This window comes from Streptomyces sp. NPDC028910 (assembly GCF_055564955.1).
Genome location: NZ_JBVHVF010000004.1, coordinates 1 through 107,586 on the forward strand (window position 1 = coordinate 1; position 107,586 = coordinate 107,586).

Genomic DNA, 107,586 nt, shown 5'->3' on the forward strand with positions numbered 1-107,586 from the left:
CCAGATGTGGAAGCCCGGTAACGGGTGAAGCTGACTGGTACTAATAGGCCGAGGGCTTGTCCTCAGTTGCTCGCGTCCACTGTGTTAGTTCTGAAATAACGAACGGCTGTGTTCATGCCAGCGTTCTAAATTTCATAGTGTTTCGGTGGTCATAGCGTTAGGGAAACGCCCGGTTACATTCCGAACCCGGAAGCTAAGCCTTTCAGCGCCGATGGTACTGCAGGGGGGACCCTGTGGGAGAGTAGGACGCCGCCGAACAATCATTGCGGAAGCCCCGCACCAGCCCTTCACGGGCCGGTGCGGGGCTTTTCTGCGTTTACCGGCACGGTTGGTTTCCGAAGCGGGCCAGGTAGTGCCAGACACGCTTGAGGGCCTGCTCGTCGTAGCGGCCCGTGCGGTCCGCTACGCCGAAGGAATCCGGTTCGAGGTAGCTGTCCGGGTAGCAGAAGGTCGTCCGGGAAAGGGCAGCCGGGGTGAGGCGGAAATGGGCCGAGCCGAAACGGGGGGCGGCGCCGGCCGGGTTGTGGCGGAAGTTCAAGGCCCCGTACACCGGGCGGCATTCGGGCGGGGCGCTGTCGTAAGCGCCGCCGAATATGCGGCTCTCCCACTGCCAGCGTGCTCCGCCCTCGTGGGCGGTGAGGCCGCCGTTGCCGGTGCCCGTGACGAACTGCGAGCGGTACACGCCGTCCTCGGCCAAGGCGGTGAGGATCGGGCGGCCGCCGGTCATACGGTCCGGGTGGAAGTTGAGGGTCACTGCGAGGGCCGGGTCCATGGGTGGGCCGGCGGAGAGCGAGGTGACGTGACGCAGGGCTTGGACGTGCGGATACACGGGGGGAGTCTGGCTGCCGCGCTGGCTAGGATCACTGATCATGAACGAATTGCAGCACGTGATACGTCCGGTGCGCGGCGATGAGTGGGAGAAGGTCAAGGAGCTGCGGATCAGCGCGCTCGAGGATCCGGCGGCGCCGGTGGCCTTCCTGGAGACCGTGGCCCAGGCGAAGCTCCATCCAGATGAGTTCTGGCAGGGGCGGGCTCAGGGTGCCTCGCACGGGCGGGCGGCCCGGCAGTTCGTCGCGGAGGCGCCCGACGGGCGGTGGGACGGGTCGGTTGTCGTGCTGGTCGAGCAGGGCGGGACCACCGACATCTTCGACCTGGGTGTCGAGCAGACGCAGGGGCATGTGGTCGGGGTGTTCGTGCGGAGCGAGCAGCGGGGGGCGGGGCTGGCGGAGGCCCTCTTCGCGGCCGCGCTGGAGTGGGCCTGGTCGCTGGAGGAGCCGGTGCTGGAACGCGTACGGCTCTTCGTGCACGAGGACAACGTTCGGGCCGCTGCCTTCTACCGGCGGTTCGGCTTCGAGGCGAGCGGCACGGTCGTGCCGGTGCCCGGGAGTGCGGAGTCCAAGGAGCTGGAGTACGTGTTTCCCAGGCCGGACACGGTTTAGGGGAGGGTGGCCTGCGGCCAGCGGGTGCGGGCCTGTTCGCGGCTGCGGCACAGGGCCAGGAGGGGGAGCGTCCCGTCGGTCAGGAGTTCCGGGAGCTGGGGGACCGGGGCTACGGCGGCCACGTCGTCCAGTACCAGGGAGAGTGGTGGGTCGAGCCGACCGTGGGATGACCGTGCGGCCATGCGGCGGCCGTGCTCGACCACGTGAGAGGCGAGTGCGGTCAGCAGGGGCATCGCACCCGGGTGGGTGCGGGGATCTTCCAGAGGTTCACCCACCACGTAGAGGCTGCCCCCTTCGGCCAGGAACGAAGCCAGGCTGAGCGAATCCGTTCGGTTCGGGTTGCAGGCCTCGCGGATGTGGATCGAGGTCAGGCAGGACAGCGTACGGGCCGTCAGGCTCTGGGCGAGTTCGCGGCGTTCGGGGTGGGCGGTGAGGGCGCTCTCCAGTTCGCCGGCCGCGCCGGCGGCGGCCTGGGGGTGGGTGCGCAGGATGCGGACCGGGTCCTGGGCGCTGTTGCCCTGGGCCCAGCGGTGCAGTTGTTTGAAGGGGCGGTCGTCCAGGGCGGCGGCCTGGAGCCAGCTGCGCAGGAGCGTTTCCGCGGTGTCGGCCACCGCAGCGTCCATGCGGGCCTGGGGGCGTACGGGGGCCAGAAGGGCGATCGCACGGGCGGCGGCGGTGTCCCGGTCGGCGCAGCCCTCGGCCGGGTTCCAGTGCATGCGGGCCGGGGTGTCGCAGAGGTGGGAGGGGTCGTAGAGGAGGACCGGGCCGAGTTTGGCGCGGGCGTCCTTGGTCTCGGCCCACAGGGTGGGGGAGGAGGTCACGATGAGTGCTGCGCCCTCGGTCTCGCCGATGCGGTGCGCTGCCGCGTGGAAGCGGTCATTCGGGCCGCCGTACGCGAGACGGGCCGGCGGGGCGCCGTTGCTGGGGGTCCGCCCCAGACCCCGCGCCTCAAGCGCCGACGGGGCTGGATGGGTGGGGGCGTAGCCGAAGCCGTACCGGTAGGCGTCGTCCACAGGCTGGGCCGGTTGCCGGGCCGGTTGGTGCTGGGCGGGCTTGTGGGCGGGGACGGATTCGGGTGTCCGGGCGGGTGCCGGTGCGGGGGCCGGGATGTGTGCCTGGACCGGGTCCGGGTGCGGGGGCTCGTACGGTACGGGGTCCAGGGCGGCCCGCTTGGCCAGGGCGCGGCGGGACTTGGTGCGGGCGATCACACCGATGCCGAAGACGGTGAGCACGAACATCACCAGGAGCTGGCTGATGAACAGGCCCCAGAACAGGCCCCAGCCCGAGAGGGCGGCCGGGTCGGTGTCCGGCCAGGCGCCCGCGACGTCGTGCGGCTGCGCTATCAGGGCGCGGACGGCCCCCGGGGTCCGGGAGAAGGTGACGGTGTCGGGCCAGGCGCCCTTCGCGAAGACGGCGGCCAGGCCGGTGGCCGACCAGACGAGGCCGGCGAGCCCGAGGAGGAAGGCCAGGAGGGCGACCAGCAGGCCGTCCGGGATGCCGCCGCCGCGCGCGGGGGTCTCCGTACGTCGTGCGTCGTGCATGGTCAGGCCACCGTGGTGGTGGAGCCCGGGCCGTTGCCTGCGCGGCGGCGTTCGATGGACAAGGCGCGCTCCTCCGCTTCGAGTTCGGCGGCCAGCAGGTCGTCGGGGAGGCGGCTGGGGGTGGAGGACTCGGTCATGGCGCGGTCGGTGAAGACGAGGGGGCGTTCGGCTTCGGTGATCAGGTGTTTGACGACCTGGACGTTGCCGTTGACGTCCCAGACGGCGATGCCGGGGGTGAGGGTCGGGATGATCTCGACCGCCCAGCGGGGGAGGCCGAGGACGCGGCCGGTGGCGCGGGCCTCGTCGGCTTTCTGGGCGTAGATGGTGCGGGTGGAGGCCATCTTGAGGATGGCCGCGGCTTCGCGTGCGGCGGCGCCGTCGACGACGTCGGAGAGGTGGTGGACGACGGCGACGAAGGACAGGCCGAGGCGGCGGCCGAACTTCAGCAGGCGCTGGAACAGCTGGGCGACGAAGGGGCTGTTGATGATGTGCCAGGCCTCTTCGACGAGGAAGATGCGCTTCTTCCGGTCGGGCCGGATCCAGGTGTGCTCCAGCCAGACGCCGACGATCGCCATGAGGATCGGCATCGCGATGGAGTTGCGGTCGATGTGGGAGAGGTCGAAGACGATCAGGGGCGCGTCGAGGTCGATGCCGACGGTGGTCGGGCCGTCGAACATGCCGCGCAGGTCGCCGTCGACGAGGCGGTCGAGGACCAGGGCCACGTCGAGGCCCCAGGCCCGTACATCGTCTATGTCGACGTTCATCGCTTCCGCGGACTCGGCCTCCGGGTGGCGCAGCTGCTCGACGATGTCGGTGAGGACCGGCTGGCGGTCGCGGATGGCGTCGACGACGTAGGCGTGTGCGACCTTGAGGGCGAAGCCGGCGCGCTCGTCGAGGCCGTGGCCCATCGCCACCTCGATGATGGTCCGGAGCAGGGCGAGCTGTCCGGTCGTGGTGATCGCCGGGTCGAGCGGGTTGAGGCGGATGCCGTCGTCGTTGGCGGCGATCGGATCCAGGCGGATGGGGGTTATTCCCAGCTGCTGGGCGATCAGGTTCCACTCGCCGACGCCGTCCTCGCCCTGGGCGTCGAGGACGACGACCTGGCGGTCCTTGAAGCGGAGCTGGCGCAGGACGTAGGTCTTCTCCAGGGCGGACTTGCCGTTTCCGGATTCGCCGAGGACCAGCCAGTGGGGGGCCGGGAGCTGCTGTCCGTACAGCTGGAAGGGGTCGTAGATGTAGCCCTTGCCGCTGTATACCTCGCGGCCGATGATCACTCCGGAGTCGCCGAGTCCGGGGGCGGCGGTGGGCAGGTAGACGGCCTGCGCCTGCCCGGTGGAGGTGCGTACGGGCAGGCGCGTGGTTTCGACTTTTCCGAAGAGGAAGCTGGTGAAGGCGTCCGTCAGCGCTGTCATGGGATCTCGCATGGGCGGCACTTCCCTCCAGCTAGCGTCGGATGCCGGTGGCGAACGGCAAGGTGTTGACGAAGGCGCGGTGGTGCTCGCGGTCGCACCATTCCAGCTTCAGGTAGGACTTGCCGGCGGAGGCGCGGATCGTCCGCTTGTCGCGGGCGAGGGCCTCCGGCGAACGCGAGGACACCGTGATGTACCCGACCAGGTTGACTCCTGCCGCACCGCTGGCGAGATCTTCACCTCTTTGGTCGAGGCGGCCGTGGGCGGCGATGTCGCGGGGGTCGACGGTGCGGTTCATCTTGGCGGCGCGGCTGGCGTCGGCCTCGTCGTTGGTCTTCTCGGTGAGCATGCGCTCGATGGCCACCTCGGTGGGCTCCAGATCCATGGTGACGGCGACGGTGCGGATCACGTCCGGGGTGTGGACGAGGAGGGGGGCGAGGAAGTTGACGCCGACGGGCGTCATGGGCCATTCCTTCACCCAGGCGGTGGCGTGGCACCAGGGGGCGCGGGTGGAGGACTCGCGGGTCTTGGCCTGGAGGTAGGTGGGCTCCACCGCGTCGAGCTCGGCCGGCCAGGCGTTGCGCTTGGTCATGGCCTGGATGTGGTCGATGGGGTGGTCCGGGTCGTACATGGAGTGCACGAGGGAGGAGAGGCGGCCCTGGCCGAGGGGCTGGCGGACGCGGATGTCGGCCTCGGCGAGGCGGGCGCAGATGTCGGTGAGTTCGCGGGCCATGACGATGGCGAGGCCGGCGTCGCGGTCGAGTTTGCGGCCCTTGTGGGGGGTGGCGGCGCGGGCGATGGTGTGGGCCTCGGCGGCGAGTTCGCGCGTGTAGTGCATGCAGGCGACGAGGTACGCGCGGTGCTGCTCGGAGGAGGTGGACACCATCGACTGGAGCTGGTCGTAGGACTCGCGGAGCCAGCCGGGGGCCTGGGTGTCGCCGCGCTGGGCCACGTCCTTGGCGTGTGCGTCGGGGTCGGCGGGCAGGGTGCGGGCGAGCATCTGGAGGCGGGTGACGAAGCCGTCGCCGTTGGCCACGTGCTTGAGCAGGGTGCCGAAGCGGTCGACGAGGGCCTCCTGGTCCTCGCTGTCGCGCAGGCCGACGCCCGGGCCCTCGATCTCGATGGCGGCGGTGACGGTGCGGCGGTCCGCGTGGAGCAGGACGGCGATCTCGTCGGGGCCGAAGGGGGCGGCGAGCCAGTTGATCCGGCCGATGCCGGGGGGCGGGCCGACCTCGACCTCGCGGCCGTCGGCGGCGCGGATGCCGGCTTCCATGGCGCCCGAGCGGTACGTGGTACCGCGCCGCAGGGTCCGCTTGTAGCTGCGGCTGATCTCGAACCAGCGGTAGAAGGTGCGGCCCTTGTACGGGACGTATACGGCGGCGAGCGCGAGCATGGGGAAGCCGGCGAGGCTGACGATGCGCAGGGTGAGGTCGGGGACGAGCAGTCCGCTCATCATGCCGAAGAACGCCCCGGCGATGATCAGGGCGATCTCGCCGGTCTCGCGGTTCTTGCCGACGATCGCGTTCGGCCGGGCCCGGCCGATGAGATACGTGCGGCGGGGCGCGACCGGGTGCATCTGGTGGGACTGGGTCGTCAACGCCCGTCACCTCCTGTGTTCCTCGTGCTCGTGCTCGTGCTCTGGCGGGGCGGGGGTGCGGCGGAGGGGACAGATCCGCCGCCGGCCCCGCCGCCGGAGGTGGGGCGGCTGCTGTGGGCGGCCACGCCTCCGGAGAGGGGGTTGGCGGGGCGGGGCGCGCTGCCGCCGCCGCCGTCGCCGCCGCGGTGGGCGCCGCGGCTGCTGTGGGTCTTGATGCCCTGCGAGACGAGGGAGGCCGGGGAGCTGATGACGGCGGCTGCCTGGGCGCCGTCGGTGGCCTTGCTGCGGTTGGAGCGGGCGGAGGCGATCTCGTCGCCGAAGCCGGGGACGAAGCGGTAGATCATCGCGGAGGCGAAGATCGCCAGGAGGATGATGGCGAGGCCGGTGACGACGGCGGAGAAGGCGTTCGGGCCCTTTTCGCCGGTCAGGGCTCCGGCGAGGCCGAGGACGATGACGATGACCGGCTTCACGAGGATGACGGCGATCATGATGCCGGCCCAGCGGCGGACGTGTCCCCAGAGGTTGCGGTCGACGAGGCCCGAGTAGACGACGACGCCGAGGAGGGCGCCGACGTAGAGGAGGGCGGCCCGGATGAAGAGCTCCAGGTAGAGCACGCCGGCGGCGAGGACGGTGACGAGCGCGACGACGATCAGCATGATCGGGCCGCCGCCGATGTCGTCGCCCTTCTTGAGGGCTTCGGAGAAGGAGCCGAAGAAGACGTCGGTCTGGCCGCCGGTGGCGGAGGCGATGACCTCGGTGACGCCGTCGGTGGCGGAGACGACGGTGTAGAGGACGAGGGGGGTGAAGGCGGAGGCGAGGACCGTGAGCCAGAGGAAGCCGATGGCTTCGGACATGGCGGTGGTGAGGGGGACGCCGCGGACGGCTCGCTTGGCGACGGCGAAGAGCCAGAGGACGAGGGTGAGGATGGTGGAGGCGGCGAAGACGACGGAGTACTGCTTGAGGAAGGCGGGGTTGGTGAAGTCGACGTCGGCCGAGCCCTTGACCGCTTCGCTGAGCTTGGTGACGATCCAGGCGGCGGCGTCTGCGCAGCCGCGGGCTAGGGAGGCGAGGGGGTTGAGGGCTTCGGCGGGGTCGCTGGGCGCTAGGCCTGTGCGGGGGGCTGCGCCGCCTTGGCCGCGCTCGCAGTATTCCTTGGCGGGGCCGGCGATCAGCGAGCAGGGGTCCTTGCTCTCGCTCGGCGCCGGAGTGGGCGTGGGGCTCGGGACCGGCGCGGCCATCGCACGTACTGCGAACAGCAAGACAGCTGTCTGGAGGACCGCGGTGACGGCGCCCACCCTTCGGAGCGAGAGCCGGTTGCTACCGGGCATAAGTGAACCCTCCGAATTCGGTGACCGCGCTGCCGATCTCGTCGGAGGTGGACACGGGGGTGTCGCCGGTGACCGGTGTGGGGCCGTCCTTCTGCGAGGTTTCAACGACCTTCCAGCCGGAGCCGTTCCACTTGAGCGTCATGGAGATGGTGAACCAGCCGCTGGTGACAGGGCGGGTGGACTTGTCGCCGGTCAGGCCGAACATGCCGATGCACCAGACGTCGACCGAGGCGGCTCCACCGGAGAAGTTCTTCACTTTGGTCCCGGCCGGCACGGTCCGGTTGACGAAGGTGGAGCCCGCCGGGGCCAGGCCGTCCTTCGTGAGGCCGATCTGGGAGAGCAGGCCCGCCGAATAGTCGGCATCGAACCCCGCCTGGAGCTTCGCCCGGCTGCTTTCTTCTGCAATCGCGTCCACGATGGCGTGGCGTCGCGCCGTATTGAACATGCCGTCAGAACCCAATGTCACCGCGAAGTTGGCCGCAGCCGACTGGGCGCCCTGCTGGTCCTGGGCGAAGCCGGAGGGCACGCCGCCGTTCTTGCCGGTGACTGGGGTCGTGCCCGTTGGGGAGGTGGAGGAGGACGTGGGGGGTTTGTCGGAGGCTGCGGTTGGTGGGGTGTCCGGGGACTGGTTCGCGAAGGCGATGGCGGCGATCAGGAGGACCACCACGCCGACCACCGTGACCAGGCTGCGGGCGGTGCGGGGGGTGCGGCGGGTGGGGCCGTACGGGTCGGCGGGGGTGTCCGGGAGGCGGGTGCGGGTCTGGCCCGTGCCGCCGACCTCGCCGTGGCCGCCGCCGTACTGGTCGTCGTTGCTCATTCCGTGTCGGCCCCCTCCGCGTCGTACGACGGTAGCGCTGGTTCCCGCGTAGGTGCGGTGTGGTGAGTCCTCATCAGGTACGGCCGCGGGGCCCGGCTAGACGGCCATCCCGTAGACGATCGTGAACAGCGTTCCGAGGGAGCCGATGATGAAGACTCCGGTCAGGCCCGCCACGATCAGGCCCTTGCCCTGTTCCGCGCTGAACGTGTCGCGCAGGGCGGTCGCGCCGATGCGCTGTTTGGCCGCCCCCCAGATGGCGATGCCCAGGCAGAGGAGGATCGCCACGGCCATGACCACCTCGATCATGACCTTCGCTTCGTTGCCGAGACTGCCGAAAGGCCCCCAGTTCGGGGCGATTCCGCCGATGATGGTGGTGATATCGCCCTTTTCGGCTGCCAGGATCATGTAACTCACCGCCCCTGTATGGGTAGTTCCGGAAGCCCATGCCCGACGGCAGGGGTTACGCACTATCTTCGCTGATGAAACCGCCGTCGTCGTCGACTTGACGGCTCTCTTTACCCGATCTCGCGGCCCGCGCCCCGCCTCCGCGCTCTGACCTGGGCGGGGGTGGTGTGTATGCGCAAGAACGTGCGGTCACTCTGTGTATCACGGGGGGTGACGCCGGGCAATGATTGTCGTCTCGGCGTACGGGGGGTGGGGCGCGGGGCCGCCGTTCGGCGCAGTGGGGCCGCGTGTCGTTGGGCCGACTCGCCGACATGGGTACGACATTCCGTCAGTCGTTTCGTCTTCGCTGGTCAGTGGCGTTGTCAGTGGGGTGCGGCAGGCTGGGGGCATGACGACTCCATGGACTCTCGCGGATCTCGAGGCGGCCATCCGGGCGGGATGGTCGGCGGAGACCTGCGAGCCGGCCGACATCAGCAAGGTGCCCTGGACCTCCGAGAATCCGGCCTGGGGGCACTGTGACATCACCGCCCTGGTGGTGCAGGACCTCGTGGGCGGGGACCTGGTGCTGGGTGAGGTGTTCCACGACGGTCGGCAGGAGGGCTACCACTGGTGGAACGAGCTGCCCGGGGGCATACGGGTCGACCTGACGCGGGAGCAGTTCCGGCGGGGCGAGACGGTCACGCCCGGGCGGGTCGTCAAGCGGCCGGGCGGGCGGCTGCCGCGGCGCTGGAAGGAGTACCAGCTGCTGCGGCAGCGGGTCGTCGACAAGCTCGGGCCGTTGCCGGGGGTGGTGGTGACGCAGGACGGGCGGCGGCTCGCCTATACGGACTTCGGGGGGCCGGGGGCGCCGCTGCTCGCGTTGCACGGGCACTTCCAGGAGGGGGCGGTCTTCGAGCGGCTGGCTCAGGAGGTGGGGCCGGCGTGGCGGGTGATCGCCCTGGACCAGCGCGGGCACGGGAGGTCCGACCGGGCGGGGGAGTACACGCGGGAGGGGTACGTCGCGGACGCGGCGGCCGTGCTGGAGCACGTGGGGCTGGGGCCGGCGGTGGTGCTGGGGGATTCGCTGGGCGGGGTCAATGCGTACCAGCTCGCGGCGCGGCGGCCGGATCTGGTGCGGGCGGTGGTGGTCGAGGACATCGGGGCGGTGGTCGACGACGACCTGTCGTTCGCGCGGGAGTGGCCGCGGCGGGCCGCGACCCGGGCCGGGTTCCTGGCGGCGGTGGGGAGTGCGGCGCGGTGTGTGGAGGGTTCACTGCGGGAGCACGCGGACGGGTGGGGGACCGCGTTCGAGGTGGAGGACATGGTGGAGTCCCAGCGGGGGCTGAACGGGGACCACTGGGGGGACTGGCTGCGGGTGCGGAGGCCGACGCTGTTGGTGCGGGGGGATTGGAGCGGGGTGCTGTCCGCGGAGCATGCGCGGGAGATGACGGTGCGGAGGGCGGGGGTGCGGTTGGTTGAGTTGCCGGCGGGGCATGCGGTGCGGGTGGGGGATCCGGAGGGGTTTTTCGCTGCCGTGCGGGGGTTTTTGGCGCGGGTGTGACGCGGGGCCGGTGGCCTGCGGCTGGCTGGCTGGGCGGGTGCGGCGCCGTTGCCGGGGGCGCTGCCCCCGGACCCCCGCGCCTCAAACGCCGGCGGGGCTGGATGTGGGGCTCCGCCCCGGACCCCGCGCCTCAAACGCCGGCGGGGCTGGATGTAGCCCGGCGGGGCTGGATGTGGCCTGGCGGGGCTGGATGTGGCCCGGCGGGGGGTGGATTTGCCCCGGCGGGGGGTGGGTTTGGGCTTGGGTTAGGTCCAGTGGGTGGGGCGGGTGAGCGTGCGGGGGATGTGGGTGGTGAGGTCGCCTTGGGCTGCGTTCAGTTGGGGCTGGGTGAGGAAGACGGCTTCGCGGAGGTCCGCGCCGCGGAGGTTGGCGTCGCGGAGGTCCGCGCCGATCAGGTCGGCCGTGCGGAGGTCGGCGCGGCTGAGGTCGGCGGCGATCAGGTAGGCGCCGCGGAGGTTCGCGCCGCGGAGGTTCGCGCCGGCGAGGCGGGCGCCCATCAGGTCGGCGCCGCGGTGGTTCTTCTTGCGGCCCGGCACCTTGGCGCGTACGAGCTCGCTGGTCTTCAGGAGCAGGGTGTTGATCCGCTGGCTGAGCGCGCCGACGTCCAGGGCCGCGAGGGTGTCCGCGTCGGCGCGGGTGCACTCCTCGGTTTCCGCCAGGGCCCGGCGCAGGTCCGCGTGGACCGGGGCGGCGGCCGGGAGGGTCAGGGCCTCGCTGACGTAGAAGAGGAGCTCGTGCAGCTGCCGCATCACCGGGAAGGCCTCGAACATCGCGCGGGCCGTGCCGGGGTGGGTGCGCCAGTCGCGGCCGCCGAAGGTGACCTGAGAGATCTGCTGGCCCGCGCCGAAGCAGTCGAAGACGGTGCAGCCCTGGAACCCCTGGTCGCGCAGCCGGGTGTGGATGCCGCAGCGGAAGTCCTGCTGGAGGTTCTTGCAGGGGGTCGCGGCGGGCTTGTTCACGGCGAAGTCGTTGGACTTGGCGAAGGGGAGGGCCACACAGCAGAGCGCGAAGCAGTTCTCGCAGTCGGCCTGGAGGAGGGGAAGGGTGGGGGTGGCTGGGGTGGCTGGGGTGGCGGGGGTGGCGGGGGTGGCGGGGGTGGCGGGGGTTTTCGGCACCCGTCCATTGTTACCGGTGTTACCGGTGTTACCGGGTGGGGGCGGTGAGTCGCGTCTCGAGGGCGGACCAGGGGGCGCCGTCGACCTCCGTGGCGTGCTCGACGGCCCGCTCGGTGAGGAAGGCGAGCGTCTCGTAGATGCGGATCGCCGTGGTGTTGTGGGCCCGGACGGCGACGCCGCCTTCTCCTGGCCGCCGGACGACGGCCAGCTCGCCGCCTGCGCCGCCGAGCCCGACCGTCACCTCTGGACCGGCGTGTCCTCCGAGCCGGCCGTGCCGAGTTCGGCACTTGATCCGGGAGGGGGCGGCGGTCAGCATCCCCGTATGACAGAAGTGATCGCAGTCGCCGTCATCACCCTCCTCGCCGTGATCAGTCCTGGCGCCGATTTCGCCATGGTGGTCCGCAACAGCTACCTCTACGGGCGCCCCACCGGGCTGTTCGCCGCCGCCGGGGTCGCGGCCGGGGTCCTGGTCCACGTTTCCTACACGATGCTCGGGGTCGGTCTGCTGATCGCCTCCTCCACCGCGCTGTTCACCGTGATCAAGCTGGCGGGTGCGGCGTATCTGGTGTGGATCGGGATACGGACCTTCCGGGCGCGGGCCGAGGTGACCGTGGACCTGGAGTCGAAGCCGCAGTTGACCCGGCTGGGGGCGATGCGGTCGGGGTTCCTGACCAATGTGCTCAATCCCAAGACGACGTTGTTCGTCGTCTCGACCTTTACGCAGGTGGTCGACCCGGACACGCCGGTGTGGCAGCAGGCCGGTTACGGGCTGTTCATGGCGGTGGCGCACCTGGGCTGGTTCGCGGCGGTGGCGCTGTTCTTCTCCGTCTCGCGGCTGCGCGAGCGGATGCTGAAGGCGCAGAAGACGCTGAACCGGGCCATCGGGTCCGTGCTGGTCGGGCTGGGGGTGGGGCTGGGGTTCGCGCGGTGAGCTGTCGCGCGGGGGTGGTGCCGTTGGTTACCTGTCGGTAGCGTGCGGGGCATGGGCGTTGCGGAGGGGTTCTTCGAGCGGATCGATGCCGGGCGGTTCGCCGCCACCGAGTACACGCGGGGTCCCTGGGACCCGGGCTCGCAGCACGCCGGGCCGCCGGCCGCGCTGCTCGGGCGGGCCGTCGAGGAGCGGCCGGGTGCGCGCGCGGACATGCGGATCGCCCGGATCACGTACGAGATCCTGCGCCCGGTGCCGATCGGCGTGCTGGAGGTCACCACCAGTGTGCTGCGGGCCGGGCGCGGGACCGAGGTCGTCGAAGCCGCTCTCGCCCCGGCGGGCGCGGCGTCCGTGATGCTGGCGCGGGCCCTGCGGATCCGGGTCGCCGAGGAGGCCGTGCCGGCCGTGGTCCCGGGTCCGCAGGTGCCGCCGCCCGGCGAGGTGGAGGTGACGCCGTTCTTCCCGGTGCCGTGGGAGACCGGCTACCACTCGGCCATGGAGACCCGGTTCACCGACGGCGCCTTCGTCGAACTGGGTCCCGGCACCTGCTGGATGCGGATGAAGGTGCCGCTCGTGGCCGGGGAGGAGACCCGGTCGCTGGACCGGGTTCTGATCGCCGCCGACTCGGGCAACGGCATCAGCTCGGTGATGGACTTCGGCCGCTACGTCTTCGTCAACGGTGACCTGACCGTCCATCTGCACCGCCATCCGGTGGGCGAATGGGCCTGCGTGGAGGCCCGTACGAGCGTGGACGCCGCCGGGATCGGGCTCGCCGACGCGCTGCTGCACGACGAGAAGGGGCCCATCGGGCGCAGCGCGCAGAGCCTCTTCGTGGCGCCACGGTAGCGGCGCCCGGGCCAACCCCCTTTTCGGGGGCGGGAGATGCGTGTGGCAGGCTCGGGCGGATGGAGCCGCTGACCCCGACCGATCCCGCGTACGTCGGCGCGCACGCAATTCTGGCCCGTCTCGGAGCGGGTGGCATGGGGCAGGTGTACCTCGGCCGCTCGCCCGGCGGCCGGCTGGTGGCGGTGAAGGTCGTACGGGAGGAGATCACCGGGCATCCCGAGGTGCTGGCCCGCTTCCGGCGGGAGGCGCGGACCGTACGGGCCGTGCGCTCGGCGTACACCGCGCACCTGATCGACGCCTCGCTGGAGGCGGCGCCGTACTGGCTGGCGACCGAGTACGTGGCGGGTCCCACCCTGGGGCTCGCGGTGGGCCGGCGGGGGGCTCTGCCGCCGCGGACCTGCCGGCGGCTGGGCGTGGCGCTGGCCGAGGGACTGGCGAGCGTGCACGCGTACGGGGTCACGCACCGGGACCTCAAGCCGCAGAACGTCATCCTGGGCGCGCAGGGGCCGCAGCTCATCGACTTCGGTATCGCGCGGGGGGTCGGCGCGACCGAGCTGACCCAGGACGGCCAGGCGCCGGGGACTCCGGGGTACACCGCGCCGGAGGTGCTGCTGGGCGGCGAGGCCGGGGCGGCCGCGGACGTCTTCGCGCTCGGGCGCAAGCGGACCGGGGTCTGGGTGGCCGCGGGTGTGGTGCTGGCCGTGGTGGGGGCCGTGGCGGTGTGGAGGCTGCCGCTGGGGGAGCGGGGCGGCGAGGACGACCGGGCAGGCGGAGATCGCCAGGACCAGGGCCAGAGCCAGGGCCCGAGCCAGAGCCAGAATCCGGCCGGTCAGACGTCCGACGGTCAGACGCCCGACGGCCGGACCCCCGCCGGCCGGCAGGGTCCCGGCAGCCCTGCGGCGGCGTCGCCGGTCGGCCCGCCCACGTACATCAAGCAGACCGCGCCCCATCTGGACGACTACCACCCCATCCACCGGACCTGCACGCGGCCCGCGGAGGAACGCGGCATTCTGGATTTCCAGACCGCGATGCCCAGGAACACCGATGACCCCCAGCTGAGGTCGGGCAGGGTCGAGATCGGTACCCGGTCAAGAACGCGCTCCCGGACGTACCGCCGTACTACGTGGCCGTCGTCGTGAAGCCGCAGCACGAGGTTGACGAGAACGGCCGGTCCACGGATGTGACCGACAACCGTCAGCTCGGGTTCGTTGCCAAAGCCCGGGACCTGTACGAGGGTGACGAGTTGGAGTGGAAGTACGTCACCTACCCGGACGACTTCTCCATGCAGCTGAACGGCAAGACGGTCACCTCGGATACGGAGCACAAGAGTTTCCTCTGCGAAGGCTTCGACAGTGGGCCGCAAAAGGGATGAATCCGACACGTAGCGGAGAATCCCGATGAAAGAACGGTCGATGGGGGAGGGTTGACGGGTGCGCAGATTCTGGGTGATCAGCGGGATCAGCTTCGGGGCGTGTCTGTGCTTCGTCGCTCTCCTCGTGGTCGGCACGTACTCCGCCGCCGCCGGCATCGCGTCCGGTGGGGGCCGCGCCGTCGGGCTCGTCCCCGGGGCCGTACCCGGGAAGTACCGGGCGCTCGTGGAGAAGTGGGGCAACCTCTGCCCGACCCTCACGCCGGCCGTGCTCGCCGCTCAGCTCTACTCGGAGAGCGGCTGGGACCCCGACATCGTCAGTCCGGCCGACGCGCGGGGGATCGCCCAGTTCATCCCGGGGACCTGGGCCACTCACGGGATCGACGGCGACGGCGACGGCGATCGGGACATCTGGGACCCGAACGACGCGATTCCCTCGGCGGCTTCGTACGACTGCGAGCTCGCACGCTACGTGAGCAAGGTGCCCGGAGACCCCGTCACGAACATGCTGGCCGCCTACAACGCCGGTCCCGGTGCGGTACTCCAGCACCGCGGTGTGCCCCCGTTCCGCGAGACCCAGGGGTACGTGAAGGCGATCACGACGCTGGCCAAGAGCTTCGCGCGGCCCGTGGGGCGGGTGGCGCCCTCACAACAGGCCGCCGGGGCCATCTACTTCGCGCAGAAGCAGCTCGGGACGCCGTACCTGTGGGGTGGCAACGGAACGCCCGACCAGGGCGGGCGGTTCGACTGCTCCGGGCTGACCAAGGCCGCGTACGAGACGGTGGGGATCGAGCTGCCGCGCGTGGCGAACGACCAGTACAACGCCGGGTCGCACCCGTCGCGCGATCAACTCCTGCCCGGTGATCTCGTCTTCTTCTCCGATGATCTGACGAACTCTCGGGAGATCCGTCACGTCGGGCTCTACGTGGGCGGCGGGTACATGATCAACGCCCCGTACACCGGCGCCGTGATCCGCTTCGACAAGATCGACACTCCCGACTACTTCGGTGCGACGCGCGTGACCAAGGATGGTGCGGAGGCCCTTCCGCAGCGGCCGGTGGCCAGCTCGGGGCGGTAGCAACTCTCCGTGAGGCCAAGGCCCTGAGCTGCGACGATGAGTCACTCTTCGATAACGTTGGAGTGATCATTCGGTGGAGAGTGGAACGTAGTCGCCAGAACGGGCGTTCCATCGACGCGGGGGTTGATCAAGCGGGGGGCGAAGGGGCGCACGCAGGGGTGCGTCCGCAGGGGAACCACGGCAAGGGCAAGGGGCCGCATCACCATGGCTGGACTCACAACAGGTGGGCCGAACGTGGATGTCAGCCTGCTGTACGAGGTCAACGGAGCGGCCCGGCAGGCCCCGGGGTGGCTGGACACGGTCGTGAGCCTGGCCGGTGAGTACGGGATCCTGCTGGCCCTCGTGCTCCTGGTCCTGTGGTGCTGGCGCGGAGCCCGCCGGCAGGACGAGGCCGCGGCCGTCGAGTCCTGCGCCGCGCTCGTGTGGGCCCCGCTGGCCGCCGGACTGGCCCTGCTCGTGAACGTGCCGCTGCGTGAACTGGTCGCGCGGCCACGGCCGTTCCGGCAGCACGAGGGCCTGCAAGTGCTCGATCCCGGCTTCGGCGCGGAGATCGGCAACACCGACTTCTCCTTCGTCAGCGACCACACCACCCTCGCGATGGCCCTGGGCGTGGGCCTGTTCCTCGCCCACCGCAAGATCGGGTTCCTGGGGATCGGGCTGGCCCTCGCCGAGGGCTTCTGCCGCGTCTACATGGGCGTCCACTACCCCACCGACGTGATCGGCGGCCTCGCGCTCGGGACGGCCGTGGTCCTCGTGGTGGCGCCGCTCGCGATGGCGCTGCTGACCCCGGTGGTGCGGGCGGTGGCCCGCTCCCCGCGCGCCGGTCGGCTCGTACGGGCCAAGGGCCGGGCGCTGCCCCGGCCGCTCGGCCTCGCGCAGGCACAGACCTCGTCCGCGGGGCAGTGCACGCACGAGAGCGATCTCGCCGCCTGACCCACTAGGGGGTGTACGACTCCCATACGGCGAGCAGTACGGCCGCCAGCAGGCACAGGCCCGCCGCCCCGAAGCACATCCGGACCGCCGGTGGGCGGGGTCGGGGCGTCACCGCTCACCACCTTCCGGGTCGCCCTCGCGGCGGTACCGGGAGCGCAGCCAGAGTCCGGTGGCCACGGCCGCGGCGGCCGGGGCGAACGCGATGAGCAGGGCCCAGAAGAGGGCCGTGAGGCGGGCTGCGGATCCTGGCATGAGACAAGGGCATCCGCTCCGGCGTGCCCCGGCCAGCCGGGCCGTCCGAACGGGCGAGGTCCCGCCCGGCTACCCCGCCGCGTGCCGGGCGGCGTCCCTGCGGGCCAGGTCGCGCGAGCGGCGGGCCGGACCGCTCCAGCCGCAGGTGCAGACGGCCAGGCAGAACGATCCGCGGTCGGCGGTGGATGTGGTGTGGCCGGTCGGTGGCTGTGGTTGTGGCTGTTGCTGTGGCTGCGCGTGCGGCCGCGGGAGCGGCACGGAGGCAAGCGGAGGGGCCAGGGTCGCGTCGGAGTGCGGTTCCACGGCTCCACGGTACCGGGGCTGGGCAGCGGGTGGGCGGGCGCGCCCCGTGACGGGAAACCGGGGACCTCGTTAAACGGAGCGGGTGGGGGCCTCGGGCAAACAGCGGTCACGCGTTGGGGGTTGGCAGGCGATGGTGGTTCACCAGCACAGGCGGCGGCGCGGACGTGCGGGTGAGGCGGTGCTCGTCGCCGGCGTCGCCCTGGCGGTCACGGCGATGAGCGGGTGCGCGGGCGGCGGCGGAGGTGACGACCGGCCTCCGGCGGACGCGGCGGCGGTGGTCCGCGGGGCCGCCGACGCGCTGATGAAGACGGGCAGCGCCCGGGCCCGTACGGCCATGGAGATGGCCACGGGCGGGACCCGGGTCACGATCCGCGGCGAGGGCGGGGTCGACTTCAAGAACCGGATGGGTCAGCTCCTGGTGATGCTCCCGGCCGATGTGAAGGGCAACGACGAGCACCGGCCCATCACCGAGCTGCTCGTGCCGGGTGCGCTCTACATGAAGAACCGCGGGGCGGGCGTCCCCGCCGACAAGTGGGTCCGGATCGACACGACGACCCTCGCCGACGGGAACCTGGTCACGGGCGGGGCCACCGATCCGCTGGTCGCGGCCGAGCTGTTGCGGGGCGCGCAGGAGGTGACGTACGTCGGGGAGACCGAGGTGGCGGGCACCAAGGTGCGGCACTACCGGGGGACCACCGACATCGGGCGGGCGGCGGGGAGCGCGTCGCCGCAGGTGCGGGGGGCGTTGCAGGCGGCGGCGAAAGGGTTCAGCAAGGACGCGGTGCCGTTCGATGCCTATCTGGACGAGAAGGGGCGGTTGCGGAAGGTCCGGCACCGGTTCACCTATGTCAACAATGGCGTGATCGATGTCTCGTCGACCACGCTGCTGTACGGGTTCGGGACGCCGGTGACCGTCGTATTGCCCGCAAGCGGGGACATTTACGCCGGGAAGATCGCCGACTAGCGGGGCGGGCGGGGCGCGGGCGGCGCGGTCGGGCCATGGCCGGGTATCCGGAAATGGTCCATCCGTGTCATGTGCCGGATGCCGTGTCCTCCCTACGCTGAGAAGTCGAGCGCCGATGACCGATGACCGACGACCGAAGACGGCAGATTGGGGTGACACGCGTGACTCCCGCAGGCGGTACGACGGTGCAGGACCACGTGGCGCTCGCCGAGATCGAGCTGTGTGGTGAGCTGATCATCGCGGCGTCCGCGGCCGATGAGGATCGGCTGAGCCAGGACCGGATCGACGAGGTGCTGATGGGGATCTGGTCCGGCTGACCCGCCGTGTCCCGGGCTCCGCCCCAGACCCCGCGCCTCAAACGCCGGCGGGGCTGGGGGTGCCGGCGGGGCCGGAGAGGGAGGTGTCGGTTACGTGCGCAGGAGGCGGGCGATGGCCTTGGTGGCTTCCTCTACCTTGGCGTCGATCTCGGTGCCGCCCTTGACCGCGGCGTCGGCGACGCAGTGGCGCAGGTGTTCCTCCAGCAGCTGGAGCGCGAAGGACTGGAGCGCCTTCGTGCTCGCCGAGACCTGGGTGAGTATGTCGATGCAGTAGACGTCCTCGTCCACGAGCCGCTGGAGGCCGCGGATCTGGCCCTCGATCCGGCGCAGCCGCTTGAGGTGCTCGTCCTTCTGGTGGTGGTAGCCGTGCACGGGGGTGGTGGCTGCCGTGCCGGCATCGGCTCCGGGGCCTTCCGCCTCGATGGTCGTCATGCGTCCTCCCGTGATCCGGAACGAGGGATGTATACCGGAGGTATACCCCTCATGGGTATAGGGTACTGGGCCGTGGCCGAAGGGACAGGGGTCCGTGGTCCTCACTCTGCCTGATGGAGGACACTGGGGAACCGCCGGTTAGCCGTGGCCGGGGGATGCGCCTAGCATCAGCCTGACCGAATCCAATGCACCCCGAGGACCTCACGTGCGATTTCGTCTGACCCCCAGGGAGACGAGCTTCTACGACATGTTCGCCGCATCCGCGGACAACATCGTCACGGGCTCCAAGCTCCTGATGGAACTGCTCGGAGCGGACTCCTCCGCCCGGGCCGAGATCGCGGAGCGGATGCGGGCAGCGGAGCACGCGGGGGACGACGCGACGCACGCGATCTTCCACCAGCTGAACTCCTCTTTCATCACGCCGTTCGACCGCGAGGACATCTACAAGCTCGCCTCGTCGCTCGACGACATCATGGACTTCATGGAGGAGGCCGTCGACCTCGTCGTCCTCTACAACGTGGAGGAGCTCCCCAAGGGGGTCGAGCAGCAGATCGAGGTGCTGGCGCGCGCGGCCGAGCTGACCGCGGAGGCGATGCCGCACCTGCGGACGATGGACAACCTCACCGAGTACTGGATCGAGGTCAACCGGCTTGAGAACCAGGCCGACCAGATCCACCGCAAGCTGCTCGCGCAGCTCTTCAACGGCAAGTACGACGCCATCGAGGTGCTGAAGCTCAAGCAGATCGTCGACGTGCTCGAAGAGGCGGCCGACGCGTTCGAGCACGTTGCGAACACGGTGGAGACCATCGCGGTCAAGGAGTCCTGAACCTCGTGGACACCTTCGCCCTGGTCGTGACCATCGGTGTCGCGCTCGGCTTTACGTATACGAATGGTTTTCACGACTCCGCGAACGCGATCGCGACGTCCGTCTCGACGCGGGCGCTGACCCCGCGCGCGGCGCTGGCGATGGCGGCCGTGATGAACCTCGCCGGTGCCTTTCTGGGCAGCGGGGTGGCCAAGACGGTCAGCAAGGGCCTGATCGAGACGCCCGAGGGCAACCGGGGGATGTGGATCCTCTTCGCGGCGCTGGTCGGCGCGATCGTCTGGAACCTGATCACCTGGTACTTCGGACTGCCCTCGTCCTCCTCGCACGCGCTCTTCGGCGGCATGGTGGGCGCGGCGCTGGCCGGCGGCATCGGTGTCCTGTGGGACGGCGTGGTCGAGAAGGTCGTCATCCCGATGTTCGTCTCGCCGGTCGTCGGTCTGGTCGCCGGTTACCTGGTGATGGTCGTCATCCTGTGGATCTTCCGCCGGGCCAACCCGCACAAGGCGAAGCGAGGCTTCCGAATCGCGCAGACGGTGTCGGCGGCCGCCATGGCGCTCGGCCACGGTCTCCAGGACGCGCAGAAGACGATGGGCATCGTGGTGATGGCCCTGGTCATCGCCGACGTGCAGGCCGCGGACGCGGCGATCCCGGTCTGGGTCAAGGTCGCGTGTGCCGTGATGCTGTCGCTGGGTACGTACGCGGGTGGCTGGCGCATCATGCGTACGCTCGGCCGCAAGATCATCGAGCTGGACCCGCCGCAGGGCTTCGCGGCCGAGACCACCGGTGCCTCGATCATGTTCGGCTCGGCGTTCCTCTTCCACGCGCCGATCTCCACCACCCACGTGATCACCTCGGCGATCATGGGTGTGGGCGCGACGAAGCGGGTGAACGCGGTCCGCTGGGGCGTCGCCAAGAACATCATCCTGGGCTGGTTCATTACTATGCCGGCGGCCGCGCTGGTGGCCGCGGTGAGTTTCTGGATCGTGAACCTCGCGTTCGTCTAGCGACGGGGCGGTGTACGAAAGCGGGCCGGCTCCCCCCACCCAGGGGGAGCCGGCCCTTTCTTTCTTTCGCCTTGCGGTGGCACCGCCATGCAGCACCGCAGGACGTTCTGTGGGCCCGGTGAGGGCTTAGCCGAAGCGGCCCGAGATGTAGTCCTCGGTCGCCTGCACGGACGGGTTCGAGAAGATCCGGTCCGTGTCGTCGAGCTCGACGAGCTTGCCGGGCTGGCCGACCGCGGAGAGGTTGAAGAAGGCGGTGCGGTCCGAGACGCGGGCCGCCTGCTGCATGTTGTGCGTCACGATGACGATCGTGAAGCGCTCCTTGAGCTCGCCGATCAGGTCCTCGATCGCGAGGGTGGAGATCGGGTCGAGGGCCGAGCAGGGCTCGTCCATCAGCAGGACCTGCGGCTCGACCGCGATGGCGCGGGCGATGCACAGACGCTGCTGCTGGCCGCCGGAGAGGCCGGAGCCGGGCTTGGCCAGGCGGTCCTTGACCTCGTTCCAGAGGTTGGCGCCCTGGAGGGACTTCTCGACGATGTCCGTGAGTTCGGACTTCTTGAAGTGGCCGTTCAGCCGCAGGCCCGCCGCCACGTTGTCGAAGATCGACATGGTGGGGAAGGGGTTCGGGCGCTGGAAGACCATGCCGACCGTGCGGCGGACCGCGACCGGGTCCACGCCGGGGCCGTACAGGTTCTCGTCGTCGAGCAGGACCTTGCCCTCGACGCGGCCGCCGGGGGTGACCTCGTGCATGCGGTTGAGGGTGCGCAGGAAGGTGGACTTGCCGCAGCCGGAGGGGCCGATGAAGGCGGTTACGGAGCGGGGCTCCACGGTCATCGAGATGTCGTCGATGGCCTTGTGGCTGCCGTAGAAGGCGGAAAGGCCGCTGACGTCGATTCGCTTGGCCATGAGGGTCACTTCGCTTTCATTAGTCGCGTCAGCGACCGGTCTGCGGGGCCTTCCAGCGGGCGATGCCGCGGGCCACCAGATTGAGGATCATGACGAAGGCGATCAGGACGAGCGCTGCGGCCCATGCCCGGTCGTAGGAGGCTTCACTGCCGACCTTGTACTGCTCCCAGATGTAGAGGGGGAGCGAGGACTGGGCGCCTTCGAAGGGGTTGCCGTTGATCAGCTGGGAGCCGAAGACCAGCAGCATGATCGGCGCGGTCTCGCCGGCGATGCGGGCTACTGCCAGCATGACACCCGTGGAGATGCCGCCGATGGCGGTGGGGAGCACGACCTTGAGGATCACGCGCCACTTCGGCACACCGAGGGCCAGGGCGGCCTCGCGCAGCTCGTTCGGGACGAGCTTGAGCATCTCCTCGGTGGAGCGGACCACGACGGGCATCATCAGGATCGACAGGGCCATCGCGCCGGCGAAGCCGGAGGGGCCGAAGCCGAGCATCAGGTTCCAGGTCGTCAGGATGAACAGACCCGCGACGATGGAGGGGATGCCGGTCATGACGTCCACGAAGAAGGTCACGGCCTTGGCGAGCGGGCCCTTGCCGTACTCGACCAGGTAGACGGCGGTCAGCAGGCCGATCGGTGCGGCGATCAGCGTGGCGAGGGCGACCTGCTCGATGGTGCCGAGCAGCGCGTGGTAGACGCCGCCGCCCTGATCGAAGCTGGTCACGCCGTTCATCGAGTGGCTGAGGAAGTTGCCGTCGAGGAGCCCCACGCCGCGGCTGATCGTGGTCCACATCAGCGAGAGCAGCGGGACGACCGCGAGGACGAAGCAGACCCACACCACGGAGGTCGCGACGCGGTCCTTGGCCTGGCGGCGGTTCTCGATCACCGAGCTGGCGGTGTACGTGATGCCGACGAACAGGATGGCCGCGATCAGGCCCCACTGGACCTTGCTGTGGAGGTCGAAGGCGAGGCCGATGCCGCTGCCGAGGGCGATCGAGAGGACCGCGATGCCGGTCGGGGCCCAGCGGGGCAGGCCGCCTCGGGTGAGGCTGGTGGGGGCGGCGGACTTGGTGGCCCGGGTGGGCCGCTGGTCCTGGAGTGCGTGGCTCATCAGGCGTTCGCCCCCGAGAAGTCCTTGCGGCGAGCGATGATCAGCCGAGCTGCACCGTTGACCAGCAGGGTGAGCAGGAAGAGGACCAGACCGGAGGCGATCAGCGCGTCCCGGCCGAACTCGTTGGCCTCGTCGAACTTCGCGGCGATGTTCTGCGCGAAGGTGCCGCCGCCCGGGTTCAGGACGTGGAACGAGATCAGGAAGCTCGGGGAGAGGACGGTCGCGACGGCCATGGTCTCGCCGAGGGCGCGGCCGAGGCCGAGCATCGAGGCGGAGATGACGCCGGAGCGGCCGAAGGGCAGCACCGCCATGCGGATGACCTCCCAGCGGGTCGCGCCGAGGGCCAGGGCGGCCTCCTCGTTCATGCGCGGGACCTGGAGGAAGACCTCACGGCTGACGCTGGTCACGATCGGCAGGATCATGATCGCGAGCAGGATGCCGACGGTGAAGAGCGAGCGGGCGACGCCGACCTGGGTCTTCTCGAAGACGTAGGTCCAGCCCAGGTACTCGTCGAGCCAGAGGTTCAGGCCGTTCAGGTGCGGGACGAGGAAGAGGGCGCCCCAGATGCCGTAGATGATCGACGGCACGGCGGCCAGCAGGTCGACCACGTAGGCGAGGGGTGCGGCCAGCTTGCGCGGCGCGTAGTGCGAGATGAAGAGGGCGATGCCGACAGCGATCGGAACCGCGATGACCATCGCGATGATCGAGCTGACGATCGTGCCGAAGAGCAGGACGGCGATGCCGAAGACGGGCGGGTTGGCCGACGCGTTCCAGTCGAAGGTGGTGAGGAAGTTCCCCTCGTTCTCCGACAGGGCGATCGTGGCGCGGTAGGTGAGGAAGGCGGCAATCGACGCCATGATCACCAGGAGCAGGATGCCGGAGCCCTTGGAGAGCCCGGCGAAGATCTTGTCACCGGCACGGCCGGTGGACCTCGCGCTCTTGGCGACAGGCGGAGCCGTGTCTATCTGGGTGGGTGTGGTGGAAGCCATGGTCTTTCCGGTCTGTGTGGGGGGCAGGCCCCCTGGCGGCGGTGCACCGGATTCCCCCGGGTGGAGGGGAAGGGCCCCGAGGTGTCGGTTGCCCGGACGGGGGCGGTCGACACCTCGGGGTCAGGATTCAGCCCAGCGACTTGATGACTTCGCGGACCTTGGTGTTGATCTCGGCCGGGATGGGCGCGTAGCCGTTCTCGAGGAGGACCTTCTGGCCCGCGTCGGAGGCGGCGTAGTTCAGGAAGGACTTCACGGTCGGGAGCGTCTCGGCCTTGTTGCCCTTGTCGCAGACGACCTCGTACGTCACCAGGACCAGCGGGTAGGCGCCCTCGGCCTTGGTGGTGTAGTCGAGCTTCAGGGCCAGGTCGGAGCCGGTGCCGGCGACCTTGGCGGCGGCGATGGCCTTGGAGGCGTTCTCACCGGTGGCCGCGACCGGGGCGGCGGCGCCCGTGTTCAGGTCGACGGTCTTGATGTTCTGCGAGCTGGCGAAGGAGAGCTCGAAGTAGCCGATCGAGCCGTCGACCTGCTTGACCTGGGCGGCGACACCCGCGGAGCCGGAGGCGGCCTGGCCGCCCGGAGCGGCCCACTTCTTCGCGGGCTCGTGCGGCCAGGCGTCGGGGGCGGTGGCCTTGAGGTACTTGGTGACGTTCTCGGTGGTGCCCGAGTCGTCGGAGCGGTGGAAGGCCTGGATGGCGGTGGAGGGAAGCGTGACGCCCGGGTTCAGCTTCTTGATCGCCTCGTCGTCCCACTTCTTGATCTTGTCGTTGAAGATGTTGGCGATCGTGGCGGCGTCGAGGTTCAGCTTGTCCACGCCGGCGATGTTGAAGCCGAGCGCGACGGGGCCACCGACCATCGGCAGGTTGATACCCTGGCCACCGGTGCAGATCTTCTTCGACTCCTCGACCTGCTCCGGCTTCAGCGCCGAGTCGGAGCCGGCGAAACCGACGGTGCCCTGGTTGAACGCGACGATGCCCTCACCGGAGGAGGACGACTTGTAGTTCACCTCGACGCCGGGGCAGGCGGCCATGAAGTTCTTCACCCACAGCTCGACCGCGTTCTTCTGCGCGGAAGAGCCCGAAGCCAGCAGCTTGCCCTTGGCGTCGTCACACTTGATGTCGCCCGCGGCGGCCGTGGTGGGCTTGCCCGTGCCGTCGGTGGTCTTGGTGTTGTCGTCCGAGCCGCACGCCGTGAGGACCAGGGCGCCGGACACGACGAGGGCCCCGAGGGCGGAGGCACGAAGCATGTTCTTGCGCTGAAGCTTCACTTTCGGGTGTTCCTTCCAGAAGCCGCCGGCCGCTTTCTGTATCGGGGCGGCGTGCGAAGAGGACTACGTCGATTTGCCCGGCTGAGCTGCTCGACCTGCGGGCGACTCGCTCCGTGCTCCACCGAAATTAGGCAGAACAGGTGAAGCAGCCGACCGGGGCGAGTGAACGGACGGTGAACCGTGGCGGACGACCCGGTGCGCCACCGGCGCTCCGCCCCCAGCCGTCATCATCCGTTATCCGCCCGTTACCGTGGTGTGACCGCGGGCTCCCGGAGCCAGAGCTGCTGGAAGGCCTTGCGCGCGGCCTCGACCTCGTGGCGCTGGTCGGCGTGCAGCACGCCGAGGGCGTACGCCGTCGCCGGGGCGATGCGCGGGGTGCGGGCCGCCGTCGCCGAGGCGGCCGCCGCCTCGGCCGCGTCGCGGTGCCGGTCCAGGGCCTGGCCCGCGGCCGCCGGCCGGGTCACGTCCTCGCCCAGCGCCTCCCGCGCGTACCGGTGGACCCGCAGCAGGCGGCGTACCTCGTGCCAGAGCCCGTCGTGGTCCGCGTCGTACGGGCTCGGCGCCGCCTCGCGGCCGCCTACCGGGGGCAGCGCCGAGACGGCCGCCGACAGGCGGTTTTCGGCCACGGCCGCCAGCGGGACGAGGACCTCCGCCACCCGCCCCCGGGCCGCGACGGCGTCCAGCGGGACCTCCGAGGCCAGCACCGCCACCGCGTCCGCCACGGCGTGGAAGCGGGAGGAGCCGAGCGCCTGCAGCGTGGCCGAGTGGGCACGCGTACGGGCCAGGGTCAGCTGGCGCTCCAGCAGCGCGCCGGCCCGCGCCGAGCCCACGGTCAGCGCGCCGCCCGAGCCGCGCGGCGCCGGGAGCTCCGGGGACCCCGACAGCCGGTGCAGCGCGTCCATCAGCCGGGCCAGCCGGGCGGCGTACGCGTGCTCGTCGGCCAGCGTCGAGGACAGCCACACCAGCTCGGTGCGCAGCCCGTCGGCCCAGGACGACTCGGTCACCACCCGGAAGGTGGCCAGTGAACCGCTGATGCGGCGCGCGGCCCCCCGCAGGCCGCGCGCCGCGTCGCTCACTTCGGCGGCGTCGGCCCCGCTCTCCTCGTACAGGCGCAGTCCGCGCAGGAAAGCGGTGGCCTGCGCACGCAGGTACGCGCCGAGCACGTCACCTGCGTCCGCCATCGAGTCATGGTTTGGCTGAGCCACGCCGGCGCCTCCGGGCGTCTATGAGCGTCTCCTGTACGTGCCGCAGCGGCTGGCCTTCCGCGTCCGTGCTGTGCCGGGTCCACTCGCCGTCCGGGCCCAGGTGCCAGGAGGAGGTGGTGTCGGACATGCCGGTTTCCAGCATCCGGTCCAGTGCCGCGCGGTGGGCCGGGTCGGCGACCCTGACCAGTGCCTCGATACGGCGGTCGAGGTTGCGGTGCATCATGTCGGCGCTGCCGATCCACACCTCGGGCTCGCCGCCGTTGCCGAAGGCGAAGACCCGGGAGTGTTCGAGGAAGCGGCCGAGGATCGAGCGGACCCGGATGTTCTCCGAGAGCCCGGGGACCCCGGGGCGCACGGCGCAGATGCCGCGCACCCAGATGTCGACGGGCACGCCCGCCTGGGCGGCCCGGTAGAGCGAGTCGATGAGGGCCTCGTCGACGATCGAGTTCATCTTGAGGCGCACGTACGCGGGGCGGCCGGCCCGGTGGTGGGCGGCCTCCTTGTCGATCCGCGCTATCAGGCCGTCGCGCAGGGAGCGCGGCGCCACCATCAGCCGGCGGTAGGTCTCGCGGCGCGAGTAGCCGGAGAGCCGGTTGAAGAGGTCGGAGAGGTCCGCGCCGACCTGCGGGTCGGCGGTGAGCAGGCCGAGGTCCTCGTAGAGCCGGGCGGTCTTGGGGTGGTAGTTGCCGGTGCCCACGTGCGAGTAGCGGCGCAGCTGGTCGCCCTCCTGGCGGACCACGAGCGACAGCTTGCAGTGGGTCTTGAGCCCGACGAGCCCGTAGACGACGTGGCAGCCGGACTCCTCCAGCTTGCGCGCCCACTTGATGTTGGCCTGCTCGTCGAAGCGGGCCTTGATCTCGACGAGTACGAGGACCTGCTTGCCGGATTCGGCGGCGTCGATCAGGGCGTCCACGATCGGGGAGTCGCCGGAGGTGCGGTAGAGCGTCTGCTTGATGGCGAGGACGTCCGGGTCGGCGGCGGCCTGCTCCAGGAAGGCCTGCACCGAGGTGGAGAAGGAGTCGTACGGGTGGTGCAGCAGGACGTCCCGCTCGCGCAGGGCGGCGAAGATGTCGGGCGCGGACGACGACTCGACCTCGGCGAGGTCGCGGTGGGTGCCGGCGACGAACTTCGGGTACTTCAGCTCCGGCCGGTCCAGGGAGGCGATCCCGAAGAGGGCGGTCAGGTCGAGCGGCCCGGGCAGCGGGTACACCTCGGAGGCGTTGACGTTCAGCTCCTGCACCAGCAGGTCCAGGACGCCGGGGTCGATGGACTCCTCGACCTCCAGGCGCACGGGCGGGCCGAAGCGGCGCCGCATGAGCTCCTTCTCCAGGGCCTGGAGGAGGTTCTCGGCGTCGTCCTCCTCCACCTCCAGGTCTTCGTTGCGGGTCACGCGGAACATGTGGTGCGCGAGCACCTCCATGCCGGGGAACAGCTCCTCCAGGTGCGCGGCGATCACGTCCTCCAGCGGGACGTAGCGCTGCGGGGAGGCCTCCAGGAAGCGGGAGAGGAGCGGCGGGACCTTGACCCGGGCGAAGTGGCGGTGGCCGCTGACGGGGTTGCGCACGACCACGGCCAGGTTGAGGGAGAGGCCGGAGATGTACGGGAAGGGGTGCGCGGGATCCACGGCCAGCGGGGTGAGCACCGGGAAGATCTGGTTGCGGAACAGCGTGAAGAGGCGGGCCTGCTCCTTCTCCGTGAGGTCGGGCCAGCGGATCAGGTGCACGCCCTCCTCGCCGAGCGCCGGGGAGATGTCCTGCTGGAAGCAGGCGGCGTGGCGGGCCATGAGCTCGCGCGAGCGCGTCCAGATCTGGTCCAGCACCTCGCGGGGCTGCAGGCCCGAGGCCGAACGGGTGGCGACACCGGTCGCGATACGCCGTTTGAGGCCGGCCACGCGGACCATGAAGAACTCGTCGAGGTTGCTCGCGAAGATCGCCAGGAAATTGGCGCGCTCCAGGAGCGGGGTCGTCGGGTCCTCGGCGAGCTCCAGCACCCGCTCGTTGAAGGCGAGCCAGCTGCGCTCCCGGTCGAGGAAGCGGTTGGCGGGGAGCCCGCCGCCGTCCTTGTCCTCGTAGACGTCCAGGTCGGTGTCGAGCTCGGGCGCCAGGTCGACCGCGGGGCGGCGGGCGGCGATGGAGCTCAGGCGGGTGTGGGCCGCGGTGACGGTGGGGGCCGGGCCGTTCGCCTTGCCGTTCGCCTGGTCGGCGGCCTGGGGGGTGGCCATGCCGGTGGCCATGCCGGTGGCCTTGCCGGTGGCCTTGCCGGTGGCCGCGGCGGAGGTGTGAGACGGGTGCTGGGCGGGGACCTCGGTGGGGCCTGCGCTGGGCTGGTGGCTCATGACTCCATTCTTCCGCGCACGCGGGAGGACAGGCGCGTCGGAAGTGTCGGCCGTCAGTCGGAGGCGGGGGTGCATTGGGGGAGAGTCGCAAGCGCGTCTGAATGCCTGGTTAATGATGGGTGGCTTCCCGGGTCCGGCCGGGTGCACGGGGGCGGGTGCGTGTGCGGGTGCGTGCCGTGCGTGTGCCGGTGCGCGTGCCGGTGCGGCGCCGTTGCCGGGGGCGCTGCCCCCGGACCCCCGCGCCTCAAACGCCGGCGAGGCTGAAAGAGCGCCTCAAACGCCGGCGAGGCTGAAAGAGCGCCTCAAACGCCGGCGGGGCTGGATGGTGCCGGCGGGGCTGAAAAACAGCCTCGCCGGCGTTTGAGCCCCAGGGGGCCGGCGTGGTCGGGGTCAGCTTTCCGTGCGGTACATCAGGTCGACCTCGTGGGTCGCGAAGCCGAGGCCCTCGTAGACGGCGAGGGCCGCCGGGTTGTCGGCGTCCACGTACAGCATCGCCGTCGGCAGACCCGCCGCGGCGAGGTGGCGCAGGCCGATCGCGGTGAGGGCCTTGCCGAGGCCGCCGCCCTGGGCGCCCGGGCGGACGCCGAGCACGTAGACCTCGCCCAGCTGCTCCGCCGCGTGGACCTTCGTCCAGTGGAAGCCGACGATCTCCCCCTCGCGCTCCGCGAGGAAGAAGCCCTTGGGGTCGAACCAGAGCTGCGCCATCCGGTCGTCGAGGTCCCGCTGGGTGAGCGAGCCCTGCTCGGGGTGGTGGGCGAAGGCGGCCGCGTTCGCCGCGAGCCAGGCCGCGTCGTCGGCGCCGGGCACGAAGGTCCGTACGGTCACGCCGGGCGGGAGCACCGGCTCCGGCAGCGGGGCCGCGTCGACCAGCGGCCGGCGCAGCTGGCGCAGCTCGCGGAAGAGGGTCAGGCCGAGCACCTGGGCGAGGTGCCGGGCGGCCGACTTGCCGCCGTGGGCCCATACCCGCAGCCGCTTGCCGGAGGCGGCCAGCAGGGCCATCCCCATCGCCCGCCCGTGCCCGCGTCCCCGCAGGGCCGGGTGTACGACGAGCTCGGCGGCCGGGGCCTCCACCGGGTCGGTGTCCTCCAGTTGCCCGTACGCGGCGAGCCGTCCGCTCTCGGTGAGCAGGAAGTGCCGGATCCCCTCGCGCGGCCCGCCGCGCAGCTGGAGCCGTCCCTGCTCGGACACGGCGGTGGTGCCGTCCGTACGCGCCGCGTCCTCGATGAGGTCGAGTACGGCGCCGGCCTGTTCCTCCGTCAGCTCGTCGAGGGTCTGAATCTGCCGTCCTGGCTCCAGGGCCGCTGCTGCGTCAGTCATGGCACGAGCCTACGACCGTCACGGGCGCCGGGCGGAGTGCGGGCGCGGGGTCGGTCCGTCTTCTACGTGTAACCAGCTCGATACCCGCTACCCCTGGTCGTGCTACGCGCGTTGACCATAGGCTGCGGCGGACCTCCCAAGCAGTATCGCTGTCCACAAAGGGGACTAAATGTCAGCGACGCCACAACGGCACCGCCGAAACCGCCGGTTGACCTGGACCGCCCTCGCCGTCACGGCCGGGGCCGGGGCCGTGGTCGCCGCCGCACTGCCGGCCGGGGCCGCGAGTGGTGGCGGTGCGGCCAAGAGCCGGACCGTCGATGTGCAGATGCTTTCGTTCAACGACTTCCACGGCACGCTGGAGGCCCCGCAGGGCTCCTCCGGCAACGTGACCGAGCGTCAGGCCGACGGCACCACCAAAGCCATACCCGCGGGCGGGGTCGAGTACCTCGCGACCAGCCTGCGCGAGGCCCGCAAGGGCCACGAGTACTCCGTCACCGCCGCAGCCGGTGACATGATCGGCGGCAGCCCGATGCTGTCCGGGCTCTTCCACGACGAGCCGAGCATCGAGGCGCTGAACAAGCTCGACCTGGACGTCACCAGCGTCGGCAACCACGAGTTCGACGAGGGCAAGGCCGAGCTGCGCCGCATGGCGTACGGCGGCTGCCACCCGGTCGAGGGCTGCTACGAGTACGGCAAGGAGTTCACCGGCTCCGAGTTCAAGTTCCTCGCGGCCAACGTGACGGACGAGAAGACCAAGCGTCCGATGATGTCGCCCACCTATGTGTGGAAGAAGGGCGACGTGAAGATCGGCTTCATCGGCGTCACCCTGGAGGGCACTGCGGACGTCGTGACCGCCGAGGGCGTCAAGGGCCTGAAGTTCGGCGACGAGATCGAGACGATCAACAAGTACGCCGCCGAGCTGAACAAGCAGGGCGTGAAGTCGATCGTCGCGCTCGTCCACGAGGGCGGTCTGCCCGCGAGCGGCGCGTACAACTACGACTGCAACGTCCCGGGCGCCGGCGCCGGCATATCGGGCGCGATCGTGGACATCGCCAAGAACGTGGACGCGAAGGTGGACGCGCTGGTGACGGGCCACACGCACCAGGCGTACGCCTGCAACATTCCCGACCCGGCGGGCAACCCGCGCATGGTGACCTCCGCCGCCTCGTACGGCCGGCTGTTCACGGACACCACGCTGACCTACGACCGGCAGACCAAGGACATCGTCCGTACGCCGGTCAGCTCGCCCAAGCCGGTCAACAAGGTCGTCACCCGGGACCAGCCCAAGGCCCCGGACATGACCGAGCTGATCCAGCGCTGGAGCGCCCTCGCGGCCCCCATCGCCAACCGTCCGCAGGGCTTCATCTCCGCGGACATCCCCGGCCGCGGCTCCGAGGCGCCCGAGAAGCCGCTCGGCGACCTGATCGCGGACGCGCAGCTGGAGGCGCTGGCCCCGGCGGACAAGGGCGGCGCGCAGCTGGCCCTCATGAACCCGGGCGGCATCCGTGCCGACCTCGCCTACAAGGCCTCCGGGGCCGAGGGCGACGGCGTGGTGACGTACGGCGAGTCGTACACGGTCCAGCCGTTCAACAACATGATGAACATCGTGGACCTGACCGGCGCGCAGCTGATCACCGCCCTCCAGCAGCAGGTCAGCGGCCCGGTCAACGGTGTGAGCCCCAAGATCCTGCAGGTGTCGAAGGGCTTCACCTACACCCTGGACATGACGAAGACGGGCGCGGACCGCATCGTCGTGGACTCGGTGAAGCTGAACGGCGCGGCGATCGACCCCGCCAAGACCTACCGGGTCGCGATGAACGAGTTCCTCGCGGGCGGCGGTGACGGCTTCACCGTCCTGAAGGAGCACAAGAACAAGCTGGTCGGCGCGTCCGACCTGGACTGCTTCAACGCCTACCTGGGGAAGTCGACGGCGGCGAACCCGATCGTCCCGCCGGCGGCGGACCGCATCACGGTGATCAAGTAACACCCGGAGCAACACCCGGAGCAACATCCGGAGCAACACCCGAGCAACACCCGTGCAGAGCGCGCCCGGAGGGGCGGTGGGCCCGTCGGCCCGCCGCCCCTCCGGCGTCGTCAGAGACCCGCCAGGAACGTCCGGACGGCCTCGGTGAAGCCCTCCGGATCCTGGAAGGGCACGTAGTGCTCGGTGTCGAGGCCCGCGTACGAGGTCCCGGGCCGCCGGGAGACCATCGCGTCGGCCTGTTCCTGTGGGAGGGCCTCGCTGCGCAGGCCGTGGATCAGGAGCGCCGGGCAGGTGCTCGCGAGCCAGGCGTCCCAGTGGGAGCCGGCGCCCTCCTCCACGATGGCCAGCGTGTCCTGCGGGTGGAACGGCAGCCGCCAGCCGGTCCCGTCGGGGAGCGGGCGCAGGAACGGGCCGGCTCCCTCGGCGAGGGGACCGCAGGCGGCGATCAGCTCCTCGCGGGTCGGCGCGGTGTACGGGAAGCCGGCCAGGAAGGCGAAGGGGTTCGGGCCGTTCCCGCGCGGGCCCTCCACCGGGCCGTCGACGTTGACGAGCGCCGAGACCAGGTCGGGGCGGGCGGCGGCCAGGTGGTAGGCGTTGAGCGCACCGAGCGAGAAGCCGAGGACGACGACCGGGCCGCCGGGGTCCAGGTGTTCCAGCAGTGCGACGGCGTCGGCGACGAAGCCGGCGCGGGAGTACTCGTCGGTCCGGTCGGAGTCTCCGTGACCGCGCTGGTCGGGGGCGATGACCCGCCACTCGGGGCCGAGGGCGGTGGCCAGGCCGGTGAAGTGGGCGCCCTCGCAGAGTCCGCCGTGCAGGGCGAGCAGCGGGCGGCCGGCGCCGCCGAAGTCCAGGTAGGAGAGGGTGCGGTCGTCGATCTTCAGCTCGTGGCGCATGCCGGGTCTCCCGTTCTTCGATCTTCCGATGGCCGCAGCCTGCCAGGATTTGGGCATGCGCGCAATACGATTGTGTAGGGCGCTTGCCCAAAAAGAGCCGCGACTACGATCCCGGCATGGGAAATCGCGAGGACCTGCTGGCCGGAGCGCGCCGCTGCCTGGAGGAGAAGGGGTACCTGCGCACGACGGTGCGCGATATCGCCACCGCCTCGCAGGTGAGCATGGCCGCGATCGGCTATCACTTCGGATCGCGGGAGGCCCTGCTCAACCAGGCGCTGTTCGCCGCCATGGACGAGTGGAGCGACGCGGTCGGCGGGCTCGCGGGGGAGGGGGAGAGCGCCGAGGAGCGGTACGCCGACATGTGGGACCGCAAGGTCCGCAACTTCGGCGAGCTGCGCTGGTTGTGGCTGGCCTCCGTGGAGGCCTTCGTGCACGCGCAGTCCTCACCCGAGCTGCTCGCGGCCCTGGCCGCCGGGCAGCGCGCCGGGCGTCCGCACGTGGCCGCGCTGCTGCGCGGGATCCCGGAGGCGGAGGTCTCGGAGGCCGACGCGCGGACCATCGGGTCGGTGCAGATGGCGCTGATGACCGGGGTGATGGTCCAGGCCCTGACCGATCCGGAGCACGCCCCGACCGGGCGGGAGCTGACCCGGGGGCTGCGTGAGCTGGCCGCTCTGCTGGACGGCTGACGGCTCGCGGTTCGCGGCTCGCGGTGGTCTGCGGCTACTGACTGCCTGTCGATAGCTACCGATGGGTAGTCTTCTTGAAGTGTCCACGCCATAATCCGGTCCCATCACCGGGTCGGCGAAGGGGCGGGCATGGGCATGGACCGACGGGCGTTTCTCGTGGGAGCGCTGGCGGCGGGCACGGCGGTGGGACTGGGGGCCACCGGCACGGCCCCGGCCTCGGCCGCGGCCCTCGGCACCCAGGACTGGATGGCCGGCCTGGGGGACTCCACCGCCCTGCAGCGCATGACCATCCCCGGCACGCACGACTCCGGCGCCCGCCACGGCGGGCTCTACGTCGCCTGCCAGAACACCTCGATCGCCGAACAGCTCGACTCGGGGATCCGGTTCCTTGACGTCCGCTGCCGCGTCACCGGAGGGTCCTTCGCGATCCACCACGGGTCCTTCTACCAGAACCTGATGTTCGGGGACGTCCTCGTCGCCTGTGCCGGCTTCCTCGCCGCGCACCCGTCCGAGACCGTCCTGATGCGCGTCAAGCAGGAGTACTCCACGGACAGCGACGCCACCTTCCGCGCCGTCTTCGACGACTACCTCGACCGCCGCGGCTGGCGCCCGCTGTTCCGGATCGCCGACACCCTGCCCTCGCTCGGGCAGGCCCGCGGGAAGGTGGTCCTGCTCGCCGACAACGGCGGCCTGCCGGGCCTGCGCTACGGCGACGGCACCGTCTTCGACATCCAGGACGACTGGAACGCCGAGCCCTTCGCCAAGCGCGGCAAGATCGAGAACCACTTCCGCAAGGCGGTCCAGCAGCCCGGCAAGCTCTTCGTGAACTACACCAGCACAGCGGCGTACATGCCGCCGCGCTGGAACTCCGACCGGCTGAACCCGCAGGTGCACGCCTTCGTCGACGGCGGAGAGCTGGCTGGCCGGACCGGGCTCGGCATCGTCCCGATGGACTTCCCGAACACCCGCTCCGGCCTGGTCGCCTCACTGATCCGGCACAACTGACGGGTCGGACGGCGGCGGGGTGGGCGCCCCCGGAATGCGGAGCACCGCCTCCGTGCCCGAGCCGCCGTCGGCCGCCGCCCGCAGCTCGGCGCTGCCGCCCGCGCGCGCCGCCGTACGGGCCACGATCGACAGGCCCAGCCCGCTGCCGGGCAGGGCGCGGGCCGACGGGGACCGCCAGAACCGCTCGAAGACGTGCGGCAGGTCGTCGGCCGGGATGCCCGGCCCGTGGTCCCGTACGGTCAGCTCGCCCGCCCGCAGCGTCACCTCGACCACGCCGCCCGGCTGGCTGAACTTCACCGCGTTGTCCAGGACGTTGACCACCGCCCGCTCCAGCGCGGCCGCCTCGCCCCGTACGTACCAGGGCTCCAGGGAGGAGCCGAAGCTCAGCTCCGGACCACGCAGCCGCGCCCGGGACAGCGCGGCCGCGGTGATCTCGTGCAGGGCGACCACCCCGAGCGGGCCGGGGGAGGCCGCGTCCGGCCGGGACAGCTCCTGCAAGTCCCCGATCAGCGAGGCCAGTTCGGTCATCTGCGCCTTGACCGAGGCCAGCAGCTCCCGCCGGTCGTCGGGCGGGATGGCCCGGCCGGTCTCCTCGCTGCGCGCGAGCAACTCGATGTTCGTACGGAGCGAGGTCAGCGGGGTGCGCAGCTCGTGGCCGGCGTCGGCGATCAGCTGGGCCTGCCGCTCCTGGGAGGAGGCGAGGGCCGCGGTCATCGAGTTGAAGGACCGCGACAGGCGGGCGATCTCGTCGTCGCCCTCGTCGGGGATCCGTACGGTGAGGTCCTCGGTGCGGGCGATGTGCTCGACGGCGTCGGTCAGCTCGTCGACGGGGTGCAGTCCCGTACGGGCCACCCACAGACCGGCCGCGCCCGCGCCGACCACTCCGATGCCGGAGACCAGCAGCAGTATCCAGGCCAGGGTGGACAGGGGCTTCTCGATGTCCGCGAGCGGCTTGGCGATGGAGATGCCGAAGACCTGGCCGGTGGAGGGGGTGGTCACCGGCAGCGTGTAGACGCGCATGTCGACGCCGTCGGTGGTGGTCACGTCGTGCAGGGTCTTGTCCCGCCTGCCCGCCGCGATCTCCTTGTCGGTCTCGGTCACCGGCAGGGTGGTCGGTCCGCTGACCCAGCAGTGGGAGCCGTCCGCGAGGACGATCTGGACGGTCGCGCTCAGGGTCCCGGCGATCTGCTGACCGGGCTGGGGAGGCCGGGTGAGGCATCGTTCCCGTTGCAGGGTCTGACCCACCTCGGCGCTGACGTTCGTCGCCATCAGGGAACGGTCGAGCTGGTCGATCAGCTGCTGGCGCACCATGACCCACGACACCGCCGCCACCGCGGCCACCGCGAGAGCCACCGCCACCGTGACCAGCAGGGCCAGCCGGGAGCGCAGCGGGAGCGCGCGGAATCTGGCGGACGGACTCACTCGGGCCCGCTCTCGCCGGCGCGCAGGACGTAGCCCACCCCGCGCACGGTGTGGACGACGCGCGGCTCGCCCCCCGCCTCGGTCTTGCGGCGCAGGTACATGACGTACACGTCCAGGGAGTTGGAGCTGGGCTCGAAGTCGAAGCCCCAGACGGTCTTGAGGATCTGCTCGCGGGTCAGGACCTGGCGCGGGTGGGCGAGGAACATCTCCAGCAGGGTGAATTCGGTACGGGTCAGCTCCACCGGGCGCCCGGCCCGGGTCACCTCGCGGGTCGCGAGGTCCATGCGCAGGTCGCCGAAGGTCAGGGCGTCCGCGTGGCTCTCGCCGCCGGGCTGCGGAGCGGCGTAGGAGCTGCGGCGCAGCAGGGCGCGGACGCGGGCGAAGAGCTCGTCGAGCTCGAACGGCTTGACGAGGTAGTCGTCGGCGCCCGCGTCGAGGCCGGTGACGCGGTCGCCCACGGTGTCGCGGGCGGTGAGCATCAGGATCGGCGTGACGCTGCCGGCGGCGCGCAGCCGCCGGGCCGCCGTCAGCCCGTCCATCCGGGGCATCTGGATGTCCAGGACGATCAGGTCGGGGGCGTACGAGGCCGCCTTGTCGAGCGCGTCGAGCCCGTCGACGGCGGTCTGCACGGCGTACCCCTCGAAGGCCAGGCTGCGGCGCAGGGCCTCACGTACGGCGGGTTCGTCGTCGACGACGAGGATGCGCGCCGCTTCGCCTTCGGCGGGATGCATGGATGGGTCCCCCATGGTGGTCGTGGCCAACTTCCTCCAGCGTCGCACGCGGGCGGGGCCCGGGGTCCGGCGCCCGGGTCCGGCGTCCAGCGTCCGGCGTCCGGGGTCCGAGTTGCTGAGTCAGGGGTCTGGCGTCAGTAGGACGTGCCGAAACCGTTCGGGGCGGAACCGCCGGCGTCGGTGTCGGTTCCGGAGGAGCCTGTTCCGCCGGGGCCGCCCGTGCGGAGCGAGTCCAGGTCGGCCTTGATCGTGTTGACCGGGATGGCGAAGCCGAGGCCGACGCTGCCTGCGGCGGAACCGCCGGAGGAGGGGGAGTAGATCGCGGAGGGCATGCCCACGATCTCGCCGTTCATGTTGACCAGGGCGCCGCCGGAGTTGCCGGGGTTGAGGGAGGCGTCGGTCTGGATGGCCTTGTACGAGGTGGTGTCCGAGCCGGTGTTCCCGTTGAACTGCCGGCCGCCGAAGGAGAAGGGCCAGCCGCCGTCGCCCTGCTGCCCGCCCTGCGGGGGCCGCTGATCCGACTTCGGCACGTTCACCTCGCGGTTCAGCGCCGAGACGATGCCGCTGGTGACGGTGCCGGTGAGACCGTCGGGGGAGCCGATGGCGACGACCTGGTCGCCGACCTTGAGGCTGCCGGAGTCGCCGAGCTTGGCGGGCTTGAGGCCGCTCGCGCCCTGGAGCTTGATGAGCGCCAGGTCCTTGTCGGGGTCGGTGCCGACGATCTTGGCGGGGTACTTCTTGCCGTCGCTCATCGTCACCTGGATCTCGGCGGCGCCGCTGACGACGTGGTTGTTCGTGACGATCTCACCGTCGGCGGTGAGGACGATGCCGGAGCCGGTGCCCTGGCCGGACGCGGTGCGGATGTCGATGCGGACGACCGAGGGGCTGACCTGCTCGGTGACGCCGGAGACGGTGCCGGTGTCGGACTGCGAGACGTTGGTGCCGTTGACGCCGCCGGCGCCGCCGGTCTGCCGGTCCATCAGCTGCTGGACACCGGCCGCGGTGCCGCCGCCGACCAGGGCCGCGGCGAGCGCGACGGCCGCCAGCAGTGCGACGGGCTTCTTGGCGCGGGGGGCGGGGGGCGCGGCGTGTGCGGGACCGTGCGGGCCCCGGATGACCGGCGGCGGGGGCGGCTGGTGGGCCTCGTGCCAGCCGGGTGCGGCGGGCGGGTACGAGGGCGGCGGCGGATACGCCCCCGCCTCGTCGCCGACGGGCGGGTGCTGGCCGGGGCGGTTCTCCTGCGGGTACGCGCCTTCGCGGCGGAAGCTCTCGGTCATGACTACGACTCTGTCCGCGGATGATGAGAGCATTCTGAGTCTGACCTGAGAAGCCCGACAGAACCGCGTATGCCCGATATAAGGCGGGGCTGAAAAATCAGCCCCGCCGGCGTTTGAGGCGCGGGGTCTGGGGCGGAGCCCCAGGAAGCCGGGCCGCAGGCGAAGAACTGCGCGCAGCCCCACGGCCGGTGCGGCGCCCGGCCCGGGCCGGGTAGGTCTGCTCGGCCAGCGCCAGCGCTAGCGGCAACCGCAGGAGCGGCGGATCACCAGCGCCGACGGGAACTGCTTCAGCCGTTCCCGGCGCGAGCCGGCCACCCGGAGGCCGTCGTCCAGGACGAGGTCCACCGCCGCACGGGCCATCGCCGGCCTGTCCGAGGCGATCGTGGTCAGGGGCGGGTCCGTGAGGGCCGCTTCCTTGACGTCGTCGAAGCCGGCCACGGCCAGTTCCCCGGGCACGTCGATGCGGAGCTCCCGCGCCGCCCGCAGCAGGCCGATCGCCTGGTCGTCCGTGGCGCAGAAGATCGCCGGCGGGCGGTCCGGCCCGGACAGGACGTCCAGGGCCACCCGGTACGCGTCGTAGCGGTTGTACGGGGCCTGGAACAGCCGCCCTTCCACCGAGCGCCCGGATTCCAGCATCGCCCGGCGCCATCCCTCGACGTGGTCGGCCACCGGGTCGCCGACCTCCGGGGTGGTCTCGACCCCGCCGAGGCAGGCGACGTACTCGTGCCCGTGCTCCAGCAGGTGGCGGGTGGCGAGCTGCGCGCCGCCGATGTCGTCGGTGACGACGGCGACGTCGTCGATCGCCTCCGGCCGCTCGTGCAGCAGCACGACCCGCGCGTCCCAGGCCTCGATCTCCGACGCCGCGCGCTCGCTCATGCCCTGGCTGACCAGGATCAGGCCCGAGACCCGCATGCCGAGGAAGGCGCGCAGGTAGTGGACCTCGCGCTCGTCGCGGTAGTCGGAGTTGCCGACCAGCACCATCTTCCCGCGCTCGGCCGCGGCCTGTTCGACCGCGTGCGCCATCTCCGCGAAGAACGGCTGACGCGCGTCCGGGACGATCATGCCTATGAGGTCGGTGCGCCGCGAGGCCATCGCCTGGGCGACCCGGTCCGGGCGGTAGCCCAGCTCCTTGATCGCGGCGAGGACACGCTCGCGCGTGGCCGGGGCAACCGGCCGGGGTCCGTTGTTGATGACGTAGCTCACGACGGCGGTAGAGGTACCCGCAAGTCGCGCCACGTCATCCCGCGTCACCTTGGCCACGCGCGGCAGTCTACGCGGGGTGACCTACCTCTGGGCAGGGCGTCCTGCGGAGTGGATGCTCACAGGGTCTTCCGCCGATCGGGTGACGGCGGCGACAGGCTGCCCGGCGCCGTGCGCCGCTGCCTGTGCGGCGGCTTGTGTCGCTGCTTGCGCCGCCGCCTGCGCCGCCGCCTGCGCCGCTGCTTCCGCGGCTGCCCGTTCGACCTTCTCCGGCGTCACGAAGCGATAGCCGACGTTGCGGACCGTGCCGATCAGCGACTCGTGCTCGGGACCGAGCTTGGCGCGCAGCCGCCGTACGTGGACGTCCACCGTCCGGGTACCGCCGAAGTAGTCGTAGCCCCAGACCTCCTGGAGCAGCTGGGCGCGGGTGAAGACCCGGCCCGGGTGCTGCGCGAGGTACTTGAGCAGCTCGAACTCCTTGAAGGTGAGGTCCAGCACCCGCCCCTTGAGCTTGGCCGAGTACGTCGCCTCGTCCACCGACAGGTCGCCGTTGCGGATCTCCATCGGGGAGTCGTCCGAGCCCAGCTGCTGGCGGCCCGTGGCCAGCCGCAGCCGCGCCTCGACCTCGGCCGGGCCGGCGGTGTCCAGGAGGACGTCGTCGATGCCCCAGTCCGCGGTGACGGCCGCCAGACCGCCCTCGGTGACGACGAGGATCAGCGGACAGCCGGGACCGGTGGAGCGCAGCAGCTGGCACAGCGAGCGCACCTGCGGCAGGTCGCGGCGGCCGTCCACGAGGATGACGTCGGCACCCGGGGTGTCCACGAGGGCCGGGCCCTCGGCCGGGGCCACCCGGACGTTGTGCAGCAGCAAGCCGAGTGCCGGCAGCACTTCGGTGGAAGGCTGCAGCGCGTTGGTGAGCAACAGGAGTGAGCTCATGACCGACCACCTGCCCGGGTCGGACGGTGGTGCACGGTTCGCTGGTCCATCACGTCGGTTCCTCCTCGGTCCCGTCGAGGACGTGCGCGGTACTGCTTCGTACGTCTTGCCTGGCTCCCTGCGGTCCCCGCGCCCTGGGGTCCGCATGGATACCACTGTTCTCGGTTCGTTCAACGTGCTGAAAGCACAAAAGGACCCGGGGGCTACGTTGCCCGGATCCTCATGCCCAGCAGAATAGCCCACCCGCCCTTGCCGGGCCGAGGCCTCTCCCGTTTCCTCTTCTGTGGTTCCTGCCACGCCCCTGCCAGCGTATGCCCCGGTTTCACCGGATCGGAGGCCCGCCAGGCGGTACGTCCGCGCCGTACGGGCGCACACCCGGCGCGTGGAGGCACGCCGGGGTCGGCGGTGGGAGGGGCCATCATGGAGGCCGACGGTAGAGAGCCGACGATAGGAGCTGCAGTGGCAACCGGAACCATCCGCTACTGGGCGGCGGCCAAGGCCGCGGCCAAGACGGCGGAGGAGCCGTACTCGGCGCGCACGCTGGCCGAGGCGCTCGACGCCGTGCGGGACCGTCACCCCGGGGAGCTGACCCGGGTCCTGCTGCGCTGCTCCTTCCTCGTGAACGACGAGCCTGTGGGCAAGCGCCCGCATGATTCCGTGCTGCTGACCGAGGGGGGCACCGTCGAGGTGCTCCCGCCGTTCGCGGGCGGGTGAGCGGGAGCCGATGAGTACGCCTGAGGAACAGCAGCAACAGCAACAGCAGCAACAGCAGCAGCGTGAGCAGTACGCGCAGCAGCAGGAACCGTACGGGACCCAGACCTGGCAGGCGGACACCTGGGACACCACCCACCAGCCGCTGCATCCGCCGCTGGGCGCGGTGCCGGGTCAGCCGGTGGCGCCCGAGGGCTGGTTCCGCGACGAGGCCCCGGCCTCCGCCCCGGCCGGCGGTACGGGTGCGCCCTGGCCGGACGCCACCCCCGACGCCTACGCGCCCTACTCGTCCCCCGCCCCCGCGCCCTACCCGAGCCCGGCCGAGGAGACCGCGTACCTGCCGCCGGTGCCGGGTCCCGCGCAGCAGCCGGTGGCGCCCGAGGGCTGGTTCCGCGACGAGGCACCGGCACCGGCACCGGCACCGGCTCCCGTCCAGGACTGGTCCCACGGTGTCCAGGGCCTGGACGTGCCCGCCCCGGCCGCCGAGACGGCCTACCTGCCGCCCTACCCGGGGCCCGCGCAGCAGTCGGCTCCGGCCGAGGAGACCGCGTACTTGCCGCCGTACCCCGGTCCGGCGCAGCAGGCCGTGGCTCCGGAGGGCTGGTTCCGCGACGAGGTCCAGGCTCCGGCTCCGGCCCAGGACTGGTCCCAAGGTGCCGGGACGGCCGTCTCGGTGGACGAGACGGCCTATCTCCCGCCGTACCCGTGGCCCGCGCAGCACCAGCAGCACCAGGAGCACGGGGCGGAGCCGGCCGCCGCCGAGCAGACCGCCTACCTCCCGCCCCAGGCGGCCGCACCGGCGCCCGCCGCCCCCGAAGCGCTGGAGGCCCCGGAGGCCCCGGAGGCGACGGCCTGGTCCCCGCCCACCCTCGCGGGCAACACCCTGCGCGCCGTCGACCCGGCCCAGGCCCGCGCCGAGGGCCGCTCGCCGATCATCGATCCGGGTCCGCAGTCGGCCATACTGACCGCCGCCCTCGGGCTGCTGCTCGCCGTGGCGGCCGCCCTCGGGCCGTTCGGCCTGCTCGTGCCGCTGATCGCCCTGCAGGGCCTCACCGCGGCCGGCTGGTTCCGCCTCAACGGCATGTGGCCGGCCCGCCAGGGCATCGCCCTCGCCTTCGCCGGAGCCGTCGTCGCCGACGTGGCCGTGCTCGCGGTGGACCGTCCGTACGGCCCCGGCGCGATCGTCGGCACCCTCGGCGCCTGGGTGCTGCTCACCCTGGTCCTCCAGCTGCGCAGCCACGCCGATCCCGACGAGCGGATGTACGGGCTGATGGCCTCGGTGGCCTCGGCCGCCCTCGCCATCATCTGCGCCGGCTACCTCGCGGCAGGGTCCGCCGCCGTGACGGTCGGCGCGGTCGCCGTCGCGGTCGCCGTCTTCGCCCGTGCGCTGCCGCTGCCCACCGCCCCCTCGGTCGGCGTGTCGCTGGCCGCGGCCGCCGGTGCGGGCATCGCGGTCGGCGGGCTGACCTCCGTCGGGGTGGGCGGGGCGCTGCTCGGCCTCGTCGCCGGGGCGTGCGCGCTGATCGGGCTGCGCGTGGCGGCGTACGACTACCCGTCGAAGTTCGTGCACATGACGGCCGGTGTCGCGCTGCCGCTCGCGGCCGCCGCCCCCGCCGTGTACCTGATCGGACGGGTGGTGGGCTGATCCCTGCCCGACAGCGGGCATGGTCAACTAGACCGCACGTACCGTCTAGCAGGGGGAGGGCACGTGCGTGCTCTGCGTGTCGTTGTGATCATCGGAGTGGTGCTGGGCGCCCTGTTCGCCGGCGTGGACCGCTGGGCGGTCAGTTACGCCGAGAACCGGCTGGCCGAGCGAATACAGGCCCGGCAGGGCCTGGCAGGCACCTCGGAGGTGGAGATCCGCGGGTTCCCCTTCCTGACCCAGGCGCTCAGCCACGACCTGGACCGGGTCGACCTGAAGCTGAGGGGCGTCGACGTCGCGGCCGACGGCCGCAAGACGCGGCTGTCGAAGCTCGACGCGAGCTTCCACGGGGTGAAGCTCGACAACGACTACAGCGGCGGCACCGCCCGGCGCGCCGAGGGCACCGGGCTCATCACCTACGCCGACCTGACGGCGGCCTCCCAGACCGGCGCGACCCTCTCCTACGGCGGGGCGCCGGGCAAGGTGAAGGTCACGGCGGCGGTGGACGTCTTCGGCAGGACCCTGACGCACAGCGTGGTGTCGACCGTCACCCTGGAGGACGCGCCGGACGGAAAGGGCGGCAAGGTCGTCCGAGTGCGCGCCGACGAGGTGCCGGGCGGCAGCATCGCCGGGGTCGACAAGCTGATCCGCAAGAAGACGGACTTCGACCGCAATCTCGACAGCGGCCTGCCGGCGGGGCTCCACCTCTCGGCGCTGACCTCGGACGAGGCCGGTGTGCACCTCACACTGGGCGGCTCGAACGTGGTGGTGGCCGGATCGTGAGACAGCGCGGTCCGATCCGCAGGAGGACGGGCCGTACGGCGGCTCCAGGGGGCGGCGCGGCGGCCGCCCGGGAGTCTCGTATCCCACTATCCGGACGATCCCGTCTCGGAATATGACACGCCGGTGACAGGGCGGTCGAATCGTCCCTACGATCCATGGCTATGAAGCATCAGCAGGCGGACCTCACGAAGCGACGGGCAGTAGACCTGTGTCGCGTCGCCGCCATGCTCTGTCGATCCATGTGACCTGTGAGCGCATCCGCTCCATCAGCCGGACGACGGCCCCTTACGGCCCTTCCCGCGTGACCGCACCGCCTCCTGATCCCTGACGCCTCCCCGCGCAGGACCTCGAGCGCACCCGCAGGCACGCAGCACGCTCTGCCAGCACAGCCCCGCCGCACACTGCCCCGGAGGAGAACACCATGAGCCGCAGCGACGTCCTCGTAGACGCCGACTGGGTCGAGGCCCACCTGAACGACGCGAACGTCGTCATCGTCGAGGTGGACGAGGACACGTCCGCCTACGACAAGAACCACATCACCAACGCCGTCCGGATCGACTGGAAGACCGACCTCCAGGACCCGGTCCGCCGCGACTTCGTGGACCAGGAGGGCTTCGAGAAGCTGCTCTCCGCCAAGGGCATCTCGAACGACGACACCGTCGTCCTCTACGGCGGCAACAACAACTGGTTCGCGTCCTACGCCTACTGGTACTTCAAGCTTTACGGCCACCAGGACGTGAAGCTCCTCGACGGCGGCCGCAAGAAGTGGGAGCTCGACTCCCGCGACCTGGTCGACGGCAAGGACGTCCCGAACCGTCCGGCCACCCAGTACAAGGCCAAGGCCCAGGACACCTCCATCCGCGCCTTCCGCGACGACGTCGTGGCCGCGATCGGCTCCCTGAACCTGGTCGACGTCCGTTCGCCCGACGAGTTCTCCGGCAAGCTGCTCGCCCCGGCGCACCTCCCGCAGGAGCAGTCGCAGCGCCCCGGCCACGTGCCGAGCGCCCGCAACATCCCGTGGTCGAAGAACGCCAACGACGACGGCACCTTCAAGTCGGACGACGAGCTCAAGGCCCTCTACGAGACCGAGCAGGTCGACCTGGCGAAGGACACCATCGCCTACTGCCGCATCGGTGAGCGCTCCGCGCTGACCTGGTTCGTGCTGCACGAGCTCCTGGGCCAGGAGAACGTCAAGAACTACGACGGCTCGTGGACCGAGTACGGCTCGCTCGTCGGCGTGCCGATCGAGCTCGGCGCCAACAAGTAACCAGACCCCGGGCACGCGACGCCCCGTAGTACGACCTCTCTAGGACAGGACAGAGAACATGTGTGGAGCACAGATCGGCGGGCCCGACCTCGCGACGCTCAAGCCCGGTGAGACCGCCATCCAGGGCCAGGTGACCAAGGACGGCGAGCCCATCTCCGGCTACGTCCGGCTGCTGGACGAGGGCGGCGAGTTCACCGCCGAGGTGCCGACCTCGGCGACCGGCCAGTTCCGCTTCTACGCCGCTCCCGGCTCCTGGACGCTGCGGGCGCTCGTCCCGGGTGCCAGGGCGGACCGTGCCGTCGTCGTCGCCGAGGCCGGCGGCGTGACGGACGTGGCGATCGCGGTCTGAGCACCGCCCGTGTGATCGCCTGACAGATCGGCCGAAGGGCCGCACCCCCGGGGGTTGGACGCCACTGGAACGGGGTGCGGCCCTTCGTGCCGTCCCGGCCCCTGCGCGGGCCGGGACGGCGGCTCTACCCTGAAGACATGTACGCCCGGCGCCGACGCGTCTACTTCCTCCTGATGGGCGGATGCCTCTTCCTCTTCGTCTCCGCCTGGTCCTTCGTGCGCCTGCTCTCGGTGGAGGCCGCGGTCGCGCTGTGCGTGGTCGCGATGGTCATCCCGCCGGTCGCCGCGGTGATCGCCAACCGGCGCGGCCCGGACGACCGCTGGTGGGACGACCCCTCGGGCGATCCGAAGTCGGACGAGTGGTGGGACGAACTGGACGGAAAGCGGCGCCGCGAGGACTGAGCGGGCCGCGAGATAAGAATGTAATAAGCATCCATACAACTGGTTCCCCCCGAGGTGGGTCATGGGTACGCGCGGGTAATCGATCCGCGCCTCCAGTCCTGCGGGGGGACTCCTTTGGAACACGAACAGACCATCCCTGAGCAGCGGAAAGAGGGGGAGAGTGCACCGCAGCCGGACACTCCGGACCCGCGCCGCCGCCGCCCGGGGCGCACGACCCTGCTGATCGCGGGCGCGGCCGTCCTCGGCGTCCTCGCCGGGACGATCACCGGCTACGCGGTCCAGTACCACCGCGAGCCCACCCCGCTGCCGCCGCTGGCCCAGCAGGAGATGGCCGCGCCGCAGCCGGCGGCGATGAACGACTCGACGAGCCGGCGCTCGATCAACGCCAACCGCTGGCACAAGGCGGACGAGGAGCTCGCCAAGAAGCTGCTGGAAGCTCCCGGTGGCGCGAAGGTCGACTTCTCGGATGCCGAGTCCCTGGAAGCGTTCTCCGCGATCTACTTCGTGAACGCGTCCGACGGCCTCGGCGGGCTCGTCCGCGACCGGGTCCAGAGCATCGCCTCCGCCGCGTGGTCCGAGGGCGACCGGAACTTCGTCGAGATCCACCTGCTCCGGTTCCACGACCGCAGCGGCGCCGCGGACTTCCAGGCGGGCATCGCGGACTACATGCCCCGCAAGGATTACGCGGGCAACACGGGCAAGGCCTTCCCCGGTGTCCCGGCGGACTTCGGCCACCTGTGGATCGACTCCGAGGCCCAGAAGGAGGCCGGCTACCACCCGCTGCGCGATGGCCGGGTCGTGATCCGCCGGGGCGACGTCGTGATGAGCGTCAGGTACACGAACAACCGCGGCGAGGTCGACGAGAGCGTCCTGGTCGAGCTGGCCAAGCGACAGATGGAGCGGCTGTGAGCGAGCAGCAGAACGTCACGGAAGCCGTGCCGGAGCCGGCACCGGCCCCGGACCAGGTGCCGGACGCGGCGGCGGCGGTCGGGCCCGGCCGCCGGGCGGCGAAGCGCAAGACGGTCACCCTGGTGGCGGCCGCCACGGGCGTCGTCGTCCTCGTGGGCGCCGTCGTCGGGGGCTCGGTCGCCCTCGCGCGCGCCGACCGCACCTCGCAGACGCAGTACTGGGTGGCCGCCGACCCGGCGCCGAAGGGTTCCCAGAAACCGCTGCCGTCCGTGCCTCCCAACGAGCTCACGGGCAAGCTGCTGCCGCTGCCCGCCCAGTACTGGCCCGGCCCCGACATCGAAGACGAGGGCAACGACTACTACGTTTCGGGCGAGAAGGCACTGCAGAGCTTCAAGGAGGCCCGCACGGGCCTGTCCAGCAGCGAACGCGCCGAGCGGGACAAGGCCTTCGCGGACCTGAAGCTCAAGGGCATGGCCGGGCGCAGCTACGCCCGGCGGGACGGTGATGGAGGCGCGGTCGCCGACATCCGGCTCGTCCAGGCCGACCCCCAGCAGCTCGCCAAATTCGGCGAGTTCTCCAAGAAGATGCTGGAGCTCACCGGTGCCGACGGCGAGGCGCCGAAGGTGGAGGGCCACCCGCAGGCCAAGTGCGCTGTCGACCCGCTGGGCGAGCTCGTGGCCAAGGCCAAGGACAAGGCCAAGGGCAAGGAGCAGCGGATCGCCGCCCTCGACTGCGTGGCCGTCGAGGGGGACGTGCTGGTGACGTTCCGGATGTACGGGCCCTCGAGCCTCGCGATGAAGGACGCCGCGGGGCTCTTCCAACAGCAACTCGACCACCTCAAGTCGCCCGGGGAGTCCGCGTGAGCGAGCAGAACACCACCGCCCCCGAGGCCGGGGCCACCACCCCGGAGGCCGCTGTCGAAGCAGCCTCGCAGACCGCGCCCGCTCCGGAGGCTCCGCCCGCGCCCGCAGCCGAGGCCGTGCCCGCGCCCGCAGCCGAGGCCCCGCCCGCCCCCGTGAGCCCCGAGGCAACCGAGGCGGCGGAGACCGTGCCCGCGCCGCCCGAGGACCGGCGCAAGCTGCGCGCCGCCCTGCGCTGGACCGCCGCCGTCGCCGTCTTCGCCGCCGTCGGCACGGGGGTCGCGTACGGGATCACCCTGCCGGAGCGCACCGACGTCCCCGGCCTGTCCACCGAGGGCGACGGCCGCTGGACGTTCCCGGAGCTCTCCCGGCCCGCGCTGCCCGCGGGCGCCCCCCTCGCCCAGGGCCCGGACAACAAGGACGGCACGCACTACGCGCCGCTCACCGGCCTGCTCCTGCCCGCCCCCGAGGGCTCCCGGGCCGACGACGCGGTCAAGGCGGACAAGGACGGACTGGTGCCGGCCGACGCCTTCCTGGAGGAGTACGCGCCCGACGCCCGCGAACAGCTCAAGCAGTCCCTCGAATGGGACGGGCTGCGGCAGATCGCCGGCCGGGGCTGGACGATGGCGGACGGCACGCGTACGCACGTGTACCTGCTGCGTTTCCACTCGTCCGGCTTCGTGGACGCCTTCAAGGGCTGCGACAGCAACGCGCGGCTCAACGGTGTCTCGGCCCTGGACCTGGACGACGTCTGGAGCAAGGCCAAGAACACGCAGTTGAACAGCGCCGCGCTGGACTTCCCAGGCGCCGCCCACTTCGACGGCACCGACCTCAGCGTCTACCAGGAGGTCAAGCCCGTCCTCGGCGAGGAGCAGACCAAGGTCGGGTGCCTCCGGACGGGTGACGTGCTGGGCCTGGTCATCCAGACCCGCAAGGGAGAGGTGGCCCCCGTCCCCTTCCACCAGACGGTGATCCTGCAGGCCCAGCTGCTGGGCTGACGCCGGGGGCCGACCGGTACGGCCCACCTCACACCGTGCACCGGTCCCCGGGCCAGTAGGCTTGGGGACCGGCCCCGTACAGCCCCAGAAACGAATTCCGAGGAGCACCCCGTGCTTGAGGCAGTCTTCACCTCCCTGCTGGTCCTGGTCTGCGTCGGCGTCCTGGCCTTCACCGGCCTGGCCGTCAAGAAGCTGTACCAGGGTCAGCGCTGAGCATCCGCCCAGCACACCGCCCCGGAACCCCTCCCACAGATCGCCTGAGCAGCCATTCATGATCCAGATCCCGTCCGACCTGAACCCGGGCCTCGTCCCCCTCGCCTTCCTCCTCGGCAACTGGGAGGGTGCGGGCGTCTTCGACTTCCCCGGTGAAGAGAAGTGCAACTTCGGCCAGGAGGTCGTCTTCAGCCACGACGGCCGGGACTTCCTGGAGTACACCTCCCGTACATGGGTGCTCGACGCCGAGGGCAACAAGGTGCGGCCGCTGGAGTCCGAGTCGGGTTACTGGCGCATCGACAAGGACCGCAAGGTCGAGATCGTCATGGTCCGCGACCAGGGCGTCATCGAGGTCTGGTACGGCGAGCTCGCCGACCAGAAGCCCCAGATCGACCTGGTCACCGACGCGGTCGCCCGCACCGCGGCCTCCGGCCCGTACAGCGGCGGCAAGCGGCTCTACGGCTACGTGAAGAGCGACCTCATGTGGGTCGGCGAGAAGGCCACCCCGGACGTCGAGCTGCGCCCGTACATGTCGGCCCAGCTGAAGAAGGTCGTCACCCCCGAGGAGGTCGCCGAGATGGCGCGCAACCTCCCCGACATGCCGGACGACGGCATCGCCTTCTTCCGCTGATCGGTCCCTGACCGATCCGTCCACAGGCTGTGTACGAAGGGGGCCGCGGGCTGACCGCGGGCCCCTTCGCCCGCTTACACTGGCCAGGTGGTGAGCACCGAGAGCGCCGAAGGCAGCGAAGGCACCGAAGGCACCGACTGGAAGACCGACCTGCGCCAGCGCGGCTACCGGCTGACCCCGCAGCGCCAGCTCGTGCTGGAAGCGGTCGACGCCTTGGAGCACGCCAGCCCTGACGAGATCCTCGCGCAGGTGCGCAAGACCGCCTCCGGGGTCAACATCTCCACCGTCTACCGGACGCTGGAGCTCCTGGAGGAGCTCGGGCTCGTCTCGCACGCCCACCTCGGGCACGGGGCCCCCACCTATCACCTCGCCGACCGGCACCACCACATCCACCTGGTCTGCCGCGACTGCGCCGACGTCATCGAGGCGGACGTGGACATCGCCGCCGAGTTCACGGCGAAGCTCCGCACCACCTTCGGTTTCGAGACCGACATGAAGCACTTCGCGATCTTCGGGCTCTGCGGCAAGTGCGCGGCCGAACACCGTGCCGGCCAGGCCTGACCGGGTCGTACGCTTGGTCCCATGACCAGCAGCCCCTTGCTCCATCTCCCCGGCGCCGTGCAGGCCGAAGGCCGTGACGAGGGCGTCGCCGCCCACTACGGCGAGCTGTACGGCGAACAGCGCGCCCTCGCGGACGGGCGCGGCTTCGTCGACCTCTCGCACCGCGGAGTCGTCACCGTCAGCGGCCCGGAGCGGCTGAGCTGGCTGCACCTGCTGCTCACCCAGCACCTCACCGAGCTGCCGGCCGGGCAGGCCACCGAGGCGCTGATCCTCTCCGCCCACGGTCACATCGAGCACGCGCTCTACCTCGTCGACGACGGCGAGACCACGTGGGCGCACGTGGAGCCCGGCACCCAGGGGGAGCTGATCGCCTACCTGGAGTCCATGAAGTTCTTCTACCGCGTCGAAGTCGCCGACCGCACCGAGGAGTTCGCGGTCGTGCACCTGCCGGCCGGCTCCATCGCCGAGGTCGCCAAGGAGTACGTCGTACGGGAGACCGCGCACGGCCGTGACGTCTTCCTGCCCCGCGCCGAGCTGGAGTCCTTCGCCGCCACGCACGGCCCGGCCGCGGGCCTCCTCGCCTACGAGGCCCTGCGCGTCGAGTCGCACCGGCCGCGGCTCGGCCTGGAGACCGACCACCGGACCATCCCGCACGAGCTGGGCTGGATCGGCACCGCCGTGCACCTCCAGAAGGGCTGCTACCGCGGGCAGGAGACGGTGGCCCGCGTCCACAACCTGGGCAAGCCCCCGCGCCGCCTGGTCTTCCTGCACCTCGACGGCTCGGAGGTGGTGCTCCCGGCGCACGGCGCCCCGGTGCGGCTCGCCGCCGACGGGGAGGAGGGCCGCCAGCTGGGCTTCGTGACCACCGCCGTCCGCCACCACGAGCTGGGCCCGATCGCGCTCGCGCTGGTCAAGCGGAACGTGCCCGTCGACGCGCCGCTGCTGGCCGGGAAGACGGCCGCCGCGCAGGAGGTCGTCGTAGCGCCCTGACGGCGCCCTGACCCGCCGGTCAGATGTCGATGACGATGGTGAACGGGCCGTGGTTGGTCAGCGAGACCCGCATGTCCGCGCCGAACCGGCCCGTTGCCACCGTCGCGCCCAGCGCGCGCAGCTGTGCCACGACCTCGTCGACCAGCGGCTCGGCCACCGGGCCGGGCGCCGCCGCGTTCCACGTGGGCCGCCGGCCCTTGCGGGCGTCGCCGTAGAGCGTGAACTGGGAGATCACCAGCAGCGGTGCGCCGTTGTCGCTGCAGGACTTCTCGCCCTCCAGGATCCGGACGGACCACAGCTTGCGCGCCAGCAGCGCGGCCTTCTCCGGGGTGTCGTCGTGGGTCACCCCCACCAACACGCACAGCCCCTCGCCGATGATCTCGCCCACGGTCTCGCCGCCCACGACGACACTCGCGCCGTCCACCCTCTGCACCACTGCTCGCATACCACCTGTGTACCAGGCTTGCACCCGTCCGGGGCCGATCGGGTGGAGTGGGACTGCGTGGGGGCCACGGAGAGTGGCACGATGCACGCAGGCGGTGCGGGTGCGCCGCACCGGTCGAGGGGACGGACTCGTTCGTATGAATACTTCTGGTACCTCCGTACCTGCATCACCCGCTTCCATCGCAGCTGCCGCGGTACGACCGCCCGCGCAGCGCACGGCCGAGACCCAGGGGCCGCTGACCCCGGTCACCGCGCTCGGGCTGCCGGAACTGCGCGCCCTGCGCCGCGACGCGCAGCGGGACGAGGCCGATCTGAGCTATGTGCGCAGACTGCTCCAGGGCCGCATCGACATCCTGCGCGCCGAGCTCGCCCGGCGGACCGATCCCGAGGCACCGGTGGTGGACCGGCTTTCGGTGATCCTCGCCGACGCCCCTTCCAGCCGCAGCGCCTCCGCCCGGCACGTCACACTCGGTACCCCGCACAGCGAGGAGTACCGGCTGCTGGCGGCGGAGATGCTGGCCGACGTGGAGCTCTCGGACCTGGGCGCGCGCACGGACGCCGAGCTGCACGCCGGAATGGGCCGACTGGTGCGGTACGAGCAGCAGGTCTCGCGGCGCCGCCAGCAGCTCCAGCGCACGGTGGACGACTGCACCGCGGAGATCACCCGGCGGTACCGGGAGGGCGAGGCGCAGGTGGACGACCTGCTGGCGTAGGTAATTCGGGCGACTGGGCGCCGGTCGGCGGTTAGCGTGACCGGTCATGAGTGCTGACGTCCGGCCGATCGCCGAATCCGAGCTCCACGACTGGCTGCGAACCGTGAACACCGGGTTCCTGAACACCGCCGGAGTGACGGACTCCGACGTCGCCCAGCAGGCCAAGTACGCAGACCTCGCCCGCATCCAGGGCGCCTTCGACACCGATACCGGCCGCTGTGTGGCGGCCTTCCGCTCCTTCCCGCAGGAGCTGACCGTGCCCGGCGGGGCGGCCGTCCGGTCCACCGCCGTCTCCAACGTCGGCGTGCTGCCGACCCACCGTCGCCAGGGTCTGCTGACCCGGATGATGACCGCGGAGTTCGCCGCGGCCCGGGCGCGCGGCGACGTCCTGTCGACGCTGATCGCCGCCGAGTACCCGATCTACGGGCGCTACGGCTTCGGGCCCGCCGCCTCCGTCGCGGAATGGGAGATCGACGTACCGCGCACCGGACTGGACCGGCGGCTGTCGGTGCCCGCGGACGGCGGGCGGATCGACCTGGTGGACGTGACCGAGTTCCGGCGGGTGGGACCGGAGCTGCACGAGCGGCTGCGGGCGCTCACGCCCGGCGCCGTGAACCGGGACGAGCGCTGGTGGAACCTGGCGACCGGCCTGGAGCAGTGGTCGCACCGCCCGTACCAGGAGAAGTTCCACGCCGTGTACCGGACGGCGGCGGGGGAGGTGGCCGGGCTGGCCGTCTACACCGCCGACAACCACTGGACGGACGCGAAGGTCCCGCAGAACACCGTGCAGGTCAAGGACCTGCTGGCGGTCACCCCGCAGGCGGAGCGGGCACTGTGGCACTTCCTGTGCTCCATCGACTGGGTACTGAAGGTCCGCACCGGCTTCCGGGCCCCCGACGACCTCGTCCCGCAGCTGCTGCCCGACCCGCGCTCGGCCCGGATCGTCACCTCCGCGGACTTCCTGTGGGTGCGGCTGCTGGACGTCGTACGGGCCTTGCGCGCGCGGACGTACGAGGTGCCCGGGGTGCTCGTACTGGAGGTCACGGACCCGATGGGGCCGGCGGCCGGCCGCTACCGGCTGGACGCGGGCGCCGGCACGTGCGAGCGGACGCAGGACGCGGCGGACCTGCGGCTGGACGTGTCCGCGCTCGGTTCCTTGTACCTCGGCGACGAGTCCGTGGTGCGGCTGGCCGCGCTGGGGCGGGTCGTGCAGGAGCGGCCGGGGGCGGTCGCGCTGGCGGACGCGGTGTTCCGTACCGCGCGCCGTCCGTGGTGCCCGGACATCTTCTGATCCGTACCGTCTCGGACGGCTGATCACTGTCACTGATCACTGATCACTTGCCTACTGCTCACTGAGGACTTGAGGACTGAGGATTTGACGTCACTTGTGGAATCCCTGCGCGCGGCCGGCTGCGTCTTCGCGGAGGAGGAGGCGGAACTGCTGAGCGGGGCCGCCAGGGACGGCGCTCACCTGACGGAGCTGCTGGCCCGCCGGGTGGGGGGCGAACCGCTGGAACACGTGGTGGGCTGGGCGGAGTTCTGCGGCCTGCGCATGGAGGTGGGCGCGGGCGCCTTCGTACCGCGCCGGCGCACCGAGTTCCTGGTGCAGGAGGCGGTGGCGCTGGCCCGGCCCGGCGCCGTGGTGCTGGACCTGTGCTGCGGGGTCGGCGCCCTGGGCGCGGCGGTGGCGGCGCAGTTCCCGGGCGGTGTGGAACTGCACGTGGCGGACATCGACCCGGCGGCGCTGGTGTACGCGCGGCGCAACGTGGCCCCGTACGGCGGCCGGGTGTGGGAGGGCGACCTGTACTCCGCGCTCCCGTCGTCGCTGCGTGGCCGGGTGGACGTGCTGGTGGTCAACGCCCCGTACGTGCCGACGGAGGAGATCGGTCTCATGCCGTCGGAGGCGCGGGACCACGAGCCGCTGGTCTCGCTGGACGGCGGGGCCGACGGCCTGGACATCCACCGCCGGGTCGCGGCGGGCGCCCTGCCCTGGCTGGCCCCGGGGGGCCACCTGCTGATCGAGACGAGCGCCCGCCAGTCCCCGTCGACGGCCTCGGCCCTGACCGCGGCGGGCCTCGCGGTCCGCGCGGTCACCTCGGAGGAGCTGTACGCGACGGTGATCATCGGCACGACCTGACCCGGCCGCCTACATATTGGATGGCGCCGGTCTGTCACACACGTGCGGTGCGGCGGGTCAGAGGAGTGAAGCAGGCGGGAATCCCGACCGGAGCGAGTCCGCACCGGCACCGTCTGGAAGGAGCGTCAGATGTCCACCACCGCCGTTGTTTTCACCCTGGTCGGCGCGTTCATGGTCGGTTTCTCGGCCGCGTCGGTCTTCTTCAAGGCCGCGTGGGTCGTCGAGCCGTTGCTCGCGTACGGGGTTCCGCGTGCGTGGTGGACCTGGCTGGGGATCGCCAAGGCGGCCGGGGCGGCGGGCTTGGTGGCCGGTCTGTTCGTGCCGGCCATCGGCGTCGCCGCCGCGATCGGGATCGCCCTGTACTTCACCGGGGCCGTGATCACGGTGCTGCGGGCGAAGTCCTACGCACACGTCGCGTTCCCCGTCATCTACGCGGCCCCCGCGGTCGTAGCCCTGGCGCTCGGCTTCAGCGGCTGAGCGCTGGAGGATGGTGCCTGGGCAGCCCCAAGGAGACGAGTTGATCACCGAGTACCAGCAGAAGCTGCGCGAGCGCTATATCGCAGCCTCCGTCATGCAGGCCCCGGAGCCGTGGCAGCCGGTGCTGGACCACAGGACACCCATCGGGGGTCTGCTCGGCATCGGCTTCGCCGTCCATCCCGACAGCGGGCACGACCTCGTCATGGTCGTGTCCAGCGACGGCCACGGACTCTTCGACGCGGTCACGGGCGAGAAGATCGCCCGCGACCGGGATCCTGACCTCGACACCAGCACCCCCGACGCGTCGCCGGACCTCACCTGTCCCGGGCTCGGCCCGATCGAGGGCACGCCGGTGCGTATCGCCGGGCTCTTCGGCGGCGGCCTGCACAGCACCACGCCGGACGGCTGGACCCTGGACGTCGTCAGCCCCGAGTGGCCGCACGACCGCGTCATCCTCTCCGCCGACGGCGGGGTGCACAGAGGACCGGCGGGAGGGACGTGGTGGCACATCTTCCACTCCGAGTACTCAGAACTCCGCGCGGCCGGCTTCTCTCCCTCCGGCCTCACCCTGGCGGTCGCCACCAGCAGCGACCTCACCCTCTGGACCCGACCTGAGCTCCCCTTCGACGACTGAGCGGTCGGCGCCGACGGGGTGGGAGATGTTGCAAGCGCCTGCTTGCAAAAGTTAGCAGCGTCGGGCAGGATTGGGGCATGGCATCGCTCAACGTCGGAAACCTCGGCGAGTACCTCCGTGAGCAGCGTCGGCAGGCCCAGCTTTCGCTGCGGCAGCTGGCCGAGGCTGCGGGGGTGTCGAATCCGTACCTGAGCCAGATCGAGCGCGGGCTGCGCAAGCCGAGCGCGGACATCCTGCAGCAGCTGGCCAAGGCGCTGCGGATCTCCGCGGAGACGCTGTACGTGCAGGCCGGGATCCTGGACGAGCGGGATCGGGACGAGGTGGAGACGCGAGGCGTCATCCTCGCCGACCCGACCATCAACGAGCGGCAGAAGCAGGTGCTGCTCCAGATCTACGAGTCGTTCCGCAAGGAGAACGCGCTCGACACGCCCGCAGACGAGATGCCGTCGCAGACGAACTGAAGTTGATCCGGGAGGACCAGCAGCATGGCCATCGCCGATGACCTGAAGAAGACCCTCACCGACCCGACCCCGCTCTACTTCGCCGCCGGCACCGCAGACCTCGCCGTGCAGCAGGCCAAGAAGGTGCCCGAGCTGATCGAGCAGCTGCGCGCGGAGGCCCCCGCACGCATCGAGGCCGTGAAGAACACGGACCCGAAGGCCGTGCAGGAGGCGGTCGCCGCCAAGGTCGCCGAGGTGTTCGGCGCGATCGACGCGAAGAAGCTCGGGGAGAGCGCGCAGGACCTGGCGCTGCGCGGTGTGGGCGTGGCCGCGGAGTACGCGGTGCGCGCCAAGGAGACGTACGACAGGGTCGCCGAACACGGCGAGCAGGCCGTACGGGCCTGGCGGGGCGAGGTCTCCGAGGAGATCGTCGACATCGCCGTGGCCGTCGAGCCCAAGGCGGAGGCCGAGGCCGGGCCGGCGTCGGAGCCGGCGTCCGAGCCGGTGGCAGGGGCCGCCGCCGAGGAGAAGGCCGCCGCGAGGAAGCCCGTCGCGCGCAAGAGCACGGCCAAGAAGACCCCCGTCACGGCGGACGACGCGAGCTGAGGAGCCACCGCATGAGCGACGGCGGACCGGGCACCCTTCAGGTGCCCGGTCCGTTGGAGTTCATGAAGGCGCCCGTGCCGGTAGCGTGGAGCCGGGTGGCATCGAAGGTGCGAAACGGAAGCGTGAGAAGGCGGTCGAAGCGATGTTGATGGACGGGTTCGATCGAGGGGTGATCCCGCTGCTCGGGCTCGCCATGCTGGTGCTCGCCGTCGTGGCCTTCGTGTTCGCGCTGCTGGCGCGGGAGGACGCGTACCGGGCGGCCGACAAGCAGACCAAGACCTTCTGGCTGGTCATCCTGGGCATCACCGTCCTCGTGGACTTCTTCCTGGGGATGCTGTTCCTGCAGATCGCCGGCCTGGTCGCGACCATCGTGTTCTTCGTCGACGTACGGCCGGCGCTCAAGCAGGTCTCGGGCGGTGGCGGCGGCGGCCGGCGCGGCAGCAGCAGTGACGGGCCGTACGGGCCCTACAACGGCGGGCGGTAGCGGCCCCACTCCGGCCTCACTCCGGTCCCTCTCCGGCCGGGGTCCTGGCCTCTGTCCTGGCATGGCCCCCGCCCTTCGGGCTGCCCTGCCCCAGCCTGTCGGCCTGCCGGCGGGCCCGGCCCTCAGCCCTCGGCGCGGGAGAGCAGGACCACGGCCACGTCGTCGGTGAGCTCGCCGCCGTTGAGGCGGCGGGCCTCGGTGACGGAGGCCTCCAGCAGGCCCTCGCCGCGCAGACCGTGGTCCAGGTGGCGGTTGATCATCTCGACCATGCCGTCCTGGCCGAGGCGTTCCCTGCCCTCGCCGATCCTGCCCTCGATCAGGCCGTCGGTGTAGAGCATCAGGCTCCAGCTGCCGCCGAGCTCGACCTGGCGTCGCGGCCAGCGGGCCCGGGGCAGCAGTCCGAGTGCCGGGCCGCTGTTCTCGTACGGCAGGAGCTGCGCGCGGCGGCCCGGCCTGGAGATCAGCGGGGCCGGATGGCCGGCCAGGCACAGGCCGGCGCGGCGCCCGTCCGGGGCGATGTCGACCGTGCACAGCGTCGCGAAGATCTCCTCGCAGGGGCGCTCCACCTCCAGGACCTCCTGGAGGGTGGCCAGCAGGTCGTCGCCGCACAGGCCGGCCAGGGTCAGGGCGCGCCAGGCGATGCGGAGCTCGACGCCGAGGGCGGCTTCGTCGGGGCCGTGGCCGCAGACGTCGCCGATCATGGCGTGGACGGTGCCGTCGGGGGTGCGGACGGTGTCGTAGAAGTCACCGCCGAGGAGGGCCCGGCTGCGGCCGGGGCGGTAGCGGGCGGCGAAGCGGAGGTCGGAGCCCTCCAGGAGGGGCGTCGGGAGCAGACCGCGTTCCAGGCGGGCGTTCTCCTGGGCGCGCAGTTTCGATTCTGCAAGCTTGTACTGGGCGATGTCGGCCCGTTTTCTCTCCACGGCGTAGCGGATGGCGCGGCTCAGCAGCCGGCCGTCCAGCTCGTCCCGGAAGAGGAAGTCCTGGGCGCCCACCCGGACGGCCTCGGCGGCGCGCTCGGCGTCGTCCTCGCCGGTGAGGACGAGGACGGCGTGGCCGGGGGCGAGGCGCAGTACCTGGCGCAGGGCGGTCAGCTGGTCCGCGGTGGTGGTCGGGGTGGTGGCCGCCGCGGCGGTCGCGGCTCCCGGCGTACGGGCGCTGGCGTCCGGGAGGGACAGGTCCAGCAGGATGCAGTGCACGTCGGGCGTGAGCAGCCGCTCGGCCTCGGTGAGGTTGCGGGCGGTGCGGAGCCGGATGCGGTGGCCGTCGGCGTCGAGGATCTCGGGGACGGTGAGGCCGCCGGCCGGATCGTCCTCGATGACCAGGAGGGTCAGGGGGCTCGTGTGCGGGGTCGCCTGCGGGGTCGCCTGCGGCGTCGCTTGCGAGGTGGTCGCTGGTGAGGTGGTGGCGGCTTGCGGGGTCGCTCGCGCGACGCCGACGGCGGCTGCGGCCGGGGCGGCGGTGTGCAGAACGGCCTGACCGCTCTCCGTGGCCGGGGTGTCCCTCTGCCGCGGTACGGGTACGGGCATCGTCTCCGGTTCCTTCCCTCCCCCCGAGGGTGCGCTCCGGCAGACCCTAGCGGTCCCGGCCCGGCAAGCGGAATGCCGTTCTTGGCCAGGGCCTCCGTCATATGCCGTTATCGCGGGGGAAAATCGGCCTCACTGGATGACAAAGGTCACGGCGGGGCCGCGTTCCGTCCCGCGAAGCGAGACGTGCCGGGCGGCGGTTCGGTTGCCTGCGGCGCTTTCCCCCACCCCGCCCTTTCGCCGTTTCCCGGGGCTCCGCCCCGGACCCCGCGCCTCAAACGCCGGCGAGGCTGGATCTTCAGGGCACGGGCGCGGAGCGCACGGATGGGGTCCGGGGCGGAGCCCCGGCAGCGGGCCCGCACCGGAGGCACGGCGAGCAACCCCGCAGGGGCTACGCGTCGGGCCGGACCACCGCCTTGATCGGCATCGAGCCCGCGCCCGCCATGGTGACGTTCCGGCCGGGGCGCGGCGCGTGGACCATCGCGCCGTCGCCCACGTACATCCCGACGTGGCTCGCGTCGTCGAAGTAGATGATCAGGTCGCCGGGGCGCATGTCCTTCAGCGCGACCTTCGGCAGCAGCCGCAGCTGCTCCTGCGAGGTGCGCGGGATGCCCCGGCCCGCCGCCAGCCAGGCCTGGGAGGTCAGCCCGGAGCAGTCGAACGAGCCCGGGCCCTCGGCGCCCCACACGTACGGCTTGCCGATCTGGGCGGTGGCGTACTGCACGGCCCGCTTCCCGGCGTCCGTCGCCTTGCCGTTGACGTCCTTCATCGCGCCCGTCGACAGCCACGCCTTCTGCGCCTGGTACTGGGCTTCCTGCTCCAGCTGGATCAGCCGGGCCTTCTCCTCGGCCTCCAGCTTGCTCTCCAGCTCCTCCGCCGCCTTGATCTTCTCCTCGACCTGCTTCTTGGAGTCCTCCTGCTTGATCCGGTTGGCCTCCAGCGTCTGCCAGCGGGTGGCGGCCTCCTGCGCGTACCGCTGCAAGTCGCTCTGGGTCTTGCCCAGTTCGGAGAGCAGGTCCGAGGCGGCCTTCTCGCCCTGGCGCAACCGGTCCGCCCCGTCCAGGAACTGGCTCGGGCTGTCGCTCAGCGCCAGCCGGGCGCCCGGCGGCAGGCCGCCCGAGCGGTACTGGGCGCGGGCGGCGGCGCCCGCGCGGCTCTTCAGGGTGGTGATCCGCTCCTGGCCGGCGACGACCAGCTTGGCGATCTCGACGATCTTGTCCGACTGGGCCTTGGCCTCGGCCTCGGCCTGGTTGTAGGCGTCCGTGGCGGTGCCCGCCTGCCGGTAGAGCTCCTCGATCTCCTTGCGGACCTGCTCCAGGGACTTGCCCCCGGGCTCGGGCAGCGGAGCGGCGGGTGCGGCCGGAGCAGCGGGTGCGGCCGGTGCCGCCGGAGCCGCATACGCCGTGCCCGTCGTCGCGAGACCCGGCGCCGTCAGTATCGCCATCGCGCAGAGCAGTACGAGTGAGCTCGCGCCTCGCCGTCGCCTTACGGCCCCCATGGTCCCCCCAGGCACCCGAGCCAGACCCTGTCTCAGATCTGACTATTCATCAGTAACTTCGCACTGCCACCCGGGATGGTGCCACGAGTCGATGAATTCCGACACCCTTGTGGACAGCTGTCGGATCTTGATCCGCCCCAACGGACGCCCGCACCCCGCCCCTGACGGCGGAACGGGTCACCCGGACCGCCGGTTCCCGACGCCTCGAACGCGTCACCCCAGCGGGCGCAACGCCTCCCAGGGCAGCGTCAGTTCCCCCTGCCGCCACCGCCCCGGCCCGTCCGCCAGCGGCCAGTCCGCGCAGAGGGCCCGCGCCGTCCGGATCCAGCGCTGCCGCGCCCCGTACGAGGCGTACGGAGCCGCCGCGGCCCACGCCCGGTCGAAGTCGCGCAGGAAGGCGTGCACCGGCTCGCCCGGCACGTTCCGGTGGATCAGCGCCTTCGGCAGCCGCTCCGCCAGGTCCGAGGGGCGCTCCAGGGAGCCCAGCCGGGTCGCGAACGTCACCGTGCGCGCCCCCTCCGGGCCCAGCGCCACCCACACGTGCCGCCGCCCGATCTCGTCGCAGGTCCCCTCCACCAGCAGCCCGTCCGGGGCCAGCCGCGCGCACAGCCGCGCCCAGACCTCCGTGACCTGCTCCTCGTCGTACTGGCGCAGGACGTTCGCCGCGCGGATCAGCGTCGGGCGGGCCCCGCCCTCCAGCGGCACCTCGAAGCCGCCGTGCCGGAAGCTCAGCCCGTCCTGCTCGTACGGCTTCGCCCCCGCCACCCGCGCCGGTTCGATCTCGATGCCGACCACCCGTACCAGCGGCGCAGCGTCCCGCAGCCGCGCCAGCAGCTCGACCGCCGTCCAGGGCGCGGCCCCGTAGCCGAGGTCCACCGCGACCGGCGCCTGCGAGCGGCGCAGCGCGGCCCCGTGCGCGGCCGCGATCCAGCGGTCCATCCGGCGCAACCGGTTCGGGTTCGTCGTCCCGCGCGTCACCGAGCCCACAGGGCGGCCGGGGGCGCGGCTGGGGGACGGGGTGGTGCGGGAGGGCATGTGCCGAGGGTAAGCGGAAGGCCCGCGCAGCATGAAAAACCGGCGGCGGCCCGACAAAGACAAGGAAACCTCCAGGAAAACCGGAGACCCCGGAATGCGGGGCACGGCCATCCGGGTTGCACTCCTTGCAGGGCGCCTTCCGCGCCCCCGCCGTCATGCCGTCCGGTCGTGGCGTTTCCGTCATGGCGTCCGAGCGTCGTGCGCGCGCCGTCCGAGCCGAGAGGAACTGCTCCTTTGAGCCAGTACGTGTCCCGCCTCGGCGGCAGTCTCAGCGGTCGCCTCGCCGCCGCCCGCGCCGCGCGCCACGAACCGCCGAGGCTGCGCCTGCCGGCCGTCGGCCACCACCGCAAGCCGCGCCGCGTCGCCATGCTCAGCGTGCACACCTCGCCGCTGCACCAGCCCGGCACCGGCGACGCCGGCGGGATGAACGTCTACATCGTGGAACTGGCCAAGCGGCTCGCCGCGATCAACATCGAGGTCGAGATCTTCACCCGGGCCACCACCGGCGGCCTGCCGCCCGTGGTCGAGCTGGCCCCCGGGGTCCTCGTACGGCACGTGGACGCGGGCCCGTACGAAGGCCTCGCCAAGGAGGAGCTCCCGGCCCAGCTGTGCGCCTTCACCCACGGCGTGATGCAGGCCTGGGCCGGCCACCGCCCCGGCTACTACGACCTCGTCCACTCCCACTACTGGCTCTCCGGCCACGTGGGCTGGCTCGCCGCCGAACGCTGGGGCGTGCCGCTCGTGCACGCCATGCACACCATGGCCAAGGTCAAGAACGCGGCGCTGGCCGAGGGCGACACGCCCGAGCCCGCCGCCCGCGTCATCGGCGAGACCCAGATCGTGGCCGCCGCCGACCGGCTCATCGCGAACACCGCCGAAGAGGCCGACGAGCTCGTCCGGCACTACGAGGCCGACCCCGCCAAGGTGGCCGTGGTCCACCCCGGCGTGAACCTCGACCGCTTCACGGTCGGCGACGGCCGGGCCGCCGCCCGCGCCCGCCTCGGCCTGCCGCAGGACGCGGTCATCCCGCTCTTCGCCGGCCGGATCCAGCCCCTGAAGGCCCCCGACATCCTGCTGCGCGCCGTCGCCGTCCTGGTCGACCAGGACCCCTCGCTGCGCGGGCGCCTCTTCGTCCCCGTCGTCGGCGGCCCCAGCGGCAGCGGCCTCGCCAAGCCGGAGGGCCTGCAGAAGCTCGCCGCGAAGCTCGGCGTCGCCGACCTCGTGCACTTCCACCCGCCGGTCGCGCAGGACGGGCTCGCGGACTGGTTCCGGGCGGCGTCCGTGCTGGTCATGCCCTCGTACAGCGAGTCCTTCGGGCTCGTCGCGATAGAGGCCCAGGCCGCCGGTACGCCGGTGCTCGCCGCCGAGGTCGGCGGGCTGCCCGTCGCCGTCAACGACGGGGCCACGGGGATCCTCGTACCCGGCCACGACCCGGTGGACTACGCGCGGGAGCTGCGGCGCTTCGTGGACGATCCCGGGCTGGCGGAACGGATGGGCGCCGAGGCGGCGCGGCACGCGCAGTTCTTCGGCTGGGACACCGCGGCGAGCGGCACGGCCGACGTCTACACGGCGGCCATGCACGATCATCGCCGTCGCGTACGCTCCCACCATGGCTGACACCGCGGAGATCATCGAGAGCGCGCTGCGCGGCGCCGAGCTGAGCTGGGAGAGCCCCGAGCCGGGGTCCTACGTCGTCCAGCTCCCGGGCACCCGCAAGCTGAGCACCACCTGCTCGCTGCGGGTCGGCCGGCATTCGCTGTCGGTCAACGCCTTCGTGATCCGGCACCCCGACGAGAACGAGGCGGGCGTCCACCGCTGGCTGCTGGAGCGCAACCTCAAGCTGTACGGCATGGCGTACGCGGTCGACCGCCTCGGCGACATCTACCTGACGGCCAGGCTCCCGCTGGCGGTCGTCACCCCGGAGGAACTGGACCGGCTGCTCGGCACGGTCCTGGAGGCGGCGGACGGCTCCTTCAACACCCTGCTGGAACTGGGCTTCGCGAGCTCGATCCGCCGCGAGTACGAGTGGCGCGTCTCCCGCGGCGAGCCGACCTTCAACCTCGACGCGTTCAAACACCTGACGCGCCCGTCGTAACGACCTTCCCCGGGCTCTGCCCGGACCCGGTCCGCTCTTTCAGTCCCGCCGGCGTTTGAGGCGCGGGTTCGGGCCGGGGTTGCTGCTGCGCGGGCCTCTCCCCGCCCCGCCCTTCCTCCGTTCCCCGGGCTCTGCCCGGACCCGGTCCTCAAACGCCGGACGGGCTGAAAGATCCAGCCGCGCCGCGCATATTCAGCCCCGCCGGCGTTTGAGGCGCGGGGTCTGGGGCGGAGCCCCAGGAGCGGCGCCGCACCGGCGGCCCGGCGGAGCCCGATCACGCCTCGGCGGCAGCCGGAACGGGACCGGCAGCCGCCGCGGCAGCGGCCACACCCGCCTCACCCTCGGGGAGCCTCCGCATCAGGAGCCAGTACCCGGCCGCCGCCACCGTCCCCAGCAGAGCCGTGGCCCCCCACAGCCAGTCCGCCCCGTACCGGTCGATCACGAAGCCCGCCATCAGCGGCGCCACCAGCGAGGCCACCGCCCAGGACATCGTGTAGACGCCCTGGTAGCGCCCCCGCCCGTGCACCGGGGAAAGCCGCACGACCAGGCTCATCTGGGTCGGCGAGTTCACGATCTCGGCCAGCGTCCACACGCACACCGTCAGCGCGTACGCCCACAGCGGCCCGGCGAAGGCAGTCAGCGCGAACCCGTATCCCGCCAGCAGCGCCGAGACGACCAGCAGTTTCTGCGGGTCGCGGCGCTCGATGAACGCGGTGACCGGGATCTGCAGCAGCACGATCAGCAGCCCGTTCACGGCGATGACCAGCCCGTAGTCCCCGGGCGAGAACCCGGCGGCGCCCATCGCGACCGGCAGGCCGACCGACCCCTGCGTGAAGATCAGCGAGATCAGGAACGACAGCCCCACGACGCCCATGAACCGCCCGTCGCGCAGCACGGTCCCGAGACCGATCGCCGCCTCCGCCTCCGCACCCGCGGCCTTGCCCCCCGCGCCCGCGCCCCCGGCACCCGGCGCGCCCTCGGGCCGGGACTCGGGCAGCTTGACGAACACCAGCACCGCGCACGTCAGCGTCAGCGCCGCCTCGCCCAGGAAACCGGCGAGGTAGCTGTACTCCGCGATCAGCCCGGCCGCGGCCGCGCTGATGCCGAAGCCCAGGTTGATCGCCCAGTAGTTGAGCGCGAAGGCCCGTACGCGGTCCTCCGGGCGGACGATGTCCGCCATCATCGCCGCGACCGCCGGCCGGGACGCGTTCGAGGTCATGCCCACCAGCAGGGCCACCGCCGCGATCGCCGCCGGATGCTCCATGAAGCCGAGCAGCGCCACGGAGACGGCCGTCGAGGCCTGCGCCGCCAGCAGGGTGGGCCGCCGCCCCAGCCGGTCGGTCATCACGCCGGCGACGAGCGAGGAGACGACACCGCCGAGCCCGTGGAGGGCCACCACGAGCCCCGCGAAGGAGGCCGAGTAGCCCCGCTCCAGGGTCAGGTACAAGGTCATGAACGTGGCGACGAAGGCCCCGAGCCGGTTGATCAGCGTGCTCGTCCAGAGCCACCAGAACGCCCGGGGCAGGCCCGACACGTTCTCCCGGGCGGCCCGTCTGAGACTGGCAGCGGACATACGGAATCCCCCCGGCGATGTAAGCGTCATTCTAGCTTCGTGCACATTACGAGCGGCGGGGCTCGCGGCGCCACCGAATTGACGCGCACCGCCGATCGGCGGGACCCCGGACCGCGCGCGAGCGCCCCCGCACGTCCATTAGGCTCGTACGCATGGCCGACGCACCGTACAAGCTGATCCTCCTCCGCCACGGCGAGAGCGAATGGAACGCGAAGAACCTGTTCACCGGCTGGGTGGACGTCAACCTCACCGAGAAGGGCGAGAAGGAGGCGGTCCGCGGCGGTGAGCTGCTGAAGGACGCCGGCCTGCTCCCCGATGTCCTGCACACCTCCCTCCAGAAGCGCGCCATCCGCACCGCCCAGCTCGCGCTGGAGGCCGCGGACCGCCACTGGATCCCGGTGCACCGCTCCTGGCGCCTGAACGAGCGCCACTACGGCGCGCTGCAGGGCAAGGACAAGGCGCAGACCCTCGCCGAGTTCGGCGAGGAGCAGTTCATGCTGTGGCGCCGCTCGTACGACACCCCGCCGCCGGTCCTCGAGGACGGTACGGAGTTCTCGCAGTCCACGGACCCGCGCTACGCGTCGATCCCGAACGAGCTGCGTCCGCGCACCGAGTGCCTCAAGGACGTCGTCGAGCGCATGCTGCCGTACTGGTACGACGGCATCGTCCCGGACCTGCTGGCCGGCCGCACGGTCCTGGTCGCCGCGCACGGCAACTCCCTGCGCGGGCTGGTCAAGCACCTCGACGGCATCTCGGACGCCGACATCACGGGCCTGAACATCCCGACCGGCATCCCGCTCGTCTACGAGCTGGACGCCGACTTCAAGCCCCTGAAGCCGGGCGGCACCTACCTCGACCCGGAGGCGGCCGCGGCCGCCATCGAGGCCGTCAAGAACCAGGGCAAGAAGAAGTAGGAAAAGCGATCACGCCCCTGACCGCCCGCACGCACGGTGCAGGTGGTCAGGGGCTGTGGTCGGCGTTCCGCCGCCACTCGCGGCCGATCGAGCGGAGCAGTGCCGGGTACACGCCCAGGTACCGGAAGGGCTTGATGGCCAGCATGTAGAGGGCGCCGAACAGGCCGTTGGGCTTCACCAGGACGGCCATCTGGCCGCGGTAGCCGCCCGCTCCGTCCGGGACCCAGCTGATGTGCATCACCCCGTGCACGGTCCGGTTGGCCGTCTCCGCCGCCCACTCGTCGTGCGTCTGGTAGACGGACGTGAACGGAACCGAGTCGAGGTCCGGCCCGCGGGGGCCCTCGCGCAGGTCCTCCGGCAGGCGGTCCCGGAGCGTCGGCACCCGGCCGCCGAGGCCGCCGGAGGGCTTGTCCCAGCCGAGCAGTGCCCCGAGCTTCCAGCGGAGCGCGAAGAGCACGCGCCCCACCAGGGAGGGGACGGGGTCCCCCTCGCCGTTCGCGAACTGGCGCACGAGCCGGTCGAGGTCGTCGGCGCCGCCCGGTGTGGGGAGGGCCCACACGTCCTCGACCTGGAAGTCGCCGGCGATCTCGTGGATCCGCCAGGGACGGGAGGTGTGCGCGGTCACGGGGAGTCTCATCAGCAAGCCCCTATCTATACGATGCCGTATAGATCGAGGCTAGCACTGATCTATACGGCACCGTATAGATGGGGTTCGCGTGAGGAGGGACACACCATGGGCGCCACCCGCACGCCGCGCGGCAAGTGGATCGAGGAGGGGCTGCGGGCCCTCGCCGCCGGTGGCCCCGAGGCCGTCCGGATCGAGTCGCTGGCGCAGGCGCTCGGCGTCAGCAAGGGCGGCTTCTACGGGTACTTCGGCAACCGCGGCGCGCTGCTCGGCGAGATGCTCGACACCTGGGAGCGCGAGGTCAGCGAGGCGGTGATCGAGCAGATCGAGAGCGGCGGGGGAGACGCGAGGGCCAAGCTGGAGCGGCTGTTCACGCTCGTCGCCTCGTACGACGCGGGGCCGGTGGTCGGTGTCGCGGCCGACCTCGCGATCCGCGACTGGGCGCGGCGCGACGAGGCCGTCGCGCAGCGGCTGCGGCGCACCGACAACCGGCGCATGGAGTACCTGCGCTCCCTGTTCGGTTCCTTCTGCCCCGACGAGGAGGACGTCGAGGTCCGCTGCCTCATCACCTTCTCCCTGCGGATCGGCTCCCACTTCATCGCCGCCGACCACGGCGGCCACAGCCGCGCGGAGGTCATGGAGCTGACCAGGAAATGGCTCCTCAGGTAACCGGCATCGGGCGCATGCGCCCCCCACACCAAAGGGCCCCGGCCGAGGGAACTCGGACAGGGCCCTTTCAGCGTGCGTGGCGCCGGCGGCGGGTGGTGGTCACCCGCCGCACTGGCAGGGGGCACCGGACTGGCAGCCGCAGCCGCAGCCGGAGCCGCAGCCGCAGGCCGCGAGCAGCGGGAGCCGCAGCGGCTCCGGCCTCGGCGGCTGCTCCTGCTCCGGCGTGATGGGGACGGGGGAATCGGGCATGGTTCCTCCTCGCAGGCGGCATGAGGCGGCATACGGGGCTTCGTACGACGGACCGCCGCCCTCGCCCTCATTCATGCCCACCGGCACCGGCGCGTCAACGGCGCATTGGGGCTCGGCGTCGCCCGGGGGCTCGGCGTCGCCCGGGCTCGGCGTCGCCCGGGCTCGGCGTCGCCCCGGACTCAGACGCCCTCGACCTGGGTCGGGTGCTGGAGGTCGTCCGCGTGCTCACCCGTCACCAGGTAGACCACGCGCTTGGCCACCGACACCGCGTGGTCCGCGAAGCGCTCGTAGTAGCGGCCCAGCAGCGTCACGTCCACCGCCGTCTCGATGCCGTGCTTCCAGCGGTCGTCCATCAGGTGCTGGAACAGCGTGCGGTGCAGCTGGTCCATCTCGTCGTCGTCCGTCTCCAGCTGGAGGGCCAGATCGACGTCCTTCGTGATGATGACCTCGGCGGCCTTCGCCATCAGCCGCTGCGCCAGCTGCCCCATCTCCAGGATGGTGGCGTGCAGGTCCCGCGGCACCGCCGTGTCCGGGAAGCGCAGCCGGGCGAGCTTCGCCACGTGCTGGGCCAGGTCGCCGCTGCGCTCCAGGTCGGCGCTCATCCGCAGCGAGGTCACCACGATGCGCAGGTCGGTGGCGACCGGCTGCTGGCGGGCCAGCAGCGCGATGGCGCGGGCCTCCAGGTCGTGCTGGAGGTCGTCGACCTTCTGGTCGGCGGCGATGACGCTCTCGGCGAGCTTCAGGTCGGCGTCGAGCATGGACGTCGTGGCCCGCCCGATCGCGGAACCGACGAGCCGGGCCATCTCGACCAGGCCTTCTCCGATCGAGTCCAGTTCCTCGTGGTACGCGTCGCGCATGTCTCGTGTCCCTCTCTCGACCTACTACTGCGGTACTGCCCGGGGGCGGGCCGGGGCGGCCATCGGCCCCACGTTGACACCGTGAGCCGCAAACGCGTCCGACTCCGGCACCACAAGTGAATCAACCCCGTCTCCAGGGTGAACTCTGGGCGACGACTGTTCGAGGTGCCACCCGAACGGCTGTGGAAGTGTCGTCGGCCCTGCTTAACCTGGATCCATGGACGTGAACGCGGCGGTCGCCGCAGCTGCTGCGATCGCCGGTCTTTGCACCGGCGTCATCGCCATGCTGGCGTTCCGCTGGAGCGAGCGCGACCAGGCCCGCCCCACCCGGAGCTCCATGCGCCCCGACATCAATGCGGTGCTCCCGCCCGGCGTGGACACCGTCCTCTCCGTGCTGCGCTCCTCCGCCGTCGTACTGGACGAGGGCGACGCGGTGGTCAAGGCCAGCTCGGCGGCGTACGCCCTCGGCCTGGTCCGCGGCGGCAAGCTCGCCGTCGAGCCCATGCTCCACATGGCCCGCGACACCCGCCGCGACGGGGAGATACGCCAGGTCGAGCTGGACCTGCCCCGGCGCGGCACCGGCCGCGGCGAGGCCCTCGCGGTGTCGGCGCGCGTCGCCCCGCTCGGCTCCCGCCTCGTCCTCCTCCTGGTCGAGGACCTCACCGAGGCCCGCCGCATCGAGGCCGTACGCCGCGACTTCGTGGCCAACGTGTCGCACGAGCTGAAGACCCCCGTCGGGGCGATCTCCCTGCTCTCCGAGGCCGTCATGGACGCGGCGGACGACCCGGAGGCGGTCAGCCGCTTCGCCGGCCGCATGCAGATCGAGTCCACCCGGCTGATCAACCTCGTGCAGGAGCTCATCGACCTCTCCCGGGTCCAGAACGACGACCCGCTGGAGGACGCCGAGCCCGTACGCGTGGACACGCTGGTCGCCGAGGCCATCGACCGCTGCCGCCACACGGCGTCCTCGAAGCAGATCACCATGGCCGCGGGAGGCACCGCCGACCTGCGCGTCTGGGGCAACCGCGGACAGCTCGCGGCCGCCCTCGGAAATCTCGTCGAGAACGCCGTCAACTACAGCCCCGCCCGCACCCGCGTCGGCATAGCCGCACGCAGGGTCGCGGCCCCTGGGGGAGACTTGATCGAGATCGCCGTGACCGACCAGGGCATCGGCATTCCGGAAAAGGACCGCGAGCGCATCTTCGAGCGCTTCTACCGCGTGGACCCGGCCCGCTCCCGTGCCACGGGAGGAACGGGCCTCGGCCTTGCGATCGTGAAGCACGTGGCGGCCTCGCACGGCGGGGAGGTGTCGGTATGGAGCTCGGAGGGCCAGGGTTCCACCTTCACCCTGCGACTCCCCGAAGCAGCCGCGCAGAGCCCGGCGGCGACACCCCGCACCCACCCGACCCCTGCCTGAACCAGAACCGCTCCAGCCATCCCTGCCCCGGAGGTCCTTCCGTGACCCGAGTGCTCGTCGTCGAGGATGAGGAATCCTTCAGCGACGCCCTGTCCTACATGCTCCGCAAGGAGGGCTTCGAGGTCGCCATCGCCGCGACCGGGCCCGACGGGCTCGACGAGTTCGAGCGCAACGGCGCCGACCTCGTCCTCCTCGACCTGATGCTCCCCGGCCTGCCCGGCACGGAGGTCTGCCGGCAGCTGCGCGGCCGCTCCAACGTTCCCGTGATCATGGTGACCGCCAAGGACAGCGAGATCGACAAGGTCGTCGGGCTCGAAATAGGAGCCGACGACTACGTCACCAAGCCCTTCTCCTCGCGGGAGCTGGTCGCCCGCATCCGCGCGGTCCTGCGCCGCCGCGGCGAGCCGGAGGAGGTCACCCCGGCGGCCCTGGAGGCGGGCCCCGTACGGATGGACGTCGACCGCCACGTGGTCACCGTGGCCGGCGGCAAGGTGGACCTGCCGCTCAAGGAGTTCGACCTGCTGGAGATGCTGCTGCGCAACGCGGGCCGCGTGCTGACCCGCATGCAGCTGATCGACCGGGTCTGGGGCGCCGACTACGTCGGTGACACCAAGACGCTGGACGTCCACGTCAAGCGCCTGCGCGCCAAAATCGAGCCGGACCCGGGCGCGCCGCGCTACCTGGTGACGGTGCGCGGCCTCGGCTACAAGTTTGAGCCGTAAGCCGAGCCGTAGGCCGAGCCGAGCCGTACGGGAAGGGCCCCCAGCCGCTGATGCGGCTGGGGGCCCTTCCCGTATGCGTACGTGTACGTGTACGTGTACGTGTGCGGCGCTACGCCGTCACCTGCCTCAGTGGCCCGCGGCGTGCGAGGCGGAACCCGAGGGCTTCCCGGACGGGCTGCCCGAGGCCGCACCGGTGGCCGCGCCGGACGGGGAACCCGACGGGGAGCCCGAGGGCGAGCCCGCGGGGCTGCCGGACGGCGCCGCGGGGCCGGCGGCCGGCGCCGCGGCGGTCGGGCCGAAGCCCGCGTACATGCCGTTGCCCGGGACCACGAAGGCGTCCAGCTCGACGCCGCCCGTGCTGCTCAGCTGGAAGACGACCTTCTGCACGTCGCCGTTCTTGGCGGCCTCGGAACCGTTCTCGATCACGGCGGAGGGGTTGCCCTTGCCGCCGAGCACCACGGAGCCGCCGGCAGGCACGGTGATCTTGCCGGAGCCGCCCTCGGCCGGCTTCAGGACGACCTTGCCCTTGCCACCCGCGAGGGTGATGCCGTCAAGGGTCTGCGGCTTGGTGCCGGAGTTGAAGACCGTCGCCGAAACCGCCGCGGGCCCCTTCTTGTCCTTCTCGCCCTGGGTGATCACCAGAGCGTTCTGGATCATGATCTCGCCCTTGGTGACGGCGGCGTTGTCCGGCTTGATCTGGAGGGTCTGCGCGTCGTTGCCCGCACCGCATGCGGCCAGCGAGGCGATCGAGAACACGACGGCAGTGGCGGCGAGGGCGCCGCGTCGAAGGCTGCGGCTCACGGCGGCGGCAACTCCTTGGACGAACGGAAGGGGAGGGTGGTCGCTCGGAACGGCCGAGGTAAAGCCGCTCTAAGGGTGTGTCAGCGCGCTTAGGTTACCGAGCCGCCACCCCGCCCCCGCACCCGACCCTCCGCAGCGCGGCCGCCGCCCCGGGGCCGTCCCGCGATCTTGCATTCCGCTCGGCGCTCACCTCGCCGATCATGTGACGCCCGCATATCGCGCGTAACGCGTGCCGTGGGGCACCCGTTGATCAATTTCCGGATTCCGCTCGAAGGCCGCTCCGTGATCAATTACAGGATTGGGCCGGAACGCGCGCCGTGCGGGCGGCCGCCAGTCGAACGGAGTAGTTCGGTTTCTCGACTCCGAACCCGGCAAAACGGGACGTACGCCACACTGATGGGAGTGCCGGGCAGGTGTAGCGTGGCCCTTTCGCCCGGTCCGCGCAGCGCCCCCGACCTGCGAATACCCCCTTCCGCAAGCCCTTCGCAGCACGTTCCTGTTGCTGTTGTCAAGCCCCGAGATGTGCCCTGACCTGCGAAAACGCCATTCATAACGGTCAGTTCTCGTGTTACCCTGGATAGCCACGGAAGGGGTACCTGTCACATGACGTTCAAGGTTGGCGACACCGTGGTCTATCCCCATCACGGGGCCGCGCTGATCGAGGCCATTGAGACTCGTCAGATCAAAGGCGTGGACAAGACCTACTTGGTGCTCAAGGTCGCCCAGGGCGACCTGACGGTTCGTGTGCCTGCGGACAATGCGGAGTTCGTCGGCGTTCGCGACGTAGTCGGCCAGGACGGGCTGGACCGGGTCTTCGAGGTGCTTCGTGCACCGTATGCAGAAGAGCCGACGAACTGGTCCCGGCGCTACAAGGCAAATCTGGAGAAGCTCGCTTCTGGCGATGTCATCAAGGTCGCCGAAGTGGTGCGTGACCTGTGGCGTCGTGAGCGTGAGCGCGGGCTTTCCGCGGGTGAGAAGCGCATGCTCGCGAAGGCGCGCCAGATCCTGGTGAGCGAGCTCGCGCTCGCTGAGAACACGAACGAGGACAAGGCCGAGGCCCTCCTCGACGAGGTGCTCGCGTCCTGACGCGAGGCCCCGTGCACAGTTCGGTGCACAGTTTGCCGCGGTGCCCGCTGACAAGGTCTCTCCTCCACGAGAGACCTGTTGCCGGGCGCTGCGGCATGTCTGTATCCACACCTCTCCGCATGCGCCACCTCGCCGGCACCATCACGCCACTGGCCGCGATGGCGTGCCGGATCCGGGCAGCCTGCTCGACCGGTCTCACGGAAGGGGCGAGGGCGTCGCACCCGGCACGCTTCAGGCCATACCCATGTCGGCCGAAGTCACAAACCTGGCTCGGAGCTACCTACTGATGTCTGACGTAACGCGCCCCCACCGCACCGCCGCGGTGATCCCGGCCGCCGGCCGCGGGGTACGCCTCGGCCCCGGCGCCCCTAAGGCCCTGCGGGCCCTCGGCGGTACCCCGATGCTCGTCCACGCCGTCCGCGCGATGGCCCGCTCCCGCGCCGTCTCCCTCGTGGTGGTCGTCGCCCCGCCGGCCGAAGTCGCCGAGGTGCGCCTCCTCCTGGGCGAGCACGCGCTGCCCGAGCGGACCGAGCTCCTCGTGGTCCCCGGCGGAGACACCCGCCAGCAGTCCGTACGGGCCGGCCTGGACGCGCTGCCGCAGGACGTCACCTCCGTACTCGTCCACGACGCGGCCCGCCCCCTCGTACCCGTGGACACCGTGGACTCCGTCGTCGAAGCCGTACGCGCCGGAGCCCCCGCCGTGGTGCCCGCGCTGCCCCTGGCCGACACCGTCAAGGAAGTCGAGCCCGGCAAGCCGGGCGAGTCCGAGCCCGTCCTCGGCACGCCCGAGCGGGCCCGGCTGCGCGCCGTGCAGACCCCGCAGGGCTTCGACCTCGCCACCCTCCGGCGCGCGCACGCCGCGATCGCCGTCGACGGCGAGGGCGCCACCGACGACGCCGGAATGGTGGAACGCCTCGGCGTCCCCGTCGTGGTGATCCCCGGCCACGAAGAGGCCTTCAAGGTCACCCGGCCGCTCGACCTGGTCCTCGCAGAGGCCGTACTCGCCCGCAGGAGGGCCACCGATGGCTACTAGTCCCGAACGCCCCGACGCCCCCCTGATCCCGCTCGTCGGCATCGGCACCGACGTGCACGCCTTCGAGGCCGGCCGCGAGCTGTGGTGCGCCGGCCTGCTGTGGGAGGGCGAGGACGGCCTCGCCGGGCACTCCGACGGCGACGTCGCCGCGCACGCCGCCTGCGACGCCCTCTTCTCCGCCGCCGGCGTCGGCGACCTTGGCGCGCACTTCGGCACTTCCCGCCCCGAGTGGTCCGGCGCCGCCGGTGTCACCCTCCTGGCCGAGGCCGCCCGCATCGTCCGCGCCGAGGGCTTCGAGATCGGCAACATCGCCGTCCAGGTGATCGGCGTACGCCCGAAGATCGGCAAGCGGCGCGAAGAGGCGCAGAAGGCGCTCGCGGCCGCCGTCGGCGCCCCCGTCTCCGTCTCCGGCACCACCACGGACGGACTGGGCCTCACCGGCCGGGCGGAAGGGCTCGCCGCGATCGCCACGGCCCTCGTGTACTGGACGAACCGGGCCTGAGCACCCGTAGCGAGGGCACATCTTCGGCAACAAAGGTGCCCCGCGTGCCCAAAGGGCGCGGGGCACTGCTACAGGCGCACTACCCTGGATGCCGTGACTATTCGCCTGTACGACACCAGCGCCCGGCAGATCCGTGACTTCACCCCGCTCGTTCCGGGCTGCGTCTCGATCTACCTCTGCGGCGCCACCGTGCAGGCCGCCCCGCACATCGGGCACATCAGGTCCTACCTGAACTTCGACGTCATGCGCCGCTGGTTCGCCTACCGCGGCTACGACGTGACCTTCATCCGCAACGTCACGGACATCGACGACAAGATCATCGCCAAGTCCGTCGAGCAGGGCCGCCCCTGGTGGTCCATCGGTTACGAGAACGAGCTCGCCTTCAACACCGGCTACGACGCGCTGGGCTGCCTGCGGCCCACCTACGAGCCGCGCGCCACCGGCCACGTCCCCGAGATGGTCGAGATGATGCGCGGCCTCATCGAGCGCGGTCACGCGTACGAGTCCGAGGGCAACGTCTACTTCGACGTGCGGTCCTTCCCGGGCTACCTCGCGCTCTCCAACCAGGAGCTCGACAATCTGCTCCAGCCCTCCGGCGAGGGCGAGACCGGCAAGCGCGACCCCCGCGACTTCGCCATGTGGAAGTCCGCCAAGCCCGGCGAGCCCTCCTGGGAGACCCCGTGGGGCCGCGGCCGCCCCGGCTGGCACCTGGAGTGCTCCGCCATGGCGCACAAGTACCTCGGCGAGGCCTTCGACATCCACGGCGGCGGCCTGGACCTGATCTTCCCGCACCACGAGAACGAGATCGCCCAGGCCAAGGCCTTCGGCGACGAGTTCGCGAAGTACTGGGTCCACAACGCCTGGGTCACCATGTCCGGCGAGAAGATGTCCAAGTCCCTGGGCAACTCGGTGCTCGTCTCCGAGATGGTCAAGCAGTGGCGCCCGATCGTCCTGCGCTACTACCTCGGCACCCCGCACTACCGGTCGATGATCGAGTACAGCGAGGAGGCCCTGCGCGAGGCGGAGTCGGCCTTCGCCCGGATCGAGGGCTTCTGCCAGCGCGTCGTCGAGAAGGCCGGCGGCCCCGTCGAGCCCGCGGCCGAGGTCCCGCCCGCCTTCGCCGAGGTCATGGACGACGACCTCGGCGTCCCGCAGGCGCTCGCCATCGTCCACACCGCGGTCCGGCAGGGCAACAGCGCGCTGGCCGCCGACGACAAGGACGCGGCCATCGCGCGCCTGTCCGAGGTGCGCGCCATGCTGGGCGTCCTCGGTCTCGACCCGCTGGACCCCCACTGGGCCGGCGAGTCCGACCGCGGTGAGGACCTCCACGGAGCCGTGGACACCCTCGTACGCCTCGTCCTGGACCAGCGCGAGTCCGCGCGGGCCCGCAAGGACTGGGCGACCGCCGACGCCATCCGCGACCAGCTCCAGCAGTCCGGACTGGTCATCGAGGACAGCCCGACGGGCCCGCGCTGGACGCTCGGCCCCCGCTGAGCCCCGCGGCAGCCGAACGTGGTGTGCTGCCCGGCGTCCCGGGCGGCACACTCTTCATACGTACATATCGCAGCATCAACGAAAACAGGTAGAAGTCATGGCCGGGAACAGCCAGCGCAGGAACCGCCGCACGTCCAACAAGAAGGGCGCGACGGTCGGCAGCGGTGGCCAGCGGCGCAAGGGCCTGGAGGGCAAGGGCCCCACGCCCAAGGCCGAGGACCGCAAGAAGCACAAGGCGAACCGCATCAGCAACGCGATGGCCCGCCAGGCCGCCAAGCGCCGCCCGGCCCCGCGCCGCGGCGGTCCCAAGGGCACCAGCGAGATGGTCGTCGGCCGCAACCCGGTCTTCGAGGCACTGCGCGACGGCGTCCCCGCCACGACGCTCTACGTCCAGCAGTTCATCGACAACGACGAGCGCGTCCGCGAGGCCCTCCAGCTCGCGTCCGAGCGCGGCAACATCAACCTGATGGAAGCCCCGCGCCCCGAGCTCGACCGCATGACCAACGGGCTCAACCACCAGGGCCTGGTCCTCCAGGTCCCGCCGTACGAGTACGCGCACCCCGAGGACCTCACCGCGGCCGCGTACGACGACGGCGACGACCCGCTGATCGTCGCTCTCGACGGCGTCACCGACCCGCGCAACCTCGGCGCGATCGTCCGCTCCGTCTCCGCCTTCGGCGGCCACGGCGTGGTCATCCCCGAGCGCCGCGCCGCCGGCATGACCGCCGGTGCCTGGAAGAGCTCGGCCGGCACCGCCGCCCGTACCCCGGTCTCCCGCGTCACCAACCTGACCCGCGCCCTCCAGGAGTACAAGAAGGCCGGCATCGCCATCGTCGGCCTCGCGGCCGAGGGCACGCACGAGGTGCAGGACCTGGAGGCGCTCGGCGGCCCGGTCGTCATCGTCGTCGGCTCCGAGGGCAAGGGCCTCGGCCGCCTCGTCGGCGAGAACTGCGACTACCTCGTGCGCATCCCGATGCCGGGCGGCGCCGAGTCCCTCAACGCCGGTGTCGCCGCGGGCGTCGTGCTCTACGAGGCCGCCCGCCGCCGCGCGGTCCGCGGTCGCGTCTGAGCCGTTCGCCGAGCGGCTGGTCCGGCCGGCCTACTCGGGCCGCTCGGGCCGCTCGGGCCGTCGGGCCGCTCGATGAATGCGCTTGATCTGTTGATCCAATTGGCTCACGGAGAGTGACCCGTGAGCGTGCCACCCCGCCCGTTTCGGGCGGGGTGGCTTGATCTTGACGGGCCTCGGACAGATCCCTGATGTCAAGGCAGTGTCCTAAACACCCATCACTCGGTTAGATGAGTGTGGACACCAGAACGCCAGGTTTCGACGACCAGCCCGCGCTGAGCATGGTCAAGGTGCCGTGCGACCCCGCACAGGTCATCGTCAACCACGCCAGCTTCCGCGTGCGGCTCGCACCGAGCCCGAGCGCGCGTTCCAAGCCCGCGAAGGCCCCCGGCCGCGCACCCGTCCTGGGCGGCGCCGTGGTCGCCGCCGCCGGGGCCACCCGCCGCAGAGCCCCCGTGGTCTGGAGCGGCAAGTCCGGCGCCGGTGACACCGCGGCCATGGGCGGACTCCTCCAGGCCGTACGCGAGGCCGGGCGCGGCCACGACGACTACGACGGCGGCGCCACCCAGGTCATCCCGCGCATCGACCTGGCCCACGACCTCGCCGACGACACCCTGGCCACCCCGGCCGTCATCGGCCAGCAGCGCAGCTACGGCGACCCCGCCGAGACGCGCCCGCTGGCCGCCGTACGGGACCTGCCGCACGAGCCGTACCAGTCCTACGGGTCGTACGAGGAGCCGCCCGGCTCCGGGTCCGGGGCGGAATCCCGGCGGGCCGGTCCCGACACGCGCGGCCAGGCCTCGTACTACCCCGGCCGCCGGATGAACCTCGGCGTCGTGCTGCTCCCGCTGCGCGTCTTCCTCGGCTTCATCTCCATCTACGCCGGCATGGGCAAGCTGTGCGACCCCGTCTACTTCGACGGCGGCGAACGCGGCTCCATGGTCACCTGGCTGCACACCCTGCACCCCTGGGCACTCGCCGAGCCGCTGCGCGACTTCGCCCTCGCGCACCCGGTCGGCGCGGGCCTGAGCGTGGCCTTCCTCCAGGTCATCGTGGGCGTACTGACGGTGTTCGGCCTGTGGCAGCGGTTCGCGGCCTCCTTCGGGGCGCTGCTGTCCGCCGCGCTGCTGATGACGGTGAGCTGGAAGACCGTCCCGGCCTACGACGCGCCCGACATCATCTACCTCGCCGCCTGGAGCCCGCTGATCATCGCGGGCGCCCCCGTCTACTCCCTCGACGGGCGGCTCGCCGGCGAGGCCTGGCGGACCCTCGGGCCCCGCTCCGAGATCTGGCGGCTGCGACGGCGCGTACTGCGCCGCGGGGCCGTCATGGCCAGCGTCGTGTGCGGGCTCACCCTGCTCATCGGCTCCCTCCTCGGCGGCGCCGTCCGCTCCACCACCGTGGTCACCGTCCCCGGGCCGGGAGACGCCCCGAGCAACTACCTGCCGGGCCGCCCCCTGCCGCAGACCCCCGCCCGGCAGCAGCCCACGCAGCAGCCGGCCAAGCCGGCGTCCCCCTCGGCCTCCGCCTCCGAGCCCGCCGCGAAGTCCGGGAAGGGCGCGTCGGCCGGGGCCACCCGGGAGACCGCGGGGACGGGCTCCGAGTCGCCCACCGCGACGAAGGGCACCACCGGCCGGCAGACCCCGCGCAGCACGCCCCGGCAGTCGACCTCGCCGAGGACGCCGACCACCTCGGGGAGCACGAGCGGAGGGACCGCGACGAAGCAGCCCGGCCTGATCGGCGGGCTCATCGGCTAGCCACCACCCGCACGGAGGACCGGGGCCCGGCGCGCACGAGCGTGCCGGGCCCCGCCGTGTGCGCTGGTTGCGCTACGTGCGCCGGTTGCGCCGCGCCGCGTGCGCCGGGCGCTCTGGCGTGCTGGGCGCGCCCAGCACCGTACGAACGGGTGCCGTGTGCCGTGTGGCCCGTGAAGGGCTTCAGGGGCCCGTCTGCGCCGCCAACTCCCGTGCGGCCTCGGTGAGGTCCTTCGCCGTGTCGATCGCCCGCCAGTAGGCCCCCTGCGGCAGCGGGAAGCCCGCCAGGCGCCGTTCACGCGCCAGGCGCGGGAACGTGGTGCGCTCGTGATCCCCGAAGTCCGGGAGCAGCGAGGCGAATTCGGGCCCGAACACGTACACCCCGGCATTCACCAGGTAGGGCGACGGCGGGGCCTCGATGAAGTCCAGTACCTGCCCGAACTCATTGGTCTCCACCACGCCCCACGGAATGCGCGGCCGGGCCAGCGCCAGCGTCGCCACCGCCCCCCGCTCGGCGTGGAAAGCGGCCATCTCGCGGAGCGAGAAACGGGTCCAGACGTCTCCGTTCGTCGCGTACCAGGCCCGGTCGGGATGCGGGAGCTGCCGCGCCGCGTGCTTGAGGCCGCCACCGCGCCCCAGCGGCTCCTCCTCGACCACCGTCGTCACGCGCAGCGGCAACCGCGCCCCGGCCAGCCACTCCTGGAGCACCCCGGCGAGGTGCCCGCAGGAGACGACGGCGTCCGTGACCCCCTCGGAGGCCAGCCAGGCCAGCTGGTGCCCGATGATCGGCAGCCCCGTCCCGGGGATCTCCACCATCGGCTTCGGACGGTCGTCCGTGTACGGACGCAGCCGCGCACCCTGGCCGCCCGCCAGGACGACTGCCTGGGTGGGGGCGGCGGGGAACGCGGCTGCGGAGGGAGCGGGCGGAGCGGATCGGTGGTCGTCGGTCATGACGGCCAGCGTAGGGACGCGGCGGGTGTCAGCCCATGGAGGCGACGCCGGACGCGTACGAGGTGTCGCACACGGGGCGGGCGAAGGACTGCGCCTTCGTCGGACCGTACGCGTCGACGGCGGCCCGGCCCAGCGCCCGCGCGATCTCGCCGCAGCGCCCGGCCAGCGACGGCCGCTTGTTCACCTCCTGCTGGAGGTGCGTGAGGACGTCACCCGGCTCCTGACCCTGCTGGATCTCACCGACGAGCTTGTCGCGCAGGATCTCGTGCGGGGCGCGCGGCTTGGCGGGGACGGAGACGTCCTCGGCGGAGGCGGTCAGGACCTGGGAGGAGGAAGTGTCCGCCCAGGGGACCATGGTGACCGCGAGCGTCCCGGACAGGACCAGGACGACGGGCAGGACCAGGGCGAGGGATCGGCCGATACGGCGGGCAGTGTGGGTCACGAGGGCGAGAGTAGCGCTCGGTGAAGATTTGGCGACATTTAGTCACCCTGACGAGGGACGGTTCGACGTGGCTTTTCGAATCGCGGGTTGACGGCCGGGGCTGAATGGCCCGGTCTGCCGGGGTTCCCGCCGGGCCAACCCACGGCGAAGGGGCGCCCCTTGAACGGAACGCCCCTCCACACCACTGCCTGCCTAGTCGGACAGCCGCTCGCCGGACGAGGTCGAGAACACGTGCATCTCGCCGGCTCGCGGCACCACGTGCAGGCTGGAACCCTTCTCCGGCACCTGGCGACCGCCCACGCGGACCACGAGGTCCTGCGAGCCCTCGGCGGCCGCGGTGGAGCCGTAGACGTAGCCATCGGCGCCGAGTTCCTCGACGACGTTCACGACGATGGTCAGGCCACCGGTCTCGGCGATGTCGAAGTGCTCCGGGCGGACGCCGACCGTCACGGTGCGGTCGCCGGCGTCGGCCGCGGCGGACAGCGCCTCGCGCGACACCGGGACGACGCTGTCGCCGAACTTCACGCCGCCGTCGGCGATCGGGACCTCGACCAGGTTCATGGCCGGCGAGCCGATGAAGCCGGCGACGAAGAGGTTCGCGGGGCGGTCGTACATGTTGCGCGGGGTGTCGACCTGCTGGAGCAGCCCGTCCTTCAGGACGGCCACGCGGTCGCCCATGGTCATGGCCTCGACCTGGTCGTGGGTGACGTAGACGGTGGTGATGCCCAGGTCGCGCTGGAGCGCCGCGATCTGCGTACGGGTGGAGACGCGGAGCTTGGCGTCGAGGTTCGACAGCGGCTCGTCCATGAGGAACACCTGCGGCTTGCGCACGATGGCGCGGCCCATGGCGACGCGCTGGCGCTGACCGCCGGAGAGCGCCTTCGGCTTCCGGTCGAGGTACTGGGTGAGGTCGAGCATCTTCGCCGCGTCCTCCACCTTCTTGCGGATGGTGGCCTTGTCCTCGCCGGCGATCTTGAGCGCGAAGCCCATGTTGTCGGCGACGGACATGTGCGGGTAGAGCGCGTAGTTCTGGAACACCATCGCGATGTCCCGGTCCTTGGGCGGCAGGTGCGTGACGTCGCGGTCACCGATGCGGATGGCGCCGCCGTTGACGTCCTCCAGGCCGGCGAGCATGCGCAGCGAGGTGGACTTGCCGCAGCCGGACGGGCCGACCAGGACGAGGAACTCGCCGTCCTGGATCTCCAGGTCGAGCTGGTCGACGGCGGGCTTGTCGCCGCCGGGGTACAGCCTGGTCGCCTTGTCGAAGGTGACAGAAGCCATGGTGATGAATCCCTTCTACCGGCAGGAACGTGCCGGACGATCCGAGTGGAAGGTCTAGTCCAGTCGACTGGACTCCGCTCGACGCTACCTGCCGCGACGGCTCCTGTCAGCACCCGGGGCCCGCGGATTGCCGGCCGTGCGCCGGCGCTAACCGATGGCTCGGGGATTCGGGCGCTGTGTAGAGTGATGGCGGCTCTACGCGCAGTGGGTTTGCGGGTGGGTGTCGCGCCTCCTTAGCTCAGTCCGGCCAGAGCAACGCACTTGTAATGCGTAGGTCGTCGGTTCGAATCCGACAGGGGGCTCCATCCCAGGTCAGAGGCTTGTTGGCCAAGGGAATTCGTACGGAAGTGGAAGGTCCCGGGTGATCACCCGGGGCCTTCTGTCGTGCGTGGTCAGTGGCGGCCCGAGATGCGGTCGGCCAGGCGGGCCAGGGGGGTCGTCGTCGGGCGGTGGGTGGCCGTTTCGTGGCGGTCCGCCGCGCGGTAGGCGGCGTAGAGGGCCTGGACGCCGAGCCAGCGGAAGGGTTCCGGCTCCCAGCGGCGGACGCGGTGGCCCACCCAGGGGAGGGTGGTCAGCTCCGTGGAGTCGCCGAGGACCAGGTCGCGCAGGGTGCGGGCGGCGAGGTTGGCGGTGGCCACGCCCGAGCCGACGTAGCCGCCCGCCCAGCCGAGGCCCGTGGTGGCGTCCAGGGTGACCGTGGCGCACCAGTCGCGGGGGACGCCGAGGACGCCCGACCAGGCGTGGGTGATCTCCGTACCGGTGAGGACCGGGAAGAAGGAGAAGAGGAGGTCGCGCAGGGAGTCGATGGTGGCCGGCTGGGTGCGGCCGTCATGGTCCGTGCGCGAGCCGAAGCGGTACGGGACCCCGCGCCCGCCGATCGCGATGCGGTCGTCGGCGGTGCGCTGGGCGTACATGTAGGCGTGGGCCATGTCGCCCAGGACCTCCCGGCCGGACCAGCCCAGCTGCGCCCAGGTCTCGGCGGGGAGCGGGGCCGTGACGATCATCGAGGAGTTCATCGGGAGCCAGGAGCGCTTGTGGCCCTTGAGGGCGGCGGTGAAGCCCTCCGTGCAGCGCAGGACGTAGGGCGCGCGGACCGTGCCGTAGGGGGTGATGGCCCTGCGCGGGGCGATCTCGGTGACGGGGGTGGATTCGTGGATCACCACGCCCAGGCGTTCGCAGGCCGAGGCCAGGCCTTTGACGAGCTTCAGGGGGTGGATGCGGGCGCCGTGCGGGCTCCAGCTGGAGCCGATGGCGTCGGCGATGTCGATGCGGGCGCGGGTGGCGGAGGCGTCGTGGAGCTCGCGGTCGCTCTCGCCGAAGGCGAGTTCGCTGGCGTGGAAGGCCTTGAGGCGGCTGAGCTGGGCGGGGGTGCGGGCGACTTCCAGGACGCCGCCGCGGTGGATGTCGGCGTCGATGCCTTCCTTGGCGCTGACGTCGATGACCTCGGTGACGGTCCGGTTCATGGCGTGCTGGAGGCGGAGGGCGGCCTGCCGGCCGTGGAGCGCGGCGTAGCGGTCGCGGCCGGCCATGCCGTTGTAGAGCCAGCCGCCGTTGCGGCCGGAGGCGCCGTAGCCGCAGAACTTCTGTTCCAGGACGGTGATGCGGAGGTCGGGGGCGGCCTGCTTGAGGTAGTAGGCGGTCCACAGGCCGGTGTAGCCGCCGCCGACGATGACGACGTCGGCCGTGGTGTCGGCGGTGAGGGGTGGGCGGGGTGGGGCGGCCGGGGTGCTGTGGTCGGTCGCGTACCAGAAGGAAATACCGCCGTTGATCGTCATGGGGGAGTTGCTACACCGCGTTTCGCGGGGGTGTCCAGGGAGGACCTGCGGATGTTCCTGGAGCAGGCGGGTCCTTCGGCCGGGTCAGTCCTGGGCCGGCGGGACGTAGAACTCCAGGGCGATGTTGTCCGGGTCCTTGAAGTTGAGGTGGAGTCCGGAGGGGTCCTCGACGATGCCGGAGTGTGCGATGTCCTGCTCGTTCAGCCGGGACTCCCAGGCCTCCAGGGCGGCGCGGTCGGCGACATGGAAGGCGCAGTGGTCCAGTCCGATCCGTGCCGGGTCGAAGGCGTCCGCCTGGTTCGTCGCCTCGTGCCTGCGGAAACCGAGGACGAAGGCGGGGGAGGCGATGGCCATGAACGGGCCGTATTCGTCCTCCACGTCGAGAACTGTCTGTGTGTCAAAAACGCGGTTGTAGAAATCCGCGCTGCGTTTCACGTCGCTCACGGTCAGGGCTACGTGCCCGATTCCAGGGGCCTCAGGCATGAGCGGCCACCTCCTCGTGGGAGTGCGCTGTCTCCCTTCCGATGCTACGCCGGGGGCATGGCTTGTACCGTCGGAGCATGGTGGACATCGGGGAGATTCCGGACGGGCTGGTTCAGGCGCAGATCAGGTACAACGGGGATGCCGGGCGGCAGTTCGTCGCGGCGCTGCCCGCGCGGGCGGCGCATTTCCTGGAGCGGTGGGAGCTGCGGCGCACGGGGCCGGGGATGCACGGGGTGACGGCGCTGGTGCTGCCGGTGGAGCGGGCGGACGGGAGTGCGGCGGTGCTGAAGCTGCAGCAGCCGGACGAGGAGAGTGCGGGGGAGCCGGTCGCGCTGCGGGCGTGGGGCGGGGAGGGTTGCGTACGGCTGCTGGAGCACGACGCGGGTACGGGGACGCTGCTGCTGGAGCGGCTGGATGCGGGGCGGCCCCTGTCGGCGCTCGCGCGGCGCGATGCGCGGCGGGCGGTGGGGGTGGTCGGGGGGCTGTTGGCGCGGTTGCACGCGGTGGCGGCGCCGGCCGGGCTGCGCGGGCTCGGGGAGATCGCCGCCGGGATGCTGGAGGACGTACCGCCGGCGCTGGGGCGGTTGGTGGACGAGCGGGAGCGGCGGCTGTTGCGGCGGTGTGCCGCGGCGGTGGCGGAGGTCGTGGGGGAGCCGGGGGACCGTTTGCTGCACTGGGATCTGCACTACGACAACGTGCTCGGGGGTGGTGGCCGGGAGCCGTGGCTGGCGATCGATCCGAAGCCGCTGGCCGGGGATCCGGGTTTCGAGCTGTTGCCGGCGATCGTGAACAACTTCCGTGCGGGGGAGGTGCGGTGGCGGTTCGACCTGCTGACGGAGGCGGTGGGGCTGGAGGGGGAGCGGGACCGGGCGCGGGCCTGGACGCTGGGGCGGGTGCTGCAGAACTGCCTGTGGGACGTGGAGGACGGGGAAGTGCGGCTGGACGAGGAGCAGTTGGTGGTCGCGCAACTGCTCCTGGAGGGGTGAGCCGCGGGGCGACTTAGGCTGCGGGGATGATCCGTAGCGCTGAAGTCACCGATGTCCCCGTCATTCACGCGATGATCCGCGAGCTCGCGGCGTACGAGAAGGTGCCGCAGGAGGCGCGGGCCACCGAGGAGCAGGTGCGGGAGGCGTTGTTCGGGGAGCGTCCGGCGGTGTTCGCGCACGTCGCGCAGGCGCAGGACGGGGAGGTCGTCGGCTTCTCGGTGTGGTTCCTCTCCTTCTCGACGTGGCGCGGGGTGCACGGGATCTACCTGGAGGACCTGTACGTACGGCCGGGCGTGCGCGGGGGCGGTTACGGGAAGGCGCTGCTGGCGGAGCTGGCGCGGACGTGTGTGGAGCGGGGTTACGAGCGGCTGGAGTGGTCGGTCCTCGACTGGAACGTGTCTGCCGTCGACTTCTATCGGTCGGTCGGAGCGGTGTCCATGGACGAGTGGACCGTGAACCGCCTGACGGACGACGCGCTCCGCAAGCTGGCCGGGGCGACGTGAGCGCACCGGAGCCCTTGCCTCCGATCAGCACCGCGCTCAAGGCGGCCCTCCGCCACCTGCGGAGTGTGCGCGGTCGGCGTCCCGGAGCGTCCTGCACGGATGCTGCATACGCGGCATGGCGGGATGACATTGCTGCGGCTCTGGACAGCCTGGCGGAGCACTTGGAGCAAGCGGAGGACCGCGCCATGGCGCGTGCCGAGGCGGTGGCCGCCCGCGCGGAGGCGGAGCGCTTGCGCGCGTGACTTCGGGCCTCCGCGTTGCTGGAGGCCGGGCCCCGCGGGGCGTCACGACACGCATCCGCGGGGCCTGGCCGTCCGGCTAGCCGACGGCGGGGACCGGGTGCTCCGGGGAGTCGAGCCAGGCCCAGGTGGTGCCGTTACGGTGAACGGTGAGGCCGAACCGCTCGAACCCGGGGCGGCCCTGGTCGTTCCACCAGGCGTACGCGGCCCTCAGCTCGCCCCACAGCTCCCGGGGCCCGGACTGGTAGACCTCGAACTCCTCCGCGCCGGGAACGAAGTCCACCGACGCCCAGGAGGTGACCTTGGTGTCGCGGAGCCAGAGCGTGTAGCTCCCGTCGTCGTACTTCTCCGGGTAGGGGAACATCCTCTGTGTCTGGAGCCCGACGGCGAACATGGAGAGCCAGTCGGCCACGCCCTCCGGGGACAGGGAGGTGGCTGTGCGGCGGCCGTCGGCGGGCCATGGCTTTCCGCCCAGGTACTCCTTCACATGGGTCCGGTGGACGCGATGCTGCCGGAGACGCATGAAGGCGGAGGAGCCGACGAACGGGCCGGACGCGCTCCCGTCCTCATGGATGGTCAGCCGGACCACGGCCTCCCCGCCGTACTCCGTGGCGTACGGGGAGACGATGATCCCGCCGGGCCGGGTCTGCCGGATGATCTCCGTCGGGATCTCCCGCAGGGAGGCCGTGATCAGCACCCGGTCGTACGGGGCGCACGCCGGCCAGCCCTGGGAGCCGTCCCCGACCACGGCCACGGGGTGGTAACCGGCGGCGTCCAGGCGGGTGCGGGCGGTGGCCGCGTTCTCCGGGTCGAACTCGATGGTGGTCACGTTCTCCGCCCCGACCCGTTCGGCCAGCAGAGCTGCGTTCCATCCCGTCCCCGTGCCTACTTCCAGGACCTTGGCGTCCGCCTGGACGTCCAGGGCCGCCAGCATGGAGAACACCATGGTGGGCTGGGAGTTGCTGCATGTCGGGACCTTGCCACGCCCGGGTCCCAGGTGGTTCCCGTCGTCCCACTGGGTGGTCAGGGAGGTGTCCGTATAGACCGCGCGGAGCCATGTCTCCGGGTCGGTCCGGCGGTCGATGCTCGCCACCGGTCCGCCGTCGGCGGGGCCAACTCCGGGCCAGATCACATCCGGGACGAACGACTCCCTGGGCACCGCCCGGTAGGCGGGGAGCCAGTCGAAGGTCAGGGCCCCGGCATCCATGAGCCGGGAGGCCAACCCCTGGGGGCCGGCCTCCGTCGTGGCGCGTTCCGTCACCGGGTACCGCTGCCCTTCGTGTCGCTGTGCCCGGAGTCCTGGCCCTCCGACCCGCCTCCGCCGTGCCCGGCGCCCGACTGGCCGTCGTCCTGCTGGCTTCCGCCCTGACCCGAGCCGGTGCCTCCGCCGTGCTGTCCGCCCATGAACGTGCTCCTTCTCGTGATGGATGAGTGGTGCTGTGGGCCGTCCCGGCTGGTCGGTGGATCGGCCACCGGGGCGGAGCCTGTGGGGTGGGTCAGTCGGACCCTGGGATGAGGGCCCTTGGCGTTCAGGTGCTCGATGCTCCCGGTGGCTGGGCGGTACTCCGGACAGACCTGCCGGCCGCACTCGCACGGACGCCATTTCAAGGCATTACCGGGACTCAGGTCCGGGCCGTCGAACCGCACCCAACCGGGTTCCGTACGGTTCGGGTGGCCGTCGCGTGCGCTCATGCGGTCCCCCGCTTCACGACCTGCCCCGGCTTCATGGCGACGTCGGGTCGGACACTGCCCAGCCTCACGAGCCGCGGGCCGGGCGGTGCCGGGTCGAGACCCAGCGAGGGGAGAACGATTCCAGCGACCATCAGCGATTCGCGCAGCGACTCCACGACCGTGCTCGGGGTCACTGTCTCCAGTTCGTGCGAGCTGTCCATGAGAGGGACGCTAGGGCCGGGGGCCCGGCCCCGTGGGGGCTGATTCGCGGGGATTCTCGGGCCGGTCCGCGATCTTCCGGCAGATTCTCAGGCAGCGTCGAGAGCCCGCCGGGCGCGGGCGATCACGCGGTGGGCGTCCGCGCCGTAGACCGCGGAGTCGGAGAGCGCCTGCCAGACCTTCCGGTACACGCCCACACTGTCCGCGTCGTCCAGCCAGAGTTCTGCGTGCCAGTCCTCCGCGATCACCAGGCGGTCGTCGTACAGCCAGAAACCGTTGGCCGGGGGGATCTTCAGGGAGGCGCCGAACGGGACGATGCCCAGGGAGACGGTGTCCAGCCCGAGGACGCCGGCCAGGCGGTCGAGCTGGGCTGCCAGCACGGGAGGAGGGCACACGAGCGCCCGGAGCGCGGCCTCCCACATGACGATGTGGAACGTGCGCCCCGGCTCGTACAGCATCTCCTGACGCTTCACGCGGGCCCGTACGGCTTCCTCGGTGTCCCGGACGGACTGGTGGAGGTCGGCATAGCGGGTGAAGACGTGGCGGGCGTACTCGGCGGTCTGGAGCATGCCCACGACCGTGGAGCCCTGCCAGACGTGGAACGTCCTCGTTCGTTCGTACTCGGCCGTCAGTGTGTCCTGGACCGGCTTGTGGCCCGCTGCGAGCTGTCTGCGCCACGCCCGGGACCGGGACTCCAGGCTTCGGAGCCGGGTGATCAGCTCCTCCGCCGCCTCCGGATGGTTGGTGGCGTTCGCCCATGCCAGTAGGTCGTCCGCCGTCGCGGTCTGGCGGCCGGTCTCCAGTTTGCTGATTTTGGACTGGGGCCAGCCGAGCAAGACCGCCAACTGGCGGCCCGTGAACCGCCGATCGGTGCGCAGCTCGCGCAGCCGCGCACCGAGGGCAACTCTTGCTTGTTGAAAGTCGGTGCTCACTCGGCGGACGGGACCTGTTCCGCGAACGTCTCGTACGGGATCGCGTGGTGCCACGCGGCGTCCCGGACCTGGCACGCGCGGGCCACCTCCACGGGGTCCGTGATCAGCTCGACGCCGGTCATCAGGTCTTCGTCATCGAAGTGGAGCCGGGCGATCACCCGGGAGTCGAAGAGCCAGAAGTCTTCGTCGGGGAGTTGCAGCGCTTCGGCATCGGAGCGCCACAGGTTGCGGATGTCCTCGCCCACCGAGCTGTTGCGGCGGGCGTTGTCGAGCAGGTAGCGCTGACCGGGGGTGGGCGGGTTGTCGGCGATCCGTACCCGCTCGAAGCGTTTGCCCAGGGCGGACTGTTCACGCCGGGACACGCACCAGGGGTCGTCCAGGTCCCAGCCGGCGTCCTCGCCCCGGACGAATCGCTGGTACGTCTCGGTCTCCTCGTCCGACTTGTAGCGACGCCGGGTCTCCAGACGCCAAGCCGTGTGCGCGAAGGTCCGGAACATCCCGGCGAACTCCTCGAAGCCGATCAGCACGGGCGTCCTCTCCACGTCCCTGGGAGCGAAGTCGGCCAGGAGCACGCGCGGGACGACCACGAACCCCTCCCCATCCTTGACGTTCCGGAGCTGGGCCACGTCTTGGGGGTCGGTCACGGCGTCGCCCTGGACCAGGACCTCCCCGGTGTCCAGATCCTCGTACAGGGTCGGGCATCCGTCGTTGCCGGAGTTGGTACCGATGAACCGGAGTCGCCGTGCCATTGCCGTTCTCCTCCGACGAGCGGACAAGTCCCGACCAGGATGGGGCGGGTTCAGGCTCCGTGTCCTGCGTGATTCGCAATGATTCTCGGGACGCGACGCAAAAGAGCCCCCTGGTCGCGCACTGAACTAGAACGGCGCAGCGCGGGTCGGGATGTAGGTGTCCTCCTCACCGACCCACACGGGGTGGATGCTCTGGCCACCCTCGACCACGTACGCGCGTCGGAGGATCAGGCCCAGTAGGTCCCGCCGCGACTCCAAGTTGCGGCCGTGCCCGGCTGACAGGGCCTCTATGTTCCTCCGGGTCCAGCAGCATGGACAGGTCGATGACGGGCTGGGGCAGCTTGGACAGGGCGTTCTCCACAGCCGCCAGTTGCTCCGAGACGCGGGAGCGGAGCCGTTCGTAGCGGGCGGGCCCCTCGGTGTCCTCGAACTCGCCGCTCCCAGCGGGCCTGTTCCAGGGCTTCCAGACGGGGTCGGAGGGTCTGGACCCTGCTGTCGAAATCGGTCCGCTCGGCGTCGTACTCCGGCGCGTAGGTCGTCAGCCAGCGCTGCGCGACGGCTTGGAGAAGGGGTCGTCCTCGTCAAGCGCCGAAAGCCTGGCGCAGGGGTGGCCGTGCGTTGATGCCCCGCACCGGTAATAGGAGCGCCGCGGAGGCTTGCGGCGGCTGCCCGCCATGGCGCATGGGGTCAGGCTGCGACCTCCAGTTCGGTTGAGGTCAAGAGGGGCGGGGTTGTTGTCAGTGCTGTCGGTCACGATGGGGGCATGGCGCGAAAAGGGCAGCAGCAGACGGTGAAGGCGGCGCGGAGGCCGGAGCTGCGGCTGCCGGAGCCGGCGGTGTGGGAGGGGGGTGAGCTGGAGCTGGACGGGGACTACGACGGGCTGGAGTTCGCGGATCTGGATCTGGCGGGGCAGGAGGGGGTCGGGTCCCGGTTCATGGACTGCGCGGTGCGGCGCTGTGCGCTGGACGAGGCGGGGCTGGCGAAGGCGCGGTTCCTGGACTCGGTGCTGGAGGGCGTCCGGGGGGTGGGGACGGACCTGTCGGGGGCCTCGTTGCGGGACGTGGAGCTGGTGGACGCCCGGCTGGGCGGGGTGCAGCTGCACGGGGCGGTGCTGGAGCGGGTGGTGGTGCGCGGGGGCAAGATCGACTACCTGAACCTGCGGAAGGCGCGGCTCAAGGACGTGGTCTTCGAGGGGTGCGTGCTGGTGGAGCCGGATTTTGGGGGCGCGGTGCTGGAGCGGGTGGAGTTCGGGGACAGCGTGGTCCGCGGGGCGGATTTCTCGGGGACGCGGATGGTGGATGTGGATCTGCGGGGCGTGGTGGAGCTGACGCTGGCCCGGGGGGTGGAGAGCTTGGCGGGGGCGGTGATCAGCCCGGCGCAGTTGCTGGACCTGGCTCCGGCGATGGCTGCGCAGCTGGGGGTGCGGGTGGTTCCGTAGCGGCGTGAGCTCGGGTGCGGCGCCGCTTCCTGGGGCTCCGCCCCGGGCCCCGCGCCTCAAACGCCGGCGGGGCTGAAAGAGCGGGGCTCCGCCCCGGGCCCCGCGCCTCAAACGCCGGCGGGGCTGAAAGAGCGGGGCTCCGCCCCGGACCCCGCGCCTCAAACGCCGGCGAGGCTGAAAGATCGGGGCTCCGCCCCGGACCCCGCGCCTCAAACGCCGGCGAGGCTGGGAGTGCGGCCAGGGCTGAAAGAGCGGGGCTCCGCCCCCGGCCCCGCGCCTCGAACGCCGGCGGGGCTGGATGTGCCGGCGGGGCTGGATGTGGGGTCAGGCTGGGACGCGGGGGAAGCGGGACTGGAGGGTCCAGATGGCTGGGTTGTCGGCGAGGCCGTCGTGCATGTCGACGAGGTCCGCGATGAGGTCGTGGAGGAAGTCGCGGGCCTCGCGGCGCAGCAGGCGGTGGCTGAAGGTCAGCGGGGGCTCTTCGGGCGGCATCCAGTCGGCCTCGATGTCGACCCAGCCGAAGCGGCGTTCGAAGAGCATCCGGTCCGTGGACTCGGTGAAGTCGAGTTCGGCGTACTGGCGGTTGGCGGAGCGGTTGCCGCGTGGGTCCTTGTCGAGCTGCTCGACGATGTCGCACAGGGCCCAGGCGAAGTCCAGGACGGGCACCCATCCCCAGGCTGTGGACACTTCCCGGTCCTTGTCGGTGTCGGCGAGGTAGACGTCCCCGCAGAACAGGTCGTGGCGCAGGGTGTGGACGTCCGCCGAGCGGTAGTCGGTCTGCGGGGGGTCCGGGAAGCGCCGGGAGAGGGAGTAGCCGATGTCGAGCACGTATCCGATGGTGTCATGCGCGCGTGGCTTCGGCGGACGGTGACCGCCGGGGCGGGTCAGGAGGGGAGGAGGCGTTGTTCCTTGGCGACCGAGACCGCGCCCGCGCGGGTGTCGACGCCGAGTTTGTCGTAGATGCGGCCCAGGTGGGTCTTGACCGTGGCTTCGCTGATGAACAGGGCGCGGGCGATGTCGCGGTTGCCGAGGCCGCGGGCCAGCTGACCGAGGATGTCCAGTTCGCGGTCGGTCAGGGTGGGGCGGGTGCCGCGCATGTGGGCCATCACGCGGCTGGCCACCGGCGCGGAGAGGGTGGTGCGGCCCTGGGCGGCCGAGTGGATGGCGGCGAAGAGTTCCTCGGGGCGTTCGGCCTTGAGGAGGTAGCCGGTGGCGCCCGCGCCGATCGCCCGGGTGATGTCCGCGTCGGTGTCGTACGTGGTGAGGACGAGGACGTGCGGCGGGTCGGGCAGGGCCGTGATGCGGCGGGTGGCTTCGACTCCGTCGATGCCCTCGCCGAGCTGGAGGTCCATCAGGACCACGTCGGGGCGGAGCTTGGCGGCCAGGGCGACCGCCTCCTCGCCGCTGCCCGCCTCGCCGAGGACCTCGATGTCCGGCTCGCTGCCGAGCAGGGCCAGGAGTCCGGCGCGGACCACCACGTGGTCGTCGCAGAGCAGGATCGTCGTCATGGGGCCGGCTCCAGGGGGATGGCCGCGGAGAGGACGGTGCCCTCGCCCGGCGTGGATTCGATCGTCAGGGTGCCGCCCAGCTGGCGGACGCGGGCCCGCATCGCCGGGAGGCCGTGTCCGCGTTCGGCGGCGGCGGTGCGGGGTGCGGTGAATCCCTGGCCGTCGTCGGCGATGTCCAGGACGACCTGGTCTCCCAGGAAGCTCAGGGTGAGTGCGGCCGTACGGGCGCCGGAGTGTTCGCGGACGTTGGCCAGTGCGCCCTGGGCTATGCGCAGCAGGGCGGACTGGACGCGGTCCGGGAGCGGGGCCGGGGTGCCTTCGAGGTGGAAGCGGACCTCGATGTCCGGGCCGGCGTCCAGGGCGCGCAGGGCGTCGGCGAGGCCGGCGCCGTCCGCGAGTTCGGAGGGGGCCAGGTCGTGGACGAGGCGGCGGGCCTCGGCGAGGCCGTGTGCGGCGATGCCGGTGGCGGTACGGACGTGCGCGCGGGCGGTGGCCGGGTCGGTGTCCCAGGTGCGGTCCGCGGCCTGGAGCAGCATCTGCTGGCTGGACAGGTTCTGGGCGAGGGTGTCGTGGATCTCCATGGACAGCCGCTGACGTTCGGCGAGGGTGCCTTCGCGGCGCTCGGTGGCGGCCAGTTCCCGGCGGGTGCGGATGAGGTCGTCGATCAGCGCCCGCTGGGCCTGGGCCTGGCGTTCCATGTGGACGAAGACGGCGGTGGCGAGGGCGGCGACGGCGGGCGGGGCCAGGAGCAGGTTGGGGTCGAAGGAGCTGGCCAGCTGGAGCTGGGCGATCACGACGAGGGTGGTGAGGAGGGCCACGAGGACGATGGCGGCGCGCGGGGGGAGGGTGCGCAGGGCGGTGAAGAAGAGCGGTACGGCGCACCAGGCGAAGCTCGGCGCGAGGACGACCAGCACCACCCAGGTGGTGACGACGAGGCCGAGCCAGAGGAGCCGGCGGGCGGTGGGGGCGGCGCCGAGTGCGGGGCCGAGTACGTAGAGCAGGGCGAGGGTGATGCTGAGGGCGATGATCCACGGGGTGCGGGGTTCGCCGGGGTGGCGCAGGAGGAAGCGGAGGAGGGAGGCGCCGAGGAGGAGGAAGAACGCGGTGTGCGCGACCGTGGCCAGGGTGCGGGTGTCTGGCTTGGTCGCGGGCTGGCTCACCGGGGGCTCCTGGGTCGGGGGCGTGCGTCCATTGTTGCCCGCGGCGCCGTGGCCGGGGCGCTGCCCCGGACCCCGCGCCTCAAACGCCGGCGGGGCTGGAGGGGGTGCGGCGGGGTTGGAAGATCGGGGCTCCGCCCCGGACCCCGCGCCTCAAACGCCGGCGGGGCTGGATGGGGTGCGGTCGGGCTGATGGGGGTGTGACCAGCCAATACCGCCGTGGAGTCGGTGTGCATCGGCCGATCGGATGACCCTCGGGTCAACCGGTGCGGTGGGCGGGGGGAGCCGGTACGGGGACGGGGTGGCCGGGGGTTCGGGCACAGGCTTGGAGCAGTGAAGGCCCCGGCCCGGACCGATCCGATCCGATCCGATGTCGATGCCGTCACCGCGTCCCGTGTCACCGTGTCACCGTTCTCAGGAGCAGAGATGAACACCCGCACCCGCGTTCTCACCGGTACCGCCCTCGCCGTCGCCCTGGGCGCCGGGACCTTCGGTGCCGTGAGCGCCAGCGCCACCCCTGCCGCCAACGTCGCCGCGGCCGCCGCTCCCGCGAAGAAGGACGAGGTGAGCGACAAGAACTTCACCACGACGACGCACCTCACCGTCGACGCCGCCACCCGCGCCGCCCAGGCCGTGCTCCAGGCCGCGCAGGCCGAGAACCAGAAGGTGACGGTCGCGGTCGTGGACCGCAACGGCAACACCATCGTCACCCTGCGCGGCGACGGCGCCGGTCCGCAGTCCTACGAGTCGGCGCAGCGCAAGGCCTACACCGCCGTGTCCTGGAACGCCCCCACCTCGGTGCTCGTGGGCCGCCTCGCCCAGGCCCCGAACCTGAAGGACATCCCCGGCACCCTCTTCCTCGGCGGCGGCACCCCGGTGCAGGCGAACGGCGCCCCCGTCGCGGGCATCGGTGTGGCCGGCGCCCCGAGCGGCGACCTGGACGAGAAGTTCGCCAAGGCCGGCGTCGACGCGCTGAGCAAGTGACGGCGTACGTCACGCGCCGGGTGAGCCGAGTGAGCCGAGTGAGCCGAGTGAGCCGCGTGGGCGACACGCGCACGACCTAGGATCGAGCGCGTGGATCACCGCGCGCTCTCCCGCCTCGCCGCCCCCGCCGTCGCCGGCCTGCTCGCCCTCACCACGGGGTGTACGGGAGGCACGGTGCAGGGGCGGCCGGGTGCGTCGGGGCTGCGCGACCCGTACTTCCCCAAGGCCGGCAACGGCGGCTACCAGGTCGACCACTACGCGCTGGACCTCGACTACGACCCCGCCGACGGGCAGTTGCGCGGTACGGCCGTCATCACCGCCCGCGCCGAACAGGAGCTCAGCTCCTTCAACCTCGATCTCAGCGGCCTGAAAGTCGAGGGCGTGACCGTCCAGGGCGAGGAGGCCCGGTACAACCGGACCGGCAACGAGCTGACCGTGCGCCCGGCCGAGGACCTGAAGGAGGGCGAGGTCTTCCGTACGGAGGTCGACTACGCCGGGAAGCCGAAGGCCCTCGCGGATCCGGACGGCTCCGAGGAGGGCTGGATCGCCACCGGGGACGGCGCGGTCGCCGTCGGCGAGCCGGTCGGTTCGATGACCTGGTTCCCCGGCAACCACCACCCCAGTGACAAGGCCGCGTACGACATCACGCTCACCGTCCCGCAGGGCTACGAGGCCGTGTCGAACGGCGAGTTGAGCTCCCGTACCGAAGTCGCGGACGGGCGGACCGAGTTCGCGTGGCACAGCCCCGAGCCGATGGCGAGCTATCTGGCCACCGCGGTCGTCGGCCCGTACAAGGTGACGCAGGGGAAGACCGCCTCGGGGATCCCGCTCTACAACGCCGTGGCACCCGGGGAGGCGGCCGCGAGCGCGGGTGCGCTCGCGCGGCTGCCGGAGATGGTGGAGTGGGGCGTCGGCCGGTTCGGCCCGTACCCCTTCAGCACGGCGGGGGCGATCGTGCTGCCCGCCGGGACCCTGGCCTACGCGCTGGAGACGCAGACCAAGCCCGTCTACCCGGGCGCGCCCGAGGAGGTGCTGGTGCTCCACGAGGTCGCCCACCAGTGGTTCGGCAACTCGGTCTCGCCGAAGTCCTGGAAGGACATGTGGCTCAACGAGGGCTTCGCGACCTACGCCGAGTGGCTGTGGTCCGAGGACCACGGAGGGAACACCGCGCAGGAGACCTTCGACGCCTATCTGGAGGGCGACGCGGACGTCGAGCCGGACGCCGACTCCGACTGGGACGCCTTCGCGCCGGCGGCCCCGCCCGGGCCCGAGGACATCTCGGAGAGGCCGGTGTACGTGCGGGGTGCGATGGTCCTGCACCGGATCCGCCAGGAGGTGGGTGACGAGAAGTTCTTCGCCCTGGTGCGCGGCTGGGCCGCCGACCACCGGCACGGGAACGCGAGTACGGCCGACTTCACGGCCTACGCGCAGGAGAAGACGGGGCACGACCTGAAGAAGGTCTGGGACGTCTGGCTGTACGGGAAGGCCCGGCCCGCGTAGCTCCGCCGTGCCCCGCCCCGTCGGCCCGCGTGGCTCCGCCGTTCGCTACGGGGCTTCGAGCGGTTTGCGCAGCACCGCGCAGGCGCGGCCCCGCTCGGTGTCCTCGCCCCGCCGCAGGAAGGCGTAGCCCTGGGCCTGCCAGAACGCGACGGCCTCGGGATTGTCGTCCAGTACGGCCACCCGTACGCCCGACCGCCCCGCTGCCCGGAAGCGGTCCTCGAGGAGGGCGGTGACGGCGGCCCCGTAGCCCTGGCGGTGCGCGGTGGAGTCGATGAGCAGCAGGCCGATCCACGGGTCCGGGTCGCCGGAGGCCGGGTCGGGGTGGTGTGCGCGGGTGCAGGCCAGGCCGACGAGGCGGCCTGCGGAGCGGGCCAAGAAGACCTCGGCGCCGTCGGCGAGTTCGCCTTCGAGTGCGCGGGCGACCTGTTCGACGGTGATGCGTGCCGGGTCGGGGAAGTCGCCGCTGATGTCGAAGTACGCGTGGTTCGTCGCGTAGAGCGCGGCGATCTCGGTCAGGACCGGGCCCGGCAGGGCGCCGTCCACGGGGACGAGCGGTTGGAGGATCACCTACCGAACGGTAGCGAAGCCCCCTCCCCGGACGGCCGGGAGGGGGCTTCGCCCGCGCTGGTGTCCGCCGACAGGATCCAGGTCCTGTCCCGGCGGACTCAGACGTTGACGCCGAAGTCCTGCGCGATGCCGGTGAGGCCGGAGGCGTAGCCCTGGCCGACCGCGCGGAACTTCCACTCGGCGCCGCTGCGGTAGAGCTCGCCGAAGACCATGGCGGTCTCGGTCGCCGCGTCCTCGGAGAGGTCGTAGCGGGCGATCTCGGCGCCACCGGCCTGGTTCACGACGCGGATGTACGCGTTGCGGACCTGGCCGAAGTTCTGGCTGCGGGCCTCGGCGTCGTAGATGGAGACCGGGAAGACGATCTTGTCCACGTCGGCCGGCAGACCGGCGAGGTTGACGTTGATGGCCTCGTCGTCGCCCGCGCCCTCGCCGGTGCGGTTGTCACCGGTGTGGACGATGGTCTGGTCCGGGGTGGACTTGTTGTTGAAGAAGACGAAGTGGCCGTCGGAGACGACCTTGCCCGTCGGGTTGACGGCGATGGCCGAGGCGTCGAGGTCGAAGTCGACTCCGGTCGTCGTGCGGACGTCCCAGCCGAGGCCGACCGTGACGGCAGTGAGGCCGGGGGCCTCCTTCGAGAGCGAGACGTTGCCGCCCTTGGACAGGCTGACAGCCATGGGAATGTCCCTTTCCTCATCCGACATGCACGTACAGGCGGCCAAAGTACCGCTGACTCCTATAACGCGGCGACAGGCCTCTCGGGTTCCCGTCGTGAAATGTGGGTGACGGGCGACGGTAAATGCGGGTGACGGGGGCGGGGCGGGGGCGGATCATAGGGGGCATGCCTGGTCCCTATGTCATCCGCGGTTCGGTCGTGCTCCCCGAGGGCGAGCTCGCCTGGCGCTTTTCGCGGTCCTCCGGGCCCGGCGGGCAGCACGTGAACACCTCGGACTCGCGCGTGGAGCTGCTGTTCGACCTGGTGGCCACGAAGGCGCTGCCCGAGGTGTGGAAGGAGCGGGCGCTGGAGCGGCTGGCGTCCCGCCTGGTGGACGGGGTCGTGACCGTACGGGCCTCCGAGCACCGCTCGCAGTTCCGCAATCGGGAGATGGCGCTGGTGCGGATGGCTTCGCTGCTGGCGGAGGCGACGGCGCCGCCGCCGAAGCAGCGGCGGGCGACGAAGATTCCGCGCGGGATCAATGAGCGGCGGCTGCGGGAGAAGAAGGCGCGGGCCGAGACGAAGCGGGGGCGTACCGGTCGGGACTGGTAGCCGTCGACGGGCGGGTGCGGCGCCGTTGCCGGGGGCGCTGCCCCCGGACCCCCGCGCCTCAAACGCCGGCGGGGCTGAAAGAGCGCCTCAAACGCCGGCGAGGCTGAAAGAGCGCTGAAACCGCTCGGCTACGAGGCCAAGTGGCGGTAGCGGCCGCGGAAGTACGTCAGGGGGGCCGCGTCCGGGTTCGGTAGGGCGGCCGTCAGGACGCGGCCGATGACCAGGGTGTGGTCGCCCGCCTCGACGCGGTTCTCCGTACGGCATTCCAGGGTGGCCAGGGCGCCGCTCAGCAGGGGCGCGCCGGAGGCCTCGCCGCGTACGTACGGGACGTCCGCGAAGAGCAGCCGGTCGCTGATGCGGCCCTTCATGGCGAAGCGGCCCGCGACCTGGAGCTGGTGGTCGGAGAGGACCGAGACCGCCCACACCGGCTGCTCCGCCAGCAGGTCGTCCATCCGGGAGCCCTCGCGCAGGCTCACCAGGACCAGGGGCGGATCCAGGGACACGGACATGAAGGCGGTCGCCGTCATGCCGACGTCCTCGCCGCGCGGGCCGTCCGCCGTCAGGGGGGTCTCGTGTGCGGTGATCAGGCACACGCCCGCCGCCAGCCGGGACATCGCGGTCCGGAACTCGTCGTTGCTCACTCCCTCAGCATGCGGGCTTGCGGGGGACGGGGTGGGTACGGGGGTCGTCTTCAGCACGCTGAAACGCTAATCTCGCCCTCCCCGCCGCACATCGGGCCCTGGTCGGAGTCGTGCCCCCGCCCCTTGGCCTAGGCCCGGGCGTATCGTTTGCCGCCGGGAATGCGGGGAGCGCTCCCAGCCGACGGGAGCACCGGCCCGGTCTCACCACCCAGCAGTATTCATCTCATGTGACTTGAGCCACAGAGAGCAAGATTTGTTGACCCTGTGTACCTGCGGCACAGCTCACTGTGATTCAGTGGACGGGACACCGCAACGAAACGCCGATGACAAACCTGGAGTTGCTGTCGAGGTCTCGGGGAGAGCGAGCAATGGAGACCGAGTCGGAGCCGTACGTCCGTCTTGCGACCCTGCGGCAGCTGCACCGGGTGGTGGCCGAGCTCAATACGGCCAGGAGCCTGGCGGACACTCTGCAGACCGTCGTGGACGGCATCGTCGTGGGCCTCGGCTACGAGCTCGCCTGTGTCAACCTCGTTCGCCCGGACGGTGATCTCGTCGTCGCCGCCTTCGCCGGAGACCCCGCCGCAGAGGCCCTCATCACCGGCCGCGTCGGCTCCCGCCCGTCCTGGGAACGCCGTCTGACGATGGGTGAGGACTGGGACGGGCTCCGGTTCATCCCGCACACCGAGGGCTGGATCCTCATGGAGGACGACGTCCCCCAGTGGCACACGGACGGCCCCGATCCACGCTTCGCGGACGAGTGGCATCCAGAGGACCGGCTCTACGCCCCCATGTATGCGTCCGGCGGGGAACTTCTAGGTGTCATTTCGGTGGACAGACCGCGCAATGGACGCCGGCCCGGCGCCTGGGGCCGCGAAGCGCTCCAGATGTACGCCTTTCAGGCGGCGATTGCGATCAGCAATGCCAGGCTCCGGGCGAACATGCAGCGCGCCCTCGTCCGGCTGGAGCGCGAGCAGCAGGCGCTGCGGGCCAGCGAGGAGTCCTTCCGCCAGGCCTTCGAGTACGCGCCCAGCGGCATGGCCATCGCCGAGATGGGCGGGGACCAGCACGGCCGGCTGCTGCGGACCAACGACGCGCTGTGCCGGCTGCTCGGCCGCCCGGCCTCCGTCCTGCGCCGCTACTCCTTCTCCGACCTGGTCCACCCCGAGGACATCGGCACCTTGCTGCGCACCTCCGCCGAGGGCGGCCGCGCCGAGCTGCGCCTCGGCCGGCGCGACGGCACGTATGTATGGGTCTCGCTGCGCAACTCCGTCGTCGCCGATGCCGCCGACGGGCCGCGGTTCCTGCTCACGCACGTCGAGGACATCGAGGAGCGCAAGCGCCACGAGCTCCAGCTCGCCCACCGCGCCAGCCACGACTCGCTGACCGGCCTGCCCAACAGCGCCGAACTGCGGTCCCGGCTCGGCGCGCGGCTGTGCCGCAGACCGCAGTCCGTACGGGCCACCGCGGTCGAGGCCCTGGACGCGGCCTTCGAGGGGCGCGAGGGGCACACGGGCGGCCACGCCGGGCATGCGGGGCACGACGGCCACGAGGTGCGGGTCGAGGCGGGTGGTGCCGGTGAGCACGGCTTTCAGGCCGACGGCCCCGACCGGTACGCAGGGGCCGACCCCTTCGAGTTCCCCGGGGCGCCGGCCGCCGCCACGGACGGCCCCTACGACCACCACGTGCACACGGTGGCGCCCGCGACCGAGATCGACGACGGGACGAAGGGGCTCGCGGTGCTCTTCTGCGACCTCGACGGCTTCAAGTCGATCAACGACCGGTTCGGCCACCACACGGGTGACGCGGTCCTGATCGAGGTCGCCCGGCGGCTGACGACGTGCGTCAGGGACGGTGACACCGTCGCTCGGCTGGGTGGTGATGAATTCGTCGTCCTGGCCGACGGCCTCGGTGCGACGGACGCCGCCGACCTCGCCGTCCGGCTGCGCAACGCGATCATCCCGCCGATCCGGGTGGACGGCCGTGCGGTGCGTGTCGGGGCCAGTTTCGGCATCGGCTGGGCCAGCTGCGGCATGTCGGCCGACGAGGTGCTGCGCTCCGCCGACCAGCGGATGTATATCGAGAAGCGGTCCCGCTCCAAGGCGCACCGCAGGGCCGGCTGAGGCGATCTGCCGCTCGTGGGTGCACGTGTTCGGGGTAGGCTCCCGGGGGTCGAAAGGAGTGACCTGCGATGACGACGCCCGCGAACAACGGCCCGCACGGTGGGGCGAACAAGCCCGAGGACGACGATCCGTTCGGCTATCTCTACGCGGACGGCCAGGCCGCGGGAGCCACACCGCCCGGTCAGGGCGGTGGATACGGCTATCCGGGGCCCGCGGCAGGCGGTCCTTCCGGCGGACAGCCCGGAGTTCCCCGTACCTCCCACCACCAGGTGCAGACGGTCGGCGAGCGCAGGAACGGCGGCGGCCAGCGCGGACCCCTCCCGCAGCAGCAGGGTCCCGCGCAGCAGCCCCCGTACCAGGCCCAGTACCAGGCCCCGGAAGCGCTCCAGGCGGGCGGCTACGGCGTTCCGCAGCAGCCCCAGCACCAGACCCAGACGATCGCGCGCTCCGGCGGCCACGGCGGCGGTGGCGGCGGCTCCAGCCGCAGGGGTCTGCTGATCGCCGCCGTCGCGGTGGTCGGCGCGGTCGCGATCGGCATCGGCGCGGCCCTGGCCTTCGGCGACAAGGGCAAGGACAAGGACAAGGCGGACGGCGGCGGCCAGCAGTCGGCGGCCCCGCAGAACCCGGCCAGCCCGGCCCCGAGCAGCCCGAAGCCGACCGAGGCCCAGCTGCCGAAGGGTGAGGCGGCCGGAGCGGGCATGTCCATCACGGGCGGTGCGGCCCTGGAGAGCACGGTGCCGGGGGCGAAGAGCTCGGGCGGCCAGTACGTCGGCAGGTTCAACCAGCACGGCGCGGCCGTGACCTGGGCCTTGGACGTCCCCAAGGCCGGCAAGTACAGGTTCTACGTGCGGTTCGGCATCCCGGGTGAGGACGCCAACGGCACCCTGACCGTCAACGGCAAGCCCAACGAGGCGCCGATCAGCATGCGCAACTTCGCCAAGTCGCCCAAGGGTGACTGGGAGAAGGGCTGGCAGACGACCTGGGGCCAGGTTTCCCTCGAAAAGGGCGCCAACACGATCAAGCTGTCGTGTGAGCCCGGCAACAGCTGCAACGTCAACATCGACCAGTTCTGGCTGGAGCAGTTCTGATCCCTGCGGCACCCCTCAGCCGGCTGTCGTGACCTTCACCGACCCCCGTACCTCCTCGTAGGTGCGGGGGTCGAATTCTCCCGCGACCGGGGCGAGGACGGTGGCCGCCGAGAGGGCGACCGCGCGGATGAGCCGGTCGGGCCAGTCCAGGCCCTCCACGAGGGCGGACAGCAGGCCGGCGACCGCGGAGTCGCCGGCTCCGGTGGGGTTGCCGGACAGCGGGTGCGGCGGGGCCGCCTGCCAGGTGCCCTCGGCGGTGGCGGCGAGCAGGCCGTCCGGGCCGAGCGAGGTGACCACCGCGTGGGCGCCGCGGCGGCGGGCGTCACGGGTGGCGGGGAGCGGGTCGCGGGACCCGGTGAGCTCGGCCAGCTCGGCGGCGTTCGGCTTGATGATCTCGGGGCGGGCGGCGACCCCGCGGCGCAGGGCCTCGCCGCTGGTGTCCAGGAGGACCGGGACCCCGGCCGCGCGCGCCGCCCGTACGAGCACCGCGTACGCGCCCACCGGCACGCCCGGCGGGAGGCTGCCGCACAGGGCCACGGCCCGGGCGCCGCGGAGGAGCTCCTCGTAGCGCGCGAGGAACCGCGACCACTCTGCGGGCGTGATCAGCGGGCCCGGCTCGTTGAACTGGGTGGTGTCGCCGGAGGTCTCGTCGACCACGGCCACGGTGCGGCGGGTGGCGCCCTCGCAGGCCATCAGGGCGTCCGCCACGCCCGGGGACCGCGCCGCCAGCAGCTCCCGTACGACGGAGCCGACCGGGCCGCCCGCGAAGCCGGTCGCCGTCACCTCGTGGCCGAGCGCGGCCAGGACGCGGCCGACGTTGATCCCCTTGCCGCCGGGGCGTTCGGTGAGGGCGGTGACCCGGTGCGAGGCGTGCGGAAGCAGCCGCGGCACGCGGTACGTGACGTCGAGTGCGGTGTTGAGCGTCACGGTCAGGATCATGGGCACCCCCGGGTCTGTTGCTGCCGGGATCATGCCAAAGACCAGGCGGTCGGCCCAGTCCTGGGGCCGACCGCCTGCGTACGTCCAGCCGCTTGGCCGTCAGAACAGCCGCGGAACAGCCGTCCGAGCAGCCGTCCGAGCAGCCGTCCGAGCAGTCGTCGGAGCAGCCGTCAGAAGACCGTTCAGACGGCCGGGCTGACGATCCATTCGCCGCGCCGCATGACGCCCTTGACGTCGAATCCGGCGTCCAGGACGACGAGGTCCGCGTACTTGCCGGGCTCCAGCGAGCCGATCTCGTCGTACAGGCCGATCAGCTTGGCCGGGTTGGCGGAGATCGCCTGGACCACGGACTCCACCGGCAGCTCGTCGAGGGTCACCGAGCGCTTGAAGGCGGTGTCCAGGGTCAGCGTCGAGCCGGCGATGGAGCCGCCCTCGACGAGCCGGGCCACGCCCTCCTTGACCTCGACCTCCAGCGGGCCGAGGTGGTAGGTCCCGTCGCCGAAGCCGGCCGCGTCCATCGCGTCGGTGATCAGCGCCACGCGGTGGGCGCCCGCGTGGTGGAAGGCCAGTTCCAGCGCCGCCGGGTGCAGGTGGGTGCCGTCGTTGATCAGCTCGACGGTGATCCGCTCGTCCTCCAGCAGTGCGGCGATCGGGCCGGGCTCGCGGTGCGCGAGGCCCGGCATCGCGTTGAAGAGGTGGGTGGCCACGGTCGCGCCCGCGTCGATGGCGGCGCGCGTCTGCTCGTACGTGGCGTCCGTGTGCCCGATCGCGGCGATGACCCCGTGTTCGGCCAGCAGCCGTACGGAGTCCAGGCCGCCCGGCAGTTCGGTGGCCAGCGTGAACATGCGGGCGGCGCCGTGCGCGGCGTCGATCAGCTTGCGGACCTCGGCCGGGTCGGGGTCGCGGAGCAGGTCCTCCTTGTGCGCGCCCTTGCGGCAGGGGTTGATGAACGGCCCCTCGAAGTGGATGCCGGCGATCTCGCCCTGCTGGGTGAGCTCGGCGAGCAGCCCGGCGCGCCGGGCCAGTTCGTCCAGGTCACCGGTGACGGTGGAGGCGACCAGGGTGGTGGTGCCGTGCTCGCGGTGGGTGCGGACGCCCCGCAGGACGTCCTCGGCGGTGCCGGAGGTGAAGGAGGCGCCGCCCCCTCCGTGGTTGTGCATGTCGACGAAGCCGGGGACGATCCAGTGCCCGGACAGGTCGACGGTCCGCGAGCCCTCGTGGGCGCTGCCGGCGATGCGGTCGCCGTCGACGATGAGCCTGCCGTTGGTCACGGTTCCGGTGGGCAGCACCACCCTGGCGCCGGAGAGAACGGTGCTGTGCGCGCTTCCGGACATCAGGCAGGTACCTCCGTGGCGAGTAGGTCCCAGGCGAGCAGCCCTGCGCCCAGGCATCCGGCGGTGTCCCCGAGGGCCGCCGGCACGATGTGGGGGAGCCGCTGGAAGGTCACGCGCTCCTCCACGGCCGTGCGTAGTGGTGTGAACAAGGTTTCCCCGGCCTCGGCGAGCCCGCCACCGATGATCACCGTGCGCGGGTCCAGCAGGGTGATCGCGGTGACCAGTCCGTCGGCGAGGGCGCCGACGGCGGCCAGCCAGACCTCCCGGGCGCGCGGGTCGCCGGATTCGACGGCCTTGGCACAGTGCGCGGCGTCGGCGTCGGGATCGCCGCAGGCGGCCGCCCAGGCGCGGCTGACGGCGGAGGCGGAGGCGAGGGTCTCCAGGCAGCCGCGCTGGCCGCAGCCGCAGGCGGGGCCGCCGGGGCGTACCACGATGTGCCCGATCTCGCCCGCGTAGCCGTGGGCGCCGGCCTCGATGCGGCCGACGATGCCGATGGCGCCGGCGATGCCGGTGCCCAGCGGGACGAAGAGGAAGCGGTCGGCGCCCCGGCCGGCGCCGATGCGGCCTTCGGCGAGTCCGCCCGTGCGCACGTCGTGGCCGAGGGCCACCGGGATGCCGCCGAGGCGGCTGCTGAGCAGGGCGCGCATCGGTACCTCGCGCCAGCCCAGGTTCGCCGCGTAGACGGCGATCCCGTTCTCGGCGTCGACGATGCCGGGGACGGCGACTCCGGCGGCCGAGGCGGCCCGTCCGAAGCGTTCCCGGCCGGTGTCGAGCAGCTCGGCGGCGAAGTCCTGGATCGTCTCGACGACGGCGTCGGGGCCCCGCTCGCGGCCGGTGGCGCGGCGCGCTTCGTGGAGCAGGGTGCCGTCGTCGGCGACGAGGGCGGCCTTCATCCCGGTGCCGCCCACATCGAGGGCGATGACGTGTTTCACGGGTTTCACAGGGACAGTCTCGCGTGCTCGGCGGGGAAAGGTCTAGTCCAGTGGTGGGGATTGTTGAGTGGCCATACAAATGCGGGGCACAGGTCCCGAGCCCGATGTGGACGAGCCGCCAAAGTGGTGTAGACCTGTGGTGTAGACCTTACGTGGATCGTACGTACAACGAGGGTGGATCGAAGAACTGTGAAGGGCCGTTACCAGAGCCTGGCCGCGTCCGGCGCCGCACTGTGCCTGACTGCCGTGACGCTGACGGGCTGCGGAGCCCTCGGCGGGCTCACCGGAGAGAACGAGGTGACCCTGCGGGTCGTGGCGGCCGACTACGGGGACAATCCGCAGAACTCCTCGGCGGCCTACTGGCAGGATCTCGCCGACGGCTTCGAGCGGGCCAACCCCGGGATCCACGTCGAGGTCAGCGTCTACTCCTGGTCCGAGGTCGATGCCAAGGTCGCCGCGATGGTCAAGGCCGGCAAGGCCCCCGACATCGCGCAGATCGGCGCCTACGCCGACTACGCGGCCGCCGGAAAGCTCTACACGGCGGAAGAGCTGCTCTCGGTGAAGACCGAGGCCGACTTCCTCGGACCGCTCGCGGACGCGGGCAAGGTCAAGCACGTCCAGTACGGGCTGCCCTTCGTGGCCAGCACCCGGCTGCTCTTCTACAACGAGAAGCTGCTGGCCGACGCGGGCGTGCTCGCGAAGGACGCCAAGGGCGGCTGGCAGCCGAAGAGCTGGGCGGACCTGGAGGCGGCCGCGAAGAAGCTCAAGGGCGCGGGCGTGCCCACCCCCTTCGCGCTGCCGCTGGGCCCCGAGGAGGCGCAGGCCGAGACGATGATGTGGATGCTGTCGGGCGGGGGCGGCTACACCGACAACGAAGAGGCGTACTCCATCGACTCCGCCGACAACGTCAAGGCGCTGGAGTTCCTGCGCGACAAGATGGTCGGCCAGGGGCTGACCGGACCGGTCGAGCCGGGGAAGCTGGACCGGCAGGCCGCCTTCGACGCCTTCGCCAAGGGCGAGGTCGGCATGCTCAACGGGCACCCGTCGCTGGTGAAGCAGGCCGAGGCCAAGGGCGTGAAGCTCGGCATGGTGCCGCTGCCGACGTCCGACGGGACCGACCAGCCGGCGATGGGCGTCGCGGACTGGGTCATGGCCTTCAAGAACGGACACCGCGGGCAGTCCGGGAAGTTCCTCGACCACCTGTACCAGCCGCAGAACGTGACCGCCTTCGCCGAGAAGTACGACCTGCTGCCGGCCACCACGAGCGGCTTCCAGGCGAGGCAGGCCGCGGCGGGCGCAGGGGGCGGCGCGGCGCCGCGGCTGGCGCCCTTCCTGGCGGCGCTGCCCGGCTCGCGGCTGTACCCGGTGGGCAAGAAGTCCTGGGCGGGCGTCAGCCAGGACATCAAGCAGAACATCGGCAAGACCGTCCAGCCGGGCGGGCAGCCGGCGAAGGTGCTGGAGGAGATCGCCACGGCGGCGCGGGCGGCGGACCCGCGGTAGCGCTGCGCCGGCCGGAGCGGGTGGTGCGGCCGGTGCGGATGGTGTGGCCGGCGCCGCCCGCTGACAGCGGTGGGGCCGCTGTCAGCGGGCGGCGTTAATCTTGCGGTATGACGGACGAGGGGCGGTTGACGGCCACGGAGGCCGCGGTGCTCGCGTACGAAGGACGCACCTGGGCCGGGCCCGGAGCCAAGGAACGCGCGATCCGGGAAGGGCTGGGGATGACCCCCGTCCGCTACTACCAGCTGCTCAACGCGCTGATGGACGACCCGCGGGCGCTGGCCCACGCTCCCGGCACGGTCAACCGGCTGCGACGGATCCGCGAGGCGCAGCGGGCCAGGCGATAGCCGTCGTCCGGCCGGGCCGTTAGGGTCGTCCGTATGGGGAGCCATCCGCACGACTTGCCGATGCCCGTCACCGCAGCCGGACGCGAGGGACTCGAAGCCCTGCTCCGCGCACCCCGCCGGTCCGTGATCGCCCTGGACTTCGACGGCACCCTCGCCGACATCGTCCCGGACCCGGACCAGGCCCGAGCCCACACCGGAGCCGTTCTCGCCCTGTCGGCACTCGCGCCCGAGGTGGCGTCGGTGGCCGTGATCACCGGGCGACCGGCGGGCGTCGCCGTCCGCTACGGGGGCTTCGCCGGAATCTCCGGACTGGAACACCTGGTCGTCCTCGGCCACTACGGCGCCGAGCGCTGGGACGCCGTCACCGGAATCGTCCACGCCCCCGCCGAGCATCCCGGTGTGGCGGCGGTACGGGCCGAGCTGCCCGGGTTCCTGGAGTCGATCGGGGCCTGGCGGGGCACCTGGATCGAGGAGAAGGGCCGGGCGCTGGCCGTCCACACCCGGCGGGCGGAGGATCCGGCGGCGGCCTTCGCGGCCCTGCGGGAACCCTTGGCCGAGCTGGCGGCGCGGCACGGGCTGATGGTCGAGCCGGGCCGGGCGGTCCTGGAGCTGCGGCCCCCCGGCATGGACAAGGGCGTCGCCCTGACGGAGTTCCTGGCGGAGCGGGACGCGGAGGCGGTGCTGTACGCGGGGGACGACCTGGGTGACCTGGCGGCGTACTCGGCGGTCGAGAAGCGGCGGGCGGAGGGGGTGCCGGGGCTGCTGGTGTGCAGTGGCTCTGACGAGGTGCCGGAGCTGGCCTCCCGCGCCGATCTCGTCGTGGACGGCCCGGCCGAGGTCGTAGCCCTCCTGGCAGCCCTGGCCACCGCCCTTCGCCCCTGACCATTCAGCCTCGGCAATTTCAGCCCCTCCGGCGTTTGAGGAGCGGGGTCTGGGGCGGAGCCCCGGGAAACGGACCTGAGCGTTCGCTGCCGGGCTCAGCGCCGCTGCGGGGGCCAGCCCCCGAACCCCCGCTCCTCAAACGCCGGAGGGGCTGGAATTGCCGCCGGAGGGGCTGGAATTGCCGCCGGCGAGGCTGGAATTGCCGCCGGCGAGGCTGAAAGAAATCAGGCGTCGAGGTCGGTCAGTTGGGTCTTGAACCACTGGGCCGGGGGGAGGGCGGTGGCGGCCGCCGCCAGGCGTTTCGTGCGTTCCGCACGTTCACCCTCCGGCATGGCCAGCGCCGCGTGCAACGCCTCCGCCGTCTGCGTGACGTCGTACGGGTTCACGGTCAGCGCGTCCTGGCGGAGCTCCTCGTACGCCCCCGCCCCGGTGGACAGCACCAGCACGCACCCCGCCTCCGACACCACCGGGATCTCCTTCGCCACCAGGTTCATCCCGTCCCGCACCGGATTCACCAGCGCCACGTCCGCCATCCGGTACGCCGCCAGCGAGCGCGCGAAGTCGTCCTTCACCGACACGTGCACCGGCCGCCAGTCCGCCGTGCCGAACTCCGCGTTCACGGCCTCCGCCAGCTCCCGCACCGACTCCGTGTACGCCCGGTACACCGCCAGGTCCTGCCGCGACGGGTACGCCGACGCCAGGTGCACCACCCGGCCCCGCCACTGCGGATACGTCCTCAGCAGCTCCCGGTACGCCAGCAGCCCCCGCAGGACGTTCTTCGACAGCTCCGTCCGGTCCACCCGGACGATCGTCTTCAGGCCCGCCACCTCCGCCCGCAGTTCCGCCAGCTTCTCGTCCACCTGCGGCCGGTGCGCCAGCGTCCGCAGCTCGTCCGCGTCGACCCCGAGGGGGTACCGGGTCACCTCGGTGAACCCTTTCTCCCCGTACCGGCTCCCGTCCGCGGTCATCCTGCGGTGGTGCACCCCGCTCTGGCCGTCCCGGGGGAAGAACGCGGACGCGACGCCGCGCGCGTCGTCCATGGTGGCGCCGCTGATGAAGTTGGCCGCCCACCGCGAGGTGTGGAAGCCCAGCCGGTCGGCCCCGAGCATCCCCCACACCAGCTGGCTGCGGATGTCGTCCGGGAGCATGTCGAGGAACTCCCCCGACGCCCACGGCGTGTGCGTGAAGTGCCCGATCCGCAGGTCCGGCCGCAGCTCGCGCAACTGCCCCGGCACCAGCGCCAGGTGGTAGTCCTGCACCAGGACGCGGGCGCCCTGCGCCGCCTCCTGTGCCAGCGCCGTCGCGAAGGCCCGGTTGTACTCCACGTACGAGGCCCACTGCCGCCGGAACTCCGCGTCGAAGACCGGGGTGCGCGGGCTGTCGTACAGGTGGTGGTGGGTGAACCACAGCACCGAGTTCGCGATGCCGTTGTACGCGTCGTCGTACACCGTGGGATCGATGTCCAGCATGCGGACGCCCGGCTCGGCCACTCCCCGGCGGACCGCCTCCCGGTCCGCCTCCGACAGCGCCGCGCAGATCCACACCGCGTCCGGCTGCTCCGCGAGGGCCGCCGAGAGCCCGGAGACGAGACCGCCCCCGCCGCGCCGGGCACTGAGCGTGCCCTCGGCGGAGAGGGCGTAGGAGAGCGGGCCGCGGTTCGCTGCAACGAGTACCTGAGAAGCCATGCGGCCAACCTAGCCCGGCCCGCAGTCGCTCAAACGTGCTCCCTCGTCACGCCACGCGGCGCAGTGCGTACTCCCGGACGCCCAGCATCGGCGGCCGCTCCTCGGTGTCCACCGGGTACGTCCGCGGTACGAATCCCTCCGGCCCGCGTTCGAACTGCGTCAGCTCCGGCCGTACGAGGTGCCCGCGCGAGAGCCGCACCTGGGCCGTGCGGTAGATCGCCGCGGCCATCCGGCCCAGCGCCTGCCCGTCCTGGTGGCGGTGGCGCCGTACGCCCACGTCCACCTGGGCCAGCGCGTCCAGCCCGACCGTGTGCAGGGCGTCGACCAGCAGGCCCAGCTCGACGCCGTACCCGACGGGGAAGGGCAGCCGCTCCAGCAGGGAGCGGCGTACGGCGTACTCGCCCCCCAGCGGCTGTACGAAGCCGGCCAGCTGCGGCCAGTGCAGGTTGAGCAGCGGGCGCGCCACCAGCTCGGTCACCCGCCCGCCCTGGCCCGGAGTCTTGCCGGAGGCGAGCGAATCAGGTGCTGTGCCGGAGGCGAGCGAATCAGGCGCTGTGCCGGAGGCGAGCGAATCAGGTGCTGTGCCGGAGGCGAGCGAGTCGAATTCC

At 71.6% G+C, this 107,586-nt stretch carries 113 protein-coding genes, 1 tRNA gene, 1 rRNA gene and 1 pseudogene (1 of these 116 only partly in view); 61 read left to right on the top strand and 55 right to left on the bottom strand.

Annotated elements, in window-relative coordinates:
- Positions 1-141 precede the first annotated feature (141 nt).
- A 5S ribosomal RNA gene (gene rrf / locus ACZ4TV_RS06860) occupies positions 142-258 on the top strand.
- Between the two features lie 130 nt (positions 259-388).
- Here the strand turns inward: rrf and ACZ4TV_RS06865 are convergent.
- Positions 389-772: pseudogene (locus ACZ4TV_RS06865) on the bottom strand (DUF3626 domain-containing protein); the annotation flags it as partial.
- Between the two features lie 106 nt (positions 773-878).
- Here ACZ4TV_RS06865 and ACZ4TV_RS06870 point away from each other — a divergent pair.
- Positions 879-1,439: a GNAT family N-acetyltransferase gene (locus ACZ4TV_RS06870; protein ID WP_468132242.1), complete on the top strand. Its 561-nt coding sequence runs from the start codon at positions 879-881 to the stop codon at positions 1,437-1,439.
- Here the strand turns inward: ACZ4TV_RS06870 and ACZ4TV_RS06875 are convergent.
- The 6 genes from ACZ4TV_RS06875 to ACZ4TV_RS06900 form a co-directional block, all read right to left on the bottom strand.
- On the bottom strand, positions 1,436-2,980 hold the full coding sequence (locus tag ACZ4TV_RS06875; protein WP_468131482.1) for a P-loop NTPase family protein: 1,545 nt from the start codon (positions 2,978-2,980) through the stop codon (positions 1,436-1,438). The genes ACZ4TV_RS06870 and ACZ4TV_RS06875 overlap by 4 nt on opposite strands.
- A gap of 2 nt (positions 2,981-2,982) precedes the next feature.
- Positions 2,983-4,404: an ATP-binding protein gene (locus ACZ4TV_RS06880; RefSeq protein ID WP_468131484.1), complete on the bottom strand. Its 1,422-nt coding sequence runs from the start codon at positions 4,402-4,404 to the stop codon at positions 2,983-2,985.
- Positions 4,405-4,423: 19 nt separating this feature from the next.
- Positions 4,424-5,986 (bottom strand): SCO6880 family protein, encoded by a 1,563-nt coding sequence (locus tag ACZ4TV_RS06885; protein ID WP_468131486.1) that lies wholly within the window; start codon positions 5,984-5,986, stop codon positions 4,424-4,426.
- Positions 5,983-7,314 carry a hypothetical protein gene (locus tag ACZ4TV_RS06890; RefSeq protein WP_468131488.1) on the bottom strand — a complete coding sequence of 444 codons (1,332 nt, stop codon included), beginning with the start codon at positions 7,312-7,314 and terminating at the stop codon, positions 5,983-5,985. The genes ACZ4TV_RS06885 and ACZ4TV_RS06890 overlap by 4 nt, the downstream gene beginning before the upstream one ends.
- Positions 7,304-8,131, bottom strand: a complete 828-nt coding sequence (locus ACZ4TV_RS06895) for a hypothetical protein (RefSeq protein WP_468131490.1) — start codon at positions 8,129-8,131, stop codon at positions 7,304-7,306. The genes ACZ4TV_RS06890 and ACZ4TV_RS06895 overlap by 11 nt, the downstream gene beginning before the upstream one ends.
- A 96-nt stretch (positions 8,132-8,227) precedes the next feature.
- On the bottom strand, positions 8,228-8,536 hold the full coding sequence (locus tag ACZ4TV_RS06900) for a hypothetical protein (protein ID WP_008742356.1): 309 nt from the start codon (positions 8,534-8,536) through the stop codon (positions 8,228-8,230).
- A gap of 388 nt (positions 8,537-8,924) precedes the next feature.
- On the opposite strand from ACZ4TV_RS06900, the gene ACZ4TV_RS06905 reads away from it, so the two are divergent.
- Positions 8,925-10,076 (top strand): alpha/beta fold hydrolase, encoded by a 1,152-nt coding sequence (locus tag ACZ4TV_RS06905; RefSeq protein ID WP_468131492.1) that lies wholly within the window; start codon positions 8,925-8,927, stop codon positions 10,074-10,076.
- A 245-nt stretch (positions 10,077-10,321) separates the two neighbouring features.
- Here ACZ4TV_RS06905 and ACZ4TV_RS06910 read toward each other — a convergent pair whose 3' ends face one another.
- Together ACZ4TV_RS06910 and ACZ4TV_RS06915 are read right to left on the bottom strand one after the other, a co-directional pair.
- Positions 10,322-11,191: a pentapeptide repeat-containing protein gene (locus tag ACZ4TV_RS06910; RefSeq protein WP_468131494.1), complete on the bottom strand. Its 870-nt coding sequence runs from the start codon at positions 11,189-11,191 to the stop codon at positions 10,322-10,324.
- Positions 11,192-11,219: 28 nt separating this feature from the next.
- Positions 11,220-11,507, bottom strand: coding sequence for a hypothetical protein (locus tag ACZ4TV_RS06915; protein ID WP_468131496.1), 288 nt, complete (start codon positions 11,505-11,507; stop codon positions 11,220-11,222).
- 6 nt (positions 11,508-11,513) lie between these two features.
- On the opposite strand from ACZ4TV_RS06915, the gene ACZ4TV_RS06920 reads away from it, so the two are divergent.
- From ACZ4TV_RS06920 to ACZ4TV_RS06945, 6 genes are all read left to right on the top strand, one after another.
- On the top strand, positions 11,514-12,122 hold the full coding sequence (locus tag ACZ4TV_RS06920; RefSeq protein ID WP_468131498.1) for a LysE family translocator: 609 nt from the start codon (positions 11,514-11,516) through the stop codon (positions 12,120-12,122).
- A gap of 51 nt (positions 12,123-12,173) precedes the next feature.
- Positions 12,174-12,965, top strand: a complete 792-nt coding sequence (locus ACZ4TV_RS06925) for a thioesterase family protein (protein WP_468131500.1) — start codon at positions 12,174-12,176, stop codon at positions 12,963-12,965.
- A 59-nt stretch (positions 12,966-13,024) separates the two neighbouring features.
- Positions 13,025-14,104 (top strand): serine/threonine-protein kinase, encoded by a 1,080-nt coding sequence (locus ACZ4TV_RS06930; protein WP_468131502.1) that lies wholly within the window; start codon positions 13,025-13,027, stop codon positions 14,102-14,104.
- On the top strand, positions 14,089-14,337 hold the full coding sequence (locus ACZ4TV_RS06935) for a hypothetical protein (protein WP_468131504.1): 249 nt from the start codon (positions 14,089-14,091) through the stop codon (positions 14,335-14,337). Before ACZ4TV_RS06930 ends, ACZ4TV_RS06935 begins: the two co-directional genes overlap by 16 nt.
- 58 nt (positions 14,338-14,395) lie before the next feature.
- Positions 14,396-15,412, top strand: a complete 1,017-nt coding sequence (locus ACZ4TV_RS06940) for a C40 family peptidase (protein WP_468131506.1) — start codon at positions 14,396-14,398, stop codon at positions 15,410-15,412.
- 204 nt (positions 15,413-15,616) lie between these two features.
- Positions 15,617-16,345, top strand: a complete 729-nt coding sequence (locus tag ACZ4TV_RS06945; RefSeq protein WP_468131508.1) for a phosphatase PAP2 family protein — start codon at positions 15,617-15,619, stop codon at positions 16,343-16,345.
- 108 nt (positions 16,346-16,453) lie between these two features.
- Here ACZ4TV_RS06945 and ACZ4TV_RS06950 read toward each other — a convergent pair whose 3' ends face one another.
- A complete protein-coding gene (locus ACZ4TV_RS06950) occupies positions 16,454-16,597 on the bottom strand; it encodes a hypothetical protein (RefSeq protein ID WP_468131510.1) in 144 nt (47 codons plus the stop codon).
- A 69-nt stretch (positions 16,598-16,666) separates the two neighbouring features.
- The gene (locus tag ACZ4TV_RS06955) at positions 16,667-16,900 is read right to left on the bottom strand and encodes a hypothetical protein (RefSeq protein WP_468131512.1); all 234 of its coding nucleotides are present in this window, start codon (positions 16,898-16,900) and stop codon (positions 16,667-16,669) included.
- Between the two features lie 130 nt (positions 16,901-17,030).
- Between ACZ4TV_RS06955 and ACZ4TV_RS06960 the strand changes: the two genes are divergently transcribed.
- Positions 17,031-17,864, top strand: coding sequence for an SCO4651 family lipoprotein (locus tag ACZ4TV_RS06960; protein WP_468131514.1), 834 nt, complete (start codon positions 17,031-17,033; stop codon positions 17,862-17,864).
- A gap of 122 nt (positions 17,865-17,986) precedes the next feature.
- Positions 17,987-18,181: a hypothetical protein gene (locus ACZ4TV_RS06965; RefSeq protein WP_468131516.1), complete on the top strand. Its 195-nt coding sequence runs from the start codon at positions 17,987-17,989 to the stop codon at positions 18,179-18,181.
- A gap of 90 nt (positions 18,182-18,271) precedes the next feature.
- Here the strand turns inward: ACZ4TV_RS06965 and ACZ4TV_RS06970 are convergent, their stop codons facing one another.
- Complete coding sequence (locus tag ACZ4TV_RS06970) at positions 18,272-18,613, bottom strand: metal-sensitive transcriptional regulator (protein ID WP_468131518.1); 342 nt, start codon at positions 18,611-18,613, stop codon at positions 18,272-18,274.
- Positions 18,614-18,818: 205 nt separating this feature from the next.
- Between ACZ4TV_RS06970 and ACZ4TV_RS06975 the strand changes: the two genes are divergently transcribed.
- Entirely contained in the window at positions 18,819-19,439 is a 621-nt protein-coding gene (locus ACZ4TV_RS06975; protein ID WP_243631357.1) for a DUF47 domain-containing protein, read from the top strand.
- Between the two features lie 5 nt (positions 19,440-19,444).
- On the top strand, positions 19,445-20,443 hold the full coding sequence (locus tag ACZ4TV_RS06980) for an inorganic phosphate transporter (protein ID WP_468131521.1): 999 nt from the start codon (positions 19,445-19,447) through the stop codon (positions 20,441-20,443).
- 126 nt (positions 20,444-20,569) lie between these two features.
- Here ACZ4TV_RS06980 and pstB read toward each other — a convergent pair whose 3' ends face one another.
- The 7 genes from pstB to mshD form a co-directional block, all read right to left on the bottom strand.
- Positions 20,570-21,346: a phosphate ABC transporter ATP-binding protein PstB gene (gene pstB / locus ACZ4TV_RS06985; RefSeq protein WP_468131523.1), complete on the bottom strand. Its 777-nt coding sequence runs from the start codon at positions 21,344-21,346 to the stop codon at positions 20,570-20,572.
- 28 nt (positions 21,347-21,374) lie between these two features.
- Positions 21,375-22,457: a phosphate ABC transporter permease PstA gene (gene pstA / locus ACZ4TV_RS06990; RefSeq protein ID WP_468131525.1), complete on the bottom strand. Its 1,083-nt coding sequence runs from the start codon at positions 22,455-22,457 to the stop codon at positions 21,375-21,377.
- On the bottom strand, positions 22,457-23,446 hold the full coding sequence (gene pstC, locus ACZ4TV_RS06995; RefSeq protein WP_468131527.1) for a phosphate ABC transporter permease subunit PstC: 990 nt from the start codon (positions 23,444-23,446) through the stop codon (positions 22,457-22,459). The genes pstA and pstC overlap by 1 nt, the downstream gene beginning before the upstream one ends.
- 127 nt (positions 23,447-23,573) lie before the next feature.
- Complete coding sequence (gene pstS, locus ACZ4TV_RS07000) at positions 23,574-24,710, bottom strand: phosphate ABC transporter substrate-binding protein PstS (RefSeq protein WP_468131529.1); 1,137 nt, start codon at positions 24,708-24,710, stop codon at positions 23,574-23,576.
- Between the two features lie 245 nt (positions 24,711-24,955).
- Positions 24,956-25,891, bottom strand: a complete 936-nt coding sequence (locus tag ACZ4TV_RS07005) for a CHAD domain-containing protein (protein ID WP_468131531.1) — start codon at positions 25,889-25,891, stop codon at positions 24,956-24,958.
- A gap of 4 nt (positions 25,892-25,895) precedes the next feature.
- Positions 25,896-28,250 (bottom strand): RNA degradosome polyphosphate kinase, encoded by a 2,355-nt coding sequence (locus ACZ4TV_RS07010; RefSeq protein ID WP_468131533.1) that lies wholly within the window; start codon positions 28,248-28,250, stop codon positions 25,896-25,898.
- Positions 28,251-28,640: 390 nt separating this feature from the next.
- Positions 28,641-29,567, bottom strand: coding sequence for a mycothiol synthase (gene mshD / locus ACZ4TV_RS07015; protein WP_468131535.1), 927 nt, complete (start codon positions 29,565-29,567; stop codon positions 28,641-28,643).
- Positions 29,568-29,736: 169 nt separating this feature from the next.
- Here mshD and ACZ4TV_RS07020 point away from each other — a divergent pair, with 169 nt between their 5' ends.
- Complete coding sequence (locus ACZ4TV_RS07020; protein ID WP_468131537.1) at positions 29,737-31,551, top strand: bifunctional metallophosphatase/5'-nucleotidase; 1,815 nt, start codon at positions 29,737-29,739, stop codon at positions 31,549-31,551.
- Between the two features lie 110 nt (positions 31,552-31,661).
- Here the strand turns inward: ACZ4TV_RS07020 and ACZ4TV_RS07025 are convergent, their stop codons facing one another.
- Positions 31,662-32,444, bottom strand: coding sequence for an alpha/beta fold hydrolase (locus tag ACZ4TV_RS07025; RefSeq protein ID WP_468131539.1), 783 nt, complete (start codon positions 32,442-32,444; stop codon positions 31,662-31,664).
- A gap of 116 nt (positions 32,445-32,560) precedes the next feature.
- Here ACZ4TV_RS07025 and ACZ4TV_RS07030 point away from each other — a divergent pair, with 116 nt between their 5' ends.
- Both ACZ4TV_RS07030 and ACZ4TV_RS07035 read left to right on the top strand, forming a co-directional pair.
- Positions 32,561-33,130: a TetR/AcrR family transcriptional regulator gene (locus ACZ4TV_RS07030; RefSeq protein WP_468131541.1), complete on the top strand. Its 570-nt coding sequence runs from the start codon at positions 32,561-32,563 to the stop codon at positions 33,128-33,130.
- A gap of 135 nt (positions 33,131-33,265) precedes the next feature.
- On the top strand, positions 33,266-34,135 hold the full coding sequence (locus ACZ4TV_RS07035) for a phosphatidylinositol-specific phospholipase C (RefSeq protein WP_468132244.1): 870 nt from the start codon (positions 33,266-33,268) through the stop codon (positions 34,133-34,135).
- On the opposite strand, the gene ACZ4TV_RS07040 is transcribed toward ACZ4TV_RS07035, so the two are convergent.
- From ACZ4TV_RS07040 to ACZ4TV_RS07060, 5 genes are all read right to left on the bottom strand, one after another.
- Positions 34,115-35,557, bottom strand: a complete 1,443-nt coding sequence (locus tag ACZ4TV_RS07040; RefSeq protein WP_468131543.1) for a sensor histidine kinase — start codon at positions 35,555-35,557, stop codon at positions 34,115-34,117. The two genes, ACZ4TV_RS07035 and ACZ4TV_RS07040, sit on opposite strands and share 21 nt — an antisense overlap.
- Positions 35,554-36,288, bottom strand: a complete 735-nt coding sequence (locus tag ACZ4TV_RS07045) for a response regulator transcription factor (protein WP_468131545.1) — start codon at positions 36,286-36,288, stop codon at positions 35,554-35,556. The genes ACZ4TV_RS07040 and ACZ4TV_RS07045 overlap by 4 nt, the downstream gene beginning before the upstream one ends.
- A 134-nt stretch (positions 36,289-36,422) precedes the next feature.
- Entirely contained in the window at positions 36,423-37,565 is a 1,143-nt protein-coding gene (locus ACZ4TV_RS07050) for a S1C family serine protease (RefSeq protein WP_468131547.1), read from the bottom strand.
- 237 nt (positions 37,566-37,802) lie between these two features.
- Complete coding sequence (locus tag ACZ4TV_RS07055) at positions 37,803-38,825, bottom strand: LacI family DNA-binding transcriptional regulator (RefSeq protein WP_468131549.1); 1,023 nt, start codon at positions 38,823-38,825, stop codon at positions 37,803-37,805.
- A gap of 24 nt (positions 38,826-38,849) precedes the next feature.
- Positions 38,850-39,701 (bottom strand): response regulator transcription factor, encoded by an 852-nt coding sequence (locus tag ACZ4TV_RS07060; RefSeq protein WP_468131551.1) that lies wholly within the window; start codon positions 39,699-39,701, stop codon positions 38,850-38,852.
- Between the two features lie 459 nt (positions 39,702-40,160).
- Between ACZ4TV_RS07060 and ACZ4TV_RS07065 the strand changes: the two genes are divergently transcribed.
- The 13 genes from ACZ4TV_RS07065 (at position 40,161) to ygfZ (ending at position 50,016) form a co-directional block, all read left to right on the top strand.
- Positions 40,161-40,415, top strand: coding sequence for a MoaD/ThiS family protein (locus ACZ4TV_RS07065; RefSeq protein WP_468131553.1), 255 nt, complete (start codon positions 40,161-40,163; stop codon positions 40,413-40,415).
- A 10-nt stretch (positions 40,416-40,425) separates the two neighbouring features.
- On the top strand, positions 40,426-42,057 hold the full coding sequence (locus ACZ4TV_RS07070) for a hypothetical protein (RefSeq protein ID WP_468131555.1): 1,632 nt from the start codon (positions 40,426-40,428) through the stop codon (positions 42,055-42,057).
- Positions 42,058-42,120: 63 nt separating this feature from the next.
- Positions 42,121-42,837 (top strand): LmeA family phospholipid-binding protein, encoded by a 717-nt coding sequence (locus ACZ4TV_RS07075; protein ID WP_468131557.1) that lies wholly within the window; start codon positions 42,121-42,123, stop codon positions 42,835-42,837.
- 161 nt (positions 42,838-42,998) lie between these two features.
- Positions 42,999-43,082, top strand: coding sequence for a putative leader peptide (locus tag ACZ4TV_RS07080; RefSeq protein WP_350206375.1), 84 nt, complete (start codon positions 42,999-43,001; stop codon positions 43,080-43,082).
- A gap of 176 nt (positions 43,083-43,258) precedes the next feature.
- On the top strand, positions 43,259-44,104 hold the full coding sequence (locus ACZ4TV_RS07085; RefSeq protein WP_468131559.1) for a sulfurtransferase: 846 nt from the start codon (positions 43,259-43,261) through the stop codon (positions 44,102-44,104).
- Between the two features lie 58 nt (positions 44,105-44,162).
- Positions 44,163-44,453, top strand: coding sequence for a DUF1416 domain-containing protein (locus ACZ4TV_RS07090; RefSeq protein WP_468131561.1), 291 nt, complete (start codon positions 44,163-44,165; stop codon positions 44,451-44,453).
- 137 nt (positions 44,454-44,590) lie between these two features.
- Positions 44,591-44,854: a DUF3099 domain-containing protein gene (locus ACZ4TV_RS07095; RefSeq protein WP_468131563.1), complete on the top strand. Its 264-nt coding sequence runs from the start codon at positions 44,591-44,593 to the stop codon at positions 44,852-44,854.
- Positions 44,855-44,968: 114 nt separating this feature from the next.
- A complete protein-coding gene (locus ACZ4TV_RS07100) occupies positions 44,969-45,763 on the top strand; it encodes a hypothetical protein (protein ID WP_468131565.1) in 795 nt (264 codons plus the stop codon).
- Positions 45,760-46,626 carry a hypothetical protein gene (locus ACZ4TV_RS07105; RefSeq protein ID WP_468131567.1) on the top strand — a complete coding sequence of 289 codons (867 nt, stop codon included), beginning with the start codon at positions 45,760-45,762 and terminating at the stop codon, positions 46,624-46,626. Before ACZ4TV_RS07100 ends, ACZ4TV_RS07105 begins: the two co-directional genes overlap by 4 nt.
- Complete coding sequence (locus tag ACZ4TV_RS07110; RefSeq protein ID WP_468131569.1) at positions 46,623-47,621, top strand: hypothetical protein; 999 nt, start codon at positions 46,623-46,625, stop codon at positions 47,619-47,621. Before ACZ4TV_RS07105 ends, ACZ4TV_RS07110 begins: the two co-directional genes overlap by 4 nt.
- A 271-nt stretch (positions 47,622-47,892) precedes the next feature.
- Positions 47,893-48,465 carry a heme-binding beta-barrel domain-containing protein gene (locus ACZ4TV_RS07115; protein ID WP_468131571.1) on the top strand — a complete coding sequence of 191 codons (573 nt, stop codon included), beginning with the start codon at positions 47,893-47,895 and terminating at the stop codon, positions 48,463-48,465.
- An 87-nt stretch (positions 48,466-48,552) separates the two neighbouring features.
- Positions 48,553-49,026, top strand: a complete 474-nt coding sequence (locus ACZ4TV_RS07120; protein ID WP_468131573.1) for a Fur family transcriptional regulator — start codon at positions 48,553-48,555, stop codon at positions 49,024-49,026.
- Positions 49,027-49,047: 21 nt separating this feature from the next.
- Positions 49,048-50,016: a CAF17-like 4Fe-4S cluster assembly/insertion protein YgfZ gene (gene ygfZ / locus ACZ4TV_RS07125; protein ID WP_468131575.1), complete on the top strand. Its 969-nt coding sequence runs from the start codon at positions 49,048-49,050 to the stop codon at positions 50,014-50,016.
- Between the two features lie 19 nt (positions 50,017-50,035).
- Here ygfZ and dtd read toward each other — a convergent pair whose 3' ends face one another.
- Positions 50,036-50,461 carry a D-aminoacyl-tRNA deacylase gene (gene dtd / locus ACZ4TV_RS07130; RefSeq protein WP_468131577.1) on the bottom strand — a complete coding sequence of 142 codons (426 nt, stop codon included), beginning with the start codon at positions 50,459-50,461 and terminating at the stop codon, positions 50,036-50,038.
- A gap of 136 nt (positions 50,462-50,597) precedes the next feature.
- Between dtd and ACZ4TV_RS07135 the strand changes: the two genes are divergently transcribed.
- The 8 genes from ACZ4TV_RS07135 to ACZ4TV_RS07170 all read left to right on the top strand — a co-directional run bounded on the left by ACZ4TV_RS07135 (position 50,598) and on the right by ACZ4TV_RS07170 (position 55,951).
- Positions 50,598-51,173, top strand: a complete 576-nt coding sequence (locus tag ACZ4TV_RS07135; RefSeq protein WP_468131579.1) for an RsiG family protein — start codon at positions 50,598-50,600, stop codon at positions 51,171-51,173.
- A 46-nt stretch (positions 51,174-51,219) separates the two neighbouring features.
- The gene (locus ACZ4TV_RS07140; RefSeq protein WP_468131581.1) at positions 51,220-52,464 is read left to right on the top strand and encodes a GNAT family N-acetyltransferase; all 1,245 of its coding nucleotides are present in this window, start codon (positions 51,220-51,222) and stop codon (positions 52,462-52,464) included.
- 84 nt (positions 52,465-52,548) lie between these two features.
- Positions 52,549-53,310 carry a putative protein N(5)-glutamine methyltransferase gene (locus tag ACZ4TV_RS07145; protein ID WP_468131583.1) on the top strand — a complete coding sequence of 254 codons (762 nt, stop codon included), beginning with the start codon at positions 52,549-52,551 and terminating at the stop codon, positions 53,308-53,310.
- 129 nt (positions 53,311-53,439) lie between these two features.
- Complete coding sequence (locus tag ACZ4TV_RS07150) at positions 53,440-53,787, top strand: DoxX family protein (protein ID WP_468131585.1); 348 nt, start codon at positions 53,440-53,442, stop codon at positions 53,785-53,787.
- A gap of 40 nt (positions 53,788-53,827) precedes the next feature.
- Positions 53,828-54,421, top strand: coding sequence for a hypothetical protein (locus ACZ4TV_RS07155; protein ID WP_468131587.1), 594 nt, complete (start codon positions 53,828-53,830; stop codon positions 54,419-54,421).
- 77 nt (positions 54,422-54,498) lie between these two features.
- Positions 54,499-54,882: a helix-turn-helix domain-containing protein gene (locus tag ACZ4TV_RS07160; protein ID WP_468131589.1), complete on the top strand. Its 384-nt coding sequence runs from the start codon at positions 54,499-54,501 to the stop codon at positions 54,880-54,882.
- A gap of 24 nt (positions 54,883-54,906) precedes the next feature.
- Entirely contained in the window at positions 54,907-55,467 is a 561-nt protein-coding gene (locus tag ACZ4TV_RS07165; protein ID WP_468131591.1) for a hypothetical protein, read from the top strand.
- 142 nt (positions 55,468-55,609) lie between these two features.
- On the top strand, positions 55,610-55,951 hold the full coding sequence (locus tag ACZ4TV_RS07170; protein ID WP_468131593.1) for a DUF2516 family protein: 342 nt from the start codon (positions 55,610-55,612) through the stop codon (positions 55,949-55,951).
- A 122-nt stretch (positions 55,952-56,073) separates the two neighbouring features.
- Here ACZ4TV_RS07170 and ACZ4TV_RS07175 read toward each other — a convergent pair whose 3' ends face one another.
- The 3 genes from ACZ4TV_RS07175 to ACZ4TV_RS07185 form a co-directional block, all read right to left on the bottom strand.
- The gene (locus tag ACZ4TV_RS07175; protein WP_468131595.1) at positions 56,074-57,477 is read right to left on the bottom strand and encodes a PP2C family protein-serine/threonine phosphatase; all 1,404 of its coding nucleotides are present in this window, start codon (positions 57,475-57,477) and stop codon (positions 56,074-56,076) included.
- A gap of 388 nt (positions 57,478-57,865) precedes the next feature.
- Positions 57,866-58,972, bottom strand: coding sequence for a C40 family peptidase (locus tag ACZ4TV_RS07180; protein ID WP_468131597.1), 1,107 nt, complete (start codon positions 58,970-58,972; stop codon positions 57,866-57,868).
- A 213-nt stretch (positions 58,973-59,185) separates the two neighbouring features.
- On the bottom strand, positions 59,186-60,007 hold the full coding sequence (locus ACZ4TV_RS07185; protein ID WP_468131599.1) for a class I SAM-dependent methyltransferase: 822 nt from the start codon (positions 60,005-60,007) through the stop codon (positions 59,186-59,188).
- Positions 60,008-60,241: 234 nt separating this feature from the next.
- Between ACZ4TV_RS07185 and mshA the strand changes: the two genes are divergently transcribed.
- Complete coding sequence (gene mshA, locus ACZ4TV_RS07190; RefSeq protein WP_468131601.1) at positions 60,242-61,624, top strand: D-inositol-3-phosphate glycosyltransferase; 1,383 nt, start codon at positions 60,242-60,244, stop codon at positions 61,622-61,624.
- Positions 61,617-62,102 carry a type III secretion system chaperone family protein gene (locus tag ACZ4TV_RS07195; protein ID WP_468131603.1) on the top strand — a complete coding sequence of 162 codons (486 nt, stop codon included), beginning with the start codon at positions 61,617-61,619 and terminating at the stop codon, positions 62,100-62,102. Before mshA ends, ACZ4TV_RS07195 begins: the two co-directional genes overlap by 8 nt.
- A gap of 274 nt (positions 62,103-62,376) precedes the next feature.
- Here ACZ4TV_RS07195 and ACZ4TV_RS07200 read toward each other — a convergent pair whose 3' ends face one another.
- Positions 62,377-63,675, bottom strand: a complete 1,299-nt coding sequence (locus ACZ4TV_RS07200; protein WP_468131605.1) for an MDR family MFS transporter — start codon at positions 63,673-63,675, stop codon at positions 62,377-62,379.
- Between the two features lie 152 nt (positions 63,676-63,827).
- On the opposite strand from ACZ4TV_RS07200, the gene ACZ4TV_RS07205 reads away from it, so the two are divergent.
- Entirely contained in the window at positions 63,828-64,589 is a 762-nt protein-coding gene (locus ACZ4TV_RS07205; RefSeq protein ID WP_468131607.1) for a phosphoglyceromutase, read from the top strand.
- Positions 64,590-64,635: 46 nt separating this feature from the next.
- On the opposite strand, the gene ACZ4TV_RS07210 is transcribed toward ACZ4TV_RS07205, so the two are convergent.
- The gene (locus ACZ4TV_RS07210; RefSeq protein WP_468131609.1) at positions 64,636-65,226 is read right to left on the bottom strand and encodes a DUF2867 domain-containing protein; all 591 of its coding nucleotides are present in this window, start codon (positions 65,224-65,226) and stop codon (positions 64,636-64,638) included.
- Between the two features lie 96 nt (positions 65,227-65,322).
- On the opposite strand from ACZ4TV_RS07210, the gene ACZ4TV_RS07215 reads away from it, so the two are divergent.
- Positions 65,323-65,883 (top strand): TetR/AcrR family transcriptional regulator, encoded by a 561-nt coding sequence (locus ACZ4TV_RS07215; RefSeq protein ID WP_468131611.1) that lies wholly within the window; start codon positions 65,323-65,325, stop codon positions 65,881-65,883.
- Between the two features lie 99 nt (positions 65,884-65,982).
- Here the strand turns inward: ACZ4TV_RS07215 and ACZ4TV_RS07220 are convergent, their stop codons facing one another.
- Both ACZ4TV_RS07220 and phoU read right to left on the bottom strand, forming a co-directional pair.
- Entirely contained in the window at positions 65,983-66,132 is a 150-nt protein-coding gene (locus ACZ4TV_RS07220; protein ID WP_167344738.1) for a hypothetical protein, read from the bottom strand.
- A 179-nt stretch (positions 66,133-66,311) separates the two neighbouring features.
- Positions 66,312-66,989 carry a phosphate signaling complex protein PhoU gene (gene phoU, locus ACZ4TV_RS07225; RefSeq protein WP_468131613.1) on the bottom strand — a complete coding sequence of 226 codons (678 nt, stop codon included), beginning with the start codon at positions 66,987-66,989 and terminating at the stop codon, positions 66,312-66,314.
- Between the two features lie 217 nt (positions 66,990-67,206).
- Between phoU and phoR the strand changes: the two genes are divergently transcribed.
- Both phoR and phoP read left to right on the top strand, forming a co-directional pair.
- Positions 67,207-68,406 carry a two-component system sensor histidine kinase PhoR gene (gene phoR, locus ACZ4TV_RS07230; RefSeq protein ID WP_468131615.1) on the top strand — a complete coding sequence of 400 codons (1,200 nt, stop codon included), beginning with the start codon at positions 67,207-67,209 and terminating at the stop codon, positions 68,404-68,406.
- A gap of 50 nt (positions 68,407-68,456) precedes the next feature.
- A complete protein-coding gene (gene phoP / locus ACZ4TV_RS07235) occupies positions 68,457-69,128 on the top strand; it encodes a two-component system response regulator PhoP (RefSeq protein ID WP_465270294.1) in 672 nt (223 codons plus the stop codon).
- 126 nt (positions 69,129-69,254) lie between these two features.
- Here phoP and ACZ4TV_RS07240 read toward each other — a convergent pair whose 3' ends face one another.
- Complete coding sequence (locus tag ACZ4TV_RS07240; protein ID WP_468131617.1) at positions 69,255-69,929, bottom strand: DUF461 domain-containing protein; 675 nt, start codon at positions 69,927-69,929, stop codon at positions 69,255-69,257.
- 603 nt (positions 69,930-70,532) lie between these two features.
- Between ACZ4TV_RS07240 and ACZ4TV_RS07245 the strand changes: the two genes are divergently transcribed.
- The 6 genes from ACZ4TV_RS07245 (at position 70,533) to ACZ4TV_RS07270 (ending at position 76,867) form a co-directional block, all read left to right on the top strand.
- Complete coding sequence (locus tag ACZ4TV_RS07245) at positions 70,533-71,015, top strand: CarD family transcriptional regulator (RefSeq protein ID WP_003953493.1); 483 nt, start codon at positions 70,533-70,535, stop codon at positions 71,013-71,015.
- Between the two features lie 286 nt (positions 71,016-71,301).
- Positions 71,302-72,048 carry a 2-C-methyl-D-erythritol 4-phosphate cytidylyltransferase gene (gene ispD / locus ACZ4TV_RS07250; RefSeq protein WP_468131620.1) on the top strand — a complete coding sequence of 249 codons (747 nt, stop codon included), beginning with the start codon at positions 71,302-71,304 and terminating at the stop codon, positions 72,046-72,048.
- A complete protein-coding gene (gene ispF / locus ACZ4TV_RS07255; RefSeq protein ID WP_468131622.1) occupies positions 72,038-72,550 on the top strand; it encodes a 2-C-methyl-D-erythritol 2,4-cyclodiphosphate synthase in 513 nt (170 codons plus the stop codon). Before ispD ends, ispF begins: the two co-directional genes overlap by 11 nt.
- A 93-nt stretch (positions 72,551-72,643) precedes the next feature.
- Complete coding sequence (cysS, locus tag ACZ4TV_RS07260) at positions 72,644-74,044, top strand: cysteine--tRNA ligase (protein WP_468131624.1); 1,401 nt, start codon at positions 72,644-72,646, stop codon at positions 74,042-74,044.
- A gap of 97 nt (positions 74,045-74,141) precedes the next feature.
- Positions 74,142-75,113, top strand: a complete 972-nt coding sequence (gene rlmB / locus ACZ4TV_RS07265; protein WP_468131626.1) for a 23S rRNA (guanosine(2251)-2'-O)-methyltransferase RlmB — start codon at positions 74,142-74,144, stop codon at positions 75,111-75,113.
- A gap of 227 nt (positions 75,114-75,340) precedes the next feature.
- Positions 75,341-76,867, top strand: coding sequence for a DoxX family membrane protein (locus ACZ4TV_RS07270; RefSeq protein ID WP_468131628.1), 1,527 nt, complete (start codon positions 75,341-75,343; stop codon positions 76,865-76,867).
- A 180-nt stretch (positions 76,868-77,047) separates the two neighbouring features.
- Here the strand turns inward: ACZ4TV_RS07270 and ACZ4TV_RS07275 are convergent, their stop codons facing one another.
- The 3 genes from ACZ4TV_RS07275 to ACZ4TV_RS07285 form a co-directional block, all read right to left on the bottom strand.
- A complete protein-coding gene (locus ACZ4TV_RS07275) occupies positions 77,048-77,815 on the bottom strand; it encodes a nucleotidyltransferase family protein (RefSeq protein ID WP_468131630.1) in 768 nt (255 codons plus the stop codon).
- A gap of 28 nt (positions 77,816-77,843) precedes the next feature.
- Positions 77,844-78,257, bottom strand: coding sequence for a hypothetical protein (locus ACZ4TV_RS07280; RefSeq protein ID WP_468131632.1), 414 nt, complete (start codon positions 78,255-78,257; stop codon positions 77,844-77,846).
- A 192-nt stretch (positions 78,258-78,449) separates the two neighbouring features.
- Positions 78,450-79,538 carry an ABC transporter ATP-binding protein gene (locus ACZ4TV_RS07285; protein WP_468131634.1) on the bottom strand — a complete coding sequence of 363 codons (1,089 nt, stop codon included), beginning with the start codon at positions 79,536-79,538 and terminating at the stop codon, positions 78,450-78,452.
- Positions 79,539-79,765: 227 nt separating this feature from the next.
- Between ACZ4TV_RS07285 and ACZ4TV_RS07290 the strand changes: the two genes are divergently transcribed.
- Positions 79,766-79,843: transfer RNA gene (locus ACZ4TV_RS07290), tRNA-Thr, on the top strand.
- Between the two features lie 87 nt (positions 79,844-79,930).
- On the opposite strand, the gene ACZ4TV_RS07295 is transcribed toward ACZ4TV_RS07290, so the two are convergent.
- The gene (locus ACZ4TV_RS07295; protein ID WP_468131636.1) at positions 79,931-81,313 is read right to left on the bottom strand and encodes an NAD(P)/FAD-dependent oxidoreductase; all 1,383 of its coding nucleotides are present in this window, start codon (positions 81,311-81,313) and stop codon (positions 79,931-79,933) included.
- 84 nt (positions 81,314-81,397) lie between these two features.
- A complete protein-coding gene (locus tag ACZ4TV_RS07300; RefSeq protein WP_468131638.1) occupies positions 81,398-81,796 on the bottom strand; it encodes a VOC family protein in 399 nt (132 codons plus the stop codon).
- Between the two features lie 77 nt (positions 81,797-81,873).
- Between ACZ4TV_RS07300 and ACZ4TV_RS07305 the strand changes: the two genes are divergently transcribed.
- Together ACZ4TV_RS07305 and ACZ4TV_RS07310 are read left to right on the top strand one after the other, a co-directional pair.
- On the top strand, positions 81,874-82,782 hold the full coding sequence (locus ACZ4TV_RS07305) for an aminoglycoside phosphotransferase family protein (RefSeq protein WP_468131640.1): 909 nt from the start codon (positions 81,874-81,876) through the stop codon (positions 82,780-82,782).
- Positions 82,783-82,808: 26 nt separating this feature from the next.
- On the top strand, positions 82,809-83,285 hold the full coding sequence (locus tag ACZ4TV_RS07310) for a GNAT family N-acetyltransferase (RefSeq protein WP_468131642.1): 477 nt from the start codon (positions 82,809-82,811) through the stop codon (positions 83,283-83,285).
- A gap of 318 nt (positions 83,286-83,603) precedes the next feature.
- Here the strand turns inward: ACZ4TV_RS07310 and ACZ4TV_RS07315 are convergent, their stop codons facing one another.
- The 5 genes from ACZ4TV_RS07315 to ACZ4TV_RS07335 form a co-directional block, all read right to left on the bottom strand.
- Positions 83,604-84,785, bottom strand: a complete 1,182-nt coding sequence (locus tag ACZ4TV_RS07315; RefSeq protein WP_468131644.1) for a methyltransferase domain-containing protein — start codon at positions 84,783-84,785, stop codon at positions 83,604-83,606.
- Positions 84,782-84,928 (bottom strand): hypothetical protein, encoded by a 147-nt coding sequence (locus ACZ4TV_RS07320; protein ID WP_468131646.1) that lies wholly within the window; start codon positions 84,926-84,928, stop codon positions 84,782-84,784. Before ACZ4TV_RS07320 ends, ACZ4TV_RS07315 begins: the two co-directional genes overlap by 4 nt.
- A 284-nt stretch (positions 84,929-85,212) precedes the next feature.
- Positions 85,213-85,416, bottom strand: a complete 204-nt coding sequence (locus tag ACZ4TV_RS07325) for a hypothetical protein (RefSeq protein WP_468131648.1) — start codon at positions 85,414-85,416, stop codon at positions 85,213-85,215.
- Positions 85,417-85,503: 87 nt separating this feature from the next.
- Positions 85,504-86,346 (bottom strand): helix-turn-helix domain-containing protein, encoded by an 843-nt coding sequence (locus ACZ4TV_RS07330; protein WP_468131650.1) that lies wholly within the window; start codon positions 86,344-86,346, stop codon positions 85,504-85,506.
- Positions 86,343-87,095, bottom strand: a complete 753-nt coding sequence (locus ACZ4TV_RS07335; protein WP_468131652.1) for a DUF6879 family protein — start codon at positions 87,093-87,095, stop codon at positions 86,343-86,345. Before ACZ4TV_RS07335 ends, ACZ4TV_RS07330 begins: the two co-directional genes overlap by 4 nt.
- Before the next feature lie 763 nt (positions 87,096-87,858).
- Between ACZ4TV_RS07335 and ACZ4TV_RS07340 the strand changes: the two genes are divergently transcribed.
- Entirely contained in the window at positions 87,859-88,533 is a 675-nt protein-coding gene (locus ACZ4TV_RS07340) for a pentapeptide repeat-containing protein (protein ID WP_468131654.1), read from the top strand.
- Positions 88,534-88,857: 324 nt separating this feature from the next.
- Here the strand turns inward: ACZ4TV_RS07340 and ACZ4TV_RS07345 are convergent, their stop codons facing one another.
- The 3 genes from ACZ4TV_RS07345 to ACZ4TV_RS07355 are packed head-to-tail and all read right to left on the bottom strand — an operon-like array spanning position 88,858 to position 91,201.
- A complete protein-coding gene (locus ACZ4TV_RS07345; RefSeq protein ID WP_468131656.1) occupies positions 88,858-89,361 on the bottom strand; it encodes a hypothetical protein in 504 nt (167 codons plus the stop codon).
- Positions 89,362-89,417: 56 nt separating this feature from the next.
- Positions 89,418-90,041 carry a response regulator gene (locus ACZ4TV_RS07350; RefSeq protein ID WP_468131658.1) on the bottom strand — a complete coding sequence of 208 codons (624 nt, stop codon included), beginning with the start codon at positions 90,039-90,041 and terminating at the stop codon, positions 89,418-89,420.
- Positions 90,038-91,201 carry a sensor histidine kinase gene (locus ACZ4TV_RS07355; protein ID WP_468131660.1) on the bottom strand — a complete coding sequence of 388 codons (1,164 nt, stop codon included), beginning with the start codon at positions 91,199-91,201 and terminating at the stop codon, positions 90,038-90,040. Before ACZ4TV_RS07355 ends, ACZ4TV_RS07350 begins: the two co-directional genes overlap by 4 nt.
- 423 nt (positions 91,202-91,624) lie before the next feature.
- On the opposite strand from ACZ4TV_RS07355, the gene ACZ4TV_RS07360 reads away from it, so the two are divergent.
- The gene (locus tag ACZ4TV_RS07360; RefSeq protein ID WP_468131662.1) at positions 91,625-92,182 is read left to right on the top strand and encodes a GlcG/HbpS family heme-binding protein; all 558 of its coding nucleotides are present in this window, start codon (positions 91,625-91,627) and stop codon (positions 92,180-92,182) included.
- A 90-nt stretch (positions 92,183-92,272) separates the two neighbouring features.
- Complete coding sequence (locus tag ACZ4TV_RS07365) at positions 92,273-93,682, top strand: M1 family metallopeptidase (RefSeq protein ID WP_468131664.1); 1,410 nt, start codon at positions 92,273-92,275, stop codon at positions 93,680-93,682.
- Between the two features lie 45 nt (positions 93,683-93,727).
- Here the strand turns inward: ACZ4TV_RS07365 and ACZ4TV_RS07370 are convergent, their stop codons facing one another.
- Positions 93,728-94,249, bottom strand: coding sequence for a GNAT family N-acetyltransferase (locus ACZ4TV_RS07370; protein ID WP_468131666.1), 522 nt, complete (start codon positions 94,247-94,249; stop codon positions 93,728-93,730).
- A 98-nt stretch (positions 94,250-94,347) separates the two neighbouring features.
- On the bottom strand, positions 94,348-94,923 hold the full coding sequence (locus tag ACZ4TV_RS07375) for a TerD family protein (RefSeq protein WP_468131668.1): 576 nt from the start codon (positions 94,921-94,923) through the stop codon (positions 94,348-94,350).
- A gap of 164 nt (positions 94,924-95,087) precedes the next feature.
- Here ACZ4TV_RS07375 and arfB point away from each other — a divergent pair, with 164 nt between their 5' ends.
- Positions 95,088-95,513, top strand: coding sequence for an alternative ribosome rescue aminoacyl-tRNA hydrolase ArfB (gene arfB, locus ACZ4TV_RS07380; protein WP_468131670.1), 426 nt, complete (start codon positions 95,088-95,090; stop codon positions 95,511-95,513).
- 128 nt (positions 95,514-95,641) lie between these two features.
- Here arfB and ACZ4TV_RS07385 read toward each other — a convergent pair whose 3' ends face one another.
- Positions 95,642-96,211, bottom strand: a complete 570-nt coding sequence (locus ACZ4TV_RS07385) for a flavin reductase family protein (RefSeq protein WP_468131672.1) — start codon at positions 96,209-96,211, stop codon at positions 95,642-95,644.
- A gap of 311 nt (positions 96,212-96,522) precedes the next feature.
- Between ACZ4TV_RS07385 and cdgB the strand changes: the two genes are divergently transcribed.
- Positions 96,523-98,274 (top strand): diguanylate cyclase CdgB, encoded by a 1,752-nt coding sequence (gene cdgB, locus ACZ4TV_RS07390; RefSeq protein ID WP_468131674.1) that lies wholly within the window; start codon positions 96,523-96,525, stop codon positions 98,272-98,274.
- Positions 98,275-98,342: 68 nt separating this feature from the next.
- The gene (locus tag ACZ4TV_RS07395; protein ID WP_468131676.1) at positions 98,343-99,362 is read left to right on the top strand and encodes a CBM35 domain-containing protein; all 1,020 of its coding nucleotides are present in this window, start codon (positions 98,343-98,345) and stop codon (positions 99,360-99,362) included.
- A gap of 15 nt (positions 99,363-99,377) precedes the next feature.
- On the opposite strand, the gene ACZ4TV_RS07400 is transcribed toward ACZ4TV_RS07395, so the two are convergent.
- The 3 genes from ACZ4TV_RS07400 to ACZ4TV_RS07410 form a co-directional block, all read right to left on the bottom strand.
- On the bottom strand, positions 99,378-100,301 hold the full coding sequence (locus ACZ4TV_RS07400; RefSeq protein ID WP_468131678.1) for a 1-phosphofructokinase family hexose kinase: 924 nt from the start codon (positions 100,299-100,301) through the stop codon (positions 99,378-99,380).
- 182 nt (positions 100,302-100,483) lie between these two features.
- Complete coding sequence (nagA, locus tag ACZ4TV_RS07405) at positions 100,484-101,635, bottom strand: N-acetylglucosamine-6-phosphate deacetylase (protein WP_468131680.1); 1,152 nt, start codon at positions 101,633-101,635, stop codon at positions 100,484-100,486.
- Positions 101,635-102,567 (bottom strand): ROK family protein, encoded by a 933-nt coding sequence (locus ACZ4TV_RS07410; RefSeq protein ID WP_468132246.1) that lies wholly within the window; start codon positions 102,565-102,567, stop codon positions 101,635-101,637. Before ACZ4TV_RS07410 ends, nagA begins: the two co-directional genes overlap by 1 nt.
- 174 nt (positions 102,568-102,741) lie before the next feature.
- Between ACZ4TV_RS07410 and ACZ4TV_RS07415 the strand changes: the two genes are divergently transcribed.
- The 3 genes from ACZ4TV_RS07415 (at position 102,742) to otsB (ending at position 105,293) form a co-directional block, all read left to right on the top strand.
- Positions 102,742-104,067 carry an extracellular solute-binding protein gene (locus ACZ4TV_RS07415; RefSeq protein ID WP_468131682.1) on the top strand — a complete coding sequence of 442 codons (1,326 nt, stop codon included), beginning with the start codon at positions 102,742-102,744 and terminating at the stop codon, positions 104,065-104,067.
- A gap of 107 nt (positions 104,068-104,174) precedes the next feature.
- Positions 104,175-104,411 carry a DUF3263 domain-containing protein gene (locus ACZ4TV_RS07420; RefSeq protein ID WP_468131684.1) on the top strand — a complete coding sequence of 79 codons (237 nt, stop codon included), beginning with the start codon at positions 104,175-104,177 and terminating at the stop codon, positions 104,409-104,411.
- A 33-nt stretch (positions 104,412-104,444) separates the two neighbouring features.
- Entirely contained in the window at positions 104,445-105,293 is an 849-nt protein-coding gene (gene otsB / locus ACZ4TV_RS07425) for a trehalose-phosphatase (RefSeq protein ID WP_468131686.1), read from the top strand.
- A gap of 224 nt (positions 105,294-105,517) precedes the next feature.
- On the opposite strand, the gene ACZ4TV_RS07430 is transcribed toward otsB, so the two are convergent.
- Both ACZ4TV_RS07430 and ACZ4TV_RS07435 read right to left on the bottom strand, forming a co-directional pair.
- The gene (locus ACZ4TV_RS07430) at positions 105,518-106,978 is read right to left on the bottom strand and encodes an alpha,alpha-trehalose-phosphate synthase (UDP-forming) (RefSeq protein WP_468131688.1); all 1,461 of its coding nucleotides are present in this window, start codon (positions 106,976-106,978) and stop codon (positions 105,518-105,520) included.
- Between the two features lie 46 nt (positions 106,979-107,024).
- A protein-coding gene (locus tag ACZ4TV_RS07435; RefSeq protein ID WP_468132248.1) for a glucosyl-3-phosphoglycerate synthase crosses the window boundary here: on the bottom strand, positions 107,025-107,586 show its 3' portion. The gene runs 497 nt beyond the window's last position; only the last 562 of its 1,059 coding nucleotides appear in the window; its start codon lies off the right edge, out of view; its stop codon occupies positions 107,025-107,027.

Excerpts from the sequence above, each read along its gene's own strand:
- ACZ4TV_RS06875 (WP_468131482.1), bottom strand. The coding sequence starts at position 2,980 with ATGCACGACGCACGACGTACGGAGACCCCCGCGCGCGGCGGCGGCATC.
- ACZ4TV_RS06880 (WP_468131484.1), bottom strand. The coding sequence starts at position 4,404 with ATGCGAGATCCCATGACAGCGCTGACGGACGCCTTCACCAGCTTCCTC.
- ACZ4TV_RS06890 (WP_468131488.1), bottom strand. The coding sequence starts at position 7,314 with ATGCCCGGTAGCAACCGGCTCTCGCTCCGAAGGGTGGGCGCCGTCACC.
- ACZ4TV_RS06895 (WP_468131490.1), bottom strand. The coding sequence starts at position 8,131 with ATGAGCAACGACGACCAGTACGGCGGCGGCCACGGCGAGGTCGGCGGC.
- ACZ4TV_RS06900 (WP_008742356.1), bottom strand. The coding sequence starts at position 8,536 with ATGATCCTGGCAGCCGAAAAGGGCGATATCACCACCATCATCGGCGGA.
- ACZ4TV_RS06905 (WP_468131492.1), top strand. The coding sequence starts at position 8,925 with ATGACGACTCCATGGACTCTCGCGGATCTCGAGGCGGCCATCCGGGCG.
- ACZ4TV_RS06915 (WP_468131496.1), bottom strand. The coding sequence starts at position 11,507 with ATGCTGACCGCCGCCCCCTCCCGGATCAAGTGCCGAACTCGGCACGGC.
- ACZ4TV_RS06920 (WP_468131498.1), top strand. The coding sequence starts at position 11,514 with ATGACAGAAGTGATCGCAGTCGCCGTCATCACCCTCCTCGCCGTGATC.
- ACZ4TV_RS06925 (WP_468131500.1), top strand. The coding sequence starts at position 12,174 with ATGGGCGTTGCGGAGGGGTTCTTCGAGCGGATCGATGCCGGGCGGTTC.
- ACZ4TV_RS06930 (WP_468131502.1), top strand. The coding sequence starts at position 13,025 with ATGGAGCCGCTGACCCCGACCGATCCCGCGTACGTCGGCGCGCACGCA.
- ACZ4TV_RS06945 (WP_468131508.1), top strand. The coding sequence starts at position 15,617 with ATGGCTGGACTCACAACAGGTGGGCCGAACGTGGATGTCAGCCTGCTG.
- ACZ4TV_RS06950 (WP_468131510.1), bottom strand. The coding sequence starts at position 16,597 with ATGCCAGGATCCGCAGCCCGCCTCACGGCCCTCTTCTGGGCCCTGCTC.
- ACZ4TV_RS06960 (WP_468131514.1), top strand. The coding sequence starts at position 17,031 with ATGGTGGTTCACCAGCACAGGCGGCGGCGCGGACGTGCGGGTGAGGCG.
- ACZ4TV_RS06965 (WP_468131516.1), top strand. The coding sequence starts at position 17,987 with ATGACCGACGACCGAAGACGGCAGATTGGGGTGACACGCGTGACTCCC.
- ACZ4TV_RS06970 (WP_468131518.1), bottom strand. The coding sequence starts at position 18,613 with ATGACGACCATCGAGGCGGAAGGCCCCGGAGCCGATGCCGGCACGGCA.
- pstB (WP_468131523.1), bottom strand. The coding sequence starts at position 21,346 with ATGGCCAAGCGAATCGACGTCAGCGGCCTTTCCGCCTTCTACGGCAGC.
- pstA (WP_468131525.1), bottom strand. The coding sequence starts at position 22,457 with ATGAGCCACGCACTCCAGGACCAGCGGCCCACCCGGGCCACCAAGTCC.
- pstC (WP_468131527.1), bottom strand. The coding sequence starts at position 23,446 with ATGGCTTCCACCACACCCACCCAGATAGACACGGCTCCGCCTGTCGCC.
- ACZ4TV_RS07005 (WP_468131531.1), bottom strand. The coding sequence starts at position 25,891 with ATGGCGGACGCAGGTGACGTGCTCGGCGCGTACCTGCGTGCGCAGGCC.
- ACZ4TV_RS07010 (WP_468131533.1), bottom strand. The coding sequence starts at position 28,250 with ATGAGCCACCAGCCCAGCGCAGGCCCCACCGAGGTCCCCGCCCAGCAC.
- mshD (WP_468131535.1), bottom strand. The coding sequence starts at position 29,567 with ATGACTGACGCAGCAGCGGCCCTGGAGCCAGGACGGCAGATTCAGACC.
- ACZ4TV_RS07020 (WP_468131537.1), top strand. The coding sequence starts at position 29,737 with ATGTCAGCGACGCCACAACGGCACCGCCGAAACCGCCGGTTGACCTGG.
- ACZ4TV_RS07025 (WP_468131539.1), bottom strand. The coding sequence starts at position 32,444 with ATGCGCCACGAGCTGAAGATCGACGACCGCACCCTCTCCTACCTGGAC.
- ACZ4TV_RS07030 (WP_468131541.1), top strand. The coding sequence starts at position 32,561 with ATGGGAAATCGCGAGGACCTGCTGGCCGGAGCGCGCCGCTGCCTGGAG.
- ACZ4TV_RS07035 (WP_468132244.1), top strand. The coding sequence starts at position 33,266 with ATGGACCGACGGGCGTTTCTCGTGGGAGCGCTGGCGGCGGGCACGGCG.
- ACZ4TV_RS07045 (WP_468131545.1), bottom strand. The coding sequence starts at position 36,288 with ATGCATCCCGCCGAAGGCGAAGCGGCGCGCATCCTCGTCGTCGACGAC.
- ACZ4TV_RS07050 (WP_468131547.1), bottom strand. The coding sequence starts at position 37,565 with ATGACCGAGAGCTTCCGCCGCGAAGGCGCGTACCCGCAGGAGAACCGC.
- ACZ4TV_RS07060 (WP_468131551.1), bottom strand. The coding sequence starts at position 39,701 with ATGAGCTCACTCCTGTTGCTCACCAACGCGCTGCAGCCTTCCACCGAA.
- ACZ4TV_RS07070 (WP_468131555.1), top strand. The coding sequence starts at position 40,426 with ATGAGTACGCCTGAGGAACAGCAGCAACAGCAACAGCAGCAACAGCAG.
- ACZ4TV_RS07080 (WP_350206375.1), top strand. The coding sequence starts at position 42,999 with ATGAAGCATCAGCAGGCGGACCTCACGAAGCGACGGGCAGTAGACCTG.
- ACZ4TV_RS07085 (WP_468131559.1), top strand. The coding sequence starts at position 43,259 with ATGAGCCGCAGCGACGTCCTCGTAGACGCCGACTGGGTCGAGGCCCAC.
- ACZ4TV_RS07090 (WP_468131561.1), top strand. The coding sequence starts at position 44,163 with ATGTGTGGAGCACAGATCGGCGGGCCCGACCTCGCGACGCTCAAGCCC.
- ACZ4TV_RS07095 (WP_468131563.1), top strand. The coding sequence starts at position 44,591 with ATGTACGCCCGGCGCCGACGCGTCTACTTCCTCCTGATGGGCGGATGC.
- ACZ4TV_RS07115 (WP_468131571.1), top strand. The coding sequence starts at position 47,893 with ATGATCCAGATCCCGTCCGACCTGAACCCGGGCCTCGTCCCCCTCGCC.
- ygfZ (WP_468131575.1), top strand. The coding sequence starts at position 49,048 with ATGACCAGCAGCCCCTTGCTCCATCTCCCCGGCGCCGTGCAGGCCGAA.
- dtd (WP_468131577.1), bottom strand. The coding sequence starts at position 50,461 with ATGCGAGCAGTGGTGCAGAGGGTGGACGGCGCGAGTGTCGTCGTGGGC.
- ACZ4TV_RS07135 (WP_468131579.1), top strand. The coding sequence starts at position 50,598 with ATGAATACTTCTGGTACCTCCGTACCTGCATCACCCGCTTCCATCGCA.
- ACZ4TV_RS07140 (WP_468131581.1), top strand. The coding sequence starts at position 51,220 with ATGAGTGCTGACGTCCGGCCGATCGCCGAATCCGAGCTCCACGACTGG.
- ACZ4TV_RS07150 (WP_468131585.1), top strand. The coding sequence starts at position 53,440 with ATGTCCACCACCGCCGTTGTTTTCACCCTGGTCGGCGCGTTCATGGTC.
- ACZ4TV_RS07160 (WP_468131589.1), top strand. The coding sequence starts at position 54,499 with ATGGCATCGCTCAACGTCGGAAACCTCGGCGAGTACCTCCGTGAGCAG.
- ACZ4TV_RS07165 (WP_468131591.1), top strand. The coding sequence starts at position 54,907 with ATGGCCATCGCCGATGACCTGAAGAAGACCCTCACCGACCCGACCCCG.
- ACZ4TV_RS07170 (WP_468131593.1), top strand. The coding sequence starts at position 55,610 with ATGTTGATGGACGGGTTCGATCGAGGGGTGATCCCGCTGCTCGGGCTC.
- ACZ4TV_RS07175 (WP_468131595.1), bottom strand. The coding sequence starts at position 57,477 with ATGCCCGTACCCGTACCGCGGCAGAGGGACACCCCGGCCACGGAGAGC.
- ACZ4TV_RS07180 (WP_468131597.1), bottom strand. The coding sequence starts at position 58,972 with ATGGGGGCCGTAAGGCGACGGCGAGGCGCGAGCTCACTCGTACTGCTC.
- ACZ4TV_RS07185 (WP_468131599.1), bottom strand. The coding sequence starts at position 60,007 with ATGCCCTCCCGCACCACCCCGTCCCCCAGCCGCGCCCCCGGCCGCCCT.
- ACZ4TV_RS07195 (WP_468131603.1), top strand. The coding sequence starts at position 61,617 with ATGGCTGACACCGCGGAGATCATCGAGAGCGCGCTGCGCGGCGCCGAG.
- ACZ4TV_RS07200 (WP_468131605.1), bottom strand. The coding sequence starts at position 63,675 with ATGTCCGCTGCCAGTCTCAGACGGGCCGCCCGGGAGAACGTGTCGGGC.
- ACZ4TV_RS07205 (WP_468131607.1), top strand. The coding sequence starts at position 63,828 with ATGGCCGACGCACCGTACAAGCTGATCCTCCTCCGCCACGGCGAGAGC.
- ACZ4TV_RS07210 (WP_468131609.1), bottom strand. The coding sequence starts at position 65,226 with ATGAGACTCCCCGTGACCGCGCACACCTCCCGTCCCTGGCGGATCCAC.
- ACZ4TV_RS07215 (WP_468131611.1), top strand. The coding sequence starts at position 65,323 with ATGGGCGCCACCCGCACGCCGCGCGGCAAGTGGATCGAGGAGGGGCTG.
- ACZ4TV_RS07220 (WP_167344738.1), bottom strand. The coding sequence starts at position 66,132 with ATGCCCGATTCCCCCGTCCCCATCACGCCGGAGCAGGAGCAGCCGCCG.
- phoU (WP_468131613.1), bottom strand. The coding sequence starts at position 66,989 with ATGCGCGACGCGTACCACGAGGAACTGGACTCGATCGGAGAAGGCCTG.
- phoR (WP_468131615.1), top strand. The coding sequence starts at position 67,207 with ATGGACGTGAACGCGGCGGTCGCCGCAGCTGCTGCGATCGCCGGTCTT.
- ACZ4TV_RS07245 (WP_003953493.1), top strand. The coding sequence starts at position 70,533 with ATGACGTTCAAGGTTGGCGACACCGTGGTCTATCCCCATCACGGGGCC.
- ispD (WP_468131620.1), top strand. The coding sequence starts at position 71,302 with ATGTCTGACGTAACGCGCCCCCACCGCACCGCCGCGGTGATCCCGGCC.
- ispF (WP_468131622.1), top strand. The coding sequence starts at position 72,038 with ATGGCTACTAGTCCCGAACGCCCCGACGCCCCCCTGATCCCGCTCGTC.
- rlmB (WP_468131626.1), top strand. The coding sequence starts at position 74,142 with ATGGCCGGGAACAGCCAGCGCAGGAACCGCCGCACGTCCAACAAGAAG.
- ACZ4TV_RS07270 (WP_468131628.1), top strand. The coding sequence starts at position 75,341 with ATGAGTGTGGACACCAGAACGCCAGGTTTCGACGACCAGCCCGCGCTG.
- ACZ4TV_RS07275 (WP_468131630.1), bottom strand. The coding sequence starts at position 77,815 with ATGACCGACGACCACCGATCCGCTCCGCCCGCTCCCTCCGCAGCCGCG.
- ACZ4TV_RS07285 (WP_468131634.1), bottom strand. The coding sequence starts at position 79,538 with ATGGCTTCTGTCACCTTCGACAAGGCGACCAGGCTGTACCCCGGCGGC.
- ACZ4TV_RS07295 (WP_468131636.1), bottom strand. The coding sequence starts at position 81,313 with ATGACGATCAACGGCGGTATTTCCTTCTGGTACGCGACCGACCACAGC.
- ACZ4TV_RS07300 (WP_468131638.1), bottom strand. The coding sequence starts at position 81,796 with ATGCCTGAGGCCCCTGGAATCGGGCACGTAGCCCTGACCGTGAGCGAC.
- ACZ4TV_RS07305 (WP_468131640.1), top strand. The coding sequence starts at position 81,874 with ATGGTGGACATCGGGGAGATTCCGGACGGGCTGGTTCAGGCGCAGATC.
- ACZ4TV_RS07310 (WP_468131642.1), top strand. The coding sequence starts at position 82,809 with ATGATCCGTAGCGCTGAAGTCACCGATGTCCCCGTCATTCACGCGATG.
- ACZ4TV_RS07320 (WP_468131646.1), bottom strand. The coding sequence starts at position 84,928 with ATGGGCGGACAGCACGGCGGAGGCACCGGCTCGGGTCAGGGCGGAAGC.
- ACZ4TV_RS07325 (WP_468131648.1), bottom strand. The coding sequence starts at position 85,416 with ATGGACAGCTCGCACGAACTGGAGACAGTGACCCCGAGCACGGTCGTG.
- ACZ4TV_RS07335 (WP_468131652.1), bottom strand. The coding sequence starts at position 87,095 with ATGGCACGGCGACTCCGGTTCATCGGTACCAACTCCGGCAACGACGGA.
- ACZ4TV_RS07340 (WP_468131654.1), top strand. The coding sequence starts at position 87,859 with ATGGCGCGAAAAGGGCAGCAGCAGACGGTGAAGGCGGCGCGGAGGCCG.
- ACZ4TV_RS07350 (WP_468131658.1), bottom strand. The coding sequence starts at position 90,041 with ATGACGACGATCCTGCTCTGCGACGACCACGTGGTGGTCCGCGCCGGA.
- ACZ4TV_RS07360 (WP_468131662.1), top strand. The coding sequence starts at position 91,625 with ATGAACACCCGCACCCGCGTTCTCACCGGTACCGCCCTCGCCGTCGCC.
- ACZ4TV_RS07375 (WP_468131668.1), bottom strand. The coding sequence starts at position 94,923 with ATGGCTGTCAGCCTGTCCAAGGGCGGCAACGTCTCGCTCTCGAAGGAG.
- arfB (WP_468131670.1), top strand. The coding sequence starts at position 95,088 with ATGCCTGGTCCCTATGTCATCCGCGGTTCGGTCGTGCTCCCCGAGGGC.
- cdgB (WP_468131674.1), top strand. The coding sequence starts at position 96,523 with ATGGAGACCGAGTCGGAGCCGTACGTCCGTCTTGCGACCCTGCGGCAG.
- ACZ4TV_RS07395 (WP_468131676.1), top strand. The coding sequence starts at position 98,343 with ATGACGACGCCCGCGAACAACGGCCCGCACGGTGGGGCGAACAAGCCC.
- ACZ4TV_RS07400 (WP_468131678.1), bottom strand. The coding sequence starts at position 100,301 with ATGATCCTGACCGTGACGCTCAACACCGCACTCGACGTCACGTACCGC.
- nagA (WP_468131680.1), bottom strand. The coding sequence starts at position 101,635 with ATGTCCGGAAGCGCGCACAGCACCGTTCTCTCCGGCGCCAGGGTGGTG.
- ACZ4TV_RS07420 (WP_468131684.1), top strand. The coding sequence starts at position 104,175 with ATGACGGACGAGGGGCGGTTGACGGCCACGGAGGCCGCGGTGCTCGCG.
- otsB (WP_468131686.1), top strand. The coding sequence starts at position 104,445 with ATGGGGAGCCATCCGCACGACTTGCCGATGCCCGTCACCGCAGCCGGA.
- ACZ4TV_RS07430 (WP_468131688.1), bottom strand. The coding sequence starts at position 106,978 with ATGGCTTCTCAGGTACTCGTTGCAGCGAACCGCGGCCCGCTCTCCTAC.